Origin of the sequence: Streptomyces sp. NPDC005402, assembly GCF_040606575.1 — a bacterium.
Lineage (GTDB): Bacteria > Actinomycetota > Actinomycetes > Streptomycetales > Streptomycetaceae > Streptomyces.
In genome coordinates, this window is sequence record NZ_JBEXFB010000003.1 from 1 (window position 1) to 111,680 (window position 111,680).

The following is a 111,680-nucleotide window of genomic DNA, read 5'->3' on the forward strand; positions in this document are numbered from 1 at the left end:
CCGCCCGCAGCGGCCGGCGTCCGTCACCGAGCCCCTCTGAAGCAGCCGAGCCGCCGGACCGAGGACGGACACCCCCCACCCCGGCCCCGACCCACAACGCACCCGCATGCGCTACACAAGCCCCCACCGAAGCCGAACCAGGCCGCCGCAGGCACCCAGGGGCGCGGGGAACTGCGCAAAACGCCCGCCCCCACCAAGCCGCACAAGAACCGCCCAACCGCCGGAGGCAACCGTGCACGACGATCTCATCGCCCGGGCCAGGACCTGGCTCGCCGAGGACCCCGACCCGGACACCCGCGACGAGCTCGCGGGGCTCATCGAGGCCGGAGACGTCACCGAACTCGCCGCCCGCTTCAGCGGCACCCTCCAGTTCGGCACCGCCGGTCTCCGCGGCGAACTCGGCGCGGGACCGATGCGCATGAACCGCGCGGTCGTCATCCGGGCCGCCGCCGGTCTCGCCGCGTACCTCAAGAAGCAGGGCAGCACCGACGGCCTCGTGGTCATCGGCTACGACGCCCGCCACAAGTCCGCCGACTTCGCGCGGGACACCGCGGCCGTGATGACCGGCGCGGGCCTCAGGGCGGCGGTCCTCCCCCGTCCCCTCCCCACCCCCGTCCTCGCCTACGCGATAAGGCACCTCGGCGCGGTGGCCGGCGTGGAGGTCACCGCCAGCCACAACCCGCCCCGCGACAACGGCTACAAGGTCTACCTCGGCGACGGCTCCCAGATCGTCCCGCCGGCCGACGCGGACATCGCCGCGGAGATCGCCGCGATCGCCTCCCTGAACGACGTCCCGCGCCCCGACACCGGCTGGGAGACCCTCGACGACAGCGTCCTCGACGCCTACCTCGCCCGCACGGACGCCGTACTCGCCGCCGGCTCCCCCCGCACCGCCCGCACCGTCTACACGGCGATGCACGGCGTCGGCAAGGACACCCTCCTCGCCGCCTTCGCCCGCGCCGGCTTCCCCGCCCCGGAACTCGTCGCCGAACAGGCCGAGCCCGACCCCGACTTCCCGACCGTCGCCTTCCCCAACCCGGAAGAGCCCGGCGCGATGGACCTCGCCTTCGCGAAGGCGAGGGAGACGGACCCGGACCTGATCATCGCGAACGACCCCGACGCGGACCGCTGCGCGGTGGCGGTCAAGGAGGACGGCGCCTGGCGCATGCTGCGTGGCGACGAGGTGGGCGCGCTCCTCGCCGCCCACCTGGTGGCCCGCGGAGCACAGGGCACCTTCGCCGAGTCGATCGTCTCCTCCTCCCTCCTCGGCAGGATCGCCGAGAAGGCGGGCCTCCCCTACGAGGAGACCCTCACCGGCTTCAAGTGGATCGCCCGCGTGGAGGGCCTGCGCTACGGCTACGAGGAGGCCCTCGGCTACTGCGTGGACCCCGAGGGCGTACGGGACAAGGACGGCATCACCGCGGCCCTGCTCATCACGGAGCTCGCCTCCGAGCTGAAGGAACGGAACCGTACGCTTCCCGACCTCCTCGACGACCTCGCCGTGACCCACGGCCTGCACGCCACGGACCAGCTCTCCGTGCGCGTGGAGGACCTGTCGGTCATCGCCCGGGCGATGAAGCAGCTCCGCGAACACCCGCCGACCGAGCTCGCGGGCCTGGCCATCACCCGGGCCGAGGACCTCACGCAGGGCACGGACAGGCTGCCGCCCACCGACGGCCTGCGCTACACGCTGGACGGCGCCCGCGTCATCGTCCGCCCGAGCGGCACCGAGCCCAAGCTGAAGTGCTACCTGGAAGTGGTCGTCCCGGTCGCCACCCACGCCGACCTCCCGGCGGCCCGCACCAGGGCGACCGACCTCCTGACCACCATCAAGCGGGACCTGTCGACGGCGGCGGGCATCTGACTCCGCCGCCAACGGCCATCAGCTGAACCGGTCAGCGCCCCCTTGCAACGGAACCCACCGACGGCGACCGGCAGCGGAACACCGGCGCTGACCGGCGGCCGACTGAACCCGCCGACGCCGACCGGCAGCTGAGCCTGTCGGCGGCAACCGGGATCTGCACCGACCGCCCTGCACCTGCACCCGCCGGCGGCGAGGAGCTGAGCGTCGGCACCGAGCGGCAGCTGAACCTGTCGGCGGCGACCCGACATCCGAACCGGTCAGCGACCGCCCTGCACCCGCACCCGCACCCGCACCCGCACCCGCACCCGCCGCCAACGGCCGACGTCAGGGCATCGGCGCTGACCCACAGCTGAGCCGGGCCGGCCACGGCCTCGCACCCGGGCCGGTCACCGGGGACCCGACGAAACGCGGCTCCCGAGGTGACGGAACACGCGGAGTGGCGTCAGCGGACCGGACAAGCGTGTGGCGCCACCCGTCCCTGCAACGGGACGGGCAGCGCCACACGTCGAAACCGGAAAACTATCCGGGGAACGGCTTGCTCGCGTCGTCGTCAGCCTTGATGCACGCGTCGAGCTTCTTCTGCAGGGCGGCCGCGTCGTTGAGCGCCTTCCTGGCCGCCGCGGTCTCCCCCAGCTGCTTCAGCTTCGCGGCCTTGGCCTTGAGGTTGGCGATCTGCTGGCGCAGCTGGCTCGTGTTGCAGGTGACGGACGCCTTGACCGACACCTCGCCCCGGTCGGCCGACATGGCGGCGTGAGCGGGTACCGACGTGATGAAAAAGCCTCCGACGATGGCCGCGGAAACGGCCAGAACGGAAAAGCGCTTGGTCATGAGTGTTCCCCCATATTGGGCTTGCGTGGTCGGAGTGGATCTTACAAAGCCCTTGTGACTCACCAGAACCGGGCCCGGGATCCGCCGGCCAAGTGGCCCTGCCGAGGCGGGAATCCAACGGACACGTCACCTGTGGAGCCGGAATCAACATTTTTGGGGGAATCCGGCCCACCCCGGCGACCCCGTGGGACGCGGACTACTACCTCGGCATCGCCGACCACGGCCACTTCCCCCGGGCCCGCCCCCGATCCCCCGTCGGCGCTGGGTTCGGCCTACTGAGGCGCCTACACGGCACCAGTACCCCTCAGGGGTGCGGGGACCGCGCGTACAGCCTCACGGCGCAGCAGACGCCCCGCCACACCCGCGTGGCACTCCGAGACGGGTCACCCCACCACCGCGAGGATCGTCAGCAGCACCGCCCCGGCCACCGCGGGCCCCACGATCTCGTACGCCCACCGCACGGAGACCTCGCCCTGGGAGGTCTTCGCCTTCCCCCGGGCCTCCAGCAGCTCGCGCAGCTCGTCCATGATCTTGTCGGTCTCCGCCCGGGTGGGCCCCTCCGGGACGGGCGCACGGCCCCCGAAGCCGTCCGCCTGCATTCCACCGCCGAACAGGCCGAGGCCCCTGCCGGAACCGCGCGCGTCGGACGGCCGGGCCGCCTGCCGGGCCGTCTGCCGCGCCGCCTTCTTGCGGCCGCGCAGGGAGACCGGGATCGCCCACAGCTGGTACTTGCCCCCGGACTTGACGAACAGCTCGTTCGAGTAGCTGGAGCGGAACATCTCGACCTCGCCCCACGGCACGACGATCACGCGGAAGGGGTTGCGGATGCGCAGCCGGTGGTCGTTCGCGAAGACGGCCGGGCGCAGGGTGAACGCGATCACCAGCGGTACGGCGAGGATCAGGGCGGCGAGCGCGAGCCACGGCGTGCGGCCGGTGCCGGAGACGACGGCGTCGATGCCGAGCCAGCCGATGATGACGAGGAGGAGGAAGCCGCCGATCAGTGCCATGGGTGAGCGGTAGATGCGGTCCCTGGACTCGGGGGGTGCGGTCGTCATGGGGCCGATCCTAAGCGCCGTCCGGCTCGGTGCCCGTGTGCGGGTGCCCTCAGAACCCGCTGTCCGGGGTGTACAGCCGCTACGCGCGTAGATATGCTCGTCTGGTGACCATGCCCACCACTGCATCAGCCGCACACCCGCTCAGGGACGTGACCGCGTCCGACAGCACGCTGCGCCGGTTCCTTCACGGGCTGCCCGGCGTGGACGCGGTCGGCCTGGAGGCGCGTGCCGCCTCTCTCGGTACGCGTTCCATCAAGACGACCGCGAAGGCGTACGCCATCGACCTCGCCATCTCGATGGTCGACCTGACGACGCTGGAAGGCGCGGACACCCCGGGCAAGGTCCGGGCGCTCGGCGCCAAGGCGGTCCGCCCCGACCCGACCGACCGGACAACCCCCGCCGCGGCCGCGGTCTGCGTCTATCCGGACATGGTGGCCGTCGCCAAGGAGGCCGTCGCCGGTTCCGGCGTGAAGGTCGCCTCGGTGGCCACCGCGTTCCCGGCCGGCCGCGCCGCCCTCGACGTGAAGCTGGCCGACGTGCGCGACGCCGTCGCCGCCGGTGCCGACGAGGTCGACATGGTCATCGACCGCGGGGCGTTCCTCGCGGGCCGGTACCTGAAGGTGTACGACGAGATCGTCGCCGTGCGCGAGGTCTGCGGTACGGCCGCCCGGCTCAAGGTCATCTTCGAGACCGGCGAGCTGTCGACGTACGACAACATCCGCCGCGCGAGCTGGCTCGGCATGCTGGCGGGCGCGGACTTCATCAAGACGTCCACCGGCAAGGTCGCGGTCAACGCCACTCCCGCGAACACCCTCCTCATGCTGGAGGCGGTGCGTGACTTCCGCGCCCAGACCGGCGTCCAGGTGGGCGTGAAGCCGGCCGGCGGCATCCGTACGTCCAAGGACGCGATCAAGTTTCTCGTCCTGGTCAACGAGACCGTGGGCGAGGACTGGCTGGACAACCACTGGTTCCGCTTCGGCGCCTCCTCGCTCCTGAACGATCTGCTGATGCAGCGTCAGAAGCTGGCCACCGGCCGCTACTCCGGCCCCGACTACGTGACGGTGGACTGATCACCATGGCACCTGCATCCGCATTCGAGTACGCACCCGCACCCGAGTCCCGCTCGGTCGTCGACATCGCGCCCTCCTACGGGCTGTTCATCGACGGCGAGTTCGTGGACTCGGCCGACGGCAAGGTCTTCAAGACCGTCTCGCCGTCCACCGAGGAGGTCCTCTCCGAGGTCGCCCAGGCCGGTTCCGAGGACGTCGACCGCGCGGTGAAGGCCGCCCGCAGGGCCTTCGAGAAGTGGTCGGCGCTGCCCGGCTCCGAGCGCGCCAAGTACCTGTTCCGCATCGCCCGGATCATCCAGGAACGCAGCCGCGAGCTCGCCGTCCTGGAGACCCTGGACAACGGCAAGCCGATCAAGGAGACGCGCGACGCCGACCTGCCCCTGGTCGCGGCGCACTTCTTCTACTACGCGGGCTGGGCCGACAAGCTGGAGCACGCGGGCTACGGACCGCACCCGAAACCCCTCGGCGTGGCCGGCCAGGTCATCCCCTGGAACTTCCCGCTCCTGATGCTGGCCTGGAAGATCGCCCCGGCCCTCGCGACCGGCAACACCGTTGTCCTCAAGCCCGCCGAGACGACCCCCCTCTCCGCCCTCTTCTTCGCGGACGTCTGCCGCCAGGCGGGCCTGCCCCGGGGTGTCGTCAACATCCTTCCGGGCTACGGCGACACGGGAGCCGCGCTCGTCGCGCACCCGGACGTGAACAAGGTGGCCTTCACCGGCTCCACGGCCGTCGGCAAGGAGATCGCGCGCACGGTCGCCGGCACCCGCAAGAAGCTCACCCTCGAACTGGGCGGCAAGGGCGCCAACATCGTCTTCGACGACGCCCCGATCGACCAGGCGGTGGAGGGGATCGTCAACGGCATCTTCTTCAACCAGGGCCAGGTCTGCTGCGCGGGCTCCCGCCTCCTCGTCCAGGAGTCGATCCAGGACGAGCTGCTGGACTCGCTCAAGCGCCGCCTGTCCACCCTGCGCCTCGGCGACCCGCTGGACAAGAACACCGACATCGGCGCGATCAACTCCGCCGAACAGCTCTCGCGGATCACCTCGCTCGTCGAGAAGGGCGCGGCCGAGGGCGCCGAGCCCTGGTCCCCGGAGTGTGAACTCCCGTCCTCCGGCTACTGGTTCGCCCCGACGCTCTTCACGAACGTCACCCAGGCGCACACCATCGCCCGCGACGAGATCTTCGGCCCGGTCCTGTCGGTCCTCACCTTCCGCACCCCGGACGAGGCCGTCGCCAAGGCCAACAACACCCAGTACGGCCTCTCGGCGGGCATCTGGACCGAGAAGGGTTCGAGGATCCTCGCCGTGGCGAACAAGCTGCGCGCGGGTGTCGTCTGGTCCAACACGTTCAACAAGTTCGACCCGACCTCGCCGTTCGGCGGGTACAAGGAGTCGGGCTTCGGCCGCGAGGGCGGCCGCCACGGCCTGGAGGCGTACCTCGATGTCTGACCGACTTTCCGTGCTGAAGACCTACAAGCTGTACGTCGGCGGGAAGTTCCCGCGTTCCGAGAGCGGCCGGGTGTACGAGGTGACCGACGCAAAGGGCAAGTGGCTGGCGAACGCGCCGCAGTCGAGCCGTAAGGACGCCCGTGACGCGGTCGTGGCCGCGCGCAAGGCGTTCGGCGGCTGGTCCGGCGCGACGGCGTACAACCGCGGCCAGGTCCTCTACCGCGTCGCGGAGATGCTGGAGGGCCGCAGGGCGCAGTTCGTCCACGAGGTGGCCGACGCCGAGGGCCTGTCGAAGTCCAGGGCGGCGGAGCAGGTCGCGGCGACGATCGACCGCTGGGTCTGGTACGCGGGCTGGACCGACAAGATCGCCCAGGTGGTCGGCGGCGGCAACCCGGTGGCGGGCCCGTACTTTAACCTGTCCTCCCCCGAACCGACGGGCGTGGTGGCCGTCCTGGCCCCGCAGGAGTCGTCGTTCCTGGGCCTGGTCTCGGTACTGGCTCCGGTGATCGCGACGGGCAACACGGCGATCGTGGTGGCCTCCGAGAGGTCCCCCCTGCCCGCCCTCTCCCTGGGTGAGGTCCTGGCCACCTCGGACGTCCCCGGAGGCGTGGTCAACGTCCTCTCGGGCCGCACGGCGGAGATCGCGACTCCCCTCGCCTCCCACCAGGACGTCAACGCGATCGACCTGGCGGGCGCGGACGAGATCCTGGCCAAGGAGCTGGAGATCGCGGCGGCGGACAACCTGAAGCGCGTCCTGCGTCCACAGCCTGTGGACGACTGGACGGCGACTCCGGGCATCGACCGCCTGACGGCCTTCCTGGAGACGAAGACGGTCTGGCACCCGACGGGTTCGCTGGGAGCGTCCGGCTCCGCGTACTGACGCCAGAGCCCGCTCCCGGCCAGTCGCGCCTCCCCCGTCCGGGAGAGGCGCGACCCATCACCCTCCAGGGTGAATCAACTGCACACTAGATTCAACTTATGTCACCATGTGCCCCATGGTTGAGATCGCTATCAGCGCAGCCCGTTCCCAACTCGGCGACCTGGTCCGTCGCGCCGCCCACGGCCGCGAGACCATCGCCCTCACCGACCACGGACACGTGGCCGCGCTTCTCGTGTCGCCACAGGTGATAGAGGACCTCGAAGACGCCCTGGCGGTCGCCGACTATCGGCGCCGCAAGGCAGAGGGCACACTCGGGCCGGGCATCCCTCACGAAGAGGTCGGCCGAATGCTGGGGCTGCGCTGAGTGACGTACTCCATCATCTGGGAGCCGCCCGCTACGAATGCCGCCGTGCGCTTCCTCAAGGAAGACCCCACAGGCCTGGCCGCCGTCTACGAGGCCGTCGACGCGCTCGCCACCCAGCCACGCCCGGCGGATTCCGTCCCTTACGGATCTCCGGACATCCGCCGCCTCCACGTCGGCGACTACAGGGTCCTGTACGTAATCGATGATGAGGTGATCCACATCATGGTCGCCCACCTCGGCCGCACCCCCTGATCCAACCGAGAGCCGCGTCCCTCGTCCTTCCCGGGGGCGCGGCTCTCCGCCTCACCAACCGTCAGCCGTTCGGCAACCCCGCCACCTGCCCCACCACCGGCATGCTCCCGATCGACTGCGCCTGTGCGACCGGCCGGGTCAACGCCTGCGAAGTCAGCGGCTTGAAGTCGGCGACCTGCGTCCCGACCCCGTTGTCGAGCGGGTCGACCCCCGTCCCCGCCAGCGGGTTCGGCTTGAGACCGGCGACCGGCCCGGTGACATGGCCGACCGTACCGGTGAGGGACCGAAGCCCGGCCTGGGGATCGACGTCACCCAGCGAGGTCGGCCGGGTGTGCAGCGCGTCGACGACCGACTCGGTGTCCGCGGCGGCCGCCCCGGCGCCTGCGCCGAGAGCGACACCCGCGGCGGCGAGAGCGGTGAGCGTGCGCTGGGCGGTCGGGTTCGCGTGTCGGGCCATCATTTCTGCCACCTTTTCCGTGCACTGGGTAAGCGTGTCGACACGAAGGGTAGTTGAGGTGTGACGCACGCTTCAAAGCCAACCCGCGGGGTCGATGAACAGCGGGTGAATGCCTCACACTGGTGTCCCGTGAGTCCCCAACCGCCCATACCGATGCGAGTCGTGCTGCTCTGCGGCCCCTCCGGCTCCGGCAAGTCCCTTCTCTCGGCCCGGTCCGGTCTTCCGGTTCTGAGGCTCGACGACTTCTACAAGGAAGGCGACGACCCGACACTGCCGCTGGTGGCGGGGAGCTCCGACATCGACTGGGACCACCCTCTTTCGTGGGACGCGGACACCGCGGTGGCGGCGATCGTCGACCTGTGCCGCACGGGCCGTACGAAGATCCCGGTCTACGACATCTCGTTGAGCGCCCGCACCGGCGAGGAGGCGGTCGAGATGGGCCGGACCCCGCTGTTCATCGCGGAGGGCATCTTCGCCGCCGAGATCGTCACCCGCTGCCGGGAACTCGGGGTCTTGGCCGACGCGCTGTGCCTGAGCCGGGGTCCGGTGCGCACGTTCCGGCGCAGGTTCCTGCGGGATCTGCGCGAGGGCCGCAAGTCCGTGCCGTTCCTGCTGCGCCGCGGCTGGCGGCTGATGCGCCTGGAGCGCTCGATCATCGCCCGCCAGACCGCGCTGGGCGCCCACCGCTGCGACAAGGACGAGGCGCTCGGCCGTCTCGCCGCCGCGGCGGCGGGTCGCCGACCGGCGGCGACTCCGGCGGCCTGAGCGGGCCGGCCGAGCGACGCCCGGCCGAACGACTTCGGCGCCTTCTCCGTCGTAGGACCGGAAACAGGTCCCCGCGGGAAAGGAAGCCGATGACGAATGTGCGCCTGGTCATGGCGGTGGCGATGCTGGTGGCGGCCGTCGGCTGCACGGCGGACACGGCGGACGGCGAGGCCGCGTCCTCCTGTGCGGGGTTGGTGACCTTCGAGGACCGGCGCTATCTGCCCAGCGACAAGGCCGACTTCACCGCGGGCGAGAAGCTGGGCACCGCCACGATCGCCGCGTGCGACGACACGCCGGGCGACTCCGGGGGCAGCGTCCTAGAGGACACGACCACCGCGTACGCCGTAGAGGGACGGGCTCCCGCCGACGCCGTCGCCGTCGGTGACACGCGCGCCGGGGCGAGGCTCGTGGAGATCCGCTGAGCACACACCAAAGCGGGACCGGACGGACCCCCCGGCCCTCCGGTCCCGCTTCTCGGTGCTTCCCCCGTGATCCCCGTTGATCCCCCCACGGGTACCGGCCCCCCAGCCGGTACCCCTGGTCCCCCGTTTCCTTGCTTTCCCCCCACCTTCAGGCGACGAGCTCCCCGAAGGCGTTCTCCTCGTCACGGCCGAAGCTGAGGACCTCGTCCTCACGCAGGCGGCGCAGGGACCGCCAGATGCTGGACTTCACCGTGCCGACACTGATGTCGAGGATCTCCGCGATCTCCGGGTCGGTGCGGCCCTCGTAGTACCGGAGGACCAGCATCGTGCGCTGGAGTTCGGGGAGCCGGGCGAGCGCCTGCCACAGGACCGCGCGCAGTTCGGTGCCGCGCATCGCGTCCGTGTCGCCGGGCGTCTCCGGCAGTTCCTCGGTCGGGTATTCGTTCAGCTTGCGGCGGCGCCACGCGCTGATGTGCAGGTTGGTCATGGTGCGGCGGAGGTAGCCCCCCACCGCGGCCTTGTCGCTGATCCGGTCCCAGGCCCTGTACGTCGAGAACAGCGCGCTCTGCAGCAGGTCCTCGGCCTCGAAGCGGTCACCGGTCAGGTGGTAGGCGGTGGCGTACAGGGAGGCGCGGCGCTCCTGGACGTAGGCGGTGAACTCCGCCTCCGACAGCGAGTGACGCTCCCCCGTGTCCTCCCTGTACGACGATCCCCCGTGCGATTCCCCCGTGATGGTGTCAACCACCGACATGTACCCGGTGTGCTGACGCCCGGTGCCGCGAGCGCACCCCCGCCCTCCCCCACGCTCGGCTACGCTCGCGCGGGAGGGACCCCCATCCGCACCGGACTTCTCAGAACCCCGGCCCCCGTTCACGTCGTGCAGCCGCGTGACCACTGCGCTGGTGCTGATGCTGTGCAGCGTGTTCATCTCGCGCCCCCCGTCGTGGACTTCCGGTGTTCGGTCCGTTCGGGCGGTGCTGCCCTGCCCGATGCCGAAAAGCTTGCCCTCGCACCTTCATGGCCGTGTCCGCCGACTGTCACAGACCTGTCACAGGGGCCCGTCTCAGGAATTGCACAGCGGACCCACGGATGAGTGCCGTACGGACTCCGTGTGCCCACAGGTCGAACCGCACCCCCTCCATGGGCCAGAATGAGCCCGTGCCTTCCCTGTTGCTGATCGAGGACGACGACGCCATCCGTACGGCCCTGGAGCTGAGCCTCACGCGCCAGGGTCACCGGGTTGCCACCGCTGCCACCGGTGAGGACGGCCTCAAACTGCTGCGTGAGCAGCGGCCGGACCTGATCGTGCTGGACGTGATGCTGCCCGGCATCGACGGGTTCGAGGTGTGCCGGCGCATCCGGCGCACGGACCAGCTGCCGATCATCCTGCTCACCGCGCGCAACGACGACATCGACGTGGTGGTCGGACTGGAGTCCGGCGCCGACGACTATGTCGTCAAGCCGATCCAGGGGCGGGTCCTGGACGCCCGGATCCGGGCCGTGCTGCGGCGCGGTGAACGCGAGTCGACCGACGCGGCGAGCTTCGGCTCCCTGGTCATCGACCGCGCGGCCATGACCGTGACGAAGAACGGCGAGGACCTCCAGCTCACCCCGACCGAGCTCAGGCTGCTCCTGGAGCTGAGCCGGCGGCCCGGCCAGGCGCTGTCCCGCCAGCAGTTGCTGCGGCTCGTGTGGGAGCACGACTACCTCGGTGACTCGCGCCTGGTGGACGCATGTGTGCAGCGGCTGCGCGCCAAGGTCGAGGACGTGCCCTCGTCCCCGACGCTGATCCGTACCGTGCGGGGCGTGGGTTACCGGCTGGACACGCCTCAGTGACCGAAGCGCAAGGGGGGATCCGCGACTGGTTCGCGGCTCGCAAGGGTGTGGGGTCACGGCTGCGCTTCACCAGTCTGCGGCTGCGACTCGTCGTCGTCTTCGGCCTGGTGGCGCTGACCGCCGCCGTGTCCGCGTCCGGAATCGCCTACTGGCTCAACCGCGAGGCGGTGCTCACCCGCGCCCAGGACGCGGTCCTGCGGGACTTCCAGCAGGAGATGCAGAACCGCGCGGGCGCCCTGCCGGAGGACCCCACCCAGGACGAACTCCAGCAGGCGGCCGGGCAGATGGCGGGCAGCAGCCAGCGCTTCGGTGTGCTGCTCGTGTCGTCCGACGCCAACGGCCGGACGCTGTACGGCAATTCGGGCGCCCTGGACGGCTTCACCCTCCAGGACGTGCCGGTCTCGCTGCGCGAGGCGGTGAACGAGAAGCAGAAGGTCGACTCCGCCAACAAGTACGCCTACCACCTGTACTGGCAGCGGACCGTCGACCACGACACCCCGTATCTGGTCGCCGGTACGCGGGTGATCGGCGGTGGCCCGACCGGGTACATGCTCAAGTCCCTGGAGCCGGAGGCCAAGGACCTCAACTCCCTCGCCTGGTCGCTGGGGATCGCCACCGGGCTCGCCCTGATCGGCTCCGCGCTGCTCGCGCAGGCCGCCGCGACGACCGTACTGAAGCCGGTGCACCGGCTGGGAGTCGCCGCCCGGCGGCTCGGCGAGGGCAGGCTGGACACCCGGCTCAGGGTGTCGGGGACCGACGAACTCGCCGACCTGTCAAGGACGTTCAACTACGCGGCCGAGGCGCTCGAGAAGCGGGTCGAGGACATGTCGGCCCGCGACAACGCGTCCCGGCGGTTCGTCGCGGACATGAGCCATGAACTGCGGACGCCGCTCACCGCGATCACGGCCGTGACGGAGATCCTGGAGGAGGAGCTGGAGGCGGAGTCCGGCTCGATGGACCCGATGATCGAGCCGGCCGTGCGGCTGGTGGTCAGCGAGACGCGCCGCCTCAACGACCTCGTCGAGAACCTCATGGAGGTCACCCGCTTCGACGCGGGCACGGCCCGGCTGGTGCTGGACGACGTAGACCTGGCCGACCAGATCACCGCGTGCATCGACGCGCGGGCGTGGCTGGACGCGGTGGACCTGGACGCCGAGCGCGGCATCCACGCCCGCCTCGACCCGCGGCGCCTCGACGTGATCCTGGCCAACCTGATCGGCAACGCGCTGAAGCACGGCGGCTCCCCGGTGCGGGTCTCGGTGCGTGCCGCGGCCGACGAGGTCGTCATCGGGGTGCGCGACCACGGCCCCGGCATCCCCGAGGACGTCCTCCCGCATGTCTTCGACCGCTTCTACAAGGCCAGCGCCTCCCGCCCCCGCTCCGAGGGCAGCGGCCTCGGCCTCTCGATCGCCCTGGAGAACGCCCACATCCACGGGGGTGAGATCACCGCGGCGAACTCCCCCGACGGAGGTGCCGTCTTCACGCTGCGGCTTCCCCGGGACGCCTCGGAGCTGGCGGAGCAGCTCATGGAGGCCAAGAAGGACGGCAGCGGCGCGAAGAAGGGGGAGGCATGAAGCCCACACGGGAACGTAACCAGGGAGCGGACGCGCCGCGCGCCGGGCGGAACACGCGGCGGCTGCTTGCGCTCCCCCTGCTCGGTCTGCTGGTCGCAGGCTGCGGGATCCGGCCCACCGAGGTGCCCACCGACTTCGGGCCGGCGCCCTCACGGGTGCGGTGTTCGCTGTCCGAGCCGAACGCCGCGAAGCCTGCCTCGCGCGGACTCGCCGTCCAGGTGTTCCTGCTGTGCGGGGCGTCGCTGGTGACCGTCGACCGCACCCTCACCGTCCCGGACGGGACCGCCGACTCCGAGCGGCGGGTCCTGGTCGCGCAAGGACTTCTCGACCAGCTCGCCGAGACCCCGTCGGCGGCCGAGCGGGACGCCGGGTACCAGACGTATGTGCGCGGCGGCACGACCGTCGGCGGGCCGCGCCCCAAGGACCCCGAGGACACGCTCCGGCTGAGCACCCCGCCCACCGAGCTCTCCGCCTACGCCCTCGCCCAGGTCGTGTGCACCTTCTCCGACTCGGCCGCGGCCCAGGGCGACGGCTCCGTCATCCTGGGCGGCCCCACGACCACGCCCCCGCGCCGCTACGACTGCACGGACGAGGTCCGTTCCCGGCCGGGCAGTCGGCAGCCCCCGTCGACCGAGGTGACGGGCGGCTGACGCGGGGCCGGCCACCACATGTGGCGCAGACCTCACCCAGGTACCTCGTGGTGTTCCGGAACCGATCGTGCCGAGCGGGGCGTCTACGGGGGCGTGCAGCGTCAAGGCTTCGTCGGCGGCAATGCCGCCCTTCGCGTCCGTGTGGCAGGAGGTGCCCTCCTGGTCGCACACCTCGCGTTCGTCGCCTGGCTCACGCTGCGTCCGCTGGACGTGCCCTGGGTCGTCCCCACCAACGTGCACCCGTTCGCCGGCATCCGCGCCGACCTCGCCCTCGGCGGGCGGGAGGCGGCCCGCCGGATCGGCGAGGGCCTCGCGCTCCTGGCCCCGCTCGGCTTCCTGCTCCCGATGGTGCACGGCCGCCTGTGGGCGTCCCCCGTCGGTTCCCTGGTCCGCACCTGTGCCGCGGGCGCGCTGATCTCCCTGGGAATAGAGCTGCTCCAGACCGGCGTCCCCGGCCGGGTCCTCGACATCGACTCGCTGTTCCTGAACACCGCGGGCGTCGCCCTCGCGCACCTCGTGGTCGTGCCGGCGGTCCGCCGCTCGCTCCGCCGCATGACCGACCGCCACCGGCGTACCACCGTCCGCCAGGAGGAGCCGGCTCAGGGTAGGACCCCGACGATTCCCAGGGTCGGGGTCGCACCGTAGAGCGACGTTTCGTGCCGTTCGTCTCCGTAGCGTTGAAGACAGCTGGAAAGGGTCACCCGGACCCGACCACAACCAACGCTCACGAAGGAGCCGCAATGTCCCGCCTCGCCCGCCCCACCAACGGCCGCATGATCGGCGGAGTGTGTGCCGCGCTGGCACGGCGCTTCGGCACCTCCGCGACCACGATGCGCGTGATCTTCCTGGTGTCCTGTCTGCTGCCCGGCCCCCAGTTCCTGCTCTACATCGCGCTGTGGATCCTGTTCCCCTCGGAGGAGAAGGCGCAGACCGCCTGGTGACACCCCTGCGCGTACGCCGATGGGGCGCACCCCGAGACCACGGGGCGCGCCCCATCGGCGCGTGCGAGGAACGGCGGGACTCAGCCGACCGGCAGGCCGTTGAGGCCGTTGCCGTCGCCGTTGCCGGGCAGGAGCTGGCCGATCGGCAGGCCGCCGAGGAGACCGGCGAGGGGGCTGGTCGGACCGTCGGAGAGGGCCCTTTGGACGGCGGGCTGCGCGACCGCGAGGCCGGTGCCGACCGCCGGCTGGGCCTGCGCCAGCGCCTCACCGGCACCCGGAAGCGCCTTGGCGACGTTCTCGGTGGGGAGCCCCTGGGAGACGGAACCGAGCGCCTGGGGGGCGTTCGGGACCGCCGGAGCCGCGTTCGCGGCACCCGCGCCGGCGGCGGCGAAGGCGGCACCGAGGGCGGCGACACCGAGGGTCTTGGCAGCAGACTGCTTCATGAAATGCGTCCTCGAAATGGTTTTGCGGAATGTCAGCGGTTCATGACCGTAAACACGGGAACCTGCCCGCCGCAAACATCGAAATGCGGACGGATGGTGAACACCCGCCCGCATTCCGTACACGAGGTTTTCCCCGCTCAGTCCTCCTCGGCCACAGAACCGCTGGTGGAGGCGGTCTGCTGGAACAGCCATTCGGACTTCAGCTCGGCATATCCGGGCTTGATGACGTCATTGATCATCGCAAGTCGTTCATCGAAAGGAATGAACGCTGATTTCATCGCATTGACGGAGAACCACTGCATGTCGTCGAGCGAATAACCGAACGCGTCGACAAGATGCTCGAATTCCCGGCTCATGCTGGTCCCGGACATCAGCCGGTTGTCGGTGTTCACGGTGGCCCGGAAGTGCAGCCGCCGCAGCAGCCCGATCGGGTGCTCGGCGTACGACGACGCGGCCCCGGTCTGGAGATTGGAGCTGGGACACAGCTCCAGCGGGATCCGCTTGTCCCGGACGTAGGAGGCGAGCCGCCCGAGCTTGACCGTGCCGTCCTCGTGGACCTGGATGTCGTCGATGATGCGCACACCGTGCCCGAGGCGGTCGGCCCCGCACCACTGGAGGGCCTGCCAGATGGACGGCAGCCCGAAGGCCTCACCGGCGTGGATCGTGAAGTGGTTGTTCTCGCGCTTGAGGTACTCGAAGGCGTCGAGGTGCCGGGTGGGCGGGTAGCCGGCCTCCGCGCCCGCGATGTCGAACCCGACGACGCCCAGGTCGCGGTAGCGGTTGGCGAGTTCGGCGATCTCCAGGGCACGGGCCGCGTGCCGCATGGCGGTGAGCAGGGCGCCGACGCGGATGCGGTGGCCGTTCGCCCTGGCCCTGCGCTCGCCTTCCCGGAAGCCCTCGTTGACGGCCTCGACGACCTCTTCGAGGGTCAGCCCCTTCTCCAGGTGCTGCTCGGGGGCGTACCGCACCTCGGCGTAGACGACGCCGTCCTCGGCGAGGTCCTCGGCGCACTCGGCGGCGACGCGGGTGAGCGCCTCACGGGTCTGCATGACGCCGACGGTGTGCGAGAAGGTCTCCAAGTACCGCTCCAGCGAACCGGAGTCGGCGGCTTCGCGGAACCAGTCGCCCAGCCGGTCCGCGTCGGTCTCGGGGAGCTGGGTGTACCCGGCGTCCCGGGCGAGGTCGACGATCGTGCCGGGGCGCAGCCCGCCGTCGAGGTGATCGTGCAGCAGAACCTTGGGCGCCCGGCGGATCTGGTCCGAGCTCGGGGCGTTCCCCATCCGGTCAGTCTGGCTCGTCATCCTGGCACTCTAACTCCTACGCGCGTAGAGCGCCCGCTGTACGAATCCGCCGATACGTAACGGTGACCGCCCTGCCCCGTGTCGTACACCCGCGCTTCTGACACTGTTCTGTCATGGCACAGCAAGCGACGCCGGTTCGCAGCGCCCGACTGGGCAGGACACTCGGCCCGGAGCCGGCGGCGGTGAGCGGGGTGGTGCTGCTCCTCCCGGGCGGCGACGAAACCTCTCTGCGCAGACCCGCCTCGATGCGACTCCCCTCCGCCGTAAGGGCGTTGGGACGACGACTCGCCCGTGCGGGGCACGCCGACGGGCTCGCGGCACACCTGGTGCACTACCGCTATCGCGGGTGGAACGGCAGCGAGGCGCATCTCGCGCACGACGCGACCTGGGCCGCCGACGAGGTCGTACGACGCTACGGCGACGTCCCCGTGTCCCTGGTCGGCGTCGACATGGGCGCCCGGGCGGCACTGCGCGCGGGTGGGCATGAGGCCGTCAACTCCGTTGTCGCGGTTGCTCCTTGGCTGCCCGAGGAGGATGTGGCGGCGAGCCCCGAACCGGTCAAACAGCTCGTGGGGCGGCGGGTGTTGATCGTGCACGGGACCAACGACGAGCAGGCGGACCCCGAGTTGTCGTTCCGGCTCGCGTCCCGGGCGAAGAAGGCGAACCGGGAGGTGTGCCGGTTCGAGGTGCACTCCGACGGGCACCGGCTGCATCAGTACCGGACCGAAGTGCAGGCGCTGACCGAGGACTTCGTGATGGGGGCGTTGTTCGGGCGGGTGCTGTCCCGGCCGGTGCAGGACGCGCTGGCCGCGCCGCCGCCGCTGGGGCTGCGGATGCCGCTCGCTTCCGGGTTCGGGCGCCGGCGTCGGCGGTAGGTCAGGGCAGCAGGTTCCCCCTTCTCGACAGCAGGAACTTCTTGAACGCGGCCACCGGCGGGGTGTCCGGGTGGCCGTCGAGCCAGGCGACGCCGATCTCGCGGGCCGCTCGTGGCGCCGTGACCGTCAGTTCCACGACTCCTGGGCGGGGAAAGGCGGGCGGCGGCAGCAGGGCGACACCCAGCCCCGCCGCCACCAGGCCCCGCAGCGTCTCCGCCTCCTCCCCCTCGAAGGCGATCCTCGGCTTGAAGCCGGCCTCCTGGCAGAGGTCGTCGGTGATGCGGCGCAGGCCGTAGCCGGGCTCCAGGGTGACGAAGGACTCCTCGGCGGCCTCGGCGAGGCGCACCCGCCTGCGGGCCGCGAGGGGGTGGTCGGCGGGCACCACGAGCCGCAGCTTCTGTTCGTCGAGGCGCCGGGCGACGAGGTCGGGGGCGTCCGGGACCGGGGAGGTCAGACACAGGTCCAGTTCCCCGGCCCGCAGCCGCTCGATCATCGCCTCGCCGTAGTTCTGGACCAGGCTGAAGCGGACGCGGGGGTGGTCGGCGCGGAAGGCCCGGATGAGCCCGGGGACCGTCTCCGAGCCCATGGTGTGCAGGAAGCCGAAGGCGACCTTGCCGGTGGCCGGGTCGGCGTCGGCACGGACCTCGTCGGCGGCCCGCCGGATCTCGGCGAGGGCCCGTTCGACCGAGGCGAGGAAGGTGCGCCCGGCGGGGGTGAGGGAGACCGTGCGGCCGATGCGGGCGAAGAGGTCGACGCCGAGGTCCTGCTCGAGGCGGACCATGGCCCGGGAGAGCGTCGACTGGGGTACGTCCATCTCCTGGGCGGCGCGGGTGACGTGCTCGGTGCGGGCCACGCCGGCGAAGTGGGCGAGCCGCGGCGCCAACGACATCACCATGTCTTCTGTGTCACTGGACGGTGACAGGCGCGGCTGTGACCTCTGCTGATGCTCCATGGGAACGATTATGACGAATCCATGCATTGGACGGATGAGCAAAGTCGTACGTAACTTCGAGGCATGCCTGCCAGTACCGAGGCGTCCACCCGCGTGGTCGCCGTCTCCCCCGCCTCTGCCGTCGTCGACTCCCGTCTGACCCCGGGCGGCCCCGGCTACCGCCGGATGAGCTTCGCCCTCTTCCTCGCCGGTGTCGCGACCTTCGCGCTGCTGTACTCCACCCAGGCCCTTCTCCCGCTGATCTCGGGCGAGTTCGGGGTCGCGGCGAGCGAGGCGAGCTGGACGGTGGCGGCGGCGACCGGCGGACTGGCGCTGTTCGTGCTGCCGATGAGCGCCCTCTCCGAGCGCTTCGGACGCCGTACGGTCATGACGGCCTCGCTGGCGGTCGCGGTGACGGTCGGGATCCTGGTCCCCTTCGCGCCCTCGCTGCCCGCGCTGGTCGCGCTGCGGGCGGTGCAGGGCGCGGCCCTGGCCGGGCTGCCCGCCTCCGCGACGGCGTATCTCGCCGAGGAGGTCCGCCCGAAGGCACTGGTCACGGCGATCGGCCTGTTCGTCGCCGGCAACAGCGTCGGCGGGATGAGCGGCCGCGTCATCACCGGCTGGGTCGCGCAGGAGTGGGGCTGGCGGGTGGCCGTAGGGGTCATCGGCGCGATCGCGGTGGCCTGCGCGGTGGCGTTCCGCCTGCTGCTCCCGGCGCCGAAGCACTTCGTGGCGGGCTCGCTGCGGCCGGGTGTGCTGCTCGGCACGGTCCGTGGCCACCTGGCCGACCCGCTGCTGCGCCGCCTCTACGCCATCGGGGCGCTGTTCATGACGGTCTTCGGCGGCGTGTACACGGTGATCGGCTACCGGCTGACCGAGGCGCCCTTCTCGCTCCCCCAGGGCATCATCGGCTCGATCTTCCTGGTCTACCTGGTGGGCACGGTGTCCGCGTCGACGGCGGGCCGGCTCGTCGGCCGCCTGGGCCGCCGGGGCGCGCTGTACGCGGCGGGCGGTACGACGGCGGCGGGCCTGCTGCTGTCCCTGGCCGGCTCCCTGGCGCTGGTCCTGCTGGGTCTGGTCCTGATCACCGGCGGCTTCTTCGCGGGGCACGCGGTGGCGTCCTCCGCGGTCAGCAAGACGGCCACCCACGGCCGCGCCCAGGCCTCGGCCCTCTACCAGTCCGCCTACTACATCGGCTCCAGCGCGGGCAGCACGGTCGGCGCGCTCGCCTTCCACGCGGGCGGCTGGGCCGGAACGGTCGGGGTCGGACTGCTGGCGGTGCTCGGCGTGGTGTCGATCACCGTCCTCGGAACACGTGCGGCTCGGGCCCAGCAGCGGCTCGCGACGGCCTGAGCCGCACGTTGTGCTTCCCCTGGCCGGGGTCGGCCGGTCAGGGGATGCGATGTCACCTCGGACGCCGGACGGGCTGACTTCAGCCCGTCCGGCGTCCGAGGACGAGGCCCCTTCAGGGCCGATGGGGGTCCGGGGGCGCGGCCCCCAGGGATGGGACGGGTAGGGGCGGCGGGGGCGAAAAACCTCTGACCTGCACGTTCATCCACTCGGCACGCCATTGTCAGACCCCTGCGGTAGCTTCCAAGTACTGGGCGCAAAGGCGCGACACAGCACGGCCACAGGGGTGGGTGGACGATGACGGACGCTACGGCTACGACGACAGACCTGGACGTCAGGCTCGAGAAACACCGCACGGAGCTGACGGGGTACTGCTACCGCATGCTCGGTTCCTCCTTCGAGGCCGAGGACGCGGTGCAGGACACGATGGTGCGGGCCTGGCGGAGCTACGAGAAGTTCGAGGGCCGCTCCAGCCTCCGCTCCTGGCTCTACCGGATCGCGACCAACGTCTGTCTGGACATGCTGACGGCAGGCAACAAGCGCGCCCGCCCCATGGACCTCACGGAGTCGACACCCCTCTCCCAGGCCGCCCTCTCCCCCCGCCCCGACCACACCTGGCTGGAGCCGATGCCGGACAACCGCATCCTGCCGACGGTCGAGGACCCGGCGGAGGCCGCGGTCGCCAAGGAGACCGTGCGGCTCGCCTTCATGGCCGCCCTGCAGCAACTGCCGCCCAAGCAGCGGGCCGTGCTGATCCTGCGCGAGGTGCTGGCCTGGAAGGCGAGCGAGGTCGCCGAACTGCTCGACACCTCCGTCGCCTCGGTCAACAGCGCCCTCCAGCGGGCTCGCGCCACCCTCGCCGAGCGGGAGGAGCACGGCGCCGACGCGGCCGTGTCCGATCCGCTGGACGAGGAGCAGCAGAAACTCCTGGACCGCTATGTGAAGGCGTTCGAGGGGTACGACATGACGGCGCTGACGGCCCTCCTCCATGAGGACGCCATCATGACGATGCCGCCGTTCGACCTGTGGCTGACGGGCCACGACGACATCACGGGCTTCATGACGACCCTGGGCTCGGCCTGCGAGGGCTCGCGTCTGGTGCCGGTGCAGGTCAACGGGTTGCCGGGGTTCGCCCAGTACAAGCCGGACCCGGACAAGGGCGGCTACACCCCGTGGGCGGTCCAGGTGCTGGAGATCTCAGACGGCCGGCTCACCGGGTTCCATTTCTTCCTCGACACCCAGCGCTGGTTCCCCCTGTTCGGTCTGCCCCTCCACCTCGAAGCGGAGACCGACGAGGTCAAGGAGGGCGCGTAGCCCGGGGTCGGGGTCGCGCAGCCTGATCCGGCCCGCGGCGCGCCGGGCCGCGAGCTGGAGCCTGGCGAGCAGCTCGACGGTGCCGAGGCCCGGCGGCCCCAGCCCGGCGACATCGCACACCACGACCCCGGCGCCGGTCGTCCGCAACAGGGCCCGGACCTCGTCGCTCAGCGCCGCCACCTCGTCCCGGGTGACGGGGCCGGCCAACACGAGTACAGCGGGTGTCATGGCGTCCACGATCGGTAGACCTGGCGGGTGGGCCTAACTCATCGGCCCACGCCTCGACCGCGCGGTCAGGATCACGTTGACCTCGGTGGCGCCTCCCCCCGAGGGTTGCCTGTATGCGCCACCCATCAGCACCTCCCTGGATATGCCACGCCCTCCTCGTCCTTGAGGAGTCTCCGTGCAGGGAGTGCTGACCGGCTTCGCGGTGATCGCGGTGGTCATCGGGGTCGGCTATCTCATCGGCCTGCGCGGCTACCTCGGCGACCAGGGCCGGGAGGTCCTGACCAAGCTGGCCTTCCATGTGGCCTCCCCGGCGCTGCTGTTCACGACGCTGGCCCGGGCCGACCTGTCGGTGATCTTCTCCAGCCGCCTGCTGGTGACCGCGCTCAGCACGGCAGCGGCGGCGGGCGTCTTCGTGGCGGTGGGTGTCGTACGCGGCTGGGGGCTGGGCCGTACGACGATCGGCGCGCTGTGCTCGTCGTACGTCAACTCCGGCAACCTCGGCATCCCGATCGCGGTGTACGTCCTGGGCGACGCCTCGCTCGTGGCGCCGGTGCTGCTGTTCCAGCTGGTCGGGGTGACCCCGGTCGCGCTGACGGTCCTGGACCTGGCGTCGGGCGCGGGCGGGAAAAGCCCGCTGTGGCTGCGGCTGCTGACCCCGCTGCGCAATCCGATCGCGCTGGGCTCACTGGCCGGTGTGGCGGTCTCGGCGTCCGGCCTGAAGATCCCCGCCCCCGTCATGGACCCCCTGACCCTCATCGGGGGCATGTCGGTCCCGGCGGTCCTGCTCGCCTTCGGCATCTCCCTGTGCGGCAGCACCCTGCCCGGCCGAGGCCCGGACCGGCAGCTCGTCCTGCTCTCGGTCGCACTCAAGTCGGTGGGGCAGCCCGCGGCGGCCTGGGCGCTGGCGGCCGGTGTCTTCGGCCTGCACGGAGCCCAGCTCCTGGACGTGGTGGTGACGTCGGCCCTCCCGGCCGCGCAGAACCTCTACACGTACGCGTCGACCTACGGCGTGGGAGAGCGCCTGGCCCGGGACTCGATCCTGGTGTCGACGGTGGTGTCGGTGCCGGTGCTGGTGGTCGTGGCGGCGCTGCTCGGATGAGTCAGGTCTCGGGGAATTCTCCGGTGTCGATGACGAGGTCGAAGGGCGCCGGAATCGTGAGCAGTTCGCCGAACTTGGCGACGGCAAGCGGACGGTACACGTCTCCCTGCGGCTCACCATAGAGCGTCGCGGTGGGGCCTTCAGGTGCCCAACGGTCGACGAGGAGGTAGAGCGGGATGCCCGCGGAGGCGTAGGCGGCCGGCTTGCTCACGCGGTCGTGGCGGGCGTTCTTCCTGGAGGTGACCTCCACGACGAGTTCGGCGACGGCGCCCGGCACATAGGAGTCCGCCTCGGTGCATTCCTGGACCGGGGCGACCAGGATGTCCGGGATGAACATGCCCAGCCGCGACGGGACGGCGATGGCCTGGGTCTGGAAGATCTCCCAGTCCTCCGGAATCACGGAGTACAGGCGACGCTGGATACGGGCCGCGATCACGTTGTGACGAGGCGCGGGAGCAGGTGACACGGTGATGATCCCCTCGATGATCTCCACCTTGCTGCCCTCAGGCCATTCCATCTCCTCCCAGAACCGGACGAGGTCGTCCCAGCCCTGCTCGGGGTCGTGGCCCACGGTGAGTGCGCTCATGGCGGTCTCCTATCGGTGCGTCACCGATCCCAGCATGCCGAACGGGACCGGCGGTGGTCCACCGATCCCGTTCACCCGTACGAGGAACCCGCTGGTCAGGCGATACGTTCCAGCACCACCGGCGACGCCGTGAAGGCCGTACCCGCCGCCGCGATGTCGTAGGAACCCTCGATCGACTGGAGCGCGTACTCGAAGCGCTCCGGGGTGTCCGTGTGGAGGGTCAGCAGAGGCTGGCCCTCGGTGACCGTGTCGCCGGGCTTGGCGTGCAGTTCCACGCCCGCTCCCGCCTGCACCGGGTCCTCCTTGCGGGCACGCCCCGCGCCGAGGCGCCAGGCGGCGACGCCGATGCCGTAGGCGTCGAGGCGGGTCAGGACGCCCGAGGACGCGGCCTTGATGACGTGCTGCTCACGGGCGACCGGCAGCTCCGCGTCCGGGTCGCCGCCCTGCGCCGCGATCATCCGGCGCCAGACGTCCATCGCCGAGCCGTCGGCCAGGGCCTTCGCCGGGTCGGCGTCGCGAATGCCCGCCGCGTCCAGCATCTCGCGGGCCAGCGCGATGGTCAGCTCCACCACGTCCGAGGGGCCGCCGCCGGCCAGGACCTCGACCGACTCGCGGACTTCGAGGGCGTTGCCGGCCGTGAGGCCCAGCGGGGTCGACATGTCCGTCAGCAGCGCGACCGTCTTCACGCCGTGGTCGGTGCCGAGGCCCACCATCGTGGACGCCAGCTCCCGCGCGTCCTCGATGGTCTTCATGAAGGCGCCGGTGCCGACCTTCACGTCCAGGACCAGCGAACCGGTCCCTTCTGCGATCTTCTTCGACATGATCGACGAGGCGATCAGCGGGATGGCCTCGACCGTTCCGGTGACGTCACGCAGGGCGTACAGCTTCTTGTCCGCCGGGGCGAGGCCGTCGCCCGCCGCGCAGATCACCGCGCCGGTGGTGTCGAGGACGTTCAGCATCTCCTCGTTGGAGAGCAGCGCGCGCCAGCCGGGGATCGACTCCAGCTTGTCGAGCGTGCCTCCGGTGTGGCCGAGGCCGCGGCCGGAGAGCTGGGGCACCGCCGCACCGCAGGCCGCCACGAGGGGCGCCAGCGGAAGCGTGATCTTGTCGCCGACGCCGCCCGTGGAGTGCTTGTCGGCCGTCGGGCGGGACAGGGACGCGAAGTCCATGCGCTCGCCGGAGGCGATCATCGCGGCGGTCCAGCGGGCGATCTCGCGGCGGTTCATGCCGTTGAGCAGGATGGCCATCGCGAGCGCGGACATCTGCTCGTCGGCGACCTCCCCGCGGGTGTACGCGTCGATGACCCAGTCGATCTGCTCGTCGCTGAGTTCACCGCGGTCCCGCTTGGTGCGGATGACGGAGATGACGTCCATGGCCATGCAGGGCTTTCCTTCCGAGAATTACTTGGTGAGATGCCCCGGCCCGAAGGCCTGCGGGAGCATCTCGGACAGCGGCAGGATGCCCGCCGGGGTCTCCATGACGAGGTCGGGGCCGCCGAACTCGTACAGCAGCTGCCGGCAGCGGCCGCAGGGCACGAGGACCTCGCCCTGGCCGTCCACGCACGTGAAGTGGGTGAGGCGGCCGCCGCCGGTGTTCTGCAGCTCCGAGACCAGACCGCACTCCGCGCACAGGCCGAGGCCGTAGGAGGCGTTCTCGACGTTGCAGCCGGTGATCGTACGGCCGTCGTCGACCAGGGCGGCGACGCCGACCGGGTAGCCCGAGTAGGGGGCGTAGGCCCGGGACATCGCGTCCCGCGCCGCCGCCCTGAGCGCGCTCCAGTCGACGCCCGTCACTTGCCCTGGCCCTTCCGGTAGCGCATGCCGTCCGCCTTGGGCATGCGCAGGCGCTGCGCGGACAGCGACAGCACCAGCAGCGTGACGACGTACGGGGTGGCGCCCACGAAGTCGCTGGGGACCTCGTCGGTGACCAGGTACCAGACCAGGACGCCGGCGGCCACCATGAGGCTGATGCCGCCCTGCCAGTGCGCCTTCTTGTAGAGCTTCCAGCCGCCCATCGCCAGGAGCAGCACGAACAGCAGGAGCAGCAGCGCGTGGACGGTCTCGCCGCCGTTGCGCAGCTGGAGTGCGTCGGAGTAGCCGAACAGGCCGGCGCCCATGGCGAGGCCGCCGGGCCGCCAGTTGCCGAAGATCATCGCCGCGAGGCCGATGTAGCCGCGGCCGCCGGTCTGGCCCTCCAGGTAGGTGTGCGAGGTGACCAGCGCCAGGAAGGCGCCGCCGAGGCCGGCGAGGCCGCCGGAGACGGCCACGGCCATGTACTTGTACTTGTAGACGTTGACGCCGAGGGACTCGGCGGCGATCGGGTTCTCGCCGCAGGAGCGCAGCCGCAGACCGAACGGCGTGCGCCACAGCAGCCACCAGCTGCCGACGAACAGCACGACCGCCAGGACCGTCACGATGGACAGGTCGGTGAACAGACCGCCGAGGATGCCCGCGATGTCGGAGATCAGGAACCAGTGGTGGTTCTCGATGGAGTGCAGCCCGCTGGACAGGCCCGGTACGTCGAAGCTGGGCAGGGAGTCCACGGGCGGGGACTGCTTGGGGTTGCCGCCCGCGTCCGCCGCCTTGCCGTCCACGAAGAAGAGCTTGGCGAGGTACTGGGTGGTGCCGAGCGCGAGCAGGTTGATCGCGACACCGGAGACGATGTGGTCGACGCCGAAGGTCACGGTCGCGACCGCGTGCAGCAGACCGCCCAGGACGCCGAAGCCGACGCCGCACAGCAGGCCGAGCCAGGGGCTGGACTGCCAGCCGATCCAGCCGGCGCCGAAGGTGCCGAGGATCATCATGCCTTCGAGGCCGATGTTGACGACACCGGACCGCTCGGACCACAGACCGGCGAGGCCGGCGAGCCCGATGGGCACGGCGAGGCTGAGAGCGGCGGAGACCTGGCCCTCGGAGGTGAGCTGGTCGGAGCCGGAGATGACGCGGACGGCCGCGATGAGCAGCAGCGCACCGGCGACGATCATGAGGATCTGGCCGAGCGAGCGGCCCGACCGGGTGGCGGTGTCCGCCTTGGGTGCCGCGGGGGGCGGCGTGTCGGTCATCGTGGCAGTCATCACGCCACCTCCTGCTTCTGGGTCGGGGCTGCGGCCTGGGCGGCGAGCTCGGCGCCGACCCGCTGCTGCTGGCGCTTGAGTCCGTAACGGCGTACGACCTCGTAGGCGATGACGACGCACAGGACGATGACGCCCTGGATGACGCCGAGGATCTCCTTGTCGTAGCCCTCGAACTCCAGGTGGTTGGTGGTGCGCTCCAGGAAGCCCCAGAGCAGGGCGCCCAGCGCGATGCCGACCGGGTTGTTGCGGCCGAGCAGGGCGATGGCGATACCGGTGAAGCCGATGCCCACGGGGAAGTCGTTGCTGAACTGGTGGCTGTCGTTGAGCAGGGTCGGCATGCCGATCAGACCGGCGATGGCACCGGAGATGAGCATGCTGGTCGCGACCATCTTCTTGACGGAGACACCGCTCGCGGAGGCGGCGGACTCGGACTGGCCGACGGTGCGCAGGTCGAAGCCGAAGCGGGTACGGCCGAGCACGAACCAGTACGCGATGCCGATGAGCACGGCGATGACGATGAAGCCCCACAGCTCGCCCGCCGCGCCGGTGTCGATCTGGAAGAAGTAAGACGACTGAGGCAGCGGCTTGGTGGAGACGACGGTGCCGCCGGCCTGGAGTTCGGCGAGCTTTCCGGGCTGGAGCAGGTAAGCGATGATCGCGGTGGCGATCGCGTTGAGCATGATCGTCGAGATGACCTCGCTCACGCCGCGGGTCACCTTCAGAACACCCGCGATGCCCGCCCACACGGCGCCGGTACCCATGGCGCACAGGATGATCAGCGGGATGGAGATCCAGCCCGGCGTGGTCAGCGCGCCACCGAGGACGGCGGCGAAGAACGCGGCGATGCGGTACTGGCCGTCGACGCCGATGTTGAAGAGGTTCATCCGGAAGCCGATGGCCACCGAGACGCCCGCCAGGTAGTACGTCGTCGCCTTGTTGAGGATGTAGACCTGGCTGTCGCTGGCGGAGCCGTACGTCAGCATGTCGCTGAAGGCGGAGCCCGGGTTCTTGCCGGTGGCCAGGATCACCAGGGTGGTGACGACGAGCGCGGCGACGACCGCCAGCAGCGGGGCCGCGATGCCGAGGAGCAGCCGCTCCTTGTCGATGCGTTGGGTCAGCTTGTTCATCGGGCGTCGTCCTCGTCGTCCTCGGCGGAGACCGCTGTGGAGTCGTCTGCGGAGTCGTCTTCGGAGCCCTCCGCGTGCTCCAGGTGGCCGGTGGCCGCGCCGGTCATGGCGGAGCCCAGCTCCTCGGGGGTGATGGTGGCGGGGTCGGCGTCGGCGACCAGTCGGCCGCGGTACATCACCCGCAGGGTGTCGGAGAGCCCGATGAGCTCGTCCAGGTCGGCGGAGATGAGCAGCACGGCCAGGCCCTCGCGGCGGGCCTCGCGGATGTGGTCCCAGATCGCGGCCTGCGCGCCGACGTCCACACCGCGGGTGGGGTGCGCGGCGATGAGCAGCTTGGGCGCGTGGCTCATCTCGCGGCCGACGATCAGCTTCTGCTGGTTGCCGCCGGACAGGGAGCCGGCGGTGACGTCGATGCCGGGGGTGCGGACGTCGTACGCCTGGATGATGCGCTCGGTGTCGGTGCGGGCGCCCTTGATGTCGAGGAGCTGGCCGCGGGAGTTGGGCTTCTCGGTGACGTGGCCGAGGATGCGGTTCTCCCACAGCGGGGCCTCGAGGAGCAGGCCGTGGCGGTGGCGGTCCTCGGGGATGTAGCCGACGCCGGCCTCGCGGCGGTGGCGGGTGGGGGTGTGGGAGATGTCGGTGCCGTCGAGGGTGATCGCGCCGGAGTCGGGGGTGCGGATGCCCATGATGGCCTCGACCAGTTCCGACTGGCCGTTGCCCTCCACGCCGGCGATGCCGAGGACCTCGCCCTTGTGGATGGTGAAGGAGATGTCGTCGAGGATGATCCGCTCGACGCCGTCGAGGTCGGTCTGGGCCAGGCGCAGGCCGTCCAGCTTCAGCAGCGCCACGTCGGTGACCGTGGACTCCTCGGTCTCCGGGGTGGGCAGTTCGCTGCCGACCATCAGCTCGGCGAGCTGCTTGGTGGTGGTGTCGGCGGGCTTCACCGTGCCGACGGTGGTGCCGCGGCGGATGACGGTGATCTCGTCGGCCACGGAGAGGACTTCACCCAGCTTGTGCGAGATGAAGATGACGGTGAGGCCCTCGGCCTTGAGGTCGCGCAGGTTGTCGAAGAGGGCGTCGACCTCCTGGGGCACGAGGACGGCGGTGGGCTCGTCGAGGATCAGGGTCTTGGCACCGCGGTAGAGGACCTTGAGGATCTCCACACGCTGGCGGTCGGCGACGCCGAGCTCCTCCAGGAGCACGTCGGGGCGGACGTTCAGGCTGTACGCGTCGGAGATCTCCCTGATCTTCGCGCGGGCCTTGGCGCCGATGCCGTACAGCTTCTCCGCGCCCAGGACGACGTTCTCCAGGACGGTGAGGTTGTCGGCGAGCATGAAGTGCTGGTGCACCATGCCGATGCCACGGCTGATGGCGTCGGCGGGGGTGTGGAAGGTGACCGTCTCGCCGTTCACCGTGATGGTGCCCTCGTCCGGCTGCTGCATGCCGTAGAGGATCTTCATCAGGGTGGACTTGCCGGCGCCGTTCTCACCGCACAGGGCGTGCACGGTGCCCGTGCGGACGGTGATGTCGATGTCCTTGTTGGCGACGACGCCGGGGAATCGCTTGGTGATGCCGCGCAGTTCGACGGCAGCGGGAGGGCTGGACGCGTTGATGGCGCACTCTCCTCGGGGAAAAGGGGCTGCGTAGGGGAGGGCAGGCGTCGGCGACGCTAGCGCGGCAACTCCGTGCTACACGCGTAGAGTTGACACATTGTTATGGCTCGACGAGGGGGTTGTCGAGGCCCCCTCGCCGAGCCCGGGTTCCGGCGGGAACCGTCAGGTCAGCTGGTCTTGACCTTGATGGTGCCGTCGACGATCTTCTTCTTCGCCTCGTCCAGCTTGGGCTGGATGTCGTCGATGAAGCCACCGCTGGTGGAGAGGCTGACACCGCCCTTGGCGAGGGAGTAGATCTGGTTGCCGGTCAGCGGCTTGCCCTCGTGGACGGACTTGATGAAGTCGTAGACGCCGACGTCGACGTTCTTGACCATCGAGGTCAGGATCGAGTTCTTGAACTTGGCAAGACCCGGGATGTTGTACTGGTCCGAGTCCACGCCGATGGCCCAGGCGCCCTTGACGCCGGAGACGGCCTCGATGGAGCCGTTGCCGGAGGAGCCGGCCGCGGCGTAGATCACGTCCGCGCCGTTGTCCAGCATGCCGGACGCGGCCTCCTTGCCCTTGGCGGGGTCGGCGAAACCGGAGAAGTCCGAGCCATGGGTCAGGTACTGGACGTCGACCTTGACCTTGGGGTTGGTGTCCTTGACGCCCTGGGCGTAGCCCGCCTCGAACTTCTTGATCAGCGGGGTGTCCACGCCGCCGATGAAGCCGACGTGGTCCTTCTTGGTCTTCAGCGCCGCGGCGACACCGGCCAGGTAGGAACCCTGCTCCTCGGTGAACGTGATGCTGTCGACGTTCTTGGCGTTCGCGACCGCGTCGATGAGGCCGAAGTTGACCTTCGGGTACTTCGCGGCGACCTTGTCGACCGAGGTGGCGTAGGAGAAGCCGACGGCGACGATCGGGTTGTAGCCCGCGTCCGCCAGGTCGGTGAGGCGCTGCTCGCGGTCGGCCTCGGTGTCGGAGCTCTTGGCGGTCAGCTCCTTGAGGGAGCCGCCGAACTCCTTCGCGGCCTTGTCGGCACCGCGCGCGGCGGAGTCGTTGAAGGAGCGGTCACCACGGCCGCCGACGTCGTAGGCGAGACCGATCTTGATGCCGCCCTTGCCGCCGTCCGAGGACGACGCGGAGGAGGACGAGCTGTCGTTCTCCGAGGAGGTGCTGCCACACGCGGTGGCAGTCAGTGCGAGTGCTGCGGTCGCGATACACGCAGCGGAAAGCTTGGCTACCCGGCGCACGGGAGGCTCCTTCACCTGACCTGAGCGCCTTGTCGGCGCTTCATGTGAGCACCATGCCAGTGCTCGGGCCTGTACGCCCCTGCGGCGTTGGCTTCGCGGCATCGTAACGCGCGTAGATGTCGGAAACAGACCTCTTCCGAAGCCGTTATCGATTCGAGGCAAACAGCGTCTGAACTGAGGCTCTACGGGCTTCGCACACCCGGATTGCGATGAGCGCACGATTGGCTTACGAGCATGTTGCGCTGAGCGGCGGAACGGCCCCGAGGGGGCCGTCCGTCACGCTCCGGTCACTGCGCGGCGTCCAGCAGGGCCGCCGCCGTGAACATCTCCACACCTACGGTGATGGCGGACTCGTCGGCGTCGAAGTCGCCCTGGTGGAGGTCGCGCACGGTCCGCTCCCCCGGCGTCCGCACCCCGAGGCGGGCCATGGCACCGGGGACGTGCTGCAGGTACCAGGAGAAGTCCTCGCCGCCTAGGCTCTGCTCGGTGCTCTCGACCGAGTCGGCCCCGCGGCGGGCGGTCATGGCCTCGCGCATCAGCTCGGTGACGTCCGCGTCGTTGACGACGGGCGGCACGCCCCGTACGTAGTTGATCTCGGACTTGGCCCCGTGCAGATTGGCGACCTCGTCGATCGCGGCCACGACGATGTCCGGCGCCTGCCGCCAGGCGTCGATGTCCAGGCAGCGCACGGTCCCGGAGAGCTCGGCGTGCTGCGGGATGACGTTCGGGGCGTGCCCCGACTCGATCCGCCCCCAGGTCACGGCGAGCCCGGCACGGGTGTCGACGCGCCGGCCGACGATCGCGGGCACGTCGGTGATGACGCGGGCGGCGGCGGTGACCAGGTCGGTGGTGAGGTGCGGCCGGGCGGTGTGCCCGCCGGGCCCGTCGAGGGCGATCTCCAGCCGGTCGCAGGCGGAGGTGATGGCACCGGTCCGCAGCCCGACCTTCCCGGCGTCGACCCGCGGGTCGCAGTGCACGGCGAGCATCTTGCCGACGCCCTCCAGCACCCCGCAGTCGATGGCGTCGGCGGCACCGCCGGGCAGCACTTCCTCGGCGGGCTGGAAGATCAGCCGCACGGGCCGGGGCAGCAGGCCCTTCTTGTCGAGCTCGGCGAGGACGAGCCCGGCACCGAGCACCACGGCGGTGTGCACATCGTGCCCGCAGGCATGCGCCCGATCGGGCACGGTCGACCGGTACGAGCACTCGGTCTTCATGTCCGGGATGGGCAGGCCGTCGATGTCGGCGCGCAGGGCGAGCATGGGCCGCCCGCCGTCCCACTCCCCGATGTCACACACGAGCCCGGTCCCGACGGCGAGCACACGCGGCTTCAGCCCGGCCCTCTCCAGCCGCTCCTTGATCGCCGCGGTGGTGCGGAACTCCTGGTTGCCGAGCTCCGGGTGCATGTGCAAGTCGCGTCGGAACAGTACGAGTTCGGCGTGCAGTTCCTCGCTCAGCACGCCGGGAAGCGCGGCTTCCCCGGGCAGATCGACCTCGGACTCCAGTGACATCTGTTGCTTCACCCTCTAAAGGGTAGGACGCCGGGGCGACCAACCGACCCGCGATCAACAAAACTTCAACCCGCCGTGGGAAGAAAATCTGGCCGCTCGACGCATGGACGTTGTTTGCGGTGGGTAAGAACCTCTTTTCCCACACATACCACGCTGGGCTTGCGGTCGGCGGCTCTGTTCATCTGTCGAAACGGCATTGGGACACGGTGGGGGCCGGCACGGTGGGGCGCCGGGGCGTCACCTTGAGTGATCGCGGGTGGTGGACGGGGCAGGCCGGGTCGCTGCGGCCCTTCCTCCGGATGCGATCGGCCGGGCACGGATGCGCTGACCGATGAAGAAGGCCGCGCGGTCCAGTGCCTCGTCGGCCTCGTCCAGGGCGCCGGCGAACGACTGGAACACGTGCGGCACGTCGGCGGTGACGTCCAGGATGACGTCCACTCCGGCGGCCTTCGCGCGCGCGGCCAGGCGCGTGGAGTCGTCCAGCAGGATCTCGTTGGTGCCCACCTGGATAAGCATCGGGGGGAAGCTGGTCAGGTCGGCGAGGACGGCCGGGCTGAGCAGGGGCTGGTGCGGGTCGGCACCGGCGAGGTACATGGCTCCGGTGTGTTCCACGGACTTGCGGGTGAGGATCGGGTCGATGCCTTCTTTGGTGACCATACTCTCGCCCGTGCGCGTGGCGTCGAGGCCCGGGGAGAACGTCACGATGGCGGCGGGCAGCGGGAGGCCCGCGTCGCGGGCGGCCAGGCAGGTCGTCACCGCGAGGCCGCCGCCGGCCGAGTCCCCGGCGAACACGACGGCCGAAGGGTCGTGACCGCTGTCGAGGAGCGCGCGGTAGGCGCTCAATGTGTCCTCTGTCGCAGCTGGGAACGGGTGCTCGGGGGCGAGTCGGTAGTCCACCGAGTACGCCTCGAAGCCGGTCTTGACGACGAGGTGTCCCGTCAGCGACAGCACGCTCTCGGGAGAGCCGTACACCCAGCCGCCCCCGTGGAAGTAGAGGATCGTCCCAGCGCGTGAGCGGTCCCCGTCCGGCTCGACGTGCAGCGCGGGCCGGTTGCCGAGCTCCGCGCGCGCGGTGCGGATGCCGTCGGGCACGATCATCCGGGCCATCAGCGCTTCGAACCCGGCTCGGATCTCTGCGACCGGCCGGGAGCCGTGAGGTCGCGGCTGCCGCAGCATCGCGTCGACCTGCGCACGCTGTTCCCTGCTCATGCTTCTCCCTCTGTCGCATTGCATTCCACGGCACTATATGCCTCGGCATATACAGTAAGATACATGCCGTGGCATCCAAAAAAAGCGACGAGACCGTCGACCTCCCGGGCTTCTTCGCCGACTTGGTCCGATGCGAGACGCGCCTGTACAACGCCCTCAACGGCCGCCTCCGCGATCGGCACGGGATCATCACCTCGCAGTTCGAGGCCCTGCGCTACCTGCGCGACCACCCGGGAGCCCGCGTGGCGGACCTCGCCACCGAGTTCGCCATCGGCATTGGGGCGACCAGCAAGGTCGTCGACCGGCTGGAAAGGCAGGGTTGGACCGTCCGGCAGCCGAATCCGTCCGATCGCCGCTCCTCGCTCCTGTCCCTGACCGACGACGGCTCCCGACTCGTCGACGCGGCGGAGAGGACCTTCGCCGACGGAGTGGTCGAGCTGCTCAGGGGTACGCTCGACGATTCCTCGGCGCCGGCCGTCGCACAGGCCATCTCGAAGCTGCGCGCCACGCTCGAACGCGACCAGACCGGCATGCCCACGGGCTGACCCTGTGGCCTACCACTCACCGAGCCCGAGTTGGCTTGTTCGCCCAGCCCCGCCCCGGAGCGCCAGCCCACCCCACCGAGCAGGACACCTCACTCAGACCTCATCGCGAATCGGGCATCCCGAAGCGAACCGCACTCTTAGGGTGCCCGTCGGCCCCTGCGCGCCACCCGCTGCCGACTCAGCGACCATTCCACCCGGTGTACATGTGAGACCCGCCGTGTCCCGCCACCCCGGCCCGCGACGTCGCCGACCTCGCCCCGCCACTTGGCCCCGCTCTCCCCAGGCCGCCCACTCGCCGCGCCGTAGTGAGCCGTGTCAGGGGTGGGCCGGAGACGAAGCGCCCTTGACCCGCCTCGCGGAAGCGCGAGCCCGCAAGAGAAGCGGGCGCCCCCCACGGGCCCCTATCAGGCGGCGGCGAGCTCGCACCACACGTACTTCCCCCGGTTGCCGTGCCTGGCCAACGGCTGCCACCCCCACAGGTCGGCGCACGCCTTCACCAACGCCAGCCCCCTCCCCTCCTCCGCCACCCCCAACATGTCCAACTCCCCCGGCGGCTCAGGAGGTTCGGGGTTCGCGTCCCACGCCCCGATCCGCAGCACTCCCGCCGACCAACGCACCCGCAGCGCGGCCGGTCCCTTCGTATGACGCACGGCGTTCGACACCAGCTCCGCCGCGAGCAGCTCCGCGGTGTCCGTCAGGCGGATCAGGCCGTGCAGGGTGAGGATGAGGCGGAGGGTACGGCGGGCGACGGTGACGGCTCGGACGTCGTTCGGGATGTAGAGGGTGTACTCCCAGGGCTCGTATTCGGGCATGCGTCAGCTCCAGTTCTGTGGTGGGGGTTTCGGGCGGTGGCATCGCCGCAGCCGTCACGGCAGGACGGAGCGGTGCACTTCCGCAGAGTGTGCGTTGCATCACTGACAGTAGGTATAGATTTCTAAGTTGCGCAAGCAGGTCGCGTAATCTGAAGCCGAACGAGTCGTGCCCACAAGCGCGTTGAGAGGAGCCTCAATGGCACTGAGAAGCGAGCCGACGGCACGTCAGATACGGCTGGCGACCGAGCTGCGCAGGCTTCGAGATGCGGCCGGCATCACGGGGCGCGAGGCGGCGGCATCGCTCGGGGTGAGTTCCGCGCAGATCAGCCAGATCGAGAAGGCCCTCGCAGGTGTGAGTGAGAAACGGCTGCGGGCCATGGCAGCCAACTACGCGTGCTCGGACAACGCGCTGATCGACGCACTCGTGTCCATGGCGACCGATCGGACGCACGGCTGGTGGGAGGAGTACCAGGAGAGGTTGCCCACGCCGTACTTGGATCTCGCCGAGCTGGAGTACCACGCCAGTCATCGATGGGACGCGGACTTCCTCCACGTTCCCGGGTTGTTGCAGACCGAGGAGTACGCTCGAGCGCTCTTCTCCTACGTGAATTCGGAGTTCCCACAGAGCGAGGTGGACCTCCGGGTGGAGCACCGGATGAAGCGGCGGGGGATCATCGAAGGTCCCCACCCGACCCCGTACGAGGCCGTGATCCACGAAGCGGCGCTGCGCATCAGGGTCGGCGGCCGTTCCGCGACCAGGGCTCAACTCGCCCGCATCCAGGCGCTCGCCGAAGCCGAGCACGTGACCGTCCGCGTGATCCCCTTCGATCTGGACGACTTCCCCGGAGCAGGAAGCGCCATGGTGTACGCGGGCGGCCCTGTTCCCAAACTGGACACTGTCGTCCGTGATGGCCCGCACGGCACAGCCTTCATCGACGCCGAGGCCCAACTGGCCCGCTTTCGAGCACTCTTCCGTAGGCTGGAGAGCGTGTCACTCGACCCGGAACGGTCGCGGGACTTCATCAACAAGTTGACCAAGGAGCTGTGAGGCACCCCATGGCCACCCACGACATCTGGCAGAAGTCGAGCTACTCCGGCGGCGGCGAAGGAAATGCCTGCGTGGAGATCGCGAACCGAACCGCCCACATAGCGATCCGCGACTCGAAGACCCCGACCAGGGCCACCCTCACCTTCCCGCCCGCCGTCTTCACGACCTTCCTCGAAGCCCTGAAGCCCCCGCACCCCAGCCCCCGATGACCGCCGGGCAAACTCCACACGGCGCCCCGCGACTTCCCACCCGCGGCCCCGAGCCGCCCAGCTAGGGTGCAGCGCGTGAACGCCGAGAATCCCGACTTCATACGGGCCACCCGAACCGCGTACGACACGATCGCCGAGCCCTACACCGAGCAGTTCTCGGACTGGACCGGCATCCCCACGCTGGACAGAGCCCAGATCACGGGCTTCGCGGAGCTGGTGAAGGAGCAGGGCAAAGGCCCTGTGGCCGACATCGGCAGCGGCCCGGGACACGTGACCGCAGCACTCCACAACCTCGGCATCCCGGTCTTCGGCGTGGACGTCTCCCCGAAGATGGTGGAACTGGCCCGCAGAGCCCACCCCGCCCTCCGCTTCCACGTGGGCTCGATGACCTCCCTGGACCTACCGTCCGAGACCCTGGGCGGCATCACGGCCCTCTACTCGATCATCCACGTCCCGGACGACCACCTCCCCACGGCCTTCGCAGAGTTCCACCGCGTCCTCGCCCCCGGCGCCCACGCCCTGATCGGCTTCCAGTACGAGCCCGGCGGCACCCACATGCACCTCGACGAACGCTTCGGCCACAAAATCTCCCTCGACTACTGGCTGCGCACACCCGAGGCAGTCGCTGGGCCGCTCGCCAAAGCAGGCCTTCAGGTCATCGCCCGCGTACTCCGAGAGCCCCTGAACGACGAAAAGCTGTCCCGCGCCTACCTCGTAGTGAGGAAACCCGCGTAGGACACACATCATGCCGTCAGGACCGGTAACGCAACATCTGGAATGTCGCAGAGACTTCGCCTCGGGATAGATTCAGGAGCGCCTTGAGGACGTCCTGCCAAGAGTCAAACGTGAACTCGCACGGCAGCGTGACATCATTGATGACGTTTTCCCACACCACGGCCTTGTCTGGATAGACACTCAAGGACCATCCAGAGTCATGGACCAGAGCTATGTCGAAGTGCTCACTATCCGAATTCTTCAATTCTGCGAGAACTTCACGAATCCTCGCCTCATCAGGTTCATCAATAGAATCCCCCCAAACATTGTTCAAGAAATAAGACATGCTCAGACCTTTTGATAGTAGGACATCTGGATGCCGTGACACCAGAGCACTTTCCAGTCCCATGGCCGTTTTGGGTTGTGCTCCGTTGTCAAAAGTCCAACCATCCTGTTGGCTTAATGTTGAACTGAGCCGCATGCGGTCACCCCAAGATACCGACAGGATGGCCTTCGTGATTTAAAGTCCCTCAGGAAGCGATGCCAAAAACCTCAACCTCGCGCTTCTCGTAGGTCGACAGATCGGTCAGCAAGGTTACGGCGTTTTTAAGCTCGCGCGCGAGCTCGGGATAAGCCCTCCACACTTCCGGACTTCTCGTGACCGCCGCATAAAGCAGGTCACCCTCGATAAAACCACCAGCAGGCTGCTTGAGCGCTTCACCCCGAAGAATATTCGCCGCCAGAGGGAGCAGCCATGACAAGCCGACATCCTGGCCGATCAAGCGTGCCAGCTCATCGGGTTCCAGCGCTCCGATGGGTCGTCGGCGCCACTCGTGGACTGTTCTGACCAGTGACGTCGCATCGGCAGGCGGGTTCCCCCAGCGTTCGCCGTCCAGTTGTTCAAGGGAATACTGAGATCGCCAGATTGGGACATCGTCGGATCCTCCGTCACCGATGGCCAATGGGATGCAAAAGACGTTCAACCTGTCAAGCTCGCCAATTGCATCCTTGTGTTCCTTGAGCAGGAGTTCCATGCCGCGTTCCATTTCGCGCACCCTTCAAATCCGCGATATGATCGAAGGGCTTGCCGTCCGGCTTGCTTGCGACGACCTCACCTTGCGCTTCACGCCTAGGGCTTGTACGCAATCCAACGGGGGGAGTCCCGGCCGGTGGATCGGGAGGACCTCCGAGTGGATATCCGAAGGAAATAGTTTGCGCAACGGTTTTATCGGAACTCGAATCAGAATCCGCTGGATGGCGAATTTCGAGCAAGCATGGCCGGCGCGTCACGCTGGGAAATCTCCATCAGTGCTTCGTGCGTGTAGGAATCCATATCCTGCACGAAGGGCGGCAGCCCAACCCGTCGGGTGCAGAACGTGACATGAGCAGTGAGCAGGTTGTCGTCGATACCTCCCTCGGACAGGGAGATGTACCCCAGAACGGGCCACGGCCCGCTTACCGGCGCCGCCAACAAAGCCGTGCAGGCATAGGCCAGGGAGCGGTCCAGGAGTGACTTCAACCTTTCGGGACCCGAGTCCGGAAGGTCGTAGTCCATCATTCCTCGGCCGTTCACTGTGGCCTCGAAGTGAACGACATCTCCGAACTCGGACTGCACGGCTCCCGAATAGTTCGAGTACAGAGCCGTCAGGACATGCGCTCCATTCTCCACGGTCCAACCGCCCTGCACGACAGCACGGAACTGGTCTGGCACGCATTCCTCTCGCACACACAGCTCGACACCGTCGAGTACATCGGACATCCCGACGTTTACTCTCATGGTCACTTTTCTCCCAGCATGCGCAATCCCTTTTCGATACCGGCCTGGAAACCAGGGTTTTTGCCGACTTCCTTCTCTACCGAACGGGGAAGCCCGTCAAACTTGCCGGTCTCGAAATTATACTGGTACTTCGCTGTCAGGTTGGCCTGATCCTGGAAATGTAGCTGTCCTGCACGCTGGCCGGGATTCGGGTTCTCGACATCGATGCGATATTGGCCGTGATTCCACATGGTCTTGCTCGTCACCTGCGTACCGTTTGCGCCGATCATGCCATTGACATTCGGGTCGGGAACCGGATTCGGATACGGCTCCGTGATCCCGTATTCCTGACGCTTTCCATTGGCACGCTGTTCGACGACAGACGGATTGTAGGGGTCGTTCTTGAAAGCTGGTTGTGATGTGTGGCCCTCGGGCAGGCGTTGACAGCCCGCCAGCCCAAGGGGGTCCACCCATCCAGATGGGTTGTGGACGTAGGTGACCGGATTATCTGCGGGGATGAGGCCGAGGGGGTCAGGCGTGATGTAACGCGCGGTCTCGGGGTCGTAATGCCGGAAGTAGTTGTAATGCAGCCCCGTTTCGGGGTCGAAGTACTGGCCCGGGAAGCGCAGCGGGGTGTACGCGGTGCTGTCCGCAGCCCATGCCGTTGTGCCCCACAGGGTGGTGCGGGTTCGCCAGGCTATGTCGCCGTCTTCGTCGATGAGTTCCGTCGGGGTGCCGACCAGGTCTGTGACTATGGCGAAGAAGCGCGAGTCGATTTCGTGCTGGGGGGCGTCGGCCGCAGTGATGCGTTCCGTCTGGGACAGCGGGTGCAGGCCCTGGTGGTCCCACGTCAGGGTGACCGGGTTGGGGTGGGACGGGGACCACGTCGTCTGTTCGCAGAGGGTCGTGCCGTCCCAGGTGAAGTCCACCTGTTCCAGGACCGATTCGCCGTCCGGGGCCAAGCGTTGCTTCGCGATCCTGCGGCCCAGCGGGTCGTAGCGATAGCGCCAGCGGGTGCCGTCGGGGGTCGTCACCGACGTCAGGCGGTCCTCCGCGTCCCATTCGTAGCGCCATGTGTCCGGCTTGCGGGACAGGCGGGTCTTCTGGCGGAGGGTGATGCGGCCCGCTTCGTCGTGTTCGTAGCGGATGGCGCCCGCGCGGGTGATGCGGGTGCCCGTGTAGGTGCGGATGCCCGTTGATTCGTGGCCCGGGTGACTGGACGGCCACATCGCCTGCGTCTGATTGCCCGCCTCGTCGTACGCGTACGTCTCCGTCCAGTTCGTCGCGTGGACCGCCGTCACCCGGCCGGCCGCGTCGAGGTCGAAGTGGCGTGTGCCGTTCAGGTGGTCGTCGATGGCCGTGAGGTTGCCGTCGGGCCGGTAGGTGTACGCGCGGTGCTGGAGGCGGTTGCCGGTGGGGCCTACCAGGTCCTGTTTCGTCAGGCGGCCCAGTGGGTCGAAGGACTGGGTCAGGGTCACCGACTCGCCTATGTGGCGGGTCAGTTCGCGGCCTGCTTCGTCGTGGGTGAAGGTGAGAGTGCGACCCGAGGCCACCATGCCGGTGCGGTTGCCTGCCGCGTCGTAAGACGACGTCGTCGTCGCGCCGGTGGGGGTGGTGCGGCCCGTTCTGCGGCCCAACTCGTCGTAGGTGTAGGTGAGCGTGCGGCCGTTCACCGTCTCCGACAGCACTCGGCCCGCCTCGTCCCGGTGCAGTCGCAGGACCGCGTCCGGGCCCGCCGCCTCCGCCAGGGCGCCCGACAGGTCGTAGGCGTATGTCGTGACCGCCCCGGCCGCCTCCTTGCGGATCACCCGGCCCAGGACGTCACGGGAGAAGGTGATCGGGTCGCCGGATGCCGTGGTGCTTGTGCTCAGTTGGCGGGCCGGGTCGTGCGCGTAGGTCAGCGTGCGGTCGTCGAAGTCCGTCTCCGCTATCAGGCGGCCCGCCGAGTCGTACTCGTAACTCCACGTCAGGCCCTGCGGGTTCGTGACCTTCGTCAGACGCAGTTCCGTGTCGTGGGCGAACTCGTAGCGCACGCCGTCCGGGCCCGTGCGGGCGGCCAGCAGGTCGAAGTGGGTGTACTCGAAGCGGGAGACCGCGCCCGACGCGTCCGTGTGGGCGACGCAGTTGCCCTCGCCGTCGTACGTCCAGGATTCCGTTGTGCCGTCCGCCGCCGTACGTCGGGACAGGCGGCCCTCCACCGTCCATTCCAGGGCCGTCACCGCGCCCGTGGGGTCGGTGATCGTCACCGGGCGGCCGAAGGCGTCGCGTGAGTAGCGGGTCACCGCGCCCAAGGGGTCGGTGATCTCCAAGGGGAGGCCCGCTGCGTCGCAGCGCACCCGTGTGGTGTCCCCGAGGGCGTTGGTGACGGACTCCAGGTGGCCGCGGTCGTCGTACGTGAAGCGGGTCGTTGTGCCCGAGGCGTCGGTGACCGCGGTGCGGTTGCCGAACTCGTCGAAGTGCTGCACGACATGGGTGCCGTCCGCACCGGTCACCCCGACCGGTAGTCCTTGGTCGTTGTACGCGACGCTGGTGTAGCGGCCGTCCGGACGGACCGCCAGGACCGTGCGGCCCGCCTCGTCGTAGGCGTAGCTCACCGTGCGGCCCAGGGGGTCGGTGATCGTGAGGGGGCGGTGGGCGCGGTCGTGGGTGGTGCGGGTCGTGGCGCCGTCCGGGGTGGTCACCGCCGTCACCTGTACGTCGCTGTTGATCTCATACAGCGTGCTGTGGCCCAGGGAGTCGACCGCCGTGACGATCCGGTTGCCAGTCGTCGGGTCCACGGCGCCGTAGGTGTAGGTGTAGGCCAGATGCCCCGCCTCGCCGCCCTGGGATATGCAGCGGTCCTCGTCGTCGTAGGCGTAGTGGTACGAGGAGTTGTTCGTGTCGGTCCAGGCGGTGATGCGGCCGAGTGCGTCGTTGGTGAAGCGGGTCGGCAGGCCGGAGGACTTCGTGACCGTCGACAGGTGGCCCTCGTCGTCGTAACCGAAGCGGACCAGTTCGATGCCACCATCGGGGTCGGCCAGGTGCAGAGCAGAGATCCGGTCCACGGACCGCTCGATCCGCAGGTCGTAGCCGGCCGAGTGCACGATCCCGGTCGGGGCTCCCTCGTCGTCGTACTCGAAGGTCAGCCACTGGCCGGAGCGGTCGATGATCTGGGAGAGCAGGGCGATGCCGTCGCCGTCGCCGCCCGGTCCGGCGAAGTCCCACATACGCCCAGCGGCAGGGTCGGTGACCGTGTAGTCGCCGTACGCGTCGACGGTCAGCGGATGGCCCTCACCCGCCAGCGGCAGTACCGGCACACCGGGAGCCGGGTGCGGATACGCCAGCAACGAACCGTCCTCGCGGACGAAGACCACGCCCTCGGCGTCGATCTCCAGCCGCTGGTCGGCCGTCGACGTCCAGCACGGGCCGAACCAGCGGCCCGCCCGGTACGACGACTCGAACTGTCGGGAGAACACCAGCGGGAGCCGGGCGGGGAGCGACACGTCCGTCTGCGGCAGCGACATGCGGCCGGTGGCCATGTCGATCGGGTCGCTGCCGAACAGCTTGCACTTCAGTTCCCGGGCGACATCCATGAGCCCCCGGCGCGTGCCGCTGCGTGCCGCTCCCGTCGCCGCGTCCCTGGCCGCCCCCCGCAGCGCGTCCTTCAGCGCGGCCCGGCCCACACCCCCCGCCCCCTTCCCCCCGATCAGGTTCGAGAACAGATACCCCGCCGAGTCCCCCGGGTCGCTCGACCACCCCGTCCCCAGGAGCGACATCGGCAGCCGCTCGGGGTGGGCCGCCGTTCCCACCAGGCCCGCCAGCAGCAGCTGGGAGTTCTTGGACCAGTCGCCGGGGTGGGTCAGGTTGTAGGGGTCCAGCGGGTTGACCGTGCGGGCCAGTTTCAGGGCGTCCGTGCCGCCTCGCAGGAGGCCGCCCAGGACGTGGACGGAGTTGAGCTGGGTGCCGACGAACAGGTCGGCGGCTCCCGCGCCCAGGCGGTCGGTGAACTCCGGCTTCGGCGGGGCCGATTCCAGCGCGGCGGCTATCTTCCGGCGGGCGTCCTCCGCCACATCGGTGCGCTGGCGGCGGGCACGGGTGAGGATCTCCTCGGCCTCCTGGCGGCCCGCCGTGCCCGGGTCGACGAAATCACCGGGCCTGGTCGGCTTCGCGCCCGGGTCGCCGCCCGCCTCGGCGGTCGCGTCGTACCGCTCGGCCGCCTGGTTGTACGCCGACACCTGCGCCTTGTACGTGTCCGCCGCCCGGCGGGAGGCCTCCTGAGCCGCCCGGTACTTGTCGATCGCCAGCCGCGCCTGTTCCTGCGCCCAGGTCACCGTGTCCGCGTACGCCTCCAACGCCTCCGCCGCCGACGTACACGCGTCCGCCGCCGTCAGCCACTGCTTCGGCTGGACGTCGAACTTCGCGCGGAACGCGTCCGCCGCCTGGCCCCGCCACTCGCCCGGGTCCAGCGACCGCATGCCCTGGCCGACGTTCTCGAAGGCGGCCGCGAACCTCCGTAGATGGCCCGCACGGTCCCGGAGGGCCCCCGAGCTGCCGTGGACCAGTTCCTTCGGGTCCTCGCTCTCGCCCAGCGCGCGTTCCGCCACCGTGCCGCCCAGGCGGTTGTTCACGCTCTCGCCGAAGTCGCGGACCCTCTCGGCCGCGCCGTCCGCGCCGACCGCCGACATCACGTCCGCCGTCTTGTCCGTGCCCCAGCCGACCGCCTCGCCGACACCCTTGTTCAGGCCGTCGGCCGCGCTCTCCAGGCCGTCGCCGAAGTCGTCGACCAGGTCCCCGAAGCCCATCAGTCCTCACCCTCGCCCGAGGACTCCGGGCCGCTCCACTGCCAGTCCGTGCGCGGGTCGAAGAACGCGTCCGGCGTCACCGTCGACGTCTCCACATCCTCCGCCGCCTGCGACCAGGCCGCCTTCACCTCGTCCTGGCCGGAGGTGAAGGACTCCGCGCTGTAGTCCGCGTTCGCCACCTGGCTGACCGGGTTGTCCTTCAACGTCTCCGACCAGGAACGTTCCTTCACCTCGTCCGGGGACAGGTACGGGTTGCCCGTGCCGGCCGTCCACACCGACTTCAGGGTGTCGGAGACGTACTGCTCCTGCTCGTGGTAGATCCCCGCCGACAGCCCCAGTCGGCCCGCGAACTCGTTCGCGTCCTGCATCAGCGAGCGGACGCCCCAGCCCCAGCGGTCGCAGAAGTCGGCGAACACCTGCTGGAGACCGTCGTCGCCTGCCTCCAGGCCCGTCATCGAGAGGTCGTCGAAGCCGCGGCCCAGGTTCGCCTCGATGTCGAAGCCGAACTCCTTCAGCTCCGCCATCGCCTGGTTGATGCCGCGGGTGATCCGTGCCATCGCCTCCGGATCGACCTGATAGCCGTCGCTCACGCCGCCCCAACTCCTTCCGGAGAGGCGTCCACAGCCACCGCGTCCGGCACGATCCCCGTCACCGGGGGCAGGACCAGGCCCGCCGGGCTTCCCGCGTCCACCGCGATGCCGACCGGGCCGTCCACGGCCGGGACCACCTGGTCCAGCAACCGCGCCCCGTACACCGGCACCCAGCCGGGGACGTCCTCGCCCCTCGCCTCGGCGAACCGTTCCAGCGCCGCGACGTCCGTGAACGCAAACAGCCAGCGAATGCCGCCCGCCTCCGCCGACAGCAGCGAGCCGTCGACCACCGGCACCAGGACCTCCCTGCGCCGGAACTCCCCGATCTGCGCCCGCCGTTCCCGCAACGCCTCGGCACTCACGCCAGCCGCCCCCGTCGTAGACCTCATCGAACGTCGCACAAGTGAACGATGATGCTAGACGATTCAGCTGAGCGCCGCCCTCGGTGTTTCAGACAGCTGGTACCACCGAAACGGCCGACAGGCGATGTACGTCCCGTGCCGTCCCCGTCACCCCCGACAGGAACCCCTGGGCCCGCGGCGACGCCGTCTCCGTCAGCCAGTCCGGGTCGATGTCGCACACGGCCACGCGGACCTCCGTGCCGGCCAGGGCCAGGGGGAGGGTGTGGACGACTGTCGAGGGGAAGCTCAGGATCGTACGGCCGATCGGGCCGCGGCGGGCGATCAGCTCCAGCGGGAGGTCCGGGCGGACGATCTCCAGGCCCGTCTCCACGGCCAGCCGGTGGAGTTTGTCCGTGGACTCGCGGCGGTGGGCGAAGTAGCGGGTCGCGCCGTGGGTCTTGGCCAGGCGGGTCACGGCCTCCACGTAGCGGTCGGCGTCCACCACGCCCGTCTCGACGAGCGACGTGCCCACCATGTCCGCGCCCTTGGTGATGCGCGGCGGGCCGAAGCGGCCGCGGGTCCAGGCGAAGGAGTTCACCGACATGGTCACTCCCGCCGGCGCCTCCTCCATCGGCATCGAGGAGAATATGTCGACTCCCCGGCCCTCCCCCGGCGTCAGGCGTTTGCGGGCCGCCGCCGAGATCGGGGCGAAGGCGAGGTCGCGGGGGCTCGGGCGGCCGCCCTTGCGGTGCCAGCGGACGAGGCGTTCGCCGCGGGCCAGTTGGGACACGAACTCCATCGTCGCCGTGCCGTCGTCGACCACGACCAGGTTCGTGGCGCGGGTGATGGTCAGCAGGAGTTGCACATAGCGGGAGAAGGGGTCGCCCAGGACCACGCGGTCCGCCTTGCGGAGCATGCCCGCGAGGCCGCCGATGGTCTGGAAGGGGGCCGAGGGGCCGCCCCTCGCCTCCTCCCAGCGGACCTCGTGGCCCTCCTCGCGGGCGAGTTCCGCCATCCGGCGCAGCTGGCCGCGGGTCATGGGGTCGGTCGGGGACAGCACGACGAGGGTGAGTTCCGCGCCGGGCGCGTGGCCGTGTGCCCACTCCAGCACGTTCAGCAGCTGGACCGGGCTCTCGACGAACGCGAGAGTGTGGGGGCCGGGGTTCCCGGCGCGGGGGCTCATCGACGTACGACCGTCCCGTCGTAAGGCGCTCATGAGGCGCGGGTGAGAACACCGGGCCCCCGACGGACAGCCGCCGAGGACCCGGTACGTGGTGGCTCAGACCGAGACCGGCTCGCCCGCGGCGGCGGCGATCTCCGCCTCGGCGACCACGCCGGAGACACGGCGCAGCTTCTTCATGGGGCCGAGCTCGGAGTCGTAGACCTTCTTGACGCCGTCGCCGAGGGAGGCCTCGATGGTGCGGATGTCGCGGACCAGGCGCGTGAGGCCCTGCGGCTCCACCGACGCGGCCTGGTCGGAGCCCCACATCGCGCGGTCGAGGGTGATGTGGCGCTCGACGAACGTGGCGCCCAGGGCGACCGCGGCCAGCGTGGTCTGCAGGCCCGTCTCGTGGCCGGAGTAGCCGATCGGGACGTTCGGGTACTCCTCCTGAAGCGTGTTGATCACGCGCAGGTTGAGCTCCTCGGCCTTCGCCGGGTAGGTCGAAGTGGCGTGGCAGAGAAGGATGTTGTCGCTGCCCAGGACCTCGACCGCGTGGCGGATCTGCTTCGGGGTCGACATGCCGGAGGACAGGATGATCGTGCGGCCGGTGGCGCGCAGGGCGCGGAGCAGCTCGTCGTCCGTGAGGGAGGCGGAGGCCACCTTGTGGGCGGGGACGTCGAACTTCTCCAGGAAGGCGACGGCCTCGGTGTCCCACGGGGAGGCGAACCAGGCGATCCCCTTCTCCTTGCAGTACTCGTCGATCTGGCGGTACTCGTCCTCGCCGAACTCCACGCGGTGGCGGTAGTCGATGTAGGTCATCCGGCCCCAGGGGGTGTCGCGCTCGATGTCCCACTGGTCGCGCGGGGTGCAGATCTCGGGGGTGCGCTTCTGGAACTTCACGGCGTCGCAGCCGGCCTCGGCGGCCACGTCGATGAGCTTGAAGGCGTTGTCCAGCTCGCCGTTGTGGTTGATGCCGATCTCGCCGCAGATGTAGACGGGCTGGCCGGGACCGGCGATGCGCTCGGTGCCGAAGGTGCGCAGGCGGGAGTTAACAGACATGGCGGGAACGTTCCTTACTTGTCGAGGGAGTCGAGAGAGGGGCCGAGGATCCAGCTGGCGATCTCTCGGATCGCGCCGTCGCCACCGGGGACGGTGGTGACCGCACGGGCGGCGCCGCGTACCACGTCGTGGGCGCTCGCGACCGCCACGGGCCAGCCCGCGAGGGCGAAGCACGGGAGGTCGTTGACGTCGTTGCCGACGTAGAGCACGCGCTCGGGCGCGATGCCCTGCTCCTCGCACCACTGCTTCAGCGCGAGGTCCTTCCGGTCGATGCCGTGCAGCACGGGGATCTTCAGCTTCCGTGCGCGGGCGGCGACGACCGGGTTCTGCTCCGTGGAGAGGATCAGCATCTTCAGGCCGCTGTCGCGCAGGGCCGCGATGCCGAGCCCGTCGCCGCGGTGCACGGAGACGAACTCCTTTCCATCGGCGTCGATCAGCACCCGGTCGTCGGTCTGGGTGCCGTCGAAGTCCAGGACGACCGCGTCCACGTCCTCGAAGGAGGGCAGCGAACCGGGGCGGTCCGCGTCGAAGAGGGGGGCCAGCGCGCGGGCGCGGGCCAGCTCGTGGTGGTCGTCGATCTCCAGCACGCGCGCGGGGTCGGTGCGGACCAGTTCGGTGCGGCCGAAGAAGCGGTGCTGGTGCTTGCGGAAGCCGGGCGCGTCCATGCCGTAGACGGCGCCGGTCTCCAGGAAGTCCTGGGGGCGGTCCTGGCGGCGCGGGCGGAAGGACTTGTCGTGGTTGACGCCGTAGCCGCCGCCGACGGCCGCATCGGCCTCCTCGACGGTGCCCGCGCGGGCCTCGTCGTCCGCGTCGCGCCACACGAAGCCGTGGAAGGGGGCGACGGTCATCGCGGAGTCCGCGTTGTTGTCGACGATGGCGCCGACCACCCCGTCCACGTCCTCGCGGATGATGAAGGGGCTGGTGCACTGCACGAGGAGCACGACGTCGACGGTGGCCCCGTGCAGCGCCTCGTGGGCGTCCATGGCGTGCAGGACGGCGGCCTCGGAGGTGGCGGTGTCGCCCGCGATGGCGGCCGGCCGCAGCACGACCTCGGCACCGGCCGAGCGGGCCGCCGCGGCGATGGCCTGGTCGTCGGTGGAGACCACCACGTCGGTCACCAGGCGGGAGGCCCGGCACTCGCGCACGGCACGCGCCACCAGCGGCACACCTCCCACCGGGGCGAGGTTCTTCGCGGGCACGCCCTTGGAGCCGCCGCGCGCGGGGATGACCGCGAGCACGCGGCGCATCGAGGCGACCTGGCTCGTCTGCGGGTTGGACATCGGATCTGCTCCTCGGGAAAGGCCTTGGAAGGTGTTCACCACTCCCCGCGAGGGGGTCACCGCTCCCGGTGATGGGGTCACCGCTCCCCGCGATGTGGTCACAGCTCCCCCATCCGCCGGATCACCGGAGCCACGCGCTGCACCCCGTGCCGGTAGGCGCCGCGGGCCGCGCGGCGGACGATCTGCCGCACCGGGCCCGGCTCCTTGTCGTGGGCGGGGGCGCCGGGCAGCGGGGTGCCGTCGGGGCCCAGGTGGTGGCGGGCGAGGATGCCGGGGAGGTAGCCGGGGGCGGTGACGGGTGTGTAGTACGGGGTGAGCGGGGGCCGCTCGGTCGAGGCCAGCAGCTTGGTGATGCGCTCGCGGGCCGCGTCGAACGCGCCGGCATAGGTGCCGTCCGCCACGACACCCTGCCGGGCCACCCACTCCTCGTCGGGCACCGGCCGGTGTCCGGCGTCCAGTTGGTCCCAGGAGGCGAGGCAGCCGGAGCCCACGAAGTGGTGGTTGCCGAGGACCTCGCGGATGCCCAGGTCGGTCAGGATCACCGTCGGGATACGGCGGTGCAGCGACTCCAGCGCCGCCGTGGAGCTGATGGTGACCAGCAGGTCGGTCCGGTCGAGGACCTCGCCCATGTTGCCGTACACCAGACGGAAGTTGGCCGGCGGATCGAGCCGCTGGATCAGCTTCTGGTACGGCAACTCCTCGATGTGCGTGGTGTGTTCGCCGGGCCGGGAGCGCAGCTTGAGCAGCACCTCGCGCTCGGGGTGCAGCCGGGCGTGCCGGATGAGCCGGTTCAGCAGGTACACGCGGTCCCTGCGGTTGTCCGGCACCGAGGGCTGGACCGCGAACACCACGGTGTACGGGTCGTGTTCGCCTTCGTAGGCCGCCCCGCCGAGGAACGGCAGCGCCACCTCCGTGACCGACGAGGCGTCCGCGCCCACCCCCTCGTACACCGCGCGGAAACGCTCGGCGTCCTGACGGGAGTTGGCGAGGACGAGGTCGGCCCCGTGGCGCAGGAGCAGTCCGTCGGCGAGCTTCTCGTAGACGACGCCGACATAGCCGGTGACGACGACGGGACGCTTCTCCATGCCGTCCCAGACCCGCGCCAGCCCGTGCAGCATCGCCTGCACTCCGCCGCCGACCAGGGCCAGGACGACGATGTCGTACGACGTCTCGGCCATGGCCCGCAGGAACTCGACCGCGGTGACCTCCCGCAGGGAGTCCGCGCGCACGCCGACCTCTTCGAGCTGGCGTGCGGTGGGCGTGGCCCGGCCGCGCAGCAGGAATCCGTCCAGCGCGCGGCCGACTTGCGCCCCGCCTCGCGGTCCGGCTTCCATGGACGGACCCGGAGCGATGCGGTCGGCGGTCAGCGCACCCCATTTCCAGCGGGTGTCGGAGTCCGCGAGGACGGCGATTCGAAGGGACTTCGTTGTACTTGGCGGCACAACGAAGACGCTAGGAAGCAATTTCTAGGTCCGGCCCAACCGCGAATCAACGAAAAGTTAACAACAGCCCACCGAGAGCCGAACTGGCCCATCGAAGACCGGGAAGTACACGGGATGCACCGTTCCGACACATCGAGTTCACCCGTAGTCCCCTTGCCGGAAAGTTCCGCTGCCGCACCGCCTTCTAGCGTTTCGCGGGTGCCCAAGCTCTCCGTCATCGTGCCGTTCTACAACGTGCAGCAATACGCCCCGGACACCCTCCGAAGTCTCCGTATGAATGCCCGGCGGGACTTCGAGTTCGTGCTGGTGAACGACAAATCCAAGGACGAAACTCCGGCGATTCTCGACCGTGCGGCCGAGGAACTCTCGGACGTCGCCCAGGTGCGGGTCCTCCACCACGAGACGAACGGAGGGCTCGCCACCGCGCGCAACACCGGCCTGGACGCGGCGCGCGGCGAGTATCTGACCTTCCTCGACGGCGACGACTGGCTCGCGCCGGGCTACCTCGCCGAACTCGTGGCCGCCATCGAGGAGTTGGGCTGCGACTTCGTCCGCACCGACCATGTGCAGACCGTGGCGCGCGCCCGGACCGTGCACCGGGTCCCGATCGGCCGGCGGAACGAGGTGCTGAACCCACGGGACGCCATCCTGCCCGCCGACCGCTCGACCTCCGTCGACTACGCGTACGCGTGGGCCGGCGCCTACCACCGCCGCCTGCTCGACAAGGGCCTGCTGCACTTCACCGACGGGCTGCGCACGGCCGAGGACCGGCCGTGGATCTGGAAACTGCACCGCGAGGCGGAGTCGTTCGCCGTGGTGAGTCTGCTGGGCGTGTTCTACCGGCGCGGAGTGGCCTCCTCCCTCACCCAGGTCGGCGACGCCCGCCAGCTCGACTTCATCCGCGCCTTCGACCAGGTCATCGAGGAGACGGCGGCGGACCGGGACGCCGACCGGCTCCTGCCCAAGGCGGTGCGGACCTACTGCGCGATCATCGCCCACCATCTCTCCGACGAGTCCAAGTGGGAGCCGTCCGTGGCCAAGCAGCTGCGGGCGATGAGCGCGGCGGCCATAAAACGGATGCCGCAGGACATGCTCGGCGACGTGCTCGACACCATGGACCTGCGCCGCTCCGCCAAGCTGCGGCGGTTGCGGCGGCGGGCCACCACTGCGAAGGCGGCCGCGTGATGTCCACGACCAGCTCGCGTACGACTGTTCGCACCACGCAGATCTTCTGCGCCTCGACGCTGTACGGCGCGGTCACGCTGGCCGCCGCGATCGACTCCGACCTCTTCGAGGAGCCCGAGCGGCGGGTGCTGCTGGTCTTCAACAACACGGCGACACCGGAGACCTCGACGCCGCTGGACGAGATGCCGGGCTTCGCGCCGCTGCGCGACCACTTCGACGAGGTGCTCTCCTGGAACGAGGCCATCCGCCCCTTCCACCCGGGCTCCTGGACGCCCCGCCCGGACGACATCCCCCTCTTCGAGCGCTATCTGCGGCTGCTGTGGGGCCTCGGCGACGACCGTGTCGAACTGGTCATGGAGTCCATCCAGGTCACCCCCGCCCTCACCGTCGCCCAGATCTTCACCGGCGCCCCGGTCGACGTCTACGCCGACGGCCTGATGAGTTACGGCCCCACCCGCAGCAAGCTCGACCCGCTGGTCGGCACGCGGGTGCGCCGCCTGCTCCACCTGGACCTGATCGCGGGCCTCACGCCGATGCTGCTGACCGAGTTCGGCGTACCGCCGGTGGTGGTGCCGACGTCCGCCTTCCTCAAGGCGATGGGCGAACTCACGTCTGCCGTCGAGGAGTTGCCGCCGCTGCCGGAGAACGCGGCGCTGCTGCTCGGCCAGTACCTCTCCGCGCTGGACATCCTCTCCCCCGCGGAGGAGGAGGACCTGCACGTACGGATGCTGAAGGGCGCGGTCGCCCAAGGACACCGCTCGGTCGTCTTCAAGCCGCACCCCAGCGCGCCGGCCCGCTTCAGCCGCGTCCTGGAGGCCGAGGCGGAGAAACTCGGCGTGGACCTGACCGTCCTGGACACCCCGGTGCTCGCCGAGGTGCTGTTCGCGAAGGCCCGGCCCGCGCTGGTCGTCGGCTGCTTCTCCACCGCCCTGTTCACGGCCTCCGCCCTGTACGACCTCCCGGCCGCCCGGATCGGCACCGAGCTGCTCCTGGAGCGGCTGACGCCGTACCAGAACAGCAACCGGGTACCGGTGGTGCTGGCGGACGCGGTGCTGCCGGATCTGGAGGGCCGAGCGGGGCAGGAGGCCATTCCCGCGGACACCCTCAACGCCCTGATCACCGCGCTCGGCTTCACGTTGCAGCCGCAGATCCACCCGGCGCTGCGCCCGGCCGCCGAACGCTACCTCTCCCAGCAATTCGGCCCGCGCACCCGGCGTTACTTCAGGAAGAAGCGCCTGACCGCGCTCGGACTGCCGGGCGGGATCCCGGAGCGGCTGGCCTTCCTGCCCCGCAACGCCACCGCTCGCCGGGTGGTGCGCAGGGCACGGGCCCTGAAGAAGGCCGTACGACGTTAGGCGGCAACGGATCCCGGAACGGCGGGGCGTGACGGACTTCCGTCACGCCCCGTTGGCGCTTTCCGGGATCTTTTGTTCACCCACCGTTCTCTCGAGGTTGGGCCCGCTCATGGAAAGGTCGTATTTCATTCACGAAGTTGAAGACTTATCTCCAAGTGTGGGCAGGTACCTCCATGCGCATCGCTGTATTCGTCGAGAACCGCAACGGGGTCGGACTGGCCTCCGAGATCATGCGGGCGCCAGGCGCCGAGGCTCACTCGTTCCACCTGGTCACGGCTGACCGGGACGGAAATGTCGCGGGCTGGATCGAGGAGGAGGCCGCGGCGCGGTTCGACGGACTCGCGGTGCGCAATCTCTTCCTGGTCGACGAGGCGCTGAGCGCGGATGAGTTTCTGGAGGAACTCGGCTATCGAATAACCACGTTCGCCGAGCAGGAGCACATCGACCGGCTGGTGTTCTTCAACGACCAGTCGCAGCGCGGCAGACGGGTGGCGGGGGCACTTGGCCGCACGGTGCCGCTGATCCTGGTGCAGGACGGTCACCTGGACTTCCACTTCAAGAAGACCGACGCCGGACTCCACGACCAGAACTGGTACTACGGTTCCTCGCGCCCCGCCGCCGTCTGTGTGTGGGGCCCGGCCACCGCCAACCATCTGACGTTCCGTACGGCGGACGCCGACCCGCCGGTCCACATCACCGGCGCGCTGGGCCACAGCGACGACCCGGCGCTGCTGCGCGCCGCCCGCTCCACCACCCACCGGCACGCCAAGGACCCCGGTGAGCGGCTGCGGACCGTGGTCCTGGACCAGCCGCTGAGCAACCAGAACAAGCTCTCCCGGCACGACCACCGCACCCAGCTGACCGCACTGTGCGAGGCCCTCGCCGAGTTCGGCGAGGTGGAGATCAAGCCGCACCCCTCCACCCTCGACGGCCACCTCGACTGGCTCCGCGGCCTGCCCGGCGTGACGGTCCTGGACGAGAAGGCGCTGCTGGACGCCGAGGCACTCGACGGTTACGACCTCGCCGTCACCTTCTTCTCCACCACCTACCTCCAGACGCTGCGCGCGGGCACCCCGCTGATCCTGTTCAGCCCGCCGCCGCTCAACATCGTGTTCCCGACGATCAACCACCCCCTGCTGCGCAACGTGGGCACGGTCGGCGAACTCGTCGACGTCGTCGCCGACCTGCAACGCTCGGGCAAGTTCGCGGCCAATGTGCACGGCGAGCCCGTGGAGCACTTCATCACCTTCCACGACGACGTCCCCGAGCGCGTCCTGCGCATCGTCGAGAAGGCCTCGGTTCCCGCCGAGCCGCCCGCCCCGCGCTGGACCTCCGCCGAGGACGCACACGTGGGCCTCTCGCGCGCCGAGCGGGCGCTGCACGCCGTCCAGCGCCGGGTGGTCCGGCCACGCTCGCTGGCCGTGCTCGGTCTCGGCTTCTCGTACGTCACCGGGGTGGCGATCCCCGTTCTCACCTACACCCAGGCGCTGCTCGCGCAGAGCCCGGTCGACATCCGCTACTTCGACCTCGGTGCCTACAGCAGGGCCGAGGACGTCATGGCGGAGCTGGCGGGGACCGAGGTCGTCCTGGTCAACAGCCTGGCGCCGTTCTGGCGTTCGCCGCTGGCCAACGAGCTGGTGCGGGCGTTGCAGGACGCCGGGAAGTCCGTGGTGCTGTACGCCCACGAGACCGAGTACGTCATGAACTTCGAGGGCGGCGAGCACACCCTGCGCCATCAGGAGATGCTGTCCCTGCTGCCCCGGCTCAAGGTGTTGTGCGTGTCCACCTCGCAGGCCGACATGTTCCGCCAGCTCGGGGTGAGCGACCCGGTGGTCGTCTACAACGCGGTCCCGCGCGACACCCACCGGGCCCGCGCCCGGCGCACCCCGGGTGAGCGGCCGCGGATCGTGATGGTCGGCTCGATGCAGGACCGCAAGGGCCTCGACCTGTTCTCGCGGGTCGCGGAACTGGCGTACACGCAGGGTCTGCCGTGGCGGTTCGCGTGGATCGGCCACAAGACCTGGCGGATCGGTCCCTCGACGCTGCTGTCGGACCGCGTCGAGTGGATGGGAGCGCTCTCCCGGGACCGGGTGCGCGAGGAACTCGCCGCCTCGGACGTCTTCTTCCTCTCCAGCGTCGACGACCCGATGCCGCTGTCGGTGGTCGAGGCGGTGCAGCAGCGGCTGCGGGCCGTCACCTACCACCGGGTGGGCTCCCGGGAGGTGCTGGAGGGCGTGCCCGGGTACCGCTCGTTCGCCGAGTACACCCCGGAGGCGGCGCTCGACGCGCTGCGCGGGGTGCTGGACGAGGAGGTCTCGGAGACCGACTACCAGGACGTCGAGGACCTGTTCGACATCCCCGCGTTCACCGCCCGGATGACGACGGCGCTCGGCCTGCCGGGGCCGGGCGAGGGCGGGCGGCCCGTGGGCGCCGACGGCGTCGAGGGGGACGAGGGGACTGAGGGCGAGGAAGCCCCGGGGGCGTTCTCCGCGGTGCTCTCCCGCCACGGCAAGTACCTCGCGGAGGACTTCACCCGGCACTTCGAGAAGGGCCGGCACGACGACGCCCTGCGGGTGGGCACCGAGATCCTGCGTCGCAGGCAGCCCGTCGACATCCTCCTCGGCATGGCGGAGATCCGGGCCGGGCGCGGCCAGACCGGGGAGGCGTGCCGGCTGCTCTCGGCGGCGGCGATCGCCGGTGGCGAGCGGGCCAGGGTCTGGTCGGAGGTGGCCCGGGTCGCCGGACTGCTGGGCCCCCGGGGACGCTCGATCCGCCAGCTCGCCCGCAAGGAGGCGGTCCGCATCCAGGTCGGCAACCGTTCGGCGCGGCTGCTGAAGTCGGAGTAAGGGGCGGGTGGGTTGCTCCGCGAGGCCGGGAACACTCGGGGAATCCTGTGAGTCGGCGGGGTGAACCCTTGGAGAGAGCTGGGCGAAGAGCGATCTCCTCGAACACAAGTGCTCAGGGTGATGCCTAACCTGCTGGTGGACGCCACTTCTCCCTGCTAGGGGTACCACCGTGACCGAGACGGTCGTGAGCACCACCAAGCCGCAGTCCGGCACGGCCGCACCCGTTCAGGTCGTGCCCGTGAAGCGCGCGGGGGGCCGGCTCCGCGCTCTGGACGGGCTGCGGCTGATCGCCGCGCTGATGGTGGCGCTGTACCACTATGGCGGGCGCGGAGGCTTCGTCACCCAGGCCTGGGGCAGCTCGCCCAAGGAGCAGTTCCCCACCCTGCACACGCCGTTCGCCTACGGCTGTCTCGGCGTGCAGATCTTCTTCGTCATCAGTGGTTTCGTCATCTGCATGAGCGGCTGGGGCCGTTCGCTGCGCTCGTTCTTCGCCTCCCGCGTGTCCCGTCTGATGCCCGCGTACTGGGCGGCCGTTCTCCTCGTCGCCGGGGTGTTCGCGCTCCCCTGGGTCGTCTACAGGACGGTCTCGCCCAGCGACGCCCTGGTGAACCTGACCCTGCTCCAGCAACCGCTGGGCGTGGACCGGGTGCTCGGCGTGGACTGGACGCTGTGGGCGGAGATCCGCTTCTACGCCCTGTTCGCCCTGGTGGTGGTCCTGCCGGGCGCGAGCCGGCGCCGGGTCGTCATGTTCTGCGCCTGCTGGACCCTGGCGGCCGCGATCGCCCAGGGCGCGAAGATGCCGCTGCTGGACATCGTGCTGATGCCGGAGTACGCGCCCTTCTTCATCGGCGGCATGGGCCTCTACCTGGTCCACCGCGACCGCAAGGACGCCTACGCGTGGGGCATCGTCGCCGTCAGCTTCCTGATCGGCCAGCACTACGCGGTGCGCGACCTGTGGAACGTCTCGGACCCGAACGCCTTCGCCCACCGGACGTCGTACGGCATCGTCCTGGTCGTCGCCTTCGGGTTCCTGGCCGTCGCCGCGATCGCGCTCGGCTGGCTGGACCGGGCGAACTGGCGCTGGCTGACGGTGGCCGGGGCGCTGACCTACCCGTTCTACCTGGTGCACGAACACCTGGGCTGGGTGGTGATCCGCTTCCTGCACCGCGGCTTCGGTCTCCCGTCCTCGGTGACCTTCGCCCTGACCCTGGCCTCCATGCTGGCGCTGGCCTGGCTCCTGAACCGCTTCGTGGAGGGCCGGTTGACTCCGCGGCTGCGTGCGGCGCTCGACAAGGCGCGCTGAGACAAAGCGCGCTGAGCTGTTCACCTGACGTTCGCTTCACTGACCGCTCCCCCGCCGCTGGATGAGGACACTGGTGCCATGGGCGACGCACAGCAGACGTACACGTATCCCGGTGAACTCCGTGACGTACCCGGGTGGTTCCCGCCGCTCGACCAGATGCTGTTCTCCTGGTTCCTCGGACGCCAGGAGGAACCGGGAGACCTGCTGGAACTGGGCGCATACATGGGCAAGAGCGCGATCCTGCTCGCGCATCACCTGCGGGACGGCGAGAGCTTCACCGTCTGCGACCTGTTCGGCGGTGAGGCACCGGACGGCGCCAATCGCGCCGAGACCACGAAGTCGTACGCCTCGCTCACCCGCCAGGCCTTCGAGCGGAACTACCTCTCCTTCCACGACGGCCTGCCGAGGGTGATCGAGGGCCCCACCTCGGTCATCTCCGGTGAGGTGGCGCCGGACACCTGCCGCTTCGTCCACATCGACGCCTCGCATCTGTACGAGCATGTGCGCGACGACATCGGCGCGGTGCGCGAGATCCTGCGGCCGGAAGGGCTGGTCGTCCTGGACGACTTCCGCTCCGAGCACACCCCGGGCGTCTCCGTCGCCGTGTGGGAGGCCGTGCTGAACCGCGGACTGCGGCCGATCTGCCTCAGCACGCAGAAGCTGTACGGCACCTGGGGGGATCCGGAGCCGGTACAGGAGGAGCTGCTCGCCATGGTCCGGGAGCGCGCGGACGTCGGGCTGAGCGTGCAGGACGCGGCCGGTCACCGTCTGGTGCGGGTACGGGCGCAGAAGATGCAGGCACCGCCCTTCCCCCGCTCCCGGCACTACGTCGCGCCTGAGGCCGCGCCGCATCCCGCCCCGAAGCCGCGTCGGTCTCCGGCCCGGCGGATCGCCGTGGACCTGTTGCCGCCCGTGGTCACGCGGGCGGTGCGGAAGGTGCGGGCCCGGTAGGGCCGTACCGCGCCTCGATCCCCGAGATCACCAGCTCCAGCCCCTCCTCGTAATGCCGGTCGAAGTCTTGGAAGATCTCCGCGCCCGCCGCCGCCGACAAGGGGAAGTCGGCCATCAGGCGGGCGCGTTCGGCCACGTCGAAGCCTTCTCGGCGTTCGCCGGGCAGGGGCTCGACGCCCTGCTCCTCCGTGACGAAGCCGAGGGTGTAGTAGTACGACGTCGACTGGGCCCGGACCGCCTGGGCGAGGGTGAAGCCGGCGGCCGTGAAGAGACGCAGAATCTCCTCCATCTGCTCGACGTGGACCAGGCCCGTGAAGCGTGAGCCGCTGTAGACCTTGGCGCCGTCGCGGTAGCCGAGCAGGGCGGTGCGCAGGCCGCGGTTGGCCTTGAGCAGGCGCTCGCGCCAGGTGTCGGACGGGTCGAGCTCGGTGCCGGCGACCATCCGCCGGAACATCTCCGTCGCCATCTCGTCGAGCAGGGCCTGCTTGTCCTTGAAGTGCCAGTACAGGGCGGGGGCCTTGACGTCGAGTTCCCTGGCGATGGCCCGCAGGGTGAGGCCGTCGAGGCCCACCTCGTTCAGGAGCTTCAGGGCGGTGTCGGCGACCCTCGCGCGGTCGAGGGGCGGGCGTTTCTCCGTACTCACACTTGACAGCTTAACAGCGTTAAGGGCACTCTCGGAGCCGACGGCACTTAACAGCGTTAAGGAGATAGGCATGAACACGGACGTACTGGTCGTCGGCGCAGGACCCACCGGCCTCGCCCTCGGCATCGACCTCGCCCGGCGGGGTGTGGACGCGCTCGTCGTGGAGAAGGCGGACCGGCTGTTCCCGGGCTCCCGCGGCAAAGGCCTCCAGCCGCGCACCATGGAGGTCTTCGACGACCTCGGCGTGCTCGACGCGATCCTCGCGGTCGGCGGGACCTACCCGGTCGGCATGGTCTGGCAGGACGGCGAGCGGGTCGGCGAACACCGGATGTTCGACCCGGCCGAGCCGACGGAGGACTCTCCGTACAACGCGCCCTGGATGGTGCCGCAGTGGCGCACCCAGGAGGTGCTGTTCGCGCGGCTGGAGGAGCTGGGCGGGCGGGTGTCCTTCGGCCGGGAGGTGGTGGGGTTCGAGCAGGACACGGAAGGGGTGACCGTGCGCTTCGCGGCGGGAGAGGACGTCCGCGCCCGGTACGTGGTCGCGGCCGACGGCGGGCGCTCGGTCGTCCGCCGGACGCTCGGCATCGGCATGACCGGCGAAACGGTCGACCCGAACCCGCTGCTCGTCGCGGACGTCCGCATCACCGGCCTCGACCGGGACAACTGGCACATGTTCCCGCCCCGCGGTGAGGGCGGCGGCTACCTCTCCATCTGCCCGCTCGCCGGCACGGAGGACTTCCAGGTCGTGGCCCAGTTCCCGGAGGGCACGCGGGTGGATCTGTCCCCGGACGCCCTCCGCGCGGTCGTCGCGGACCGCTCGCACCTCGCCCCCGAGTCGGTGACGGAGATCCGCTGGGCCTCCGACTTCCGGCCCCGCGCGGCCCTCGCGGACAGCTTCCGTTCCGGCCCGGTCTTCCTCGCCGGTGACGCCGCCCACGTGCACTCCCCCGCGGGCGGCCAGGGCCTGAACACGAGCGTCCAGGACGCGTACAACCTGGGCTGGAAGCTGGGCGCGGTGCTGCGGGGCGGTGCCCCGGCCGCCCTCCTCGACACGTACGAGGAGGAGCGCCGGCCCATCGCGGCGCAGATGCTCGGCATCTCGACGGGCGTGCACCGCGGGGAGGTCCGGCGCGGCGAGGCGACCCGTCAACTGAACCTGGGGTACCGGGAGTCGTCCCTGACGGAGGAGACCCGTACGGCTCCGGGCGGGCTCCGCGCGGGCGACCGCGCCCCCGACGGCAAGCTCGGCAAGATCCGGCTCTTCGACGCGTTCCGGGGCCCGCACTGGACGCTGGTGGCGGTCGGATGCGAGGCACCGGAGCTGCCGGAACCGGTGCGGGTGGTCACCGGTGACGAGCAGCCGTCGTACGGGAAGGGACTCTTCCTGGTGCGGCCGGACGGCTATGTGGGCTGGGCGGGGGACCGGACAGCCGGGCTCGGGGACTACCTGAGCCTGTTCGGGCTCCGCTAGCCGTCGCCGTCGAGGATGCTGTCGACGGAGAGTTCGAGACTGACGCCTACGGGCTCGGGGAGGGGGACGGTCTGGCCTCGCTCGTAGCGGACAGGGTCGGGATACTAGGCATCCGACGGGACAAACGTTCCCCAGACCTCGCGCAGGGCGTTGCACACCTCGCCCACCGTCGCCCGGGCCTTCAGCGCGTCCTTCATCGGGTACAGGACGTTGTCCTCACCCTGCGCGGCCTTCTTGAGGGCGGCGAGGGCCGCGTCCACCGCGGACCGGTCGCGTTCGGCGCGGAGCCTGGCCAGCCGTTCGGCCTGCCGGGCCTCGATGGCGGGGTCGACGCGGAGCGGCTCGTACGGCTCCTCCTCGTCGAGCCGGAAGCGGTTGACGCCCACGACGACCCGCTCGCCGGAGTCGGTCTCCTGGGCGATGCGGTAGGCGTTGCGCTCGATCTCGCTCTTCTGGAAGCCGTGCTCGATGGCCGCGACCGCGCCACCGAGGTCCTCGACCTTCCGCATCAGGTCCAGCGCGGCCGCCTCGACGTCATCGGTCATCTTCTCGATCACGTACGAGCCGGCGAACGGGTCGACCGTCGCCGTCACGTCGGTCTCGTAGGCCAGCACCTGCTGGGTACGCAGCGCCAGACGGGCGGACTTGTCGGTCGGGAGGGCGATGGCCTCGTCGAAGGAGTTGGTGTGCAGCGACTGGGTGCCGCCGAGGACGGCCGCGAGGCCCTGGACGGCGACCCGGACCAGGTTGACCTCGGGCTGCTGGGCCGTCAGCTGCACCCCGGCCGTCTGCGTGTGGAAGCGCAGCATCAGGGATTTGGGGTTCCGCGCGCCGAACTCCTCGCGCATCACCCGTGCCCAGATGCGCCTGGCCGCACGGAACTTGGCGACCTCCTCCAGGAGTGTCGTCCGCGCCACGAAGAAGAAGGACAGGCGGGGCGCGAAGTCGTCGACGTCCATGCCGGCCGCGACCGCCGTGCGGACGTACTCGATGCCGTCCGCGAGCGTGAACGCGATCTCCTGCGCGGGCGAGGCCCCCGCCTCCGCCATGTGGTAGCCGGAGATCGAGATCGTGTTCCACCGCGGGATCTCGGCCCTGCAGTACCTGAAGATGTCGGCGATCAGACGCAGCGAGGGCTTGGGCGGGAAGATGTACGTGCCGCGCGCGATGTACTCCTTCAGCACGTCGTTCTGGATCGTGCCGGTCAGCTGGTCGGCGCCGACCCCCTGCTCCTCGGCGACCAGTTGGTACATCAGCAGGAGCAGGGCCGCCGGGGCGTTGATCGTCATCGACGTCGACACCTGGTCCAGGGGAATCCCGCCGAACAGCACCCGCATGTCGTCGATCGAGTCGATCGCCACCCCCACCTTGCCGACCTCACCGTGCGCGATCGGCGCGTCGGAGTCGTGGCCCATCTGGGTGGGCAGGTCGAAGGCCACCGACAGGCCCGTCGTGCCGTGCGCGATCAACTGCCGGTACCGGGCGTTGGACTCCGTCGCCGTACCGAAACCGGCGTACTGGCGCATCGTCCAGGGCCGGCCCGTGTACATCGACGGGTACACGCCCCGCGTGAAGGGGTACCCGCCCGGCTCGCCCAGCTTCTCCTCGGGGGTCCAGCCCTGGAGGGCCTCGGGGCCGTAGACGGGTTCGATGGGCAGTCCGGACTCCGACTCACGCGTCATGCCCACCACGGTATTGCGGTCTCGGGCGAAGCGCCGCCGGGTCGTTCGCAACCGGCCGTCCGGGGGGAGACATCTCAGGGGATGCCGGTGAGACGACAGGGGGTCCGGATGCGTACTACGGGCATGGGGAGAGGCGTGGGGAGATCGTTCGCCGCGCTGCTGGTCCTGGCGCTGGCCTGCGGCTGCACGGTGCAGACCGCCGACGGGAAGGGCGACGGCAAGCGGCGTCTGCCGGTGCGGATCGAGGTCCCGAAGCACAGCACACCGCCGGCGGACGACAACCCGAAGCCGAGTGAGAGTGCGAGTGCGGGTGCTGGGGCTGGTGCGACACCGTCCGCCGGAACCGCCGCGCCCGCCGTGCTGTGGTCGCGGGGCGACTCCGGGCTCGACGTACGGGAGTTGCAGGCCCGGCTGCGCCAGGTCGCGTGGCTCCACGACGGGCCGACGGGGTCGTACGACGATCTCACCGAGCGGGCGGTGAAGGGGTTCCAGGGCAAGCGCGGACTGCCGAGGACCGGGAAGACCGACACGGTCACCTGGAAGCGGCTGACGGGCATGACACGCGAGCCGGGCAAGTGGGAGCTGTATCTGATGGGCGGCCAGCCGGCCGACGCGCCGGACGCGCGCTGTCTGACCGGGCGGGTGCTGTGCATCAGCAAGACGAGCCGGACCCTGCGCTGGATGATCGACGGGCGGACGGTCATGACCGTGCCGGTCCGCTTCGGCTCGGTGGGCACACCGACCCGGGAGGGCGTGTTCAGCGTCTACTGGAAGTCACGGCACCATGTGTCGACGCTCTACGACTCCCCGATGCCGTACGCCATGTTCTTCAGCGGCGGCCAGGCGGTGCACTACTCGGCTGACTTCGCCGCCCGTGGATACGCGGGCGGCTCGCACGGCTGCGTCAATGTCCGGGACGAGGCGGCGATCGCGGACCTGTTCGCCCAGGTGCGGAACGGCGACAAGGTCGTCGTCCACTGGTGAGATACGCGAGGAAAAGTTAGGGGCGCGGACGGGACCGGGGGAACGTGTCCCGCCCGCGCCAGGTGCACGAGCCGTAGGTACGGGGGGAACCCCGGCTCTGTGCGACGGCCGATGACCAGTCGGCTCACTCAGTACTGCGCCGCAGCGGCCGAAAACGTCACACCCACCGCGAGCGAGATCGGGGCGGGTGGGAAAAGCGCAGGTCATCGAGGTGAGTGAGGGTCAGAGCGCGCTGTACGACGGGCTCGGCGCCGGGTCCGGTGACATCGTTGCCCGGGTCGTGGTGAGCGGGGCGTCGGAGGCGGTGTCGGAGGTGCCGCCGTCCGGGCCGTGGTGGTTCTTGCGGGGGGACGTGAACCGGCCACCGTGGTGACCGCCCTTGTCGCCCCTGCCGTTGTGACCGCCGCCGCTCTTGTCGTTGTCCTCGTGGGCGCCGGTGTCCTCGCCCTTGCCGTCGCCCTTGTGGTCGTCGGGGGCGGACTTGGCGTCGCCGCCCTGGGTGGGGGCGCCGGACAGGACCCCCTTGCAGTACTTCCACACCTGCGAGGTGTCGCCCGCCGCGCCTTCCAGGGTGTGCTTGCGGGTCGGGTCGAGTTTCTTGCCGGCGCGCAGGTCACGGCAGGCAGAGGCGGCCCCGTCCAGGTCGCCGCGGGGCCGTACGCCGAGCCCTTCCGAGCCCCTGTCGGGCGACGCGCCGATGTCGCCGCGAGCCGTGTCCCGGGAGCCGGTCCCGCCGGAGGGGGAGCCCTCGGGCGAGGGGACGACCTGGGGGGCCGGGGCCGACGGTGAGACGAGCGGGCGGTCCGGGGTGGCTGCGGCCGACACCGACGCCGCGGGTTCCGGTTCGCCGTCCCCGACGTGCGGAAGAACTCCGATTCCGGCCGCGACGGCCACTCCGCCCACCATCCCGACGGCCAGTACGGCGGCCAGTCCGAGGTGTGCGGGACGCCGCCGGCGGGGACGGCCGGCTCCCGCCTCCGGGGCGCCGATCCGCACGAGTCCGGCGTCGGCGGAACCGGCTCCGGGCCGGTGCCGGCCCCGGACGGGCGGGCTCACCCAGTCGTCCGCACGACCCGCGCGCACCTTGCGGAACGCGGCCAGCGCGGCCTCCTCGCCCGGGAGTTCGGCGCTGGTCGGCGCGGGTTCCACGGTCAGCGCGTCCAGTGTTTTCGCGAGCCGTTCGGCCTGCTCGCGGGCGGCCTCGTCGACAGCTTCCAGGGACTCGCCGCGCAGCAACCGTTCCGCTGTCTCGAGGTCCAGCCACCTGTAGCTCTCGTCGGCCATCACATGTCCTTCTGCGTCCGCGGACGCAGATGCGTCACACTCGCGGACGTCACCGCACTGTCCTGCGGTTCTCGCTGCGGCGGCAGGGCATCGAGCACCCCGGCCGATTCCGGATCCTCGCCGAGGAGCTCGGCGAGCCGTTTCAGACCGCGGTGCGCGGCCGTCCGTACCGCGCCGGGGCGCTTGCCGAGGGTCTCCGCGGCGGTTTTGGCGTCCAGGCCGACCACCACCCGCAGCACCACGGCCTCGGCCTGGTCCTGGGGCAGCCGGGCGATGAGCGAGAGGGTGCTGCCGGTCGCCAGCGCCTCGATGGCCTCGCCCGCGGTGTCCGACTCGGCGGGCTTGCCCGTCAGCTCGGTCTCGTCGCCGCCGATGGCGGGACGGCGGCCGCGCATCCGGATGTGGTCCAGGGCGCGATTGCGGGCTATCCGGGCCGCCCAGCCGCGGAACCGGTCCGCGTCTCCGTCGAAACGGTCCAGGTCACGGGCTATCTGGAGCCAGGCCTCCGAGGCCACGTCCTCGGCGTCCGGATCACCGACCAGCGTCCGGACGTATCCGAGCAGCCGCGGGTGCACCGCGCGGTACACAGTCCGGAACGCGGTCTCGTCCCCGTCCTGTGCCGCAAGCACCGCGGCGGTCAACTCCGCGTCGTCCCCCAGCACCCGTGAATCCTCAATACGTGGTCGCGATCGATGGTCGCCGCTTCGAGCCGTCGAGGGGTTGTGGTGATCGTTCGAGAGTCGCGTTGATCATTCAACTTCCGCGCCCGGCGCGAAAGGCACGTTACGACCTGAAACCGCTGCTCGTCCATGTCCGTACAAAATGCAACTACCTCGTGATCCGAGGGCGGTCCGGCAGGGTGTGACAGAAACCGCACTCATGACGCTGAAGAAAGTACGGGCCGCCGCGCGGCCCGTGCCGCGCGACGGCCGGGGCCTCTCCTGTGGGGGGTGGCGGCCCCGGCCGTTGCCGCGGCCGCGCCGGGTCACTGCTTCTTGGACTGGCTGGACTGGTTCTGGTCCGCGTTCGACCGGCCGCTCGCCTTGTCCTTCTGCTCCCCCGGATTCGCGCCGCCCGCGTCGTGGGCGTTGCCTCCGCCGTTGGCGTTACCCGCGCCATTCCCGTTGCCCGCGGCACTCCCGTTGCCCGCGCCATTCCCGTTGCCCGCGCCCTTCGCGCCGCCCGCGCCCTTCGCAGCGGACGGGCCCGTCAGCGCGGTGCAGTAAGCGCTCACGTTCGCCTCGCCGCCGGCCTCCGTCACGAGCCGCTGGAACGCCGTGGAGTTCAGCGCCTTGCCGCTGCCGCGGAGCTTCTCGTAGGCACGGCAGTGGGCCAGGGTGTCCCTCGCGGTGGGCGGGCGCTCGGCGGGGGCCGTCGGGGAGGGGCGCGCGCTGCTGTGCGACTCGGCCGGGGTGCTCGCCGAGACGCTCGCGCGGACGTCCTTGCCCCCAGCCGCGCCCTTGTCCTGACCGCTGCCCGCCGAGCCGATCGCCGCGTAGGCGACACCGCCGAGGGTGAGGCTCGCGAGAAGCACGGAGAGCGTCGCCCGCAACGAACGGGCCCGGCGCCGCTGCGCACGGGGCCGCCAGTCGTCCCGCCGCCGGGTCCGCGCCCGATGCGCCCCGGAGTCCCTCGCCGCCCGGAACGCGGCCACGGCCAGCCGCTCCGCCTCGCCCTCGGACTTCCCCCCACGGATGGCCGCGGCGAGCAGCGCTTCCAGGGGGCTGTCGTCGTACGGGGACTCGTGGTCGTAGGACTGTTCCCGGCCGGGCGGGGGGTCGTCGCCCCGCGGACGGTCCTCGCCCGGCGTCGAGCGGGCGCCCCGTTCTTGGCCCCGCGCGGTCTTCGCCGAACGCGCATGCCGGCGGCCGGAGGCGTCGCCGCTCCGCTCGTCACCCATGCCGTGTCCGTCCCTGTCCGACGTGGCGTCCTCACCTGTCATGTCGACTCCCCCAGCGTCCGGGGGCCGTCATCCGTCACACTCTCGACGCCCAGCTGGTGCGCCAGCCGCTTCAGCCCCCGGTACGCCGCGGTGCGCACCGCGCCGGGGCGCTTGCCGAGGACGCGGGCGGCGGAGGGGCCGTCCAGCCCGACCACCACCCGCAGCAGCACCGCCTCGGCCTGGTCGCGCGGCAGCCCCCGGACCAGTTCCAGGGCGTACTCCGTGGAGAGGGACTCCAGCGCCTGGTCGTGAGTGCTGTGCGGGCCCGGCAGGTCCAGCATGTCCTGCTCCAGCGCCGCCGACCGGGGCCGCACCTTCTGCCGGCGCAGATGGTCCAGGGCCCGGTGCCGGGCGATGGTCGCGGTCCAGCCGCGGAACCCGGCCCCGTCCCCCCTGAACCTGCCCAGGTCCCGGGCGATCTCCAGCCAGGCGTCCGACGCCACGTCCTCCGCGTCCTCCCCGACCAGCCCGCGCAGATACCCGAGCAGTCCGGGCTGCACCAGCCGGTAGGCGATCGCGAAGGCGGCCTCGTCGCCCTCCTGGGCCCGCGTGACGGCCGCGCCCAGTTCCCCGTCGTACGCCTGCACGCGGCGGGGTTCCCCTCCCTGACCCAAGAACTTTCCCGTCCGTACCGGTTCGTGGCGATTCCGCACCGTCCGGCACGGTCGCCCTTGCCCATGTCCCCCACGGTCAACAGCGCCGGACCTCACAGAAGTGTCACAGCAGGTCGGACATTCCAGGCACCGCACCTCGAACACCTGTGACACCTGGCAGTGTTCGTACGCTGTGTGAGTGCCACCTGTGTGACAGGTGGTGTTTCTGTGACCAATTCAGGGGTGGGGTAGTGAGTCGTAAAAGCCGTGCGTACAGACCGCTCAGCATGAAGCGGCGGGCGTGGCTGACGCTCGGTGCGGTGGTTCTGGGAGGCGGCGGCATCGCCACCTACGCCGCCGCCAGTCCGTCGACCGACACCGCGGGGGACCTGCAGCCCAAGCGGCCGGTGAAGGTCTACAACCTGGCACTGAAGGCTCCCGAGACCGGCGAGCGCGAGCTGCCGCGCACCGAGACCAAGCAGTTCTCGCTGCTCGGTATCTCCTGGACGGGGGCGACCAAGCCGCTCGACGGCAAGGCGCAGGTACGCACCCGGAGCATCGACACCGGCGCGTGGACGTCCTGGCAGGACCTGGAGACGGACGCGGATCCGGTGGAGGACGCCGACGAGCGGGCCGGGGCACGCGGCGCGTCCGAACCGCTGTGGGTGGGCCCCTCGGACGGTGTCGAGGTACAGGTCGTTCACGAGGACGGCACCACCAGCGCCGGACTGCCCTCGGGTCTCAAGGTCAACCTGGTCGACCCGGGTATCGCGACCGCCGCCGAGCAGAGGGACGCGGGCGGCGACACCGACCCGGCGGCGTTCGCCGCTGCCGCGGACGAGACCGGGACGCCGACCCCGACGGACCCGGCCACGGCGTCCGCCCCGGCTTCGACGCCCGCCACCGTCTCCCCGACGCCGACGCCGACGCCAACGCCGACCGCCACCACTCCCACCGCGCCTCCGTCGACGGTCCCCGAGCCGCCGATCGTCTCGCGCGCCGACTGGGGCGCCGACGAGTCGCTGAGCCCCGACCCGTCGGAGTACAACGCGGACGTGAAGGCCGTCTTCGTCCATCACACGGCCGGGTCGAACGACTACACCTGCGCCGAATCGGCGTCGATCGTGCGGGCCATCTACGCGTACCACACCGCCCCGGACCCCAACGGCAACGGCTGGAACGACCTCGGCTACAACTTCCTGGTCGACAAGTGCGGCACGATCTTCGAGGGCCGCAAGGGCGGCGTCGACCAGCCGGTCCTGGGCGCCCACACCTACGGCTGGAACCGTGAGTCCACCGGCATCGCGGTCCTCGGCGAGTACACCGCGACGGGCGCCTCGAACGCCGCCCTCACCTCGGTCGCCAGGATCGCCGCCTGGAAGCTCGGCCAGTACGGCGTCGACCCCAACTCGACCGTCCAGCTGAAGGCGGGCGCCACCCAGAAGAACCTCGCCGGTACGAGCTTCACCGCCGGCAGCCTCTACACCTTCAACCGGGTCTCCGGCCACCGCGACGGCTACGCCACCGAGTGCCCGGGCAACTCCCTCTACGCCCAGCTGCCGACCATCCGCGCGTGGGCGTCCGGCCCGGTACAGGGCCTCAAGGTCGCCTCGCTGACCGGCGCGACCCTGTCCGGCTCGACGTACTGGACGAAGGGCGCGATCACGGCGAAGTGGGCGGCCACCACCCCGGCTTCGCTGATCTCGAAGTTCGAGCTGCTGGTCGACGGCAAGGTCGTCGCCACCACGTCCGGTACGGCCACCTCGGCGAGCACGACCCTGGCCGCGGGCAGCCACAAGGTCGCCGTGCGAGCGGTGCACCAGTCCGGCAAGACCGCGACGACCACCGCGCTGACCGTCGTCACCGACACCACCGCGCCGACCTTCTCCACCACCCCGAAGATCACCCTGCGCACCGGCACGGTCAACACCACCGCCGTCCCGGTCACCCTCGCCTGGAAGGCCGCCGACTCCCAGGCCCTGAAGCAGGTGAGCCTGCTCTCCCCGACGACGGCCACCTTCGGCCCGACCACCACCAGCTCCAGCCGTACCGCCAAGTCCGGCACCGCGAGCACCTGGTCGATGAAGGCGTACGACGTCGCGGGCAACACCCGCACCTCGTCGCCCTCCTACACGCCGATGATCCTTCAGGAGACCTCGGCCTCCAAGTCGGGCAGCTGGACGAGTCGTTCGTCCACGAGCTACCTCGGCGGGAAGTCGTACTCCAGCGGTTCCAAGGGCGCGAGCCTGAGCTGGACGTTCACCGGCCGGTCCGCCTCCTGGGTGGTCTCGCGGGCGTCCACCTCCGGGCAGGCGTACGTGTACGTGGACGGCACCAAGGTCGCGACCGTGGACCTGAAGTCCTCGACCACGAAGTACCGCGACGCGATCTGGACCAAGTCCTGGTCCAGCAGCGCCAAGCACACCGTGAAGATCGTGGTGGTCGGCACCAGCGGCCGTCCGACGATCACCACGGACGGCCTGGTCTACATCAAGTAGTTCGCCGGACGGCCCTTTCGAGGGCCGAGACCAACGGCTCGGGCGTCCGCTCACCCGCACTGCGGGGAGTGGGCGCCCGTTCCGCGTTCACCGCGCCTCCCGCGATCAGTGCCGCACGGTACCCGTCGCATCGCGGCACAGCAGCCGCAGCGAGCCGTCGCCGGCGAAGCAGCGGCGGGCCTCGTCCACGGGGTCCCACAGCCGTCCGTCGGGCGTACGGACCCAGTGCTCGCCGCCACTCGTCCACCACTCGGCACCGGCCTGGCGGACGACGACCTCACCGGCGTAGGCGCCGAGCCCGCGCAGCACGGTCTCCACGGCGGCGTACGGCGCCCCCTCCCGCCGTATCTCCTCGATCAGCCGGTCGACGCGCCACAGGCTCTGCGCCGAGTAGTCGAGCCGGACGCGGGCGCCCTCGCGCAGGGCCGACACCGCGTCGGCGGCCCACCGCACGGGTTTGGCGGCGGCGGAGGGGCGGCTGGTCTGGCGGGTGGTCACATCAGCCGTCGTAGGGGCAGTTGCCTGAGCCGTCACATCAGTCGTCACAAGGGTGAAAGCGTTTCGGCGGGGTGTTTCGTCACCCGGATCGGGGGGTCTCGGCGGGACCGGTGCAGGACCGACGCACCTTCGCCGCAACCCTCCCCGGACGGTCACAGGACCCTCTCGGGAGCGAGGTTGACGCCGGAGTGACGATTCCCTCCTCCCGTGCGCTCCTGTCTCTGATGAGCGACTACTTCCATCTCCGCGCGGTGCCGCCCTCGGCCCTGCGCAACAGCGCGAACTGGATGCAACGGCTGTTCGAGGACGACTGGGACACCGTGCGCGAACGCATCGGACGACACCGCGAGGAGGTACTGAACAAGTCCTATCTGGACCACGAACTCCTCTACGCCGGCGCCGAGGTGGTCCTCGGCGGCCTGCCGGTCTACCCGGGTGACCACGACAAACCGCCGTTCCTGCTCCTGACCGCGGCCCGGGCGAACCGCGTCTCGGCCTACCTGGGTTCGGCCGACTTCGAGGCCCTGTGGCTCCTCGCCCGCGAGGAACTGCTGCCGAGATACGGCGGAACGGCCGCGGAAGGGGAGGCGCGCGGGGTGTTCGCGGCGGCGCACCGGGATCTGACGGCGTTCTACGGGCAGACGGCGCAGTACGGGGACGCGGTGGTCAAGTGGCTCATCCAATGAGCCACTTGACCACTGAGCCACCAGCTTTCACCCCCGCCGTCGACTCCTCCGGGACACCACCGCGCGCAGCACCCGGCGGCCCTCCGTCGAGACCTCCAGGGCCGGGCGCAGTCCCGCCGGGCCGTGGCCGGCGAGGAGTTCCAGGACGGTGATCTGGCGGCGCAGTTCGGCGGCGACGAGGGGGGACATGCCCTCCGTACGGCCCTCGCGGCGGGCGTCGACCGAGTCGCCGGCGTCCTTGAGGGGGTCGAGCAGCCGGTGGATCTGGAGCGCCGCGACCGAACAGGCGTCGGCCCACACCCGCAAGGCGCTGTCCGACGGTTCCACCGGCGCGGCGGCGAGCATCCGCCGGGCCAGCAGCACGGCCTCGTCCTCACCGGAGCCGGAGAAGTCGCCGGTGCCCGCCCGACCCGGCTCCCCGTCGGCCGCCCCGAACTCCGCGTCCCCGCCCAGCTTCCCCCGCACCTGCTCCAGCCGTTCGCCCCACTCCTCGGCCCCGGCGTCGTCCGCGAGCCCCGCCCACAGGGGCCGCAGCACCTCGTCGTCGCCGCCGAGCAGCGGTACGCACCGATCCAAACAAGCCAACCCGCTGGCGGCCAGTCCGCGTTCGTCGGCCTGGCCGATCAGCTCCACCAGACTCATCCACGCCTCCCTCGCCGAACGGCATTCCCTGACGGAACCCGCACTTCCCCTTACTGCGCGCGACGGCCCGGGAGTGTCACAGGGGCACCACACCGAGCCGGTCGAGCATACGGAAGAAGAGATTTTCGGCCAACAGGTCCGGTTCGGAGTTCAGTACGTCGAGCAGCGGCTCCTCGGCCACCTCGTGGCCCGCCTCCGCGGCCCAGGCGACGGCGCGCGCGGCCGCGTCCCCGGGTTCGAGGAAGTAGTCCTCCAGGGTCAGTCCCTCCGCACCGTCCCCGAGGTACCCGGCCATGGCGGCCCGGGCCAGACAGGTCGTCCAGGCCCCGCTCTCCGGCCCCGCCGCCTCCACCACCACCGACGCGCTGTCCATGACGTATCCGAAGAGGGCGGGCGAACCGCTCTCCAGGGCGAGGGTGTTCATGTTCCCGACATCGCCCTCGCCGTTCGCGTACTCCCAGACCTGCCATCCGCCGGGGGCCGACTCGCGCAGGACCATGCCCTCGGCTCCGGCCAGCGCGTCCAGCTCGGCGAGCGGCCGCTCCCCGCGGCCCACGACGAAGTACCCCCAGTAGCCCATCCCCGGTTCCCCCTGGCTGCTCGTACGGCTCGGGCCCGAATACACCACATTCGTACGACAGTTCGCAGCAGGATGGACCAAATCCGTCATACGGCGCCGGGCACCGCGGGTCCCTGGCGGGCCTTCTCGTCCTGCATCCGGGTCAGCCGGAGCACGACGGCGGCGGCGAGCAGGGCGGCCACGAGGTCGAGACCGTCCGCGACCATCGTCTGCGTCATGGAGTCGTGAATCCTCCGAGGGGTGTCCGCCTCGTCGAAGGCGGTGTACAGGACCTCCCCGACGATGGTCGACAGGAGCCACAGCGTCCACCAGACGTTGATCAGGGCATGCCCCCAGGGCTTCTCCCCCGTGCTGCTCGCGTCCCAGATGTCGACCACGACCCGGCGCGGATACCACAGGCCCACGATCGGTACGACCCAGCCGGCGATCACCCAGGCGCGCGCCTTGCGGTGTCCGTTCGGCGCGAACACCTCGGCGTTGAGCCGGACTCGCCACAGCCAGATCACGAAGACGACGGCGCAGACGAACAACAGGAGCCCCTGGGCGGCACCGGCCACGCCGGTGAGCGTGTCCGCCAGGTCGGACCGGTCCCGTACGGCGGGCCGGGTGTCGCCCCCGGCGAGGTCGCCCGTGACGTCGTACATGAGGAAGTCCGCGCCGAGGGCGAACACGTCGACGGCCGCGGCCAGTCCGAGCAGGATCGCGGTGGCGCGTCCGAGGCCGACCGGCGAGCGCAGCCAGATCCTCGGTGTGCCACCGGCCGGCGGGGCCGCGAACCCGGTGGGCGTGGCGCACCCGGCGCACAGCACGCCGTCCGGTGCGGCTTCGGCATGCAGGCAGCGCGTACAGAGCATGGTGAGGTCCCCCCGAGGTGCGGATGATCAGCCGACCGCGCGGGTTCTCCCCAGAGCCTCACGCGCGGCATGCGGAACATACGGTTCGCCGGCCCTGTACGTCCACAGGACCCCCGGCTCCTCAGCCCAGCCGGTCCGCGAGCGCCTTGAACCGCGTCCAGGTCAGGGCGGGCTTTCCCGGATCCCACAGCTTCTGCGCGGTCGCCCGGAGCGGCATCCGGATGCCTGCCGCGACCTGGTCCTGCGTCTGCGCGTTCGGGAAGTCGCACCACACTGCGAAGTACCCGCCGAGGATCTGGCTGTCGTACTTCGCGGGGACGGCCGTCGTACCGCGGAGGACTCGCGGGGTCCACTGCTCGTAGATCCGCTGTCCCGTCGGATAGAAGAAGCGGTTGGGCTGCCCGAGGACGTAGTAGAGGAACTCGTCGTTGTAGTTGACGACCTTGCGTCCCGCGCTCAGATACTCCACCGGCGGCCGGGCGCCGATCTCCTTGCCCGTCCAGTACCCGACCCGGATGTCGTCGGCGGCCCGGACGGACGTGCCGCGGAAGAAGCCGTCGTTCCACGCGATCGGGGCCCTGCGGTGCGCCCGGACGGTGGCGGCGCGGTCGTTGAGCCAGCCCGTGGTCAGGTCCTCGACGGTGGCGCCGGCGCCGTAGGCCTTCCTGGCGGCGGTGGCGAGCTGGGGGTAGGTCGCCTCCGGGTCGGACACCATGAGCGCGCGGTACTCGTCGCCGCCGAGGTGCCAGTCGGCGCCGGGGAACAGGCCGGCGTACTCGTTCAGCAGGTCGTCGACGATCTTGGCGGAAGCGGGATTGGAGATGTCGACGGCCCCGCGCGCCGCGTTCCCCGCCGCACTGCGCAGCTGAAGCTCCGGGTGGGCGGCGATGACGGCCCCCAGGTGTCCGGGCGAGTCGATCTCCGGTACGACGGTGATGTGCCGCTGCGCCGCGAGCGCGACGATCCTCTTCACCTGCGTCTTGGTCAGGTGCTGCGCCGACACGATCTCCGGGTGCGAGGCGGACTCGATCCGGAACGCCTGGTCGTCGGAGAAGTGCAGCTGGAGCCGGTTGAACTTCAGGTCGCCCAGCTCCCGGACCCGGTCCTCGATCCAGCCGGCCGTGAAGTTCTTGCGCGCGATGTCCAGGAGGAATCCGCGCACCGGCTTGGCGGGCTCGTCGCGCACGACGCCCTCCGGCGCCGTAGCGCCACCGTGCACCGCCTGCTTGAGCGTGCGGGTGCCGTAGAACACCCCCGCGTCGTCCGGCCCGCTGATGGCGACCCGCCCGCCGCGCACGGTCATGCGGTACGACTCCGGGTTCGCACCCTTGCCGCCATTGACCGTGAGGCGTACGTCCCCGGCGCGTATGTCGTCCTTCTTCCCGGCGTACGTCAGCCCCAGCTCACCGGCGAGGAGACGTCCCTCGTCGGCGAGGCCGGCGTCGTTCACGACCACGCGCAGGCCGGGGGCGGGACGCCAGCCGGGACCGCGCGCCGGGGTGTGGGCGCGGACGGCCGGGATGGTGCGGGGTGTGGTGGATATGGGGTACGACCGGGTCGGGCTGGGGGCCGGACTCGGGGCCCTCGAAGGGGCCGGCGAGCCTTCCGCTCTGGCGCCCAGGGGTGACTCGGCCTGGGAACTGGCCGATCCGGCCGGGTCGCTGTCGCCGCCCGCCCACAGACCGAGGCCCACCCCGACCCCGACGGTGACGACGACCGCCCCCGCGATCAGCCCCCGTGCCTGCTTCTCCGTTCGCTTCCTGTGCTGGCTCACATCGCCAACCTAGGGCCTTGGGAGAGAGGACCGCGTCCTCCAACCATGCAGAAACGCCCCCGTGCGGGTGAAAATCGGGCATCCGTCGGACAGGTCATGTCCACTCTCGATAGCCTGATGTCACTCCGCTCACAGCTTCCCCTGCCGAAACACACGTGACGCCCACACATTCTCCCGGCCGACTGGCCATACCGTCCCTGCCCACCGTCCTGGACGCCTTCAACATCGCGCCCGCCGACGAGGCACAGCCCCTGCTCCTGGACTGTCTGCGCAGCCTCCGCTGGGCGGAGCGGGTCGTGGCCCACCGCCCCTATCCGACCGTGGAAGCGCTGCTCGCGGCCGCAGACGAGGCGGCGTACGACCTGACCGTGTCGGATCTCTCCGAGGCCCTGGCGGCCGAGACGCTCCCCGTGTTGCCGGAGGGCGCGTATTCGGCAGCCCACATGGCCATGGGCGCGGCCCACGCGGCCTACGAGGCCCGCTTCGGCCACGCCTTCGTCATCTGCCTGGACGGCCTGCCCGCCGACGAGGCCCTGGACCATGCACTGGCGGGCATCCGGTCACGATTGGCAAACGATCCGGAAGACGAACGGGTGGTGGCGGCGGAGGAACTCCGCCGCCTGGCACGAGGCCGTCTGGTGTCCTTGCTGAGGGGCGCGGGCCGGTAGTCGCCAGGCGGCTACCGTCGCGCGGGCGTGACCAGGCCCCACGGCGCCACGCCCGGCACATCACAGCAGATACCACCCTATTTGCCGCCGAGTTCCCCCATCTGCGTGCCACTTTGATCACACAGGTAGGCCCCGGCTAAGCCCAGCGGCAGCGCATCGCTACGATGCTGGGGGCCGGTGGACCGTACCCGGCCGGGCCCGACCGACAGCACAAGCCGGCTGGCCCCGATACCCCGCTCCCGGAGGGACTTCCGTGCCGGCTGGAACGCTGTACCGCGGCCGGGAAGGAATGTGGTCCTGGGTGGCTCATCGAGTCACCGGCGTCCTCATCTTCTTCTTCCTGTTCGTTCACGTGCTGGACACCGCTCTCGTCCGTGTCTCACCCGAGGACTACGACAAGGTCGTAGCCACGTACAAGACCCCGATCGTCGCGTGTCTGGAGTACGGCCTCGTGGCCGCCATCCTCTTCCACGCGCTCAACGGCCTGCGCGTCATCGCCGTCGACTTCTGGTCGAAGGGCCCGCGCTACCAGAAGCAGATGCTCTGGTCCGTCGTGGGCCTGTGGGTCGTGCTCATGATCGGGGCGATCTACCCCGTCCTCGGCCACGCCGCTCGTGAACTGTTCGGGAGCTGATACCGATGGCGACCACTGAAACCACCGCTTCCGGCATCGGCCCCGTCGAGGGCGACTCCGGCTACGGCGTCGACAACCCGGCGCCGCTGATCGAGGCCCCGCGCAAGCGCACCAAGAAGACCCCTCGCTCGACCCGTGGCAACTTCGAGATGGCCGCATGGCTGTTCATGCGCCTGTCGGGTGTCGTGCTGGTCGTCCTGGTCATCGGGCACCTGCTGATCCAGCTCGTGCTGGACGGCGGTGTCTCGAAGATCGGCTTCGCCTTCGTGGCCGGCCGCTGGGCATCCCCGTTCTGGCAGGTCTGGGACCTGATGATGCTGTGGCTCGCGATGCTGCACGGCGCCAACGGCCTGCGCACGATCATCAACGACTACGCGGAGCGCCCGAACACCCGGCTGTGGCTCAAGGGCCTGCTCTACACCGCCACGGTGTTCACCATCCTGCTGGGCACGCTGGTGATCTTCACCTTCGACCCGAACATCCGCTAGGCACGGGGCTGCGAGAATCATGAAGATCCACAAGTACGACACCGTCATCGTCGGCGCCGGTGGCGCGGGCATGCGCGCGGCCATCGAGTCGACGAAGCGCAGCCGCACCGCGGTCCTGACCAAGCTCTACCCCACCCGCTCCCACACGGGCGCCGCGCAGGGCGGCATGGCCGCCGCGCTCGCCAACGTGGAGGAGGACAACTGGGAGTGGCACACCTTCGACACGGTCAAGGGCGGTGACTACCTGGTCGACCAGGACGCCGCCGAGATCCTGGCGAAGGAGGCCATCGACTCGGTCCTCGACCTGGAGAAGATGGGCCTGCCGTTCAACCGCACGCCGAACGGCACGATCGACCAGCGCCGCTTCGGCGGTCACAGCCGCAACCACGGCGAGGCCCCGGTCCGCCGGTCCTGCTACGCGGCCGACCGCACCGGCCACATGATCCTCCAGACGCTGTACCAGAACTGCGTCAAGGAGGGCGTGGAGTTCTTCAACGAGTTCTACGTCCTGGACCAGCTGATCACCGAGGTCGACGGCGTGAAGCGCTCGGCCGGCGTGGTGGCGTACGAGCTGGCGACCGGCGAGATCCACGTCTTCCAGGCGAAGGCCGTGATCTACGCGTCCGGCGGCTGCGGCAAGTTCTTCAAGGTGACGTCGAACGCGCACACCCTGACCGGTGACGGCCAGGCCGCCGTGTACCGCCGGGGCATCCCGCTGGAGGACATGGAGTTCTTCCAGTTCCACCCGACCGGCATCTGGCGCATGGGCATCCTGCTGACGGAGGGCGCCCGCGGTGAGGGCGGCATCCTCCGCAACAAGGACGGCGAGCGCTTCATGGAGAAGTACGCGCCGGTCATGAAGGACCTCGCGTCCCGTGACGTCGTGTCCCGCTCCATCTACACGGAGATCCGTGAAGGCCGCGGCTGCGGTCCCGAGGGCGACCACGTCTACCTCGACCTCACGCACCTGCCGCCGGAGCAGCTGGACGCCAAGCTCCCGGACATCACCGAGTTCGCCCGTACCTACCTGGGTATCGAGCCGTACACGGACCCGATCCCGATCCAGCCCACCGCGCACTACGCGATGGGCGGCATCCCGACGAACGTCGAGGGTGAGGTCCTGGCGGACAACACGACGGTCGTCCCCGGCCTGTACGCGGCCGGCGAGGTCGCGTGCGTCTCGGTGCACGGGGCGAACCGTCTGGGCACGAACTCGCTGCTGGACATCAACGTGTTCGGCAAGCGGGCGGGCATCGCGGCCGCCGAGTACTCCCAGCAGGCCGACTACGTCGAGCTGCCGGACAACCCGGCGGAGCTGGTCGTCGCCCAGGTCGAGCGCCTGCGGAACGCGACCGGTACCGAGCGCGTGTCGGTCCTGCGCCGCGAGCTCCAGGAGACCATGGACGCGAACGTCATGGTGTTCCGCACCGAGCAGACGATCAAGACGGCGGTCGAGAAGATCGCGGAGCTGCGCGAGCGCTACCTGAACGTCTCGATCCAGGACAAGGGCCGGCGTTTCAACACGGACCTGCTGGAGGCGGTCGAGCTCGGCAACCTGCTGGACCTCGCCGAGGTCATGGCGGTCTCCGCGCTGGCCCGCAAGGAGTCCCGCGGCGGTCACTACCGCGAGGACTACCCGAACCGCGACGACGTCAACTTCATGCGCCACACCATGGCGTACCGCGAGGTGGGCGACGACGGCACCGAGTCCATCCGTCTCGACTACAAGCCGGTCGTCCAGACCCGCTACCAGCCGATGGAGCGTAAGTACTGATGGCAACCCCGACCCTGGACAAGGCGGACGCGGCCGGCACGCCCGAGCCCGGCTTCGCCGACTCCCCGTACATCACGGCCACCTTCCGCATCCGCCGCTTCAACTCGGAGGTCTCGGCGGAGGCGACCTGGGAAGACTTCCAGCTGGAGATCGACCCGAAGGAGCGTGTCCTCGACGCGCTGCACAAGATCAAGTGGGAACAAGACGGCACGCTCACCTTCCGCCGCTCCTGCGCGCACGGCATCTGCGGTTCGGACGCGATGCGGATCAACGGCAAGAACCGTCTGGCCTGCAAGACGCTGATCAAGGACATCAACCCGTCGAAGCCGATCACGGTCGAGCCCATCAAGGGCCTCACGGTCCTGAAGGACCTCGTGGTCGACATGGAGCCGTTCTTCCAGGCCTACCGCGACGTGATGCCCTTCCTGATCACGAAGGACACCAACGAGCCGACCCGGGAACGCCTCCAGACGGCGGAGGACCGCGAGCGCTTCGACGACACCACGAAGTGCATCCTGTGCGCGGCCTGCACGTCCTCGTGCCCGGTCTTCTGGAACGACGGCCAGTACTTCGGCCCGGCGGCCATCGTCAACGCCCACCGCTTCATCTTCGACTCGCGTGACGAGGCGGGCGAGCAGCGCCTGGAGATCCTCAACGACCGCGACGGCGTGTGGCGTTGCCGCACGACCTTCAACTGCACGGACGCCTGCCCGCGCGGTATCGAGGTCACGAAGGCGATCCAGGAAGTGAAGAGGGCGCTGATCACGCGCCGCTTCTGACGGTCCGTCCAGCAAGGCGACAGTAGGGCCGTTCCTCCCGGTGGCGGGGGGAACGGCCCTACTGGCAGTATGAGGCGCTGGTCCAACAGCCGGATCTCCTACGGCTGATGAAACGGGGGACGAGAAGATGGCCGAGCCGAATCCGTACCAGGGCGGAGCGGGCCAGTGGGGCCCGCACAACCCGCCGGCCCTGCCCACCGCGATCCCGCCGTCCGGCTACGGATACCCCAACTCGGCCCCGGGGTACGGCTATCCGCAGCAGCCGCCCACTCCGGCGTACGGCTTCCCCCAGCAGCAGCCCGCTCCGGGCGCCCCCGCGGGCGGTAACGCCCCCCTGCTGTCCATCGGGGACATCACGGTGACGGCCGACCAGATCATCACACCGGCCGGGCTCCTTCCCCTGCGCGGCGCGGTGTGGAACGCCACCGACATGTCGCACACCGAGGAGAAGATCCCGGCGCACGCCATCGTGCTCGCGATCATCTTCTTCGTGTTCTGCCTCCTCGGGCTGTTCTTCCTCCTGATGAAGGAGAAGAGGACCACGGGCTACATCCAGGTCACCGTGACGAGCGCGGGCCGACACCACTCGACGATGCTGCCGGCCTTCGGACCGCAGACCTTCCCGCAGGTCATGGGGCAGATCAACTACGCCCGCTCGCTCAGCAACATGTGAGTCGACGGCCCACGGTCACAGCTGGCTCAGGATCGTCGGGTCCGTGATCCGCGTGTCGTCCGCCAGCATCATCGCCTTGCTGAGGATGACCGCGAGCATGCGGTCGCCCTCGTAGGGGAGGTAACCGGCCTGCGGGGCGGACGGGCCGGACTTCGGGACGATGCAGAGGTACTGGTCGTTCGGGGTGCGGAGGATGTTGCCCGAGCCGAGATGGATCTTGTACGTGTGGCGGTCGCCCTTGACGTGGAGGAAGCGGCCCTCCAGGGCGCAGCGGTCGGCTATCGCGAGCCTCGGGATCAGGCGGTCCAGGAGGAGACGGCGGGTCTCCGCGCTCTGGTTGAGCTCTCCGAAGCCGTACGACGTCCAGTACTCGTGGAAGCGGCCGCCGGGGCCGCCGTCCTGCCAGGTGGGGTCGTTGCCGACGCTGGCCACGCCGACGAACAGGTCCACGTCGCGCAGGACTTCGGAGAGGACCAGGGGCGGGATCTCCGCAAGGAGCAGGGGGTCGACCGGGTCGGCGCCGTCGCGGAGCCACATGCGGTACTCGCCGCCGGCGCAGTGCGCCGAGTTCTCGGGGGCGTCGATCGGGTAGAAGCGGACCTGGTCGGTGCGCAGGCGCAGAAAAGTGCCGGAGTCGGTGATGTCCGTGTAGTCCTCGCCGCCCTCGCCCTCGACCCAGTACTCGGCTCTCAGACCCCAGCGCGCGAGGTCCCGGCTGGGCGGCGGCGCCTCGTCGTCGACGGCCAGGCGGAGTTTGTTGCGCCAGCCCCTGGCCGCGGCCAGCGAGTGGAACTGGTGCTGGCGCAGGACGTGGGCCGCGAAACGGTTGGAGTAGGTGCCGGTGGTGCGCTCGGCGTCCGTCAGCAGGTAGACCTCTCGGTGGGCCTGCTTGAAGGGCTGGGTGATGCTGTGGCGTTCCAGCCAGTCGCGCCAGGCGACGATCTCCGCGGGGGTGTGGTCCACCGGGTGCCAGAGGCGGACTTCCGTGCCGTCGGTGACCGGGACGTCGGTGATCGTGCGCAGGGCGCCTTCGGCGTGGCCGGCCGTCGTGCCGTCGACCGTCCACAGGAGGCGGCGGGCGAGGGTGCCGACCAGGGGGTGGTCGAGGTAGCGCTCGCGCCAGGTGGCGTAGGGCCAGGTGCGGTCGGCGAGGAACTGGCGGTCCAGGCGCTCGCTCTGGGCCGAGAGCATCCTGTCGATGTCCTTGACGGCCGCCTTGAGTTCCTTCAACTCCTCCGCGTGGTCCCGTCGTACGGCGGCGGGCACGGTCCTCACCGGCTTGCCACTCGCGTTGCGCCAGGTCAACACGGCCCTGGTGCCCTGCACTTCGAGGACGGCGGTGGACTCGCCGAGCCGGTGCTCGGCGCGTCCGACCTCGGTCAGGCCGTACGCCGGTACGGCCAGTTCCTCGATCTCCGCGCGACTGAGGCCCAGGGCGACGGCGCGGGCCTCCAGAGCCGCGTCGAGCAGTTTGGCGGTGTTCTTGTACGTCACCCTGGTGGCCAGGCGGGCGAGTTCTGCGAGTGCGGCCTCGCTGTCGACGCGGGCGAGGGCGTTGACCCCGGCGTTGGCGACCTTCGGGTTGCGGGGGCCGAGGCCGGCGACCTTCTTGAGGGAGGTCTCGACGAGGGCGCCGAGGGCGCGGGCGGTGTCCGGGTGCGGGGGGAGGAGGGAGAGCAGCCAGGCGAGGCCGCGGAGGGCGTTCGCGTTGTAGGGGTCGTAGGCGCTGTTGACGTCCGGTTCGTACCGTCCGCGTTCCAGCTCGAAGGTGCGGGGGCGGCCGACGAGGGTGAGCCAGCGGACCACCGCCTCGCGGACGCGGTCGGGGCCGAGCGTGCCGACCAGGGCGGCGGCCTGCTTGTCCCACTTGGCGGAGGGCTTGGCCGCGGTGGCGGTCGTCATGTGCGCCAGGAGCTCCTGCCAGGCGGGGTCGGTCTCCCGCAGGGCTTCCTCGGCCCACTCCTCGCCGACGTTGAGGGGTGGCTCGGTCAGCTTCTCGGCCGTCCTGGGCAGGTCCTCGTTCCGGTAGGCGTGCAGGACGGAGCGGCGGACGGTGGCGACGACGGCGGGTGCGACCGGGCGGCCGGCGGCCAGCTCGGCCTCGATGAGGTTCTCGTAGCGGGCGCCGTACCAGAAGGAGTGCTGCCGGGAGATCGTGTCGAGCAGGGCCAGGCGTTCCGCGGTGAGGCGGTCGTGGGGCGGCAGGTCGCGGGAGACGATGCCCAGCAGGATCAGCGCGTTCTCCCGGGCGTTCGGTCCTGCCTGGTCCGAGTGGTACTGCGTCACGAGGCCGTCGGCGACCCGCGACCGCGCCTGCGGCGGCAGTTCGAGCAGTCGGGCGAGGACGCCGTCCCACAGACCGGTCCAGTTGCCCTTGTTGGCGATCGCGGCCTTGAGCAGGTCGACGGCGAGCTCCTCCAGCTCGTCGTCGGCGACGCGGCGGCCGATCAGGTCCTTGTACTTCTGGATCTCGCCCATGGTCAGCCACCCACCAGCGGGACGAGCTTCAGGAACGTCACCTCGGTGCCGAGCACGAGGTCGATCTCCTCGTCGAGTTCGGTCACCTGGCGGTCACCGACCAGCACCAGGAAGCCGTTGCCCGCGAAGGCCCTGAGGGCGATCTCGGTCTGGGTCTCGGGGTCCAAACGGCGGGGCGTGCGCAACGCGTAGCCGTTCACCACGCGTTCGGTGTCCTCGGGCTGGACCAGGCCCTGGAAGACGGCGGGCGTGCGCGCGTTGTACTCGGCGACCTCCTGGAAGACCCGGCGGCGGATCAACTCGCGCACGGCGAGCCGCTCCTCGGCGATCTCCAGCCCCCAGCCGTCGCTGCGGCTCCCGCTTGTCGTCTCGTCGACGAACCTCACGATTCCCATGCGGACGACAGTACGAGGCGGCACTGACAACGGGCCCCGGGCGCAGGCGGGCTAGACGATGTTGCGGGCCACCGTCCAGGCCAGGGCCACCGCGAGGACGCCCACCTGGGCCCGGGGGCTCAGCGTGGGGCGCCAGCGGCGGCCGTGCAGGCCCGCCCACGCCCAGCGGCCCAGCAGGACCAGGGCGTACGGGGAGGCGAGCAGCAGGGCCCGGTTGTCCAGCCACGCTTCGGTGAAGTGGCCGTGCATCAGGTCGTAGACCATGCGGGTGCCGCCGCAGGCCGGGCAGAGCAGGCCGGTGAGCCACCGGAACGGGCACTGCGGCAGGACGTGGCCGGGCTCGTGCGGGTCCGTGTTGTAGAGGTGGACCGCACCTGCGGCCCCCGCGGCGAGTACCGCCGAGGGGGCAGTCGCGGGGTGGCGGAGCAGGGAGCGCCGCGGGGACACCGGGGTCCCGGTCCCCGGCGCCCTAGCTCCGGAGGATCCGCCCGTGTTCATCGGTGTGGTCGTTCCCCGTGAGCAGCAGGATGCCGTCGACCAGCGACCAGACGCCGAGGCCGCCGCAGGTGAAGAGCTGGGCGAGACCCATCCCCACGTTGCCCAGGTAGAAGCGTCCGACGCCGAAGCCGCCGAGGGTGAGCTGGAGGATGCCCGCGATGACCTTCGACTTGTCGGAGTACGGCCGCCCGTACGGGTCGTAGCCGTAGGGGGCGTTGGGGTCTCCGGTGTACGTCCCCGGGGGCGGCGGATAGTAGCCCGGTGGCGGGAATCCGGGGGGCGGGTAGCCCGGCTGAGGGCCCTGCTGCTGGTACCCCGGCTGCTGGTAGCCCGGCGGGGGGCCCTGCGGATGGCCCGGATGGGGGCCCTGCTGCGGATCCTGCTGTTCGTGACCCTGCTGTTCGCTCAAGGGGGACTGCTCCTGGGGACCGAAGCGGGAGGACCCGCGAAAAGACGACAATGCGCCCGGTCATCATGCACGACGGACACCGCGTCGCAGAAGCCGGTTCGGTCACCTCAGGCTTAATCTGACGACATGTCAGATGACCAGTCGTACGAACTGCTCGGTTTCGACAACGTGCTGCTGCCCGTCGGGGACCTCGGCGAGGCCGTGTCCTTCTACGAGCGCGCGGGTTTCACGGTGGGCTTCCGGCTCGACGAGGCCGGGATCGCGCTGCTGAAGGTCGGCGGCGAGACGCCCGGGATCCTGCTCCGGCAGGAGGAGGGGCTGGGGCACCGGCCGCCGCCGTGGCCCGCCACACGCGTGTGGCTGGAGGTACCGGACGCCAGGACCGCCGCCCGAGAGCTGGACGCGGCCGGCGTCGAACCGCTCGACGAGCCCTTCTCCGTGGTCACGGGCTGGACCGTCGAGGTCGCCGACCCCTGGGGCAACGTTCTCGGGTTCACCGACTACACCAAGCGTCCGGAGCTCGGCCGACGAGCCTGAGGTGGAGCGGGCGCCGACGTGACGCAGACCTCTTCACAAGCGAGTTGAACACGTTCAAAAGCAGGTCTAGAGTCTTTCCCGTCAGCGTTTTGAACGCGTTCAAGAAGGGGGAGGCGCATGGACCGCACGGTCGTCGCCTACGTCATCTACCTCGTCGTCAGCATCGCCCTGACCGTCTGGGTGGCCCGCACGCTCAGCAGGAACGGGCGGATCTTCCTCGCCGACGTACTGCGCGGGAACGAAAAGCTCGCCGAGGCCGTCAACCACCTCCTGGTGGTCGGCTTCTACCTCGTGAACCTCGGGTTCGTCGCCCTGTACCTCAGCGGGGACGGCACGATCGAGGACACGCGCGGAGTCTTCGAGGCCCTGTCCACCAAGGTGGGCGTGGTGCTGCTGGTCCTCGGCGTGATGCACCTGGCCAATGTGTACGTCCTCAACCGGATCCGCAGGCGGGGCGCCCTGGAGCGGGAGCAGGTACCCCCGGTCGCGCCGCAGGACTGGGTCCGGGCATGACAGGCCCGAAGGCCGCCGGCAGCACGGCGGACCGCACCCCGGTCCGCCGGCTCACCGTCCTGTACGACGCCGACTGCTCACTGTGCGCCTTCCTGCGCGACTGGCTCGTACGGCAGCCGCAGTTGGTGCCGCTGGAGATGGTGCCGGCCGGCTCGGAGGAGGCCCGGCGGAGATATCCCGGGCTCGATCACCGCGCCACCCTGGAGGAGATCACCGTCGTCGGTGACGCCGGGCAGGTCTACCGCGACACCGCCGCCTGGATCGTGACCCTGTGGGCGCTGCGCGAGCACCGGCCGCTCGCGCACCGGCTCAGCACCCCGTCCGGGGCGCGGCTCGCGAAGGGCGCGGTGCTCGCCGCCGCCAAGTGGCGGGGCGCGCGGCGGCAGGAGGGCCGGTGGGACGGCAGGGTGTACCACCGCGCCGACGGCTGGTCGTACGAGGCCGGCCGGGGCTGGGTCCACACCGCACCGGGGTGCGACGGTGGCGGCTGCGCCACTGGTTAGGCTCTCTTTCCGTGCCTGCGAACAACGACGGCCCCGACGAGGGCGATATCCCCGGCAAGTCCGAGCAGACGACCAAGTCCGAACAGACTCGCGCGCTGATCCTGGAGACGGCCATGCGGCTGTTCCAGGAGCGGGGGTACGACAAGACCACCATGCGGGCCATCGCCCAGGAGGCCGGCGTCTCCGTCGGCAACGCGTACTACTACTTCGCGGGCAAGGAACACCTGATCCAGGGCTTCTACGACCGGATCGCCGCCGAGCACCAGGTGGCGGTCCGGGAGGTCCTGGCCCGGGAGAGCGACCTGGAGGCGCGGCTCGCCGGGGTGCTGAAGGTCTGGCTGGACATCGCGCAGCCGTATCACGAGTTCGCGGTGCAGTTCTTCAAGAACGCCGCCGATCCCGACAGCCCGCTCAGCCCCTTCTCGCCCGAGTCGGAGCACGCGCGCGTGGAGGCGATCGCGGTGCACCGAGAGGTGCTGCGGGGCGCGACGAGGACCAAGGTGCCCGAGGAACTCCGGGACATCCTCCCCGAGTTGATGTGGCTGTCCCAGATGGGGCTCGTCCTGTACTGGATCTTCGACCGCACCGAGGGCCGTGAGCGGAGCTACCGGCTCGCGGAGCGCGGCGCCCGGCTCACCGCGAGGGGCGTGTCGCTGGCCCGGTTCCGGGTGCTCAGACCGCTCGTACGAGAGGTGCACGAGCTGTTCACGGACTTCCTGCCGGGGATGACGAAGGTGATGCCGGACCCCGGCAGGAAGGCGTAATCGCGTCAGTTGACGGCGTCGACCTCCCCCTCGGCCAGTTCGACGTCGTACACCAGCGGCCGCTCCCCCACGTCGACGTGCCGAGCACGCGCGCCGTACGAGGGGGCCGTGGTCGCCAGCAGATACCTCCCAGGCGCCGGGACCGAGACGATGTACGAGCCGTCGGCCAGCGACTCCACCCGGTCCAGCTGACGGCCCCCGCCCGACAGGAGCGTGACGGCCGCGCCCGCTATGGGCTCCCCCTCCGCCGTACGGACGAAGCCGTGGACGGCCGATGCCGGGCCGCCGTCCGCACGGGCCCCGGCCGAAGGCGCCGCCTCCTCCTTCGGCTCCACCGCCAGGTGCGGCAGCCGCTTCTCGAGCCCCTTGGGCAGCCACCAGTTGGAGTCGCCGAGCAGGTGCATCGCGGCCGGCACCAGGGCCGTGCGCAGGATGAAGGCGTCCAGGGCGACGGCGGCGGCGAGTCCGACGCCCGCCATGGCCGCGCCCGAGTCGCCGCTGAGGACGAACGCCATGAAGACGCAGACCATGATCAGGGCCGCGGAGTTGATGACCCGGCTGGTCTCCGCGAGGCCGACGCGTACCGCGCGCGCGTTGTCGCGGGTGTGCACCCACTCCTCGTGCATACGGCTCACCAGGAACACCTGGTAGTCCATCGAGAGCCCGAAGAGCAGGGACAGCATGATGACCGGCAGGAAGGCGTTGATCGGGCCCTCCTTGCCGAGGCCGAGCAGTTCCAGGCCCCAGCCCCACTGGAAGATCGCGACCAGGACGCCGAAGGACGCCGCCGCGGCGATCAGGTTCATCAGGGCGGCCGTCAGCGGCACCACCAGGGAGCGGAAGGCGACCAGCAGGAGCAGGAAGCCGAGTCCGATGATCGTGGCGATGAACAGCGGGAGGCGGTCGCCCGTGACGGACGCGAAGTCCTTCGAGACGGCCGTCACCCCGCCCACGTGGGCCTGTGCCCCGGCCGCGGGGATGACGTCGTCACGCAGCCGGTCGATGAGCCGGTCCGTCTCCGCGGACTGCGGTGACGTCGTCGGCACGACCTGGATCACCGTCACACCCCGCGCGGGCGGTAGCGCGGCCACCTGTGCCACGCCGGACGCGTCTTTGAGGCTCTGGACCAGGGTGCCCGTCCCGCCGCCCTCGGTGACCACCTGGAGCGGTCCGTTGAAGCCGGGACCGAAGCCCTCGGCGAGCAGGTCGTACGCCTTCCTGGTGGTCGTCGAGGAGTCGTCGTTGCCTTGGTCGGTGGCACCGAGGCGGAGCGACAGCACCGGAACAGCCAGGACGGCCATGAGGACCAGGGCGAGCGCGGCGGTCCTGCGGGGGCGCTTCTGGACCCCCGTCGACCAGCGGGCGGCGAGACCGGAGGCGTTCTCCGGCTCGGGCCCCTGGGCGGCCAGCCGGCGCCGCTGGCGGCGGCTGAGCACGCGCGGGCCGAGGAAGCCGAGCAGGGCCGGCAGGAGGGTCGTGGCGGCCAGGACGCTCAGCACCACGGTCAGGGAGGTGCCGATGACCACGCCGTCCAGGAAGCGCAGTCGCGTCACCAGCATGCCGGCGAGCGCGATGCAGACCGTGCCGCCCGCGAACAGCACCGCCCGGCCCGAGGTGTTGAGGGCGGTGACCGCCGACTCCTCGGGGTCCAGGCCCCGCAGGATGCCGCGCCGGTGGCGGGTGACGATGAACAGGGCGTAGTCGATGCCGACGCCGAGGCCGATCAGGGAGGCGAGCAGCGGGGCGATGTCGGGGACGTCGGTGGTGTGGCTGAGCAGCTGGGTGGCGAACAGGCCCATGCCCACACCGAAGACGGCGATCGCGATCGGCAGCATCATCGCGAAGAACGAGCCGAACGCCAGGAACAGCACGACCGCCGCCGCGACGATGCCGACCGTCTCCGACAGCCCCTGCGGCGGTTCCTGCACGCGCTGGATCGCCTGGCCGCCCAGTTCCACCTGCAGACCGGCCCGCTCGGCCCCCTGCGCGGTGTCCACAACGTCCTCGACGAGTCCCTTGGGCACCTCGTTCGCGCGCTTGACGAAGGTCACCTGGGCGTACGCGATCGTGCCGTCCCGGCTGACCTGCGCGGCCCCCTGGGCGCCATAGGGACCGGTCACCGCGCCGACGCCCGGCATCTTCGCGATCTTCTCCAGTGCGGGCCGGATACGGTCCTGGACCGCCTGGTCCCGCACCGAGCCGTCGTCGACCTTCCAGACCACCGTGTCGGTGTCGCCCGAGGTGTCCGGGAATGCCTTCTCCATGAGGTCGTACGCGCTCTTGGAGTCCGTGTCGGGCAGGGAGAACACGTTCGCGTAGTTCGTGCCCGCCGCCGAGGCCGAGAAGCCCAGCCCGAACAACGCCCCCACCCACAGCAACAGGACCACCAGCCGGTGCCGATAGCACCAGCGTGCCAATACCGCCACGCTCCACACTCCCCTGTCGGTCGTCGGTCGGTCCCCCGGGTCCTCGCACCAGGATCGGCGGCGGCACGCGCGCGTGGACATCAGACGCCCATGACTCTCAAGGAACTCCAAAGGGCGAACCCGTCCGACTGTCAGTGGCCCGGCCGATACTGGGGGCATGACTGGGGGAGAGACGAAGAGTCCGGGGACCGTGCTGGTGGTGGAGGACGAGGAGAGCATCGCCGACGTCCTCGCCATCGCCCTGCGCTACCACCGGTTCGAGGTGATGGTCGCCGGCTCCGTCCGCGAGGCGCTCGCGCTCACCGACCGCACCCGCCCGGACGCGGCCCTGCTCGACGTCATGCTGCCCGACGGCGACGGCCGCGCCCTCGGCCGTGAACTGCGCGAGCGGCGGCCCGACCTGGCGCTGGTCTTCCTCACCGCGCGGGACTCCCCCGCCGAGATCGTCGGCGCCCTCGGCTTCGGCGACGACTACATCACCAAGCCGTTCAACATCGACGAGGTCGTCGCCAGGATCACCGCCGTCCTGCGCCGCACCCGCCCCGCCGACGTCCTGCCGCAGCGCCCGCCCCTGCGCTACGGCGACCTGGAGCTGGACGAGACGACGTACTCGGTGCACCGCGACGGCCGCACGGTCCAGCTCACCCCCACCGAGTACGCGCTGCTGCGCTTCCTGGTGCGCAACGGCGGCCGGATCGTCCCCAAGGAACAACTCCTGCGCCACGTCTGGCAGTACGAGCACACCCCGCCCGAGTCGACGGTCGTCGAGACCTACATCAGCTATCTGCGGCGCAAGCTGGACGCCCTGGGCCCGCCGGTGATCACCACCCGGCGGGGAGTCGGATACGGGCTCGCATGAGGGTGCGCCTGTCCCGTCGCCGGCACGGCATCCACTCCCTGCGCGGCAAGCTGACGCTGGCCAATGTGGCGCTGCTCGCGATCGGCATCGTCGCGGCGACCGCCGTGAGCGTGATGGGCATGCGGTACTACCTGCTCGACCAGATCGACAGCGAACTCATCAAGACCCGCGACTCCCTGGGCGGTTCGCAGCTCACCCTGCGGGAGATCGACTCGCTGAGCATGCTGGGCTTCGTCCGCGACCGGCTCATGCCGGCCCAGCAGGAATCGAGCGGTGAGCGCTCGACGGAGACCGTGTTCGCGCTGGTCGACCGCCGGGGCGTGCCGGTCGGGATCCTCGGCTTCGATCCGACCGAGTCCCAGCAGGGGCTGGCGAAGGCGGCGGGCGACCCGCGCGCGCTCGCCGTCGACTCCGAGCCGCACGACGTCACCCTGGACGGCTCCACCTACCGCGCCACGGCGGCCCGGCTCGGCGACGGCACGTACGCGCTGCTCGCCGCGCCCACCGACGTCCTGAACCAGGGTGTCGCCAAGGCCGTCCGGCTCGACCTCGCGATCGGCAGCCTGCTGCTCGCGCTGCTGGCCTGTCTGACGATGTTCAGCGTCCGGCGCCGGATGCGGCCGCTGGAGGACATGGTGGAGACGTCGTCGGCCATCGCGGAGGGCGATCTGACCCGGCGCATTCCCTCCAGCTGCGAGGCCACCCTGGAGGTCGAGCAGCTGCGGGTCGCCCTCAACTCCATGCTCCATCAGGTCGAGTCGGCGTACCGCACGCGCGAGCGCAGCGCGGCCCAGCTGCGCAGCTTCGTCGCCGACGCCTCGCACGAGCTGCGCACCCCGCTGTCCGCGATACGCGGCTACCTCCAGTTGTACGACAAGGGCATGCTCTCCGATCCGGACGAGCGCAAGCGGGCCTGGGCGCGGGTCCTGGCGGAGACCGACCGCATGGGGCGGCTCGTCGACGAGCTGCTCACCCTCGCCCGCCTCGACCAGCAGCCCGAACTGCGGTTCAGGAACGTCGACCTGAGCCGGCTGGTGCGGGACGCGGCCGAGGATCTGCGGGTGCAGCAGCCCGACCGGCCCGTCGAGGTCGTGGCCGAGGGCTCCCTGCTGGTGCGGGCCGACGAGTCGGGACTCAGACAGGTCCTGGGCAACCTGGTGGGCAACGTGCGCACGCACACGCCCGCCGAGGTGCCGGTGCGGCTGTGGGTGGAGCGCGAGGACGGGGTCGTACGGCTGTGTATCGCAGACGAGGGACCGGGGCTGTCCGCGGACGACGCGGCCCGTGTCTTCGACCGGTTCTTCCAGGTCGGCGGCGGCGCGGGCAGCGGCCTCGGCCTGGCGATCGTGCAGGGCGTGGTGCGGGCCCACGGCGGCCAGGTGGCGGTGCGCACGGCCCCGGGCGAGGGGCTGGCGGTGACGGTCACCCTGCCGGTGCGGGCGTGTGCGGGGCAGTGACTCCGCCCGCCCGGACCTGCTCGGCGGTTCTGCGCACGGTCCGCCGCGGACGTCCGCTCGGTCGGCCGGAACCGTCCGCGAGGGCGGTCACCGCGGCCTCCGACTCCCGCTCAGAAGCGGCCCGTGGCGCACCGCTTTGGTGGCCGGCTCCGACACCAGCAGGACCGCATCGGCCGACGGAAGCCGGATGCCGGGGCAGCCGGAAGGAGCTGGGCCTCGACACGCCCGCTCCGGCGCGATCGCGTCGGGATCAGATCCAGCTCAGGCGCCAGAGCCGGAAGACGCCGGTGCCGTCCGAGAGGTACTGGCCGCCGCCGACGTCCTCCGTGGTCACGACGTAGTCCTTGGCCTGCCACAGCGGGATGACGGGCACATCGTGGGCGACCGACGTCTGGAGGTCGCGGAAGTCCTGCTCGGCCTCGCTGCGGTCGGCGTAGCGCTGGCTGTCCTGGATCAGATGGTCGACCTCGTGGCTGCTGTAGCCGGTGTTCATGGTGCCCTCGGTGCCGACCAGCGGGGAGCCGTAGGTGTCCGGGTCGGGATAGTCGGCCACCCAGCCGACCGCGTAGGCGTCGAGCTTCCCGCTCGCCCAGCGCTTCTGGAAGTCGGTCCACTCGTAACCCTTGAGCGTCACCTTGAACAGGCCGCTCGCCTCCAGCTGCTTCTTGAGCGCCTTGGCCTCGGCGGCGGCGGAGCCGCTGTTCAGGCCGTAGCCGTAGGTGAAGCTGACCGGGGTGGTCACGCCGGCCTCGGTGAGCAGGGCGCGTGCCTTCTTGACGCTCGGCTCCGGGTAGGCGTCGAAGAACGACGTGGTGTGGCCGTTGATGCCGGTCGGGATCAGCGAGTAGAGCGGGTCGACGGTCCCCTCGTACACCGAGGCGGCCAGCTGCTCGCGGTTGATCAGCCAGGCCATCGCCTGACGCACCTTGACGTCGTGCAGCGGCTTGCCCGCGCGGGTGTTGAGGTAGAGGTTGCGGACCTCGGAGCTGTCGGCCTCCGAGACGCGCTGGCCGGGGTCGCTCGGGTTGAGTCCGGCGAGGACGTTCGGCGGCAGCTGGCGGTAGGCGACGTCGAGCTGCTTGGACTTCCAGGCGCTGTTCAGCTTGTTCGAGTCGCCGTAGTAGTCGAGTTCGACCGGGCGGCCGGTGCCCTTGATCTCGCCCTTGTAGTTGCCGTTGGGCGTGAGGACCGCTTTCTTCCCCTTCGTGTACGCCTTCAGCTCGTACGGCCCGGTGCCGTCGACGCCGTTGTCCGTGCGCAGGGAGTTGGCGGGGTACTTGGTGCTGTCGACGATGGCACCGGCCCCTGTGGCCACCTTGAACGGGAAGGTGGCGTCGGGCGAGGACAGCCGGAAGGTGACCGTCCGGCCACTGGCACCGACCGACTCCAGGGTGTCCAGCAGGGAGGCCGGACCCACATCGGAGTTGATCTTCTTGACCCGGTCGAAGGAGTACTTGACGTCCTTGGCGGTCATCTCGCGGCCGCTCGGGAACTTCAGACCCTCGCGCAGTACACAGCGGTACGTCCGCAGATCACCGCCCTCGAACGCACAGCTCTCGGCCGCGTCGGGCACGGGTGTGACACTGCCCGGCTCGAAGGCCAGCAGTGACTGGAAAACGTTGTTGAACAGCGCCCAGGAACCGGCGTCGTAGGCGCCGGCCGGATCGAGTGCGGTGACCTCGTCGGTCGTCCCCACCTTGATCGTCCTGCCCGTCCCGCCTTCGGACGGGAGCAACTGCCAGCCGCCTACTCCCACAGCCCCCAGAACCAGCAGCGTCGCGAGAATCCGCACGCGAACCGACCGCATCGGTTTGCCCTCCCCGGACCCCAGTGGGTCCCAGTGCACATGCCACCCCCTAGTGGCGCGGATCACCTAATCACAGGTGTTTCACCTGGGGGAAGAGGGATTTGTCGAGTTGGGCAAGACGTTACCGCAAGGAGTTTCGGCCATGTTTCACAGGGCTCTCACAGCCTCTCCCCGCGAAGATCCTCCGGTCCCCGTTCAGGCCTGCTTCGACGCCAGTTCGATCACCGTGATGTCCGACGGGGCGCCCACGCGCGTGGGCGGGCCCCAGGCGCCGGCGCCGCGGCTGACGTAGAGCTGTGTGTCGCCGTAGCGCTCCAGCCCTGCGACCGTCGGGTTCGCGGCCTCGGCGAAAAGGTTGCCGGGCCAGAGCTGGCCGCCGTGGGTGTGGCCGGACAGCTGGAGGTCGACGCCGTGGTCGACCGCGTCGTGGATCTGGACCGGCTGGTGGGCGAGGAGCACGCACGCGCGTGCCGTGTCCCGGTCGCCGAGGGCCTTGGCGAAGTCGGGGCCCTGGCCCTCGCTCTCGCCCGCGATGTCGTTGACGCCGGCGAGGTCGAACCACGCCAATTCCGTACGGTCGTTCTCCAGCGGGCGCAGACCGAGCCGCCGTACCTCCTCGACCCACTGCTCGGCGCCGGAGAAGTACTCGTGGTTGCCGGTGACGAAGAACGAGCCGTGCCGTGCCTCGAGCCGGGCGAGAGGCGCGGCCGCCGGGCCGAGGTCCTTCACGCTGCCGTCGACCAGGTCACCGACGACCGCGATCAGGTCGGGCCGGGTGGAGTTGATCGTGTCGACGACCTTCTGGGCGAAACCGCGGCCCAGCACCGGGCTCAGATGGATGTCGCTGACCACCGCGATCCGGTAGCCGTGCGCCGCGCGCGGGAGCTTCGCGAGCGGCACGGTGACCCGCTTGACCTTGGGCCCGCGCAGAACCCCGTAGGTGCCGTAGCCGACGGTCCCCACGGCGGCCGCGGCGGCGGCTCCGGCGACGACCCGGGAGACGAAGAGGCGGCGGGAGGGGGCGGCGGCGAGGGTGGTCGGGCCGGGTTCCTGTGACTCCTCGGCCGCCGGCCCGCCCTGCCCCGGCTCCTGCGGCTTCTCCACCGGCGCTCCCGCGGGCACCCGCTCCGGACGCGGTACGGCGGCGGCCGGTTCACCGCGCCGGTCCCGGCGTTCGAGGAAACGTCGCAGCAGGGGCCGTACGACCTCTCCGGCCACGACCGCGAGCAGCAGGTAGATCGACAGCGCCAGCCACAGGAAGCCGGGCCACGCGAGCACGCGCTGGAGCCAGAAGGGGGCGCCGGTGCGCTCCGCGGCCAGGGCACCGATCGCCAGCACCCAGCCACCGCCGATGAGCACCGCGCCCACCCGGCGGGCCCGGCCGGGGCCGCCGGTGGTGTCGCGGAACAGGCGGCGCCACAGGTACCAGTTGGCCGTCACGAGGACGGTCAGGGCGAGCAGTGCGAAGACGATGACCACGGTCTGCTAACTCTCGAGGGTCGGCTGTGAGTTCCGGCGCAGTGCGCGCACTCCACGCAACCCGATGAGCCCGACGACCGTCCCCAATACGAAGGAGACGACGGCCAGCAGCAGGTGCACCCAGAAGTACCCCGTCGGGTCGCCCGCGTCGTCGAACGCGAGCCCGCTGGCGTCCTTGACGAGGTTCTTGACGAAAGTGATCCAGATGACCCAGCTCCACACCCCGAAGGCGAGCAGGAACCAGGAGACGGGGCGGCTGAGCTTCATGGGTCCAGTATCGCGGGCCGCCGCCCGGTCCGGCGGCCGGGGTGGGAAGGGCGACGGGACTTCACCGTCCGCGGCATGTACGTTCCTGAGCGTGTCCGCTCCCCTGAAGAAGACCGCCGGGCGATCCCTGCTGGTCACCTCCGCCGCCCTGTCGTCCCTCGCGCTGACCGCGCCTCTCGCCCTCGCGGCCCCCAGCCCCACACCGAGCGCGTCCCCGAGCGCCACTCCCCCGGCGAACATGTCGACCGTGGGCGGCGCGCGACTCGGCCTCGCGGGCACCCAGGTCAATCTCGCGAGCGGGGTCCCTGTGCTGCCGAAGGACATCACCGCGCGGTCCTGGATCGTCACCGACGCCGAGTCCGGCGACGTACTGGCCGCGCACAACGCGCACTGGCGGCTGCCCCCGGCGAGCACCATGAAGATGCTCTTCGCCGACACCGTGCTGCCGAAGTTCCCCAAGACCGGGACGCACAAGGTCGTCCCCTCCGACCTCGCGGGCATGGGCGCCGGCTCCAGCCTGGTCGGGATAAAGGAGGGCGAGACGTACACGGTCCACGACCTGTGGCTCGGCGTTTTCCTTCGCTCCGGCAACGACGCGGTGCACGTCCTGTCGGCGATGAACAAGGGCGTCGCCAAGACCGTCACGGAGATGAACGAGCACGCAGAGGAGCTCCAGGCCCTCGACACGCACGTGGTCAGCCCCGACGGCTACGACGCCCCCGGCCAGGTCTCCTCCGCCTACGACCTGACCCTCTTCGCCCGCTCCGGGCTGCAGAAGAAGGACTTCCGCGAGTACTGCTCGACGGTCACCGCGGAGTTCCCGGGCGAGACGAAGAAGGACAAGAAGGGCAAGATCGTCCGCAAGCCCTTCGCGATCCAGAACACCAACCGGCTGCTGAGCGGCGACTACGACATCTCGCAGTACCAGGGCATCGCAGGTGTGAAGAACGGCAACACCACCAATGCCGGCGCGACCTTCACCGGTGTCGCCGAGCGCAATGGCAGGGTGCTGCTCGTCACCGTCATGAACCCGTCGAAGGAAGAGCACAACGAGGTCTACAAGGAGACCGCGAAGCTCTTCGACTGGGGCTTCAAGGCGGCCGGCAAGGTGGAGCCGGTGGGTGAGCTGGTGCCGCCGAAGGGTGCCGCGCGGCAGGGGACCTCGGGTGAGGCCGGGGGCGGTTCCGGCGGCGCCGGGCAGTCCGCGGGTCCGGGTGCTTCGGCGAAGCCCGTCGCGTCCGCCACGGCCGACGGCGGCTCCCGCGGCATGGAGACCGCCTTCGCGATCGCCGGCGGCCTCCTCGTGCTGCTCGCGGGCGCCGCGTTCCTCGTCAACCGCCGCTGGCCACTGCCGGATCTGGTACGTCGTCGCTCGTCTCGTCCGTGAGCTCCTGCTCCTTGCTCCCCGTCGCCGTCCACGCGGCGCAGAACAGCACCAGTTTCGCCGTGAAGTTGATCCACAGCAGCAGGGCGACGGGGACGCCGAACGCGCCGTACATGCTCTTCGTCGCCACGCCCTGCATATAGCCGCTCAGCAGCAGCTTCAGCAGCTCGAAGCCGACCGCGCCGGTCAGCGCGGCCACGAAGAGCCGGCGACGCCCCGGCTCGACCCCGGGCAGCAGGGTCAGGACGTACAGCAGGAGCAGGAAGTCCGCGAGTACGGCGACGACGAACGCGGCGATCCGCAGCAGGATCCGGCCCGCGCTGCCCTCCTGGAGGCCGAGTTCCCCGCCGATCCAGTCGACCAGCGCGGAGGCGATGGTGGAGATGGCGAGCGTGACCAGGACGGCGCCGCCTAGCCCGACCAGGATGCCCAGGTCCTTGCCCTTGCGCAGGATCGCGTTCTCGTCCTCGTCGGGCAGCTCCCACACCGCGCGCAGACACTCGCGCATCGAGCCGGCCCAGCCGATGCCGGTGAAGAGCAGGACGGCCGCGGCGATGAGGCCGACGGTGCCGGCGTTCTGCACCAGGTCGTCGATGTTCAGCTGGTCGGAGATGCCGGGAACCTGGTCGGCGATCTTGTCCTGGAGGTCGTTCTGCTGCTTCGTGCTGACCGTGGCGGCGGCGATCGCGGCGGCCACGGTGAGCGTCGGAAACAGCGCGACGAAGCTGGTGAACGTCATCGCCGCGGCCAGCCGGGTCCACTTCACCCGGTCCAGCCGTTCGTACGACCGCCACGCGTGCGTGGCCGTCAGGCGCACCCAGAGCGGCCCGACGACGGGGAGTTTCTTCAGCCAGTCCATGATCGGATCTTGCCCTCCCGGTGGAAGACCGATGTGTGAGTACCCGAAAACCGCGGCACGACGGCAGCGCCAGGCCGTACATCGCGAGCCGGTTCAGGGCGATGAGGACGAGGGCGCGGTCGCGCGGCACGACGTCCTCGGGTTCGCCCGCCGTGCCGCGGCCGGCGCGGACGGCGGCCTGAGCTCCGGCACTATTGAGCGACATCCCACTAATCACCCATCCTGGGGAGATAAGTGAGGTTTACGAGGGAGTTGCCGCTATAGCGGCGATACGGTCACCGGCATGTCTGCCGACACCGTTCCCGTCACGGGATGGGGCCGCACCGCCCCCACCGCGGCCCGTCCGATCCGCCTGCGGAGCTACGAGGAGGCCGTGGCGGCCGTCCGGGGGGGCGGGGCCCGCGGCGGCATTCCCCGGGGCCTGGGGCGGGCCCACGGCGACGCGGCGCAGAACGCCGGGGGCGCGGTGTTCGACATGACCGCCCTGAACCGCGTCCACGCGATCGACGCCGAGGGCGGCACCGTGCTGTGCGACGCGGGCGTCTCCCTGCACCGGCTCATGGAGGTGCTGCTGCCCCTCGGCTGGTTCGTGCCGGTGACACCCGGCACCCGTTACGTCACCGTCGGCGGTGCGATCGGCGCGGACATCCACGGCAGGAACCACCATGTGTCCGGCTCCTTCTCCCGCCATGTGCTGTCCTTCGAACTCCTCACCGCCGACGGCGGGATCCGCACCGTGCGCCGCGGCACGCCCCTGTTCGACGCGACCACCGGCGGCATGGGTCTGACCGGGATGATCCTGACCGCGACGGTCCAGCTCCAGCCGGTCGAGACCTCGCTGATGTCCGTCGACACGGAACGCGCGCGGGACCTCGACGATCTGATGGCCCGCCTGACGGCCGGAGATCGCGAGTACCGCTATTCGGTCGCCTGGATCGACCTGCTGGCCCGCGGCGCCGCGACGGGTCGGGCGGTGCTGACCCGGGGCGACCACGCTCCGCTGGACGCGCTGGAGACGCGGGGGCTGCTCGCGGGGGGCACACGCGCGTGTAGAGATGCGGCGGGGCTGCTCCGCGGGGGCACACGCGCGCGGAGAGATGCCGTGGACCTGCTCGCCGGGGGCACGCGCGGGTGTGGAGACCCGCTGGCCTTTCGGCCCCCGCGCTTCCCGGCCCCGCCCTCCTTCCTCCCCGAAGGGCTCGTCAATCGCACGACCGTGGGACTGTTCAACGAGCTCTGGTACCGGAAGGCGCTCCACGCGCGTACCGGCCGGCTGCAGAAGATCCCCGCCTTCTTCCACCCGCTGGACGGCGTGCCCCACTGGAACCGGATCTCCGGCCGCAGCGGCCTCGTGCAGTACCAGTTCGTCGTCGGACACGGCCAGGAGGAGGCCCTGCGCCGGATCGTGCGGCGGGTCTCCGGACAGCGGTGCCCGTCCTTTCTCGCCGTCCTCAAGCGGTTCGGGGACGCCGACCCCGGGTGGCTCTCCTTCCCGGTTCCCGGCTGGACCCTGGCCCTGGACATCCCGGCCGCCGTCCCGGGCCTCGGCGCCCTCCTCGACGAGCTGGACGAGGAGGTGGTCACGGCCGGCGGACGCGTCTGCCTGGCGAAGGACTCACGCCTGCGGCCGGAGCTGGTCGCCGCGATGTACCCGCGCCTCGACGATTTCCGTGCGCTGCGCGCGGAGCTGGATCCGCGCGGGGTGTTCACCTCCGACCTGTCGCGCCGCCTCACCCTCTGAGCCCTCTGCGTCACTGAGTCCGCTGAGCCCTCTGAGTCCGCTGAGCCCTCTGAGTCACTGAGCCCTCTGAGTCACTGAGTCCGCTGAGTCCGCTGAGTCCGCTGAGTCCGCTGAGTCCGCTGAGTCCGCTGAGTCCGCTGAAGATCCCCCCCAAGGAGCTGTTAGTGAAGGACGCCTTCGGCATCCCCCAGTCCGTGCTCGTCCTCGGCGGTACGTCCGAGATCGCGCTGGCCACCGTCCGTCGTCTCGTCGTCCGCCGCACCCGCACGGTGTGGCTGGCGGGGCGTCCCTCCCCCGGCCTGGAGTCGGCCGCCACGGAGCTGCGCACTCTGGGGGCCGAGGTCCGCACCGTCGCCTTCGACGCCCTGGACTCCGAGTCTCACGAGGCGGTGCTCGGCAAGGTGTTCGCCGAGGGCGACATCGACCTGGTGCTGCTCGCCTTCGGGATCCTCGGCGACCAGGCCCACGACGAGCGCGAGCCGGTCGCCGCGGTGCGGGTGGCGCAGACCAACTACACGGGCGCCGTCTCGGCCGGCCTGGTGTCCGCGCGCGCGTTGCAGGCCCAGGGGCACGGCTCGCTCGTCGTGCTCTCCTCCGTCGCCGGCGAGCGCGCCCGCCGGGCCGACTTCATCTACGGCTCCAGCAAGGCCGGGCTCGACGTCTTCACGCAGGGGCTGGGCGACGCCCTGCACGGCACGGGCGTCCACGTCATGGTCGTACGCCCCGGGTTCGTACGGTCGAGGATGACGGCAGGTCTCGAGGAAGCGCTCCTCGCGACCACTCCGGAGGCCGTCGCGACGGCGATCGAGCTGGGTCTGCTGCGCCGCTCGGAGACGGTGTGGGTGCCGGGAGCGCTGCGGGTGGTGATGTCGGCGTTGCGGCATGTGCCGCGGGCGGTGTTCCGGCGGCTGCCGCTGTAACTCCGGGTGTGGCCCGGTGGAGCTGCGCGTATGGCCCGGTGGAGCTGCGGGTACGGCTGGTGGAACCGCGGTTACAGCGGCTGTACCAGGAGTTACAGCTGGCTTGTGGGCAGGGAGCCGCGCTCCACGTGGCCGGCCTGGGGCGGCACGACCGACCCCCCGAAGGCGAACTCGCGCAGCTTGCGCCAGACCCCGTCGGCGCCCTGCTCGTAGAGGGCGAAGCCGGTGCACGGCCACTCGGCCTCGAAGTCGGCGAGTTCCTCGAAGGCGCGGTCCATGGCCACCTCGTCGATGCCGTGGGCCACGGTGACATGCGGGTGGTAGGGGAACTGGAGTTCCCGCGCGACCGGCCCCGATGCGTCACGGACCTGCTTCTGGAGCCAGGTGCAGGCCTCGGCGCCCTGGACGACCTGGACGAACACGACGGGCGACAGCGGCCGGAAGGTGCCGGTGCCCGACAGCTTCATCGGGAACGGCCGACCCGCCGCGGCGACCTCGGTGAGGTGCGCCTCGATGGCGGTCAGCGCGGTGTCCGCGACCTCTGTGGGCGGCAGCAGGGTGACATGGGTGGGGATGCCGTGAGCCGCGGCGTCGCCGAAGCCCGTGCGCCGCTCCTGGAGCAGGCTGCCGTGAGGCTCCGGGACCGCGATCGACACACCGATCGTTACGGTCCCCACGTCGTCTCCTGTTCGTCCCTGTCGTCCTGTCGGATTCGTTCCCGGCCGTCCGGCTATCGACTGTACGGCCACGGCTGTGCTGTGGGCAGGCGCAGGCATAGTGATGTGCAGCGCTCTGCCCGGTGGTGCTGGTGTGCGGTGGTACGCCCGGTGCCCGGCGGCCGGTGCCGACGGGCTGGGGCGGCGGTCAGTGCTTGGCGGGCAGGAAGCCCACCTTCTCGTACGTCTGGGAGAGGGTCTCCGCGGCGACCGCGCGGGCCTTCTCCGCGCCCTTGGCCAGGATCGAGTCCAGCGTCTCCGGGTCGTCCAGATACTGCTGGGTCCGCTCCCGGAACGGCGTGACGAACTCGACGACGACCTCGGCGAGGTCCGTCTTGAGCGCGCCGTAGAGCTTGCCCTCGTACTGCTGCTCCAGCTCCGGGACGCCGGTGCCGGTCAGGGTCGAGTAGATGGTGAGCAGGTTGCTGACGCCCGGCTTGTTCTGGACGTCGTAGCGGATGACGGTGTCGGTGTCCGTGACCGCGCTCTTGACCTTCTTGGCGGTGGCCTTCGGCTCGTCGAGGAGGTTGATGAGGCCCTTCGGCGTGGACGCCGACTTGCTCATCTTGATCGACGGGTCCTGGAGGTCGTAGATCTTCGCCGTCTCCTTGAGGATGTACGGCTTCGGGATCGTGAAGGTCTCGCCGAAGCGACCGTTGAAGCGCGTGGCGAGGTCGCGGGTCAGTTCGACGTGCTGACGCTGGTCCTCGCCCACCGGGACCTCGTTGGCCTGGTAGAGCAGGATGTCCGCGACCTGGAGGATCGGGTACGTGAACAGGCCGACGCTCGCGCTGTCGGCGCCCTGCCGGGCGGACTTGTCCTTGAACTGGGTCATGCGGGAGGCCTCGCCGAAGCCGGTGAGGCAGTTCATGACCCAGGCGAGCTGGGCGTGCTCGGGGACGTGGCTCTGGACGAAGAGCGTGCAGCGCTCCGGGTCGAGGCCCGCGGCGAGGAGCTGGGCCGCGGCCAGGCGGGTGTTGGCCGTGAGCTCCTTCGGATCCTGCGGAATCGTGATCGCGTGCAGGTCGACGACCATGTAGAACGCGTCGTGGGACTCCTGGAGGGCCACCCACTGACGGACGGCGCCGAGGTAGTTGCCGAGGTGGAACGAGCCTGCGGTGGGCTGGATTCCGGAGAGCACGCGGGGTCGATCAGAGGCCATGCTCACCATTCTCTCAGGTGTCGGGGGCCGATCCGGAACCAGTCGGAAACAGATGCGCCACGGGTGGGAACCGATTCGGTCCGGGCGGTGTACCAATCGTGTGAGGACGCGGGAGGGGGGCCGCATCGTCGATGAGGCCGCGGTGATCGCACGCGTACGCGCCGGAGACCCGGAGGCGTACGCGGAGCTGGTGCGGGCCCATACGGGCCTGGCGATGCGAGCGGCCGCCGCGCTCGGGGCGGGTGCGGACGCGGAGGACGTGGTGCAGCAGGCCTTCGTCAAGGCGTACTGCTCGCTGGGCCGCTTCAAGGAGGGCTCGGCGTTCAAGCCGTGGTTCATGTCGATCGTGGCCAACGAGACGAGGAACACAGTGCGCACGGCGGCACGCCAGCGCACGCTCGCCGGCCGCGAGGCGGCCTTCGCCGGGGCCGAGCCGCAGATACCGGAGTCGGCGGACCCGGCGGTCGCGGCCGTGGAGATAGAGCGCCGTGCCGCACTGGAGTCCGCGCTGGAGAGGCTGAGCGAGGAACACCGTCTGGTCGTCACCTACCGCTATCTGCTGGAGATGGACGAGTCCGAGACGGCCCAGGCCCTGGGCTGGCCCCGGGGGACGGTGAAGTCCCGGCTGAACCGCGCGCTGCGCAAGCTCGGCAGACTGCTGCCTGATTTCGAGCCTCGGGAAGGGGGTGATGAGCGTGAGTGAGTCCCACGGCGGTGAGGGCGCCGGCGACAGCCCGCGGGAGCGTGTGTCCCGGCTGCCCGAGGAGCTGCGGGCGCTCGGGCGCTCGCTGGACGTGCCGGGCGCGGGTGGGTCCGAGTCGATGGTGGAGCGAGTGCTGGAGCAGATACTCACCGAGCGGCTGCCGGTCCCGGTGGTCCAGGCGTCGGGGCCCGGTGAGCGGCTGCGGGCGCTGCGGCGGTGGACGCGGGCGCGGTGGCGCTCGCTGACCGCGACGCTGTGCGGGCTGCTGGCGGTCCTCGCGCTCACGCCACCGGTGCGGGCGGCGGTCCTGGACTGGTTCGACTTCGGCGGGGTGCAGGTGCGGTACGACCCGGCGGCGGTGCCCTCGCCGGGGGCCGAGGTACCCGGCTGCGGGCGCTCGGTGTCGCTCGCGCAGGCCGGGCGGCGGGCCGGGTTCGAGCCGCTGGTGCCGACGGCGCTCGGCGCTCCGGACGTGGTGACGGTGACGGCCGAGCCGCGGGGGCGGTCTCTGGTGAGCCTGTGCTGGCGTGAGCGAGGGCGCACCGTCCGGCTGGACGAGTACCGGGCCCGTCTGGACATCGGCTTCACCAAGAGCGTGCGGGAGCAGCCGGAATGGCTCTCGCTGCGCGGGGACTCCTCGGACCTCGGGGCGGTCAATGACACGGCTCTCTGGTTTCCGCGGCCCCACCTGCTGAGCTTCTGGCTGGTGGATGCGGCCGGCTCCCAGTACACCCGCGAGCGGCGGACCGCCGGGCCGACCCTGCTGTGGATGCACCGGCGGGACGTCGCGGCCGGGCCGGATGTGACGCTGCGGCTGGAGGGGGTCTCGTCCAAGGCGCGGGCTGTGGAGATCGCGAAGTCCCTCGGTGGGCCCGGGAGCGAGGGCGCCGAGAAATCCTCGGATTAGTGCGGGCGGGGTGGGAACCCCGCCGGGCCGGGCGGTGTACCAGAAGTGACACGCGGCTCGCGGACGGGCCGCACGGGGATCGTCTGTTTGGGGGGTCGTCATGAAGCGGAGTGCGGGCGGGCGGAGGGGCCGCTGTCGTGAACTGGCAGCGGGATGGGGCACGTTGGCGGCCATGCTTGTGGTGACGGTGTGGGGTGCGCCGTCCGCGTGGGCGGGCGGACCCACGAGCGTGCTGGTGGTCTCGCCGGAGAGCGAGGAGACGGCGTCGCTGTACTACTCCGACGAGGAGTACGGCGAGTTGGACCGGCTGCTCCGCCCTGCGGGTGCGGACACCCGAACCGAACCGCCCGAGGCGAATCTGCTCGCCTCTCGGCAGATCAACGTCACCTGGATGGCGCACGACGTCTCGCCGTGGCGGCTGGACCAGGTCTTCCCCGTCGCCGACAGGGACGAGGTGTGGATACACACCATGGAAAACCTGCCGGAGACGGTGAACGGCTATTGGCACCGCACGAAGAACCCCGCTCAACTGCGCGCCCTGCTGAAGGACTTGGGCGTGATGGGCAAGGTCTCCGGTGAGAGCCACGCCATCTTCCCCTTCCCCGCGCCCGCGCAGGAGCCGGAGAGTCAGGCGGGAGCAGTGGTCCCGGAGGCGTCTGCGGGCCCGTCCTCAACAGCTGACGACGGCACCGAGTGGTGGTGGGCGCTTCCCGGTCTGGCGGCCGGAGCGGTACTGGCACTGGTACTGCGGCCGTTCGTGCTGCGGAAGCCGTGGGACCGCCTGCGCGGAGAGCCGGGGCCGCGCCAGGAACTGCGCGATGTGTGACGAAAGGACGTGCGCGCGAGCTTGAGGAAGCGAGGCTGAATCGATCGAGGGGGATGGCAGTGCGGAACAGACGCGCAGGACTGCGGCTCGGGCCGCGCAGGGCGCTCGCGGCGCTCGCACCATTGACTGCGGTGGTGACCGTGCTCACCGCACCTGCGGCCGACGCGGCGACACCGTCGACGCGGGCGGCGGGCCTGGACAGACCCGACCTGGCGATGGTCGTCACCGGCGGCTCCGGCCGGACGCAGGCCGTGCGTGTCGACGAGCCGTACTTCACTCGCCTGTGGCAGCTGCTGCAGCCGACCTACACCGGCACGGAGCGGGTCTCGGACGCCTGGGAGGAGGGGCGGTACCCGGCGGTGCGGTTCACCGTGCTGTGGGGGCTGACGGGGGTCGGCGGCTGGCCTCGGACGGATTCGGCGCCGGGTGGTGATGTGGCGGTGGCGCGACAGGACCAGCTGTTCCTGGCCGGGGACGGCACGCCGTGGGTGCGCTCGGATCCGGCGCCGGAGCGGGAGGACGCGGACATCCGCTGGCACCGGGCTCCCCGGGCGGTTTTCGACCGGCTGGACCGGGCGGGCCTTGCGGGCGGTGCCGGGGAGGAGCAGGACGAGAGCTCGAAGGGTTCCACGGGCCCGGGATCTGGCGTGTGGTGGGCGGTGCCGGGGCTCGTCGCGGGATTCGCGGCGGGAGTCGGCGGCACGTGGCTGATACGCCGCGCGGCGGCCGGGCCAGGAGCCGGGCCGCCGCGGGATGAGCCACGACAGGAACTCATCGATCTCTAGGAGTCGCCGGTCTTTGACAACTCAAAAGAGGACGTGTGTCAGCCGAGGTCGACCTCCGGGTACAGCGGGAAGCCGGCCACGAGGTCGGTGGCCCGGTGGGAGATCTCGTCCGCGACCTTCGGGTCCAGGATGTGCTGGGCCTTGGACGGTGCGCCCGACTTGGTGGTGCCGGCCTCCGTGGTGGTCAGGACGCGGTCGATGAGACCGGCGACCTCGTCCATCTCGGCGGTGCCGAGACCACGGGTGGTCAGGGCGGGGGTGCCGATACGGATGCCGGAGGTGTACCAGGCGCCGTTGGGGTCGGCCGGGATGGCGTTGCGGTTGGTGACGATGCCCGACTCGAGCAGCGCGGACTCGGCCTGGCGGCCGGTGAGGCCGTAGGAGGAGGCGACGTCGATCAGGTTGAGGTGGTTGTCGGTGCCGCCCGTGACCAGGGTGGCGCCGCGGCGCATCAGGCCCTCCGCCAGGGCGCGGGAGTTGTCGACGATCCGCTGGGCGTAGTCCTGGAAGGAGGGCTGGCGGGCCTCGGCGAGGGCGACGGCCTTGGCGGCCATGACGTGCGGGAGCGGACCGCCGAGGACCATCGGGCAGCCACGGTCGACCTGGTCCTTGAGGGAGTCGTCGCACAGCACCATGCCGCCGCGCGGGCCACGCAGGGACTTGTGGGTGGTGGTGGTGACGATCTGGGCGTGCGGGACCGGGTCGAAGTCGCCGGTGAGGACCTTGCCGGCGACGAGACCGGCGAAGTGGGCCATGTCGACCATGAGCGTGGCGCCGACCTCGTCGGCGATCTCGCGCATGATCCGGAAGTTCACCAGCCGGGGGTAGGCCGAGTAGCCGGCGACGATGATCAGCGGCTTGAACTCGCGGGCCGAGGCGCGCAGGGCGTCATAGTCGACGAGGCCGGTGGCTGGGTCGGTGCCGTAGGAGCGCTGGTCGAACATCTTGCCGGAGATGTTGGGGCGGAAGCCGTGGGTGAGGTGGCCGCCGGCGTCCAGGGACATGCCCAGCATGCGCTGGTTGCCGAAGGCCTGGCGCAGCTCGGCCCAGTCGGCGTCGGAGAGGTCGTTGACCTGACGGACCCCGGCCTTCTCCAGGGCGGGGACCTCGACGCGCTGGGCGAGGACGGACCAGAAGGCGACGAGGTTGGCGTCGATGCCGGAGTGCGGCTGGACGTAGGCGTGGCGGGCGCCGAAGAGCTCCTTGGCGTGCTCGGCGGCCAGGGACTCGACGGTGTCGACGTTGCGGCAGCCGGCGTAGAAGCGGCGGCCGACGGTGCCCTCGGCGTACTTGTCGCTGAACCAGTTGCCCATCGCGAGGAGGGTGGCCGGGGAGGCGTAGTTCTCGGAGGCGATCAGCTTGAGCATCTCGCGCTGGTCGTGGACCTCCTGGCCGATGGCGTCGGCGACGCGCGGCTCGACGGCGCGGATCACGTCGAGGGCGGCGCGGAAGGCCGTGGACTCGGTGGACAGGGGCTGCTGCTCGGACATGGCGGCCTCCGGGTTGCGTGGCTTGAAGCGGTCACGGATCACGGTTCGGCCCAGGCGCACGGCACTTGGTTCACTCACAGGCCGCTCCCCGATGGTCCGTCCCATCCCAGCGCGCCAGTCACGGCCTGTCGGCCAGCCTACCGGGCACGTCGGAGGGCACCTGTGCGGCGTCCACCATGCGAGCGACGGCTTCGAGGCCGGGCGGCGGGTCTCCGGGCCTCGAAGCCGTGGCGGCGGTGGACGTCAGAACAGCGCGTCGGCCAAGCGGTCGATCTGGTCGGGGTCCGAGGCCCAGCAGTAGAGCATCACCTCGTCGGCGCCGATGCCGGCGTAGGCGTCGGCGGCTTCACGGATCTGCCGCGGTGTGGTGAGCAGGCCGGCTTCCATGTACGCGACGTGGCCGCTGAAGGCGTAGTAGTCACGGAGGTTCTGGCGGGCCCGGTCCAGGGTGCTGTCCGGACCGAGAACGACGTTCGCCTGGGCGACCAGGCGGGGGCGGCCGGGGCGGTCGTGCTTCTGCCAGGCCGTTTCGACGTCGCGGAACAGGTTGACCATGAAGGAGGGCGGCAGGGCGGCGCCGAGGAAGCCGTCGCCGAAGCGGCCGACGCGTTCGAGGGCGGCGGGGGCGAACCCGCCGAACAGGACCTCGGGGCCGCCGGGAGTGGTGGGGGCGGGCCCGATGGGGCCGACACCGTCTGCGTACGGCTCGCCGGACCAGGCGCGGCGCAGCAGGATCAGCTGTTCGTCGAGGCGGCGGCCTCGACGGTGCAGGTCGGTGCCGGCGGCCAGGCAGTCGTCCTCGCGGCCTCCGACTCCGATGCCGAGCGTGAAGCGGCCGCCCGAGAGACGGTCGAGGGTCGCGGTCTGCTTGGCGAGCAGGGCGGTGTTGTGGAGGGGCGCGATCAGCACCTCGGTCTGGACGCGGATGCGGGAGGTGGCGCCGGCGAGGGCCGCAAGGGTGACGAGGGGTTCGGGGGTGTCGTAGACGAGACGGTCGAGCAGGCCGAGGGTGCTGAAGGGGCTCGCGTCCGCGCGCCGGGCCCAGCCGAGCAGCTGGGCGGGGTCGTCGATGGGGAGGCCGAGGCCGATATTCATGGGAGAGTCCTCCGGAGGGCGTACGAGATCCGCCGGTCGGCCGGATCCGGTGCCGCCCCTCCGTGGTGCCGCGCGCTGTGCGCGGACCTGCTCCCGTTCTGCGGCGATGGTTCAAGAGAGCGTGTGCGTCAGAGTGCGCCGACCGTAACGCGGTCGGGCGGGGTGCGACAACGCGTTTTCGGCGGGTGCCCGCGGACGCGGCTTCGGGGGCACGGCTCGTGGGATGCCCCGTCGGAGGAATTCGTCGGCGCGCACCGCCAACATCCCCTGGCACCACGCCCCAGCCCGACGGACCCCACCACCGGCTGGAACGCCCACGCCCCTACACCGGCCCCGCGCTCCGCCCCCGCCGACTCGCCTCAGAGGATCACGTGCGGCAAGAAGCGCGCGTACTCGTCGGTGACCAGGCCGGACGACTCCCGGATGCCGAGGCCCGCCGACTCGCCCTCCACGACCCAGGCACCGAGGACGACGTGGTTGCCGTCGAAGTCGGGAAGGGGGGCGAGCTCCTGGTAGCAGCACGCCTCCTCGCGGACCACCGCAGCGGTACCGGGCTCGTGGACCGTCACCCCGGCGCCCTCGCGGCCGAGCAGCGGCTTGGTGACGTAGCCGGTCGTCGTCGCCAGGTGCCGGGGGCCGTCGAGGTAGGCGGGGAGGAGGTTCGGGTGGTCCGGGTACAGCTCCCAGAGGATCGCGAGGAGGGCCTTGTTGCTGAGGAGCATCTTCCAGGCGGGTTCGATCCACAGGGTGCTGCCGGTGCCGCCGCCGTTGTCGAGGGTGTCGAGGACGTGGGTGGCGAAGCGGTCCGTGGTGAGCCACTCCCAGGGGTACAGCTTGAAGCAGCTGCGGATGAAGCGGAGCTGGTTGTCGACGAAGCGGCCGGAGAGGGGGTCCCAGCCGATCTCCTCCATGGAGATCCAGTCGGTGTCCAGGCCGGCCTGTTCGGCGGTCTCCTTGAGGTAGGCGACCGTCATGAGGTCCTCGCCGAGTTCGTCGGCGGACGAGTGCGCGAAGTAGAGCGGGCTGCCGGGCGGCAGGAGGGCGGCCTGGTTCTTCCAGGCGGCGACGAGGCGTTCGTGGAGGGAGTTCCACTGGTCGGCGCCGGGGAAGCGCTCCTCCATCCAGAACCACTGGGGCGAGGCGGCCTCGACGAGGGACGTGGGTGTGTCGGCGTTGTACTCCAGCAGTTTCGCCGGGCCGTCGCCGTCGTGGCGGAGGTCGAAACGGCCGTATACGGACGGGAGTTCCGTGCGCCGGTGCCAGGACTCGGTGACCGCCTCGGCCACGCGCGGGTCGGTGATGCCGAGGTCGGCGAAGCGGTTCGCGGTGACGATGTGGTCGGCGGCCGCCAGGCACATGCGGTGGAGGTTCTCGACGGTCTCCTCCAGGGCCTCCACCTCGGCGAGCGTGAAGGAGTAATAGGCGCTCTCGTCCCAGTAGGGGCGCAGGGAGTCGTCGGGGTGGCGGGTGAGCGGGTAGACGAGGCCCTGGGCCTCGACGGTCTGCTGCCAGCCGGGGCGGGGGGTGATGGTGTGTCGGCGCATGGTGCTGGGCCGTCAGCCGCCGGAGCTTCCCTTGCCGCTGCCGCCGTCTCCGCCGCTGTCGCCACTGCCTCCGCTGCCGAAGCCCCCGCGGTCGACCCCGCTGCCGCCGCTGCTGCTCGACGAGCCGCCGGAGCCCTTGCCGGACTTCTTGGTGAAGGAGCCGCCCGAGACCCAGCTGCCCTTCTTCTTGCCGCCGTAGTAGTAGGTGCCGTTGACCGGGGTGCTGGACTTGCAGTTCTTGTCGGCGACGACCCGGTAGCCCTTGCCGAGGGTGTAGCTGTCGCGGTCGACGCAGCGCTTGTCGGGGTCGGAGGAGCAGGCGGTCAGGGCCATGGCGAGCAGTCCCACGCCGCCGAGTGCGACCGTGCCCGAGCGAAGTTGCCGGCGTGCGTCCGCCATGTTCGTGTCTCCCCCTTGGTCAGACCGTGGGCCCGGTGTACGCGGGTCCGTGGGACAGCTTAGAGATCAGTAAGAGCCTGTCCGGGGGCAGCCCGCTTCTCACCTCCTCCCCTAAGGTCACTTCGTGCTCTTTGGAATGGTGTGTGCTCTTGGTGCCGCGGTCTGCTTCGGGACGGCCACCGTGCTGCAGGCGATGGCGGCACGGGCGGCGGACGCGGGCGGCGGTGACGGCGAGGGGACGGCGTTCGCGGTGACGCTGTTCCTGCGGGCGGTGCGGCAGTGGCGGTATCTGGCGGGGCTGGCCCTGGACGGGGTGGGGTTCCTGTTGCAGATCGCCGCGTTGCGGTCGGTTCCGATCTACGCGGTCGGCGCGGCCCTCGCGGCGAGTCTCGCGGTGACCGCGGTGGTGTCGGCGCGGCTGCTGCGGGTCCGGCTGAGCAGGGGTGAGTGGGGCGCGGTCGGCGTGGTGTGCGCGGGGATGGCGCTGCTGGGGATCGCGTCCGGGACGGAGGGCGACCGGGGCGGCCCTGCGGCCTTGAAGTACGCGATGCTCGGGACGGCCGTCGCGGTGCTGGCTCTCGCGCTGCTGGGTGGGCGGCTGCCGGAGCGGGGGCGGCCGTTGGCGCTCGGGCTGGGGGCCGGGTTCGGGTTCGGGGTGGTCGAGGTGGCGGTGCGGCTGATCGACTCGCTCGCACCGTCGGCGCTGCTGGCCAACCCGGCGACCTACGCGCTCCTCGTCGGCGGTGCTGCGGCCTTTCTGTCGCTGACTTCCGCGCTGCAGCGGGGGTCGGTGACCACGGCGACCGCCGGGATGGTGATCGGGGAGACGATCGGGCCCGCGCTGGTGGGGGTGGTGTGGCTCGGGGACCGCACCCGGGAGGGGCTGGCGTGGGTGGCGGTGCTGGGTTTCGCGGTGGCCGTCGCGGGGGCGTTGGCGCTGGCCAGGTTCGGGGAGGCGCCGGCGGAATCCGTCCCGCAATCCCCGCAGCGAATTCCGTAAGGGGTTACTCGGCTTACTTCCGGTACAGCTCGACAGAGTGAGCCATGCCTACCGAAAGAGCGATAAAGAGGCACGATCCGGGCAGCCGAAAAAAGCTTCGTTGAATATTTGAACGTGATGTGAAGGCATTGCGTATACGACGCCGTGAGCAGCAATCCCGTCACCGTCACCGTGGCCTATCACGTGGTGCCGGGCCGTGAGGCCGACTTCCACTCCTGGGGGTGGGCCATGCTGGCCGCGAGTTCGCAGCAGCCGGGCTTCCTTGGGGGTGGCGTCCTTGTCGACCGAGAGGCGGAGTGGCATGTGGTCTATCGCTTCGCCAGCGAGGGAACGGCCCGGGCCTGGGAGGATTCGGCCGTCCGGACCCAATGGGACGCCCGGACGGTGGGCTTCGCCCGGCAGACCGAGCGCAGGAGCGTGCGGGGCTCCAAGACATGGTTCGACTCCCAGACCACCACACCGAAGGCGCCCGCCCCGCCGGCGAAATGGAAACTGTGGTTCGTGAACATGAGCGCGGTATTTCCGCCGGTGCTCCTGTTCAATCTGATCGTTCTTCCTTATCTCGGCGGACTCAATCCGCTCGTCCGCACGCTGCTCTTGTGCCTGTGTGTGACGGCTCTCGTCACGTGGATTCTCATGCCCCGGCTTCAGCGTTTCTTCAGGAAATGGCTGTATCCGCCGCTTCAGGCACTTCGCGGACGGCACAAAAGACGGACCGCGTAGGTCCGGAACGAACCGAGGGAGGTGGGCGGGTGAAGACCCTGCTCATCGACAATTACGACTCGTACACGTACAACCTGTTCCAGCTGGTCGCCGAGGTCAACGGTGAGGAACCGGTCGTCGTCCTCAACGACGCGTTCGGCGGCCTTCCCGATCTCGGGGAGTACCTTGCGGCGTTCGACAATGTCGTGGTCTCGCCCGGACCGGGGCACCCGGCCGAGCCGCGGGACTTCGGACTGAGTACCGCCGTGCTCGCCGAGTCGCCGATCCCCGTACTGGGCGTCTGTCTGGGGCACCAGGGCATCGCGCTCGGGGAGGGGGCCCGGGTGGAGTCCGCCCCGGAGCCGCGGCACGGGTATCTGTCGGCGGTCCGGCACGACGGACGGGACCTGTTCCGGGGTCTGCCGCAGGACTTCACCGCGGTCCGCTACCACTCGCTGGCCGTGTCCGAGCCGCTTCCGCCGGCGCTGGAGGCCACCGCCTGGGCCGAGGACGGCGTGCTGATGGGGCTCAGACACCGCAGCCGGCCGTTGTGGGGCGTGCAGTTCCATCCGGAGTCCGTGCTCACCGACTACGGCCACCGCATGCTGGTCAACTTCCGCAACCTCACGGCGGAGCGCGCCCGCAGGACGCGTACGAAGAACACCGCGGTGCCCCCGCCCGAGGCGGTGATCCCCCGGCCCGCGCGGGTCGTCCCGCGCCCCCGCCGGGCCGCCGCTCCCGCCTATCGGCTGCACACCCGGCGCATCGCCGGCGCGGTCGACACGGAGGCCGCCTTCACCCGGATGTACGCGGCGTCGCGGCGGGCGTTCTGGCTGGACAGCGCGCTGGTGGAGGAGGGGCGTTCGCGGTTCTCGTTCTTCGGTGACGACAGCGGTCCGCTCGCGGAGTTCGTCCGGTACGACGTCGAGAGCGGCCGGTGCGAGATCGAGCGGGCCGGGCGGCCGACGCGGAAGGTCACGGCGAGCGCTTTCGACTATCTGGGACGGCAGTTGACGAGCCGCCGGGTGGACGGCGCCGGGCTGCCCTTCGACTTCACCGGCGGCTATGTCGGTTACTTCGGCTACGAGACGAAGGCCGACTGCGGATCGCCGAACCGGCACACCTCCGACGTCCCGGACGCCTGCTGGCTGTTCGCCGACCGGCTGATCGCGGTGGACCATCTGAAGAGGTTCACGTACGCGGTCTGTCTGGCCGAGGACACCCCGCAGGCCGCGCGGGAGGCCGAGGACTGGCTGGAGAGCGCGCTGGCCCAGCTGACCTTCGTCGCCACCGAGCCGGACCCGACGGCGGCACCCGGACATTCCAGGCCCGGCCGTTCGGCGACCCTCCGTTCGGCGCCCGGCCCTTCGGAGCCCGGCCCTTCGGCACCTGGCCAGTCTCCGTCCGCCGCCCGCACCGGTCCCGAGCTCGGCGCCGCCGAACCCTGGCTGGTGCGGGACCGGGCGACCTATCTCGCCGACATCGAGTCCTGCGGACGTGAGCTGCGGGCGGGCACCAGCTACGAGGTCTGTCTGACGAACGCGGCCCGGTTACCCGCCCCGCCGGACGCGTACGAGTTCTACCGGGCGCTGCGCCGGGTCAACCCGGCCCCCTACGCGGCGTTCCTGAGGTTCGAGGACGTCGACGTGGCCGGTTCCTCGCCCGAGCGGTTCCTGCGGATCACCCGGGACGGGGTCGCCGAGGCCCGGCCCATCAAGGGCACCGCACCGCGCGGGGTGGGACCGGAGGAGGACGCCCGGCTGCGGGACGCGCTGGCGGCGGACGCCAAGACGCGCGCCGAGAACCTGATGATCGTCGACCTGCTCCGCAACGACCTGGGCAGAGTGTGCCGGACCGGGTCGGTGCGGGTGACCCGGCTGATGGCCACGGAGACGTATGCGACCGTGCACCAGCTCGTGTCCACCGTGGAAGGGCGGCTGCGGGAGGGCATCGACGCGGTGCAGTGCGTGCGGGCCTGTTTTCCCGGCGGCTCGATGACCGGGGCGCCGAAACTGCGCACGATGGAGATCATCGACACCCTGGAGACCGAGGCCCGCGGGGTCTACTCCGGCGCACTCGGCTATCTGGGGTGCGGTGGGGGCGCGGATCTCAACATCGTGATCCGTACGGCCGTGTTCGCCGACGGTCTGATGCAGCTGGGCGCCGGGGGTGCGATCGTCCTCGACTCCGATCCGGTGGCCGAGTACGACGAGATGCTGCTGAAAACGGCGGCCCAGATGAGCGCCCTGCACCTGCACACCGCGGAGCGGACGGCGGAGCAGCGGCGGCACGCGACGGTCCGCGCGGATGTCCGCGCAGGGCACACCGCCACCGAGGAGCCGGTCCGATGACGACTGCGCAGAACGTGCTGTCCCCGGCCGGTTTCGACGCCCCCGGCAACCTCGCCGCCCAGCTCGCCGATCTCGCGGAGCGGCGCCGCTGGACGGACCGGCCCGCCTTCCACCAGGGCCACCGGGCCTGGACCCACGGTGAGGTGCACGCGCTCGCGGCCCGGGCGGCGACCGTGCTCGCCGGTCACGGCACCGGGCCGGGTGACCGGGTGGTGCTGGCGTTGCCGGACGGGATCGCCTGGGTCACGGCTTTCCTCGCCGTCGCGCGTCTCGGGGCCGTCGCCGTCCTCGTGAATCCCGAACTCCCCGCGGCCGACCACGCGTTCATGGCCGCGGACGCCGAAGCCGCGCTGTGTGTGACGGGGCCGGGCCTGGAGGACCGGTTCGCCGAGCGGCCCCGGCTCGGCGCCGACCAGCTGCTCGCGCTCACCGCCTCCGCCGAACCGGCGCCCGCCCATCCGGTCGACGCGCACACGCCGTTGTACGTGCAGTACACGTCGGGCACCACGGGCCGTCCCAAGGGGGTCGTGCACACGCACGGCGACCCGAAGGCGTACCACGACCTGATCGGGCGGCGGCTGCTGCGGGTCACCGCGGACGACGTGACCCTCTCGGTGTCGAAGCTGTTCTTCGCGTACGGCTTCGGGAACGCGTTCGTCTTCCCGCTGTTCTCCGGTTCCTCCGCGGTCCTGGTGGACCGGCGCCCGACCCCGGCCGCCGTCGACGAGCTCGTCGTCCGGCACCGGGTGACCCTGCTCTACTCGGTGCCGTCGGCGTACGCCGCGCTGGTGGCCGACCGGGGCAGCGGACACGGGGCGTGCTTCGTCTCGGTGCGGGCCGCGGTGTCAGCCGGTGAGGGGCTGCCGGAGGAGCTGGGGAGGCGGGTCGCGGAACTGCTCGGCGCTCCGGTGCTGGAGCAGATCGGCTCCACCGAGGCCGGTCACGCCTTCTGCGCCAACAGCTTCGACCACAACCACCCGGGCACGGTCGGCCGTCCCGTGCCCGGCTTCGAGGTGGAGCTGCGCGACCGCGCGGGGGAGCCGGTCCCGGACGGCACGGAGGGCGAGCTGTGGGTACGCGGCCCGACGGTGACCCCCGGCTATCTCAACCGGCCCGAGGAGACCGGGCGCGCCCTGGTCCGCGGCTGGCTGGCCACCCACGACCGGGCGGTCCGCGAGCCCGACGGCAGCTACCGGCACCTGGGCCGCGCCGACGACATGGAGATGGTCGGCGGCATCACCGTCTCCCCGCTGGAGGTGGAGGCCGTACTGCGCGCCCATCCGGCGGTGCGGGAGGTCGCGGTGGTGGCCGTCACCGACCGGAGGGGGGCCAGTCGGCTGCGGGCGTTCGTCGTCCCCGTAGCGCCGGCCCCCGACGGGAGCCTCCAGGAGGACCTCCTCGGCCTGGCCCGCGAGAAGTTGGCCGCTTTCAAGGTGCCCAGAAGCGTGAGCCTCGTCCCGTCGCTCCCCCGCACCCCGACCGGCAAGCTCCGCCGGCACCTGGTCCGCCAGGGCGCCTGGTGACCGCGCTTCGAGCACACCGCACCCAGCACAGCAAAGGCACCGCAGAGAGGAACGGCCCCATGCGAGAACAGCAACCGCCCTTCACGGACCGGGGGTTCTACCTGGGCCCGGTGTTCCGCCGGGCGGCCGAGCGGCACGGCGCCGTCTTCGTCACCCTGGACCGGCCGCTGGACACCCACCCGGCCCTCGGCGTCGATCTGACCTACCCGGCGCTCGCGGAGGTCGTCGAGGAGCTCTCCGGACGCCTGTGGGAGGCGGGGGTCAGGCCCTCGGAGCAGGTGGTCGTACACAAGACGGACAACGTCGACATCGTGCTGCTGACCTGCGCGGTCTCCCGTATCGGCGCGGTACCCGTGCTGC

109 protein-coding genes and 1 riboswitch (1 of these 110 running past the window's edge) are annotated in these 111,680 nt (G+C 70.5%); of the genes, 54 read left to right on the top strand and 55 right to left on the bottom strand.

What is annotated here, in order from left to right; genetic code table 11:
• Positions 1-232 precede the first annotated feature (232 nt).
• Entirely contained in the window at positions 233-1,864 is a 1,632-nt protein-coding gene (locus ABZT02_RS05845) for a phospho-sugar mutase (RefSeq protein ID WP_356014631.1), read from the top strand.
• Between the two features lie 519 nt (positions 1,865-2,383).
• Here the strand turns inward: ABZT02_RS05845 and ABZT02_RS05850 are convergent.
• Positions 2,384-2,692, bottom strand: a complete 309-nt coding sequence (locus ABZT02_RS05850) for a hypothetical protein (protein ID WP_356014633.1) — start codon at positions 2,690-2,692, stop codon at positions 2,384-2,386.
• 383 nt (positions 2,693-3,075) lie between these two features.
• Positions 3,076-3,747 carry a PH domain-containing protein gene (locus tag ABZT02_RS05855; RefSeq protein ID WP_356014635.1) on the bottom strand — a complete coding sequence of 224 codons (672 nt, stop codon included), beginning with the start codon at positions 3,745-3,747 and terminating at the stop codon, positions 3,076-3,078.
• Between the two features lie 110 nt (positions 3,748-3,857).
• On the opposite strand from ABZT02_RS05855, the gene deoC reads away from it, so the two are divergent.
• The 5 genes from deoC to ABZT02_RS05880 all read left to right on the top strand — a co-directional run bounded on the left by deoC (position 3,858) and on the right by ABZT02_RS05880 (position 7,761).
• Positions 3,858-4,817, top strand: coding sequence for a deoxyribose-phosphate aldolase (gene deoC, locus ABZT02_RS05860; RefSeq protein WP_356014638.1), 960 nt, complete (start codon positions 3,858-3,860; stop codon positions 4,815-4,817).
• Between the two features lie 5 nt (positions 4,818-4,822).
• Entirely contained in the window at positions 4,823-6,265 is a 1,443-nt protein-coding gene (locus ABZT02_RS05865) for an aldehyde dehydrogenase family protein (protein ID WP_356014640.1), read from the top strand.
• Positions 6,258-7,145, top strand: coding sequence for an aldehyde dehydrogenase family protein (locus tag ABZT02_RS05870; RefSeq protein WP_356014642.1), 888 nt, complete (start codon positions 6,258-6,260; stop codon positions 7,143-7,145). Before ABZT02_RS05865 ends, ABZT02_RS05870 begins: the two co-directional genes overlap by 8 nt.
• 115 nt (positions 7,146-7,260) lie before the next feature.
• Positions 7,261-7,509 (top strand): type II toxin-antitoxin system Phd/YefM family antitoxin, encoded by a 249-nt coding sequence (locus ABZT02_RS05875; protein WP_356014644.1) that lies wholly within the window; start codon positions 7,261-7,263, stop codon positions 7,507-7,509.
• A complete protein-coding gene (locus ABZT02_RS05880; protein ID WP_356014646.1) occupies positions 7,510-7,761 on the top strand; it encodes a type II toxin-antitoxin system RelE/ParE family toxin in 252 nt (83 codons plus the stop codon).
• A gap of 61 nt (positions 7,762-7,822) precedes the next feature.
• Here ABZT02_RS05880 and ABZT02_RS05885 read toward each other — a convergent pair whose 3' ends face one another.
• Positions 7,823-8,218, bottom strand: a complete 396-nt coding sequence (locus tag ABZT02_RS05885; RefSeq protein WP_356015517.1) for a hypothetical protein — start codon at positions 8,216-8,218, stop codon at positions 7,823-7,825.
• A 60-nt stretch (positions 8,219-8,278) separates the two neighbouring features.
• On the opposite strand from ABZT02_RS05885, the gene ABZT02_RS05890 reads away from it, so the two are divergent.
• Both ABZT02_RS05890 and ABZT02_RS05895 read left to right on the top strand, forming a co-directional pair.
• Positions 8,279-8,983: a uridine kinase gene (locus ABZT02_RS05890; protein WP_356014648.1), complete on the top strand. Its 705-nt coding sequence runs from the start codon at positions 8,279-8,281 to the stop codon at positions 8,981-8,983.
• A gap of 89 nt (positions 8,984-9,072) precedes the next feature.
• Positions 9,073-9,405, top strand: a complete 333-nt coding sequence (locus ABZT02_RS05895) for a DUF6281 family protein (RefSeq protein ID WP_356014650.1) — start codon at positions 9,073-9,075, stop codon at positions 9,403-9,405.
• Between the two features lie 148 nt (positions 9,406-9,553).
• Here the strand turns inward: ABZT02_RS05895 and ABZT02_RS05900 are convergent, their stop codons facing one another.
• Positions 9,554-10,333 (bottom strand): SigE family RNA polymerase sigma factor, encoded by a 780-nt coding sequence (locus ABZT02_RS05900; RefSeq protein ID WP_356014652.1) that lies wholly within the window; start codon positions 10,331-10,333, stop codon positions 9,554-9,556.
• 230 nt (positions 10,334-10,563) lie between these two features.
• On the opposite strand from ABZT02_RS05900, the gene afsQ1 reads away from it, so the two are divergent.
• The 5 genes from afsQ1 to ABZT02_RS05925 all read left to right on the top strand — a co-directional run bounded on the left by afsQ1 (position 10,564) and on the right by ABZT02_RS05925 (position 14,406).
• Positions 10,564-11,241: a two-component system response regulator AfsQ1 gene (afsQ1, locus tag ABZT02_RS05905; RefSeq protein WP_020118753.1), complete on the top strand. Its 678-nt coding sequence runs from the start codon at positions 10,564-10,566 to the stop codon at positions 11,239-11,241.
• Positions 11,238-12,815 carry a HAMP domain-containing sensor histidine kinase gene (locus tag ABZT02_RS05910; RefSeq protein ID WP_356014655.1) on the top strand — a complete coding sequence of 526 codons (1,578 nt, stop codon included), beginning with the start codon at positions 11,238-11,240 and terminating at the stop codon, positions 12,813-12,815. Before afsQ1 ends, ABZT02_RS05910 begins: the two co-directional genes overlap by 4 nt.
• Positions 12,812-13,465, top strand: a complete 654-nt coding sequence (locus tag ABZT02_RS05915) for a hypothetical protein (RefSeq protein ID WP_356014657.1) — start codon at positions 12,812-12,814, stop codon at positions 13,463-13,465. The genes ABZT02_RS05910 and ABZT02_RS05915 overlap by 4 nt, the downstream gene beginning before the upstream one ends.
• A gap of 93 nt (positions 13,466-13,558) precedes the next feature.
• Entirely contained in the window at positions 13,559-14,110 is a 552-nt protein-coding gene (locus ABZT02_RS05920; RefSeq protein WP_356014659.1) for a VanZ family protein, read from the top strand.
• 95 nt (positions 14,111-14,205) lie between these two features.
• Complete coding sequence (locus ABZT02_RS05925) at positions 14,206-14,406, top strand: PspC domain-containing protein (RefSeq protein ID WP_020141249.1); 201 nt, start codon at positions 14,206-14,208, stop codon at positions 14,404-14,406.
• 80 nt (positions 14,407-14,486) lie between these two features.
• Here the strand turns inward: ABZT02_RS05925 and ABZT02_RS05930 are convergent, their stop codons facing one another.
• On the bottom strand, positions 14,487-14,849 hold the full coding sequence (locus ABZT02_RS05930; protein WP_356014662.1) for an ATP-binding protein: 363 nt from the start codon (positions 14,847-14,849) through the stop codon (positions 14,487-14,489).
• 137 nt (positions 14,850-14,986) lie between these two features.
• On the bottom strand, positions 14,987-16,150 hold the full coding sequence (locus ABZT02_RS05935) for an adenosine deaminase (RefSeq protein WP_356014664.1): 1,164 nt from the start codon (positions 16,148-16,150) through the stop codon (positions 14,987-14,989).
• Positions 16,151-16,263: 113 nt separating this feature from the next.
• Here ABZT02_RS05935 and ABZT02_RS05940 point away from each other — a divergent pair, with 113 nt between their 5' ends.
• A complete protein-coding gene (locus tag ABZT02_RS05940; RefSeq protein WP_356014666.1) occupies positions 16,264-17,025 on the top strand; it encodes an alpha/beta hydrolase in 762 nt (253 codons plus the stop codon).
• A 1-nt stretch (position 17,026) separates the two neighbouring features.
• Here the strand turns inward: ABZT02_RS05940 and ABZT02_RS05945 are convergent, their stop codons facing one another.
• Positions 17,027-17,977: a LysR family transcriptional regulator gene (locus ABZT02_RS05945; protein WP_356014668.1), complete on the bottom strand. Its 951-nt coding sequence runs from the start codon at positions 17,975-17,977 to the stop codon at positions 17,027-17,029.
• Between the two features lie 63 nt (positions 17,978-18,040).
• Here ABZT02_RS05945 and ABZT02_RS05950 point away from each other — a divergent pair, with 63 nt between their 5' ends.
• Together ABZT02_RS05950 and ABZT02_RS05955 are read left to right on the top strand one after the other, a co-directional pair.
• Positions 18,041-19,309 (top strand): MFS transporter, encoded by a 1,269-nt coding sequence (locus tag ABZT02_RS05950; protein ID WP_356014670.1) that lies wholly within the window; start codon positions 18,041-18,043, stop codon positions 19,307-19,309.
• A 294-nt stretch (positions 19,310-19,603) separates the two neighbouring features.
• Entirely contained in the window at positions 19,604-20,620 is a 1,017-nt protein-coding gene (locus ABZT02_RS05955) for a sigma-70 family RNA polymerase sigma factor (protein WP_356014672.1), read from the top strand.
• Here ABZT02_RS05955 and ABZT02_RS05960 read toward each other — a convergent pair.
• The gene (locus ABZT02_RS05960) at positions 20,504-20,848 is read right to left on the bottom strand and encodes an STAS domain-containing protein (RefSeq protein ID WP_356014674.1); all 345 of its coding nucleotides are present in this window, start codon (positions 20,846-20,848) and stop codon (positions 20,504-20,506) included. The genes ABZT02_RS05955 and ABZT02_RS05960 overlap by 117 nt on opposite strands.
• Before the next feature lie 175 nt (positions 20,849-21,023).
• Here ABZT02_RS05960 and ABZT02_RS05965 point away from each other — a divergent pair, with 175 nt between their 5' ends.
• On the top strand, positions 21,024-21,947 hold the full coding sequence (locus ABZT02_RS05965; RefSeq protein WP_356014676.1) for an AEC family transporter: 924 nt from the start codon (positions 21,024-21,026) through the stop codon (positions 21,945-21,947).
• 1 nt (position 21,948) lies between these two features.
• On the opposite strand, the gene ABZT02_RS05970 is transcribed toward ABZT02_RS05965, so the two are convergent.
• The 9 genes from ABZT02_RS05970 to ABZT02_RS06010 form a co-directional block, all read right to left on the bottom strand.
• Positions 21,949-22,533, bottom strand: a complete 585-nt coding sequence (locus tag ABZT02_RS05970) for a Uma2 family endonuclease (protein ID WP_356014678.1) — start codon at positions 22,531-22,533, stop codon at positions 21,949-21,951.
• A gap of 95 nt (positions 22,534-22,628) precedes the next feature.
• A complete protein-coding gene (locus ABZT02_RS05975) occupies positions 22,629-23,906 on the bottom strand; it encodes a thymidine phosphorylase (RefSeq protein ID WP_356015519.1) in 1,278 nt (425 codons plus the stop codon).
• Positions 23,907-23,933: 27 nt separating this feature from the next.
• On the bottom strand, positions 23,934-24,326 hold the full coding sequence (locus ABZT02_RS05980; protein WP_356014680.1) for a cytidine deaminase: 393 nt from the start codon (positions 24,324-24,326) through the stop codon (positions 23,934-23,936).
• Positions 24,323-25,606, bottom strand: coding sequence for an ABC transporter permease (locus ABZT02_RS05985; protein ID WP_356014683.1), 1,284 nt, complete (start codon positions 25,604-25,606; stop codon positions 24,323-24,325). The genes ABZT02_RS05980 and ABZT02_RS05985 overlap by 4 nt, the downstream gene beginning before the upstream one ends.
• Entirely contained in the window at positions 25,606-26,733 is a 1,128-nt protein-coding gene (locus tag ABZT02_RS05990) for an ABC transporter permease (RefSeq protein ID WP_356014685.1), read from the bottom strand. Before ABZT02_RS05990 ends, ABZT02_RS05985 begins: the two co-directional genes overlap by 1 nt.
• Positions 26,730-28,313: an ABC transporter ATP-binding protein gene (locus tag ABZT02_RS05995; RefSeq protein ID WP_356015521.1), complete on the bottom strand. Its 1,584-nt coding sequence runs from the start codon at positions 28,311-28,313 to the stop codon at positions 26,730-26,732. Before ABZT02_RS05995 ends, ABZT02_RS05990 begins: the two co-directional genes overlap by 4 nt.
• 200 nt (positions 28,314-28,513) lie before the next feature.
• The gene (locus ABZT02_RS06000) at positions 28,514-29,578 is read right to left on the bottom strand and encodes a BMP family ABC transporter substrate-binding protein (protein WP_356014687.1); all 1,065 of its coding nucleotides are present in this window, start codon (positions 29,576-29,578) and stop codon (positions 28,514-28,516) included.
• Between the two features lie 287 nt (positions 29,579-29,865).
• Positions 29,866-31,086: a M20 family metallopeptidase gene (locus ABZT02_RS06005; RefSeq protein WP_356015523.1), complete on the bottom strand. Its 1,221-nt coding sequence runs from the start codon at positions 31,084-31,086 to the stop codon at positions 29,866-29,868.
• A 237-nt stretch (positions 31,087-31,323) separates the two neighbouring features.
• Positions 31,324-32,295: an alpha/beta hydrolase gene (locus ABZT02_RS06010; RefSeq protein ID WP_356014689.1), complete on the bottom strand. Its 972-nt coding sequence runs from the start codon at positions 32,293-32,295 to the stop codon at positions 31,324-31,326.
• Between the two features lie 68 nt (positions 32,296-32,363).
• On the opposite strand from ABZT02_RS06010, the gene ABZT02_RS06015 reads away from it, so the two are divergent.
• The gene (locus ABZT02_RS06015) at positions 32,364-32,840 is read left to right on the top strand and encodes a MarR family transcriptional regulator (RefSeq protein ID WP_356014691.1); all 477 of its coding nucleotides are present in this window, start codon (positions 32,364-32,366) and stop codon (positions 32,838-32,840) included.
• Between the two features lie 404 nt (positions 32,841-33,244).
• Here the strand turns inward: ABZT02_RS06015 and ABZT02_RS06020 are convergent, their stop codons facing one another.
• Positions 33,245-33,652, bottom strand: a complete 408-nt coding sequence (locus tag ABZT02_RS06020) for an ATP-binding protein (protein ID WP_356014693.1) — start codon at positions 33,650-33,652, stop codon at positions 33,245-33,247.
• 196 nt (positions 33,653-33,848) lie between these two features.
• Between ABZT02_RS06020 and ABZT02_RS06025 the strand changes: the two genes are divergently transcribed.
• The 3 genes from ABZT02_RS06025 to ABZT02_RS06035 all read left to right on the top strand — a co-directional run bounded on the left by ABZT02_RS06025 (position 33,849) and on the right by ABZT02_RS06035 (position 35,644).
• On the top strand, positions 33,849-34,700 hold the full coding sequence (locus ABZT02_RS06025) for a helix-turn-helix transcriptional regulator (protein ID WP_356014696.1): 852 nt from the start codon (positions 33,849-33,851) through the stop codon (positions 34,698-34,700).
• 8 nt (positions 34,701-34,708) lie between these two features.
• Positions 34,709-34,909 carry a DUF397 domain-containing protein gene (locus tag ABZT02_RS06030; protein WP_356014698.1) on the top strand — a complete coding sequence of 67 codons (201 nt, stop codon included), beginning with the start codon at positions 34,709-34,711 and terminating at the stop codon, positions 34,907-34,909.
• Positions 34,910-34,984: 75 nt separating this feature from the next.
• On the top strand, positions 34,985-35,644 hold the full coding sequence (locus ABZT02_RS06035; RefSeq protein WP_356014700.1) for a class I SAM-dependent methyltransferase: 660 nt from the start codon (positions 34,985-34,987) through the stop codon (positions 35,642-35,644).
• Between the two features lie 16 nt (positions 35,645-35,660).
• On the opposite strand, the gene ABZT02_RS06040 is transcribed toward ABZT02_RS06035, so the two are convergent.
• From ABZT02_RS06040 to ABZT02_RS06090, 11 genes are all read right to left on the bottom strand, one after another.
• Positions 35,661-36,104 (bottom strand): hypothetical protein, encoded by a 444-nt coding sequence (locus tag ABZT02_RS06040; protein ID WP_356014702.1) that lies wholly within the window; start codon positions 36,102-36,104, stop codon positions 35,661-35,663.
• Between the two features lie 49 nt (positions 36,105-36,153).
• Positions 36,154-36,657 carry a contact-dependent growth inhibition system immunity protein gene (locus ABZT02_RS06045; protein WP_356014704.1) on the bottom strand — a complete coding sequence of 168 codons (504 nt, stop codon included), beginning with the start codon at positions 36,655-36,657 and terminating at the stop codon, positions 36,154-36,156.
• On the bottom strand, positions 36,611-36,913 hold the full coding sequence (locus ABZT02_RS06050; RefSeq protein WP_356014706.1) for a polymorphic toxin type 28 domain-containing protein: 303 nt from the start codon (positions 36,911-36,913) through the stop codon (positions 36,611-36,613). Before ABZT02_RS06050 ends, ABZT02_RS06045 begins: the two co-directional genes overlap by 47 nt.
• A complete protein-coding gene (locus tag ABZT02_RS06055; RefSeq protein ID WP_356014708.1) occupies positions 36,864-37,382 on the bottom strand; it encodes a hypothetical protein in 519 nt (172 codons plus the stop codon). Before ABZT02_RS06055 ends, ABZT02_RS06050 begins: the two co-directional genes overlap by 50 nt.
• Positions 37,383-37,402: 20 nt before the next feature.
• Positions 37,403-42,160, bottom strand: a complete 4,758-nt coding sequence (locus ABZT02_RS06060; protein WP_356014710.1) for a putative T7SS-secreted protein — start codon at positions 42,158-42,160, stop codon at positions 37,403-37,405.
• Positions 42,160-42,750, bottom strand: coding sequence for a hypothetical protein (locus ABZT02_RS06065; RefSeq protein ID WP_356014712.1), 591 nt, complete (start codon positions 42,748-42,750; stop codon positions 42,160-42,162). The genes ABZT02_RS06060 and ABZT02_RS06065 overlap by 1 nt, the downstream gene beginning before the upstream one ends.
• Positions 42,747-43,112 carry an SseB family protein gene (locus tag ABZT02_RS06070; protein ID WP_356014714.1) on the bottom strand — a complete coding sequence of 122 codons (366 nt, stop codon included), beginning with the start codon at positions 43,110-43,112 and terminating at the stop codon, positions 42,747-42,749. Before ABZT02_RS06070 ends, ABZT02_RS06065 begins: the two co-directional genes overlap by 4 nt.
• Positions 43,113-43,200: 88 nt before the next feature.
• Complete coding sequence (locus ABZT02_RS06075; RefSeq protein WP_356015525.1) at positions 43,201-44,274, bottom strand: hypothetical protein; 1,074 nt, start codon at positions 44,272-44,274, stop codon at positions 43,201-43,203.
• 96 nt (positions 44,275-44,370) lie between these two features.
• Positions 44,371-45,312, bottom strand: a complete 942-nt coding sequence (locus ABZT02_RS06080; protein WP_356014716.1) for an N-acetylneuraminate synthase family protein — start codon at positions 45,310-45,312, stop codon at positions 44,371-44,373.
• 14 nt (positions 45,313-45,326) lie between these two features.
• Positions 45,327-46,592 carry an N-acylneuraminate cytidylyltransferase gene (locus ABZT02_RS06085; protein WP_356014718.1) on the bottom strand — a complete coding sequence of 422 codons (1,266 nt, stop codon included), beginning with the start codon at positions 46,590-46,592 and terminating at the stop codon, positions 45,327-45,329.
• A gap of 98 nt (positions 46,593-46,690) precedes the next feature.
• On the bottom strand, positions 46,691-48,034 hold the full coding sequence (locus tag ABZT02_RS06090; RefSeq protein ID WP_356014720.1) for a DUF6716 putative glycosyltransferase: 1,344 nt from the start codon (positions 48,032-48,034) through the stop codon (positions 46,691-46,693).
• 198 nt (positions 48,035-48,232) lie between these two features.
• On the opposite strand from ABZT02_RS06090, the gene ABZT02_RS06095 reads away from it, so the two are divergent.
• The 5 genes from ABZT02_RS06095 to ABZT02_RS06115 all read left to right on the top strand — a co-directional run bounded on the left by ABZT02_RS06095 (position 48,233) and on the right by ABZT02_RS06115 (position 55,674).
• On the top strand, positions 48,233-49,219 hold the full coding sequence (locus ABZT02_RS06095; RefSeq protein ID WP_356014722.1) for a glycosyltransferase family 2 protein: 987 nt from the start codon (positions 48,233-48,235) through the stop codon (positions 49,217-49,219).
• A complete protein-coding gene (locus ABZT02_RS06100; protein WP_356014724.1) occupies positions 49,219-50,574 on the top strand; it encodes an alpha-2,8-polysialyltransferase family protein in 1,356 nt (451 codons plus the stop codon). The genes ABZT02_RS06095 and ABZT02_RS06100 overlap by 1 nt, the downstream gene beginning before the upstream one ends.
• Positions 50,575-50,747: 173 nt before the next feature.
• The gene (locus ABZT02_RS06105) at positions 50,748-53,420 is read left to right on the top strand and encodes a glycosyltransferase family 4 protein (protein ID WP_356014727.1); all 2,673 of its coding nucleotides are present in this window, start codon (positions 50,748-50,750) and stop codon (positions 53,418-53,420) included.
• A 169-nt stretch (positions 53,421-53,589) separates the two neighbouring features.
• Positions 53,590-54,723: an acyltransferase gene (locus ABZT02_RS06110; RefSeq protein ID WP_356014729.1), complete on the top strand. Its 1,134-nt coding sequence runs from the start codon at positions 53,590-53,592 to the stop codon at positions 54,721-54,723.
• 78 nt (positions 54,724-54,801) lie between these two features.
• On the top strand, positions 54,802-55,674 hold the full coding sequence (locus ABZT02_RS06115) for a class I SAM-dependent methyltransferase (protein ID WP_356014731.1): 873 nt from the start codon (positions 54,802-54,804) through the stop codon (positions 55,672-55,674).
• Here the strand turns inward: ABZT02_RS06115 and ABZT02_RS06120 are convergent.
• Positions 55,640-56,317, bottom strand: a complete 678-nt coding sequence (locus tag ABZT02_RS06120) for a TetR/AcrR family transcriptional regulator (protein ID WP_356014733.1) — start codon at positions 56,315-56,317, stop codon at positions 55,640-55,642. The genes ABZT02_RS06115 and ABZT02_RS06120 overlap by 35 nt on opposite strands.
• Before the next feature lie 70 nt (positions 56,318-56,387).
• Between ABZT02_RS06120 and ABZT02_RS06125 the strand changes: the two genes are divergently transcribed.
• Positions 56,388-57,788 carry an FAD-dependent oxidoreductase gene (locus ABZT02_RS06125; RefSeq protein ID WP_356014736.1) on the top strand — a complete coding sequence of 467 codons (1,401 nt, stop codon included), beginning with the start codon at positions 56,388-56,390 and terminating at the stop codon, positions 57,786-57,788.
• A gap of 104 nt (positions 57,789-57,892) precedes the next feature.
• Here the strand turns inward: ABZT02_RS06125 and ABZT02_RS06130 are convergent, their stop codons facing one another.
• Positions 57,893-59,470, bottom strand: coding sequence for a methylmalonyl-CoA mutase family protein (locus ABZT02_RS06130; protein ID WP_356014738.1), 1,578 nt, complete (start codon positions 59,468-59,470; stop codon positions 57,893-57,895).
• Between the two features lie 108 nt (positions 59,471-59,578).
• Here ABZT02_RS06130 and ABZT02_RS06135 point away from each other — a divergent pair, with 108 nt between their 5' ends.
• The gene (locus ABZT02_RS06135) at positions 59,579-60,454 is read left to right on the top strand and encodes a L,D-transpeptidase family protein (RefSeq protein WP_356014740.1); all 876 of its coding nucleotides are present in this window, start codon (positions 59,579-59,581) and stop codon (positions 60,452-60,454) included.
• A gap of 222 nt (positions 60,455-60,676) precedes the next feature.
• Here ABZT02_RS06135 and ABZT02_RS06140 read toward each other — a convergent pair whose 3' ends face one another.
• From ABZT02_RS06140 to ABZT02_RS06155, 4 genes are all read right to left on the bottom strand, one after another.
• Entirely contained in the window at positions 60,677-61,738 is a 1,062-nt protein-coding gene (locus tag ABZT02_RS06140) for a hypothetical protein (protein WP_356014742.1), read from the bottom strand.
• Positions 61,738-62,400, bottom strand: coding sequence for an RNA polymerase sigma factor (locus ABZT02_RS06145; protein WP_356014744.1), 663 nt, complete (start codon positions 62,398-62,400; stop codon positions 61,738-61,740). The genes ABZT02_RS06140 and ABZT02_RS06145 overlap by 1 nt, the downstream gene beginning before the upstream one ends.
• A gap of 323 nt (positions 62,401-62,723) precedes the next feature.
• Positions 62,724-63,680: a hypothetical protein gene (locus ABZT02_RS06150; RefSeq protein ID WP_356014747.1), complete on the bottom strand. Its 957-nt coding sequence runs from the start codon at positions 63,678-63,680 to the stop codon at positions 62,724-62,726.
• Positions 63,677-64,294 (bottom strand): RNA polymerase sigma factor, encoded by a 618-nt coding sequence (locus ABZT02_RS06155; RefSeq protein ID WP_356014749.1) that lies wholly within the window; start codon positions 64,292-64,294, stop codon positions 63,677-63,679. The genes ABZT02_RS06150 and ABZT02_RS06155 overlap by 4 nt, the downstream gene beginning before the upstream one ends.
• Before the next feature lie 266 nt (positions 64,295-64,560).
• On the opposite strand from ABZT02_RS06155, the gene ABZT02_RS06160 reads away from it, so the two are divergent.
• Positions 64,561-66,771: a peptidoglycan recognition protein gene (locus ABZT02_RS06160; RefSeq protein ID WP_356014750.1), complete on the top strand. Its 2,211-nt coding sequence runs from the start codon at positions 64,561-64,563 to the stop codon at positions 66,769-66,771.
• 105 nt (positions 66,772-66,876) lie between these two features.
• On the opposite strand, the gene ABZT02_RS06165 is transcribed toward ABZT02_RS06160, so the two are convergent.
• Entirely contained in the window at positions 66,877-67,269 is a 393-nt protein-coding gene (locus ABZT02_RS06165) for a hypothetical protein (RefSeq protein WP_356014752.1), read from the bottom strand.
• A 224-nt stretch (positions 67,270-67,493) separates the two neighbouring features.
• Between ABZT02_RS06165 and ABZT02_RS06170 the strand changes: the two genes are divergently transcribed.
• Positions 67,494-67,955, top strand: a complete 462-nt coding sequence (locus ABZT02_RS06170) for a DUF1877 domain-containing protein (RefSeq protein ID WP_356014754.1) — start codon at positions 67,494-67,496, stop codon at positions 67,953-67,955.
• Between the two features lie 27 nt (positions 67,956-67,982).
• Here the strand turns inward: ABZT02_RS06170 and ABZT02_RS06175 are convergent, their stop codons facing one another.
• From ABZT02_RS06175 to ABZT02_RS06190, 4 genes are all read right to left on the bottom strand, one after another.
• Positions 67,983-68,597: a hypothetical protein gene (locus ABZT02_RS06175; RefSeq protein ID WP_356014756.1), complete on the bottom strand. Its 615-nt coding sequence runs from the start codon at positions 68,595-68,597 to the stop codon at positions 67,983-67,985.
• Between the two features lie 76 nt (positions 68,598-68,673).
• Positions 68,674-69,177, bottom strand: a complete 504-nt coding sequence (locus ABZT02_RS06180) for a hypothetical protein (protein ID WP_356014759.1) — start codon at positions 69,175-69,177, stop codon at positions 68,674-68,676.
• Between the two features lie 86 nt (positions 69,178-69,263).
• Positions 69,264-70,031, bottom strand: coding sequence for a DUF4328 domain-containing protein (locus ABZT02_RS06185; RefSeq protein ID WP_356014761.1), 768 nt, complete (start codon positions 70,029-70,031; stop codon positions 69,264-69,266).
• 121 nt (positions 70,032-70,152) lie between these two features.
• Entirely contained in the window at positions 70,153-71,805 is a 1,653-nt protein-coding gene (locus ABZT02_RS06190) for a family 20 glycosylhydrolase (protein ID WP_356014762.1), read from the bottom strand.
• A gap of 155 nt (positions 71,806-71,960) precedes the next feature.
• Between ABZT02_RS06190 and ABZT02_RS06195 the strand changes: the two genes are divergently transcribed.
• The 6 genes from ABZT02_RS06195 to ABZT02_RS06220 all read left to right on the top strand — a co-directional run bounded on the left by ABZT02_RS06195 (position 71,961) and on the right by ABZT02_RS06220 (position 76,821).
• Positions 71,961-72,473, top strand: a complete 513-nt coding sequence (locus ABZT02_RS06195; RefSeq protein ID WP_356014764.1) for a 2-oxo-4-hydroxy-4-carboxy-5-ureidoimidazoline decarboxylase — start codon at positions 71,961-71,963, stop codon at positions 72,471-72,473.
• 253 nt (positions 72,474-72,726) lie between these two features.
• Entirely contained in the window at positions 72,727-73,107 is a 381-nt protein-coding gene (sdhC, locus tag ABZT02_RS06200) for a succinate dehydrogenase, cytochrome b556 subunit (protein ID WP_328640532.1), read from the top strand.
• Positions 73,108-73,112: 5 nt separating this feature from the next.
• Entirely contained in the window at positions 73,113-73,595 is a 483-nt protein-coding gene (locus ABZT02_RS06205; protein ID WP_037718879.1) for a succinate dehydrogenase hydrophobic membrane anchor subunit, read from the top strand.
• 19 nt (positions 73,596-73,614) lie between these two features.
• Positions 73,615-75,369, top strand: a complete 1,755-nt coding sequence (gene sdhA / locus ABZT02_RS06210; RefSeq protein WP_356014767.1) for a succinate dehydrogenase flavoprotein subunit — start codon at positions 73,615-73,617, stop codon at positions 75,367-75,369.
• Positions 75,369-76,148, top strand: coding sequence for a succinate dehydrogenase iron-sulfur subunit (locus tag ABZT02_RS06215; protein ID WP_007384238.1), 780 nt, complete (start codon positions 75,369-75,371; stop codon positions 76,146-76,148). The genes sdhA and ABZT02_RS06215 overlap by 1 nt, the downstream gene beginning before the upstream one ends.
• Positions 76,149-76,275: 127 nt before the next feature.
• On the top strand, positions 76,276-76,821 hold the full coding sequence (locus tag ABZT02_RS06220; protein ID WP_356014769.1) for a hypothetical protein: 546 nt from the start codon (positions 76,276-76,278) through the stop codon (positions 76,819-76,821).
• Between the two features lie 15 nt (positions 76,822-76,836).
• Here ABZT02_RS06220 and ABZT02_RS06225 read toward each other — a convergent pair whose 3' ends face one another.
• From ABZT02_RS06225 to ABZT02_RS06240, 4 genes are read right to left on the bottom strand one after another with little or no spacing between them, the layout of a single operon-like run.
• Complete coding sequence (locus tag ABZT02_RS06225; protein WP_356014771.1) at positions 76,837-79,299, bottom strand: DUF4132 domain-containing protein; 2,463 nt, start codon at positions 79,297-79,299, stop codon at positions 76,837-76,839.
• A 2-nt stretch (positions 79,300-79,301) separates the two neighbouring features.
• A complete protein-coding gene (locus ABZT02_RS06230) occupies positions 79,302-79,694 on the bottom strand; it encodes a hypothetical protein (protein WP_356014773.1) in 393 nt (130 codons plus the stop codon).
• A gap of 51 nt (positions 79,695-79,745) precedes the next feature.
• Positions 79,746-80,141 carry a DUF2752 domain-containing protein gene (locus ABZT02_RS06235; RefSeq protein WP_356014776.1) on the bottom strand — a complete coding sequence of 132 codons (396 nt, stop codon included), beginning with the start codon at positions 80,139-80,141 and terminating at the stop codon, positions 79,746-79,748.
• Between the two features lie 22 nt (positions 80,142-80,163).
• On the bottom strand, positions 80,164-80,601 hold the full coding sequence (locus ABZT02_RS06240; RefSeq protein ID WP_356014778.1) for a TM2 domain-containing protein: 438 nt from the start codon (positions 80,599-80,601) through the stop codon (positions 80,164-80,166).
• A 126-nt stretch (positions 80,602-80,727) separates the two neighbouring features.
• On the opposite strand from ABZT02_RS06240, the gene ABZT02_RS06245 reads away from it, so the two are divergent.
• From ABZT02_RS06245 to ABZT02_RS06260, 4 genes are all read left to right on the top strand, one after another.
• Positions 80,728-81,138 carry a VOC family protein gene (locus ABZT02_RS06245; RefSeq protein WP_356014780.1) on the top strand — a complete coding sequence of 137 codons (411 nt, stop codon included), beginning with the start codon at positions 80,728-80,730 and terminating at the stop codon, positions 81,136-81,138.
• Positions 81,139-81,255: 117 nt separating this feature from the next.
• Entirely contained in the window at positions 81,256-81,651 is a 396-nt protein-coding gene (locus ABZT02_RS06250) for a hypothetical protein (RefSeq protein WP_356014782.1), read from the top strand.
• A complete protein-coding gene (locus ABZT02_RS06255) occupies positions 81,648-82,154 on the top strand; it encodes a DCC1-like thiol-disulfide oxidoreductase family protein (RefSeq protein WP_356014784.1) in 507 nt (168 codons plus the stop codon). The genes ABZT02_RS06250 and ABZT02_RS06255 overlap by 4 nt, the downstream gene beginning before the upstream one ends.
• Positions 82,155-82,165: 11 nt before the next feature.
• The gene (locus ABZT02_RS06260; RefSeq protein ID WP_356014786.1) at positions 82,166-82,918 is read left to right on the top strand and encodes a TetR family transcriptional regulator; all 753 of its coding nucleotides are present in this window, start codon (positions 82,166-82,168) and stop codon (positions 82,916-82,918) included.
• 5 nt (positions 82,919-82,923) lie between these two features.
• On the opposite strand, the gene ABZT02_RS06265 is transcribed toward ABZT02_RS06260, so the two are convergent.
• Complete coding sequence (locus ABZT02_RS06265) at positions 82,924-85,335, bottom strand: MMPL family transporter (protein ID WP_356015527.1); 2,412 nt, start codon at positions 85,333-85,335, stop codon at positions 82,924-82,926.
• A 166-nt stretch (positions 85,336-85,501) separates the two neighbouring features.
• On the opposite strand from ABZT02_RS06265, the gene ABZT02_RS06270 reads away from it, so the two are divergent.
• Both ABZT02_RS06270 and ABZT02_RS06275 read left to right on the top strand, forming a co-directional pair.
• On the top strand, positions 85,502-86,203 hold the full coding sequence (locus tag ABZT02_RS06270) for a response regulator transcription factor (RefSeq protein WP_007384225.1): 702 nt from the start codon (positions 85,502-85,504) through the stop codon (positions 86,201-86,203).
• Positions 86,200-87,660 carry a HAMP domain-containing sensor histidine kinase gene (locus ABZT02_RS06275; RefSeq protein ID WP_356014788.1) on the top strand — a complete coding sequence of 487 codons (1,461 nt, stop codon included), beginning with the start codon at positions 86,200-86,202 and terminating at the stop codon, positions 87,658-87,660. The genes ABZT02_RS06270 and ABZT02_RS06275 overlap by 4 nt, the downstream gene beginning before the upstream one ends.
• A gap of 250 nt (positions 87,661-87,910) precedes the next feature.
• On the opposite strand, the gene ABZT02_RS06280 is transcribed toward ABZT02_RS06275, so the two are convergent.
• From ABZT02_RS06280 to ABZT02_RS06290, 3 genes are all read right to left on the bottom strand, one after another.
• Entirely contained in the window at positions 87,911-89,467 is a 1,557-nt protein-coding gene (locus tag ABZT02_RS06280) for an ABC transporter substrate-binding protein (protein WP_356014790.1), read from the bottom strand.
• A 195-nt stretch (positions 89,468-89,662) separates the two neighbouring features.
• Complete coding sequence (locus ABZT02_RS06285) at positions 89,663-90,946, bottom strand: metallophosphoesterase (RefSeq protein WP_356014792.1); 1,284 nt, start codon at positions 90,944-90,946, stop codon at positions 89,663-89,665.
• A gap of 6 nt (positions 90,947-90,952) precedes the next feature.
• Positions 90,953-91,213 (bottom strand): hypothetical protein, encoded by a 261-nt coding sequence (locus tag ABZT02_RS06290; RefSeq protein WP_356014794.1) that lies wholly within the window; start codon positions 91,211-91,213, stop codon positions 90,953-90,955.
• Between the two features lie 91 nt (positions 91,214-91,304).
• On the opposite strand from ABZT02_RS06290, the gene ABZT02_RS06295 reads away from it, so the two are divergent.
• Positions 91,305-92,600, top strand: a complete 1,296-nt coding sequence (locus ABZT02_RS06295; RefSeq protein WP_356014796.1) for a D-alanyl-D-alanine carboxypeptidase — start codon at positions 91,305-91,307, stop codon at positions 92,598-92,600.
• Here ABZT02_RS06295 and ABZT02_RS06300 read toward each other — a convergent pair.
• Complete coding sequence (locus ABZT02_RS06300; RefSeq protein WP_356014798.1) at positions 92,545-93,456, bottom strand: YihY/virulence factor BrkB family protein; 912 nt, start codon at positions 93,454-93,456, stop codon at positions 92,545-92,547. The genes ABZT02_RS06295 and ABZT02_RS06300 overlap by 56 nt on opposite strands.
• Positions 93,457-93,739: 283 nt before the next feature.
• Between ABZT02_RS06300 and ABZT02_RS06305 the strand changes: the two genes are divergently transcribed.
• A complete protein-coding gene (locus ABZT02_RS06305; protein WP_356014799.1) occupies positions 93,740-95,197 on the top strand; it encodes an FAD-binding oxidoreductase in 1,458 nt (485 codons plus the stop codon).
• Positions 95,198-95,361: 164 nt separating this feature from the next.
• Positions 95,362-96,117 carry a decaprenylphospho-beta-D-erythro-pentofuranosid-2-ulose 2-reductase gene (locus tag ABZT02_RS06310; protein ID WP_356014801.1) on the top strand — a complete coding sequence of 252 codons (756 nt, stop codon included), beginning with the start codon at positions 95,362-95,364 and terminating at the stop codon, positions 96,115-96,117.
• A 92-nt stretch (positions 96,118-96,209) separates the two neighbouring features.
• On the opposite strand, the gene ABZT02_RS06315 is transcribed toward ABZT02_RS06310, so the two are convergent.
• Positions 96,210-96,794 (bottom strand): 2'-5' RNA ligase family protein, encoded by a 585-nt coding sequence (locus tag ABZT02_RS06315; protein ID WP_356014803.1) that lies wholly within the window; start codon positions 96,792-96,794, stop codon positions 96,210-96,212.
• 187 nt (positions 96,795-96,981) lie between these two features.
• Positions 96,982-97,995 carry a tryptophan--tRNA ligase gene (trpS, locus tag ABZT02_RS06320; protein WP_356014805.1) on the bottom strand — a complete coding sequence of 338 codons (1,014 nt, stop codon included), beginning with the start codon at positions 97,993-97,995 and terminating at the stop codon, positions 96,982-96,984.
• A gap of 142 nt (positions 97,996-98,137) precedes the next feature.
• On the opposite strand from trpS, the gene ABZT02_RS06325 reads away from it, so the two are divergent.
• The 4 genes from ABZT02_RS06325 to ABZT02_RS06340 all read left to right on the top strand — a co-directional run bounded on the left by ABZT02_RS06325 (position 98,138) and on the right by ABZT02_RS06340 (position 101,216).
• A complete protein-coding gene (locus ABZT02_RS06325; protein ID WP_356014806.1) occupies positions 98,138-98,698 on the top strand; it encodes an RNA polymerase sigma factor in 561 nt (186 codons plus the stop codon).
• Positions 98,691-99,605 (top strand): hypothetical protein, encoded by a 915-nt coding sequence (locus tag ABZT02_RS06330; protein WP_356014808.1) that lies wholly within the window; start codon positions 98,691-98,693, stop codon positions 99,603-99,605. The genes ABZT02_RS06325 and ABZT02_RS06330 overlap by 8 nt, the downstream gene beginning before the upstream one ends.
• A 172-nt stretch (positions 99,606-99,777) precedes the next feature.
• Positions 99,778-100,431: a hypothetical protein gene (locus ABZT02_RS06335; RefSeq protein ID WP_356014810.1), complete on the top strand. Its 654-nt coding sequence runs from the start codon at positions 99,778-99,780 to the stop codon at positions 100,429-100,431.
• A 140-nt stretch (positions 100,432-100,571) separates the two neighbouring features.
• Positions 100,572-101,216, top strand: a complete 645-nt coding sequence (locus ABZT02_RS06340) for a hypothetical protein (protein ID WP_356015529.1) — start codon at positions 100,572-100,574, stop codon at positions 101,214-101,216.
• Between the two features lie 38 nt (positions 101,217-101,254).
• Here ABZT02_RS06340 and ABZT02_RS06345 read toward each other — a convergent pair whose 3' ends face one another.
• The 4 genes from ABZT02_RS06345 to ABZT02_RS06360 form a co-directional block, all read right to left on the bottom strand.
• A complete protein-coding gene (locus ABZT02_RS06345; protein WP_356015530.1) occupies positions 101,255-102,706 on the bottom strand; it encodes a glycine hydroxymethyltransferase in 1,452 nt (483 codons plus the stop codon).
• A 41-nt stretch (positions 102,707-102,747) separates the two neighbouring features.
• Positions 102,748-102,838, bottom strand: a riboswitch (ZMP/ZTP riboswitch).
• 111 nt (positions 102,839-102,949) lie between these two features.
• The gene (locus ABZT02_RS06350; protein WP_356014812.1) at positions 102,950-103,801 is read right to left on the bottom strand and encodes an LLM class flavin-dependent oxidoreductase; all 852 of its coding nucleotides are present in this window, start codon (positions 103,799-103,801) and stop codon (positions 102,950-102,952) included.
• 359 nt (positions 103,802-104,160) lie between these two features.
• Entirely contained in the window at positions 104,161-105,345 is a 1,185-nt protein-coding gene (locus tag ABZT02_RS06355) for a glutathionylspermidine synthase family protein (RefSeq protein WP_356014813.1), read from the bottom strand.
• Between the two features lie 12 nt (positions 105,346-105,357).
• Positions 105,358-105,744 carry a hypothetical protein gene (locus ABZT02_RS06360; protein WP_356014815.1) on the bottom strand — a complete coding sequence of 129 codons (387 nt, stop codon included), beginning with the start codon at positions 105,742-105,744 and terminating at the stop codon, positions 105,358-105,360.
• 136 nt (positions 105,745-105,880) lie between these two features.
• Between ABZT02_RS06360 and ABZT02_RS06365 the strand changes: the two genes are divergently transcribed.
• The 5 genes from ABZT02_RS06365 to ABZT02_RS06385 form a co-directional block, all read left to right on the top strand.
• Entirely contained in the window at positions 105,881-106,744 is an 864-nt protein-coding gene (locus ABZT02_RS06365; RefSeq protein ID WP_356015533.1) for a hypothetical protein, read from the top strand.
• A gap of 144 nt (positions 106,745-106,888) precedes the next feature.
• Positions 106,889-107,467, top strand: a complete 579-nt coding sequence (locus ABZT02_RS06370) for a hypothetical protein (protein ID WP_356014817.1) — start codon at positions 106,889-106,891, stop codon at positions 107,465-107,467.
• Positions 107,468-107,496: 29 nt separating this feature from the next.
• Complete coding sequence (gene pabB, locus ABZT02_RS06375) at positions 107,497-109,797, top strand: aminodeoxychorismate synthase component I (protein WP_356014819.1); 2,301 nt, start codon at positions 107,497-107,499, stop codon at positions 109,795-109,797.
• Complete coding sequence (locus ABZT02_RS06380; RefSeq protein WP_356014821.1) at positions 109,794-111,320, top strand: benzoate-CoA ligase family protein; 1,527 nt, start codon at positions 109,794-109,796, stop codon at positions 111,318-111,320. The genes pabB and ABZT02_RS06380 overlap by 4 nt, the downstream gene beginning before the upstream one ends.
• A 59-nt stretch (positions 111,321-111,379) precedes the next feature.
• Positions 111,380-111,680: the start of an AMP-binding protein gene (locus ABZT02_RS06385; protein ID WP_356014822.1), read on the top strand. Its footprint extends 1,262 nt past the window's final position; only the first 301 of its 1,563 coding nucleotides appear in the window; it begins with the start codon at positions 111,380-111,382; its stop codon lies off the right edge, out of view.

Excerpts from the sequence above, each read along its gene's own strand:
- ABZT02_RS05885 (WP_356015517.1), bottom strand. The coding sequence starts at position 8,218 with ATGGCCCGACACGCGAACCCGACCGCCCAGCGCACGCTCACCGCTCTC.
- ABZT02_RS05930 (WP_356014662.1), bottom strand. The coding sequence starts at position 14,849 with ATGAAGCAGTCTGCTGCCAAGACCCTCGGTGTCGCCGCCCTCGGTGCC.
- ABZT02_RS05875 (WP_356014644.1), top strand. The coding sequence starts at position 7,261 with ATGGTTGAGATCGCTATCAGCGCAGCCCGTTCCCAACTCGGCGACCTG.
- ABZT02_RS06290 (WP_356014794.1), bottom strand. The coding sequence starts at position 91,213 with ATGAAGCTCAGCCGCCCCGTCTCCTGGTTCCTGCTCGCCTTCGGGGTG.
- ABZT02_RS05900 (WP_356014652.1), bottom strand. The coding sequence starts at position 10,333 with ATGAACACGCTGCACAGCATCAGCACCAGCGCAGTGGTCACGCGGCTG.
- ABZT02_RS06365 (WP_356015533.1), top strand. The coding sequence starts at position 105,881 with ATGGTGTGTGCTCTTGGTGCCGCGGTCTGCTTCGGGACGGCCACCGTG.
- ABZT02_RS05945 (WP_356014668.1), bottom strand. The coding sequence starts at position 17,977 with ATGGAGCATCAGCAGAGGTCACAGCCGCGCCTGTCACCGTCCAGTGAC.
- ABZT02_RS06085 (WP_356014718.1), bottom strand. The coding sequence starts at position 46,592 with ATGTCCAACCCGCAGACGAGCCAGGTCGCCTCGATGCGCCGCGTGCTC.
- ABZT02_RS06245 (WP_356014780.1), top strand. The coding sequence starts at position 80,728 with ATGTCAGATGACCAGTCGTACGAACTGCTCGGTTTCGACAACGTGCTG.
- deoC (WP_356014638.1), top strand. The coding sequence starts at position 3,858 with ATGCCCACCACTGCATCAGCCGCACACCCGCTCAGGGACGTGACCGCG.
- ABZT02_RS06040 (WP_356014702.1), bottom strand. The coding sequence starts at position 36,104 with ATGCGGCTCAGTTCAACATTAAGCCAACAGGATGGTTGGACTTTTGAC.
- ABZT02_RS05960 (WP_356014674.1), bottom strand. The coding sequence starts at position 20,848 with ATGACACCCGCTGTACTCGTGTTGGCCGGCCCCGTCACCCGGGACGAG.
- ABZT02_RS05915 (WP_356014657.1), top strand. The coding sequence starts at position 12,812 with ATGAAGCCCACACGGGAACGTAACCAGGGAGCGGACGCGCCGCGCGCC.
- ABZT02_RS06220 (WP_356014769.1), top strand. The coding sequence starts at position 76,276 with ATGGCCGAGCCGAATCCGTACCAGGGCGGAGCGGGCCAGTGGGGCCCG.
- ABZT02_RS06185 (WP_356014761.1), bottom strand. The coding sequence starts at position 70,031 with ATGCTCTGTACGCGCTGCCTGCATGCCGAAGCCGCACCGGACGGCGTG.
- ABZT02_RS06300 (WP_356014798.1), bottom strand. The coding sequence starts at position 93,456 with ATGGACTGGCTGAAGAAACTCCCCGTCGTCGGGCCGCTCTGGGTGCGC.
- ABZT02_RS06205 (WP_037718879.1), top strand. The coding sequence starts at position 73,113 with ATGGCGACCACTGAAACCACCGCTTCCGGCATCGGCCCCGTCGAGGGC.
- ABZT02_RS06335 (WP_356014810.1), top strand. The coding sequence starts at position 99,778 with ATGCTTGTGGTGACGGTGTGGGGTGCGCCGTCCGCGTGGGCGGGCGGA.
- ABZT02_RS06115 (WP_356014731.1), top strand. The coding sequence starts at position 54,802 with ATGGGCGACGCACAGCAGACGTACACGTATCCCGGTGAACTCCGTGAC.
- ABZT02_RS06270 (WP_007384225.1), top strand. The coding sequence starts at position 85,502 with ATGACTGGGGGAGAGACGAAGAGTCCGGGGACCGTGCTGGTGGTGGAG.
- ABZT02_RS06150 (WP_356014747.1), bottom strand. The coding sequence starts at position 63,680 with ATGACAGGTGAGGACGCCACGTCGGACAGGGACGGACACGGCATGGGT.
- ABZT02_RS05975 (WP_356015519.1), bottom strand. The coding sequence starts at position 23,906 with ATGGACGTCATCTCCGTCATCCGCACCAAGCGGGACCGCGGTGAACTC.
- ABZT02_RS05865 (WP_356014640.1), top strand. The coding sequence starts at position 4,823 with ATGGCACCTGCATCCGCATTCGAGTACGCACCCGCACCCGAGTCCCGC.
- ABZT02_RS05950 (WP_356014670.1), top strand. The coding sequence starts at position 18,041 with ATGCCTGCCAGTACCGAGGCGTCCACCCGCGTGGTCGCCGTCTCCCCC.
- ABZT02_RS05985 (WP_356014683.1), bottom strand. The coding sequence starts at position 25,606 with ATGACTGCCACGATGACCGACACGCCGCCCCCCGCGGCACCCAAGGCG.
- ABZT02_RS05955 (WP_356014672.1), top strand. The coding sequence starts at position 19,604 with ATGACGGACGCTACGGCTACGACGACAGACCTGGACGTCAGGCTCGAG.
- ABZT02_RS06080 (WP_356014716.1), bottom strand. The coding sequence starts at position 45,312 with ATGTCTGTTAACTCCCGCCTGCGCACCTTCGGCACCGAGCGCATCGCC.
- ABZT02_RS06030 (WP_356014698.1), top strand. The coding sequence starts at position 34,709 with ATGGCCACCCACGACATCTGGCAGAAGTCGAGCTACTCCGGCGGCGGC.
- ABZT02_RS06005 (WP_356015523.1), bottom strand. The coding sequence starts at position 31,086 with ATGTCACTGGAGTCCGAGGTCGATCTGCCCGGGGAAGCCGCGCTTCCC.
- ABZT02_RS06045 (WP_356014704.1), bottom strand. The coding sequence starts at position 36,657 with ATGGAACTCCTGCTCAAGGAACACAAGGATGCAATTGGCGAGCTTGAC.
- ABZT02_RS05870 (WP_356014642.1), top strand. The coding sequence starts at position 6,258 with ATGTCTGACCGACTTTCCGTGCTGAAGACCTACAAGCTGTACGTCGGC.
- ABZT02_RS05970 (WP_356014678.1), bottom strand. The coding sequence starts at position 22,533 with ATGAGCGCACTCACCGTGGGCCACGACCCCGAGCAGGGCTGGGACGAC.
- ABZT02_RS05850 (WP_356014633.1), bottom strand. The coding sequence starts at position 2,692 with ATGACCAAGCGCTTTTCCGTTCTGGCCGTTTCCGCGGCCATCGTCGGA.
- ABZT02_RS05925 (WP_020141249.1), top strand. The coding sequence starts at position 14,206 with ATGTCCCGCCTCGCCCGCCCCACCAACGGCCGCATGATCGGCGGAGTG.
- ABZT02_RS06250 (WP_356014782.1), top strand. The coding sequence starts at position 81,256 with ATGGACCGCACGGTCGTCGCCTACGTCATCTACCTCGTCGTCAGCATC.
- ABZT02_RS06380 (WP_356014821.1), top strand. The coding sequence starts at position 109,794 with ATGACGACTGCGCAGAACGTGCTGTCCCCGGCCGGTTTCGACGCCCCC.
- ABZT02_RS06170 (WP_356014754.1), top strand. The coding sequence starts at position 67,494 with ATGAGCGACTACTTCCATCTCCGCGCGGTGCCGCCCTCGGCCCTGCGC.
- ABZT02_RS06060 (WP_356014710.1), bottom strand. The coding sequence starts at position 42,160 with ATGGGCTTCGGGGACCTGGTCGACGACTTCGGCGACGGCCTGGAGAGC.
- ABZT02_RS06100 (WP_356014724.1), top strand. The coding sequence starts at position 49,219 with ATGTCCACGACCAGCTCGCGTACGACTGTTCGCACCACGCAGATCTTC.
- ABZT02_RS05895 (WP_356014650.1), top strand. The coding sequence starts at position 9,073 with ATGACGAATGTGCGCCTGGTCATGGCGGTGGCGATGCTGGTGGCGGCC.
- ABZT02_RS06255 (WP_356014784.1), top strand. The coding sequence starts at position 81,648 with ATGACAGGCCCGAAGGCCGCCGGCAGCACGGCGGACCGCACCCCGGTC.
- ABZT02_RS05935 (WP_356014664.1), bottom strand. The coding sequence starts at position 16,150 with ATGACGAGCCAGACTGACCGGATGGGGAACGCCCCGAGCTCGGACCAG.
- ABZT02_RS06025 (WP_356014696.1), top strand. The coding sequence starts at position 33,849 with ATGGCACTGAGAAGCGAGCCGACGGCACGTCAGATACGGCTGGCGACC.
- ABZT02_RS05855 (WP_356014635.1), bottom strand. The coding sequence starts at position 3,747 with ATGACGACCGCACCCCCCGAGTCCAGGGACCGCATCTACCGCTCACCC.
- ABZT02_RS06020 (WP_356014693.1), bottom strand. The coding sequence starts at position 33,652 with ATGCCCGAATACGAGCCCTGGGAGTACACCCTCTACATCCCGAACGAC.
- ABZT02_RS06135 (WP_356014740.1), top strand. The coding sequence starts at position 59,579 with ATGCGTACTACGGGCATGGGGAGAGGCGTGGGGAGATCGTTCGCCGCG.
- ABZT02_RS06055 (WP_356014708.1), bottom strand. The coding sequence starts at position 37,382 with ATGTCCGATGTACTCGACGGTGTCGAGCTGTGTGTGCGAGAGGAATGC.
- ABZT02_RS05990 (WP_356014685.1), bottom strand. The coding sequence starts at position 26,733 with ATGAACAAGCTGACCCAACGCATCGACAAGGAGCGGCTGCTCCTCGGC.
- ABZT02_RS06305 (WP_356014799.1), top strand. The coding sequence starts at position 93,740 with ATGTCTGCCGACACCGTTCCCGTCACGGGATGGGGCCGCACCGCCCCC.
- ABZT02_RS06175 (WP_356014756.1), bottom strand. The coding sequence starts at position 68,597 with ATGAGTCTGGTGGAGCTGATCGGCCAGGCCGACGAACGCGGACTGGCC.
- ABZT02_RS06160 (WP_356014750.1), top strand. The coding sequence starts at position 64,561 with ATGAAGCGGCGGGCGTGGCTGACGCTCGGTGCGGTGGTTCTGGGAGGC.
- ABZT02_RS06360 (WP_356014815.1), bottom strand. The coding sequence starts at position 105,744 with ATGGCGGACGCACGCCGGCAACTTCGCTCGGGCACGGTCGCACTCGGC.
- ABZT02_RS06140 (WP_356014742.1), bottom strand. The coding sequence starts at position 61,738 with ATGGCCGACGAGAGCTACAGGTGGCTGGACCTCGAGACAGCGGAACGG.
- ABZT02_RS06215 (WP_007384238.1), top strand. The coding sequence starts at position 75,369 with ATGGCAACCCCGACCCTGGACAAGGCGGACGCGGCCGGCACGCCCGAG.
- ABZT02_RS06130 (WP_356014738.1), bottom strand. The coding sequence starts at position 59,470 with ATGACGCGTGAGTCGGAGTCCGGACTGCCCATCGAACCCGTCTACGGC.
- ABZT02_RS06180 (WP_356014759.1), bottom strand. The coding sequence starts at position 69,177 with ATGGGCTACTGGGGGTACTTCGTCGTGGGCCGCGGGGAGCGGCCGCTC.
- ABZT02_RS06355 (WP_356014813.1), bottom strand. The coding sequence starts at position 105,345 with ATGCGCCGACACACCATCACCCCCCGCCCCGGCTGGCAGCAGACCGTC.
- ABZT02_RS06345 (WP_356015530.1), bottom strand. The coding sequence starts at position 102,706 with ATGTCCGAGCAGCAGCCCCTGTCCACCGAGTCCACGGCCTTCCGCGCC.
- ABZT02_RS06105 (WP_356014727.1), top strand. The coding sequence starts at position 50,748 with ATGCGCATCGCTGTATTCGTCGAGAACCGCAACGGGGTCGGACTGGCC.
- ABZT02_RS06280 (WP_356014790.1), bottom strand. The coding sequence starts at position 89,467 with ATGCGGTCGGTTCGCGTGCGGATTCTCGCGACGCTGCTGGTTCTGGGG.
- ABZT02_RS06125 (WP_356014736.1), top strand. The coding sequence starts at position 56,388 with ATGAACACGGACGTACTGGTCGTCGGCGCAGGACCCACCGGCCTCGCC.
- ABZT02_RS06225 (WP_356014771.1), bottom strand. The coding sequence starts at position 79,299 with ATGGGCGAGATCCAGAAGTACAAGGACCTGATCGGCCGCCGCGTCGCC.
- ABZT02_RS06075 (WP_356015525.1), bottom strand. The coding sequence starts at position 44,274 with ATGAGCCCCCGCGCCGGGAACCCCGGCCCCCACACTCTCGCGTTCGTC.
- trpS (WP_356014805.1), bottom strand. The coding sequence starts at position 97,995 with ATGGCCTCTGATCGACCCCGCGTGCTCTCCGGAATCCAGCCCACCGCA.
- ABZT02_RS06275 (WP_356014788.1), top strand. The coding sequence starts at position 86,200 with ATGAGGGTGCGCCTGTCCCGTCGCCGGCACGGCATCCACTCCCTGCGC.
- sdhA (WP_356014767.1), top strand. The coding sequence starts at position 73,615 with ATGAAGATCCACAAGTACGACACCGTCATCGTCGGCGCCGGTGGCGCG.
- ABZT02_RS05940 (WP_356014666.1), top strand. The coding sequence starts at position 16,264 with ATGGCACAGCAAGCGACGCCGGTTCGCAGCGCCCGACTGGGCAGGACA.
- ABZT02_RS06010 (WP_356014689.1), bottom strand. The coding sequence starts at position 32,295 with ATGAGCAGGGAACAGCGTGCGCAGGTCGACGCGATGCTGCGGCAGCCG.
- ABZT02_RS06230 (WP_356014773.1), bottom strand. The coding sequence starts at position 79,694 with ATGGGAATCGTGAGGTTCGTCGACGAGACGACAAGCGGGAGCCGCAGC.
- ABZT02_RS06350 (WP_356014812.1), bottom strand. The coding sequence starts at position 103,801 with ATGAATATCGGCCTCGGCCTCCCCATCGACGACCCCGCCCAGCTGCTC.